At 71.8% G+C, this 111,134-nt stretch carries 122 protein-coding genes and 1 riboswitch (1 of these 123 running past the window's edge); of the genes, 98 read left to right on the top strand and 24 right to left on the bottom strand.

Features of this window, described 5'->3' with window-relative positions:
- The 3 genes from hisS to ABTY62_RS11070 form a co-directional block, all read left to right on the top strand.
- Positions 1 to 241 carry the 3' end of a histidine--tRNA ligase gene (gene hisS / locus ABTY62_RS11080; protein ID WP_352129145.1) on the top strand. The gene continues 1,022 nt to the left of window position 1, outside the view, so only the last 241 of its 1,263 coding nucleotides appear in the window; its start codon lies beyond the left edge, outside the window; its stop codon occupies positions 239 to 241.
- 301 nt (positions 242 to 542) lie between these two features.
- On the top strand, positions 543 to 1,205 hold the full coding sequence (locus ABTY62_RS11075; protein WP_352129144.1) for a vitamin K epoxide reductase family protein: 663 nt from the start codon (positions 543 to 545) through the stop codon (positions 1,203 to 1,205).
- Between the two features lie 49 nt (positions 1,206 to 1,254).
- A complete protein-coding gene (locus tag ABTY62_RS11070; RefSeq protein WP_352129143.1) occupies positions 1,255 to 2,700 on the top strand; it encodes a replication-associated recombination protein A in 1,446 nt (481 codons plus the stop codon).
- 16 nt (positions 2,701 to 2,716) lie between these two features.
- On the opposite strand, the gene ABTY62_RS11065 is transcribed toward ABTY62_RS11070, so the two are convergent.
- Entirely contained in the window at positions 2,717 to 3,616 is a 900-nt protein-coding gene (locus tag ABTY62_RS11065) for a DUF2470 domain-containing protein (RefSeq protein ID WP_502997440.1), read from the bottom strand.
- Between the two features lie 56 nt (positions 3,617 to 3,672).
- Between ABTY62_RS11065 and rpsD the strand changes: the two genes are divergently transcribed.
- From rpsD to nusB, 15 genes are all read left to right on the top strand, one after another.
- The gene (rpsD, locus tag ABTY62_RS11060) at positions 3,673 to 4,287 is read left to right on the top strand and encodes a 30S ribosomal protein S4 (RefSeq protein ID WP_311725807.1); all 615 of its coding nucleotides are present in this window, start codon (positions 3,673 to 3,675) and stop codon (positions 4,285 to 4,287) included.
- 241 nt (positions 4,288 to 4,528) lie between these two features.
- Positions 4,529 to 4,960, top strand: coding sequence for a DUF948 domain-containing protein (locus ABTY62_RS11055; protein ID WP_311725909.1), 432 nt, complete (start codon positions 4,529 to 4,531; stop codon positions 4,958 to 4,960).
- Between the two features lie 9 nt (positions 4,961 to 4,969).
- Positions 4,970 to 5,299 (top strand): DUF6167 family protein, encoded by a 330-nt coding sequence (locus tag ABTY62_RS11050; RefSeq protein WP_352129141.1) that lies wholly within the window; start codon positions 4,970 to 4,972, stop codon positions 5,297 to 5,299.
- Positions 5,299 to 7,968 carry an alanine--tRNA ligase gene (alaS, locus tag ABTY62_RS11045; protein ID WP_352129140.1) on the top strand — a complete coding sequence of 890 codons (2,670 nt, stop codon included), beginning with the start codon at positions 5,299 to 5,301 and terminating at the stop codon, positions 7,966 to 7,968. The genes ABTY62_RS11050 and alaS overlap by 1 nt, the downstream gene beginning before the upstream one ends.
- A 5-nt stretch (positions 7,969 to 7,973) precedes the next feature.
- The gene (gene ruvX, locus ABTY62_RS11040) at positions 7,974 to 8,438 is read left to right on the top strand and encodes a Holliday junction resolvase RuvX (RefSeq protein WP_352129139.1); all 465 of its coding nucleotides are present in this window, start codon (positions 7,974 to 7,976) and stop codon (positions 8,436 to 8,438) included.
- Positions 8,439 to 8,534: 96 nt separating this feature from the next.
- Positions 8,535 to 10,415: an endolytic transglycosylase MltG gene (gene mltG, locus ABTY62_RS11035; protein WP_352129138.1), complete on the top strand. Its 1,881-nt coding sequence runs from the start codon at positions 8,535 to 8,537 to the stop codon at positions 10,413 to 10,415.
- Positions 10,416 to 10,421: 6 nt separating this feature from the next.
- Positions 10,422 to 11,285 (top strand): shikimate dehydrogenase, encoded by an 864-nt coding sequence (locus ABTY62_RS11030; protein ID WP_352129137.1) that lies wholly within the window; start codon positions 10,422 to 10,424, stop codon positions 11,283 to 11,285.
- A gap of 259 nt (positions 11,286 to 11,544) precedes the next feature.
- Positions 11,545 to 12,729, top strand: a complete 1,185-nt coding sequence (gene aroC / locus ABTY62_RS11025) for a chorismate synthase (protein ID WP_352129136.1) — start codon at positions 11,545 to 11,547, stop codon at positions 12,727 to 12,729.
- 44 nt (positions 12,730 to 12,773) lie between these two features.
- A complete protein-coding gene (locus ABTY62_RS11020) occupies positions 12,774 to 13,256 on the top strand; it encodes a shikimate kinase (protein ID WP_352129135.1) in 483 nt (160 codons plus the stop codon).
- Positions 13,253 to 14,347 (top strand): 3-dehydroquinate synthase, encoded by a 1,095-nt coding sequence (gene aroB, locus ABTY62_RS11015; RefSeq protein ID WP_352129134.1) that lies wholly within the window; start codon positions 13,253 to 13,255, stop codon positions 14,345 to 14,347. The genes ABTY62_RS11020 and aroB overlap by 4 nt, the downstream gene beginning before the upstream one ends.
- Entirely contained in the window at positions 14,344 to 14,784 is a 441-nt protein-coding gene (aroQ, locus tag ABTY62_RS11010; RefSeq protein WP_311725815.1) for a type II 3-dehydroquinate dehydratase, read from the top strand. Before aroB ends, aroQ begins: the two co-directional genes overlap by 4 nt.
- A gap of 150 nt (positions 14,785 to 14,934) precedes the next feature.
- Positions 14,935 to 15,828 (top strand): Pro-rich N-terminal domain-containing protein, encoded by an 894-nt coding sequence (locus tag ABTY62_RS11005; protein ID WP_352129133.1) that lies wholly within the window; start codon positions 14,935 to 14,937, stop codon positions 15,826 to 15,828.
- A 92-nt stretch (positions 15,829 to 15,920) separates the two neighbouring features.
- On the top strand, positions 15,921 to 17,036 hold the full coding sequence (locus ABTY62_RS11000; protein WP_352129132.1) for an aminopeptidase P family protein: 1,116 nt from the start codon (positions 15,921 to 15,923) through the stop codon (positions 17,034 to 17,036).
- A gap of 59 nt (positions 17,037 to 17,095) precedes the next feature.
- Positions 17,096 to 17,662, top strand: a complete 567-nt coding sequence (gene efp, locus ABTY62_RS10995; protein WP_352129131.1) for an elongation factor P — start codon at positions 17,096 to 17,098, stop codon at positions 17,660 to 17,662.
- A 2-nt stretch (positions 17,663 to 17,664) separates the two neighbouring features.
- On the top strand, positions 17,665 to 18,117 hold the full coding sequence (gene nusB / locus ABTY62_RS10990; protein ID WP_311725819.1) for a transcription antitermination factor NusB: 453 nt from the start codon (positions 17,665 to 17,667) through the stop codon (positions 18,115 to 18,117).
- Positions 18,118 to 18,255: 138 nt separating this feature from the next.
- On the opposite strand, the gene bldD is transcribed toward nusB, so the two are convergent.
- A complete protein-coding gene (bldD, locus tag ABTY62_RS10985) occupies positions 18,256 to 18,756 on the bottom strand; it encodes a transcriptional regulator BldD (protein WP_014056259.1) in 501 nt (166 codons plus the stop codon).
- Between the two features lie 196 nt (positions 18,757 to 18,952).
- On the opposite strand from bldD, the gene pyrR reads away from it, so the two are divergent.
- The 14 genes from pyrR to ABTY62_RS10915 all read left to right on the top strand — a co-directional run bounded on the left by pyrR (position 18,953) and on the right by ABTY62_RS10915 (position 35,907).
- Positions 18,953 to 19,546, top strand: a complete 594-nt coding sequence (gene pyrR, locus ABTY62_RS10980) for a bifunctional pyr operon transcriptional regulator/uracil phosphoribosyltransferase PyrR (RefSeq protein WP_352129130.1) — start codon at positions 18,953 to 18,955, stop codon at positions 19,544 to 19,546.
- 167 nt (positions 19,547 to 19,713) lie between these two features.
- Entirely contained in the window at positions 19,714 to 20,691 is a 978-nt protein-coding gene (locus ABTY62_RS10975; protein WP_311725822.1) for an aspartate carbamoyltransferase catalytic subunit, read from the top strand.
- A 2-nt stretch (positions 20,692 to 20,693) separates the two neighbouring features.
- A complete protein-coding gene (locus ABTY62_RS10970; RefSeq protein WP_352129129.1) occupies positions 20,694 to 21,989 on the top strand; it encodes a dihydroorotase in 1,296 nt (431 codons plus the stop codon).
- A 5-nt stretch (positions 21,990 to 21,994) separates the two neighbouring features.
- Positions 21,995 to 22,615, top strand: coding sequence for a PH-like domain-containing protein (locus ABTY62_RS10965; protein ID WP_352129352.1), 621 nt, complete (start codon positions 21,995 to 21,997; stop codon positions 22,613 to 22,615).
- Positions 22,612 to 23,760: a glutamine-hydrolyzing carbamoyl-phosphate synthase small subunit gene (carA, locus tag ABTY62_RS10960; protein WP_352129128.1), complete on the top strand. Its 1,149-nt coding sequence runs from the start codon at positions 22,612 to 22,614 to the stop codon at positions 23,758 to 23,760. Before ABTY62_RS10965 ends, carA begins: the two co-directional genes overlap by 4 nt.
- Positions 23,753 to 27,064, top strand: a complete 3,312-nt coding sequence (gene carB, locus ABTY62_RS10955; RefSeq protein ID WP_352129127.1) for a carbamoyl-phosphate synthase large subunit — start codon at positions 23,753 to 23,755, stop codon at positions 27,062 to 27,064. The genes carA and carB overlap by 8 nt, the downstream gene beginning before the upstream one ends.
- Positions 27,065 to 27,147: 83 nt before the next feature.
- On the top strand, positions 27,148 to 28,266 hold the full coding sequence (locus ABTY62_RS10950) for a quinone-dependent dihydroorotate dehydrogenase (RefSeq protein ID WP_352129126.1): 1,119 nt from the start codon (positions 27,148 to 27,150) through the stop codon (positions 28,264 to 28,266).
- A gap of 206 nt (positions 28,267 to 28,472) precedes the next feature.
- Positions 28,473 to 29,333, top strand: coding sequence for an orotidine-5'-phosphate decarboxylase (gene pyrF / locus ABTY62_RS10945; RefSeq protein ID WP_352129125.1), 861 nt, complete (start codon positions 28,473 to 28,475; stop codon positions 29,331 to 29,333).
- A gap of 205 nt (positions 29,334 to 29,538) precedes the next feature.
- Positions 29,539 to 29,862, top strand: coding sequence for an integration host factor (locus tag ABTY62_RS10940; RefSeq protein ID WP_055492888.1), 324 nt, complete (start codon positions 29,539 to 29,541; stop codon positions 29,860 to 29,862).
- Positions 29,863 to 29,900: 38 nt separating this feature from the next.
- Positions 29,901 to 30,494, top strand: coding sequence for a guanylate kinase (gene gmk, locus ABTY62_RS10935; RefSeq protein ID WP_352129124.1), 594 nt, complete (start codon positions 29,901 to 29,903; stop codon positions 30,492 to 30,494).
- An 87-nt stretch (positions 30,495 to 30,581) separates the two neighbouring features.
- Positions 30,582 to 30,854, top strand: a complete 273-nt coding sequence (gene rpoZ, locus ABTY62_RS10930) for a DNA-directed RNA polymerase subunit omega (RefSeq protein ID WP_005319902.1) — start codon at positions 30,582 to 30,584, stop codon at positions 30,852 to 30,854.
- A 113-nt stretch (positions 30,855 to 30,967) separates the two neighbouring features.
- Positions 30,968 to 32,176 (top strand): bifunctional phosphopantothenoylcysteine decarboxylase/phosphopantothenate--cysteine ligase CoaBC, encoded by a 1,209-nt coding sequence (gene coaBC, locus ABTY62_RS10925; protein ID WP_352129123.1) that lies wholly within the window; start codon positions 30,968 to 30,970, stop codon positions 32,174 to 32,176.
- Positions 32,177 to 32,427: 251 nt separating this feature from the next.
- The gene (metK, locus tag ABTY62_RS10920) at positions 32,428 to 33,636 is read left to right on the top strand and encodes a methionine adenosyltransferase (protein WP_352129122.1); all 1,209 of its coding nucleotides are present in this window, start codon (positions 32,428 to 32,430) and stop codon (positions 33,634 to 33,636) included.
- An 87-nt stretch (positions 33,637 to 33,723) separates the two neighbouring features.
- The gene (locus tag ABTY62_RS10915; RefSeq protein WP_352129121.1) at positions 33,724 to 35,907 is read left to right on the top strand and encodes a primosomal protein N'; all 2,184 of its coding nucleotides are present in this window, start codon (positions 33,724 to 33,726) and stop codon (positions 35,905 to 35,907) included.
- A gap of 18 nt (positions 35,908 to 35,925) precedes the next feature.
- Here ABTY62_RS10915 and ABTY62_RS10910 read toward each other — a convergent pair whose 3' ends face one another.
- On the bottom strand, positions 35,926 to 36,459 hold the full coding sequence (locus ABTY62_RS10910; RefSeq protein ID WP_352129120.1) for a hypothetical protein: 534 nt from the start codon (positions 36,457 to 36,459) through the stop codon (positions 35,926 to 35,928).
- 240 nt (positions 36,460 to 36,699) lie between these two features.
- Here ABTY62_RS10910 and fmt point away from each other — a divergent pair, with 240 nt between their 5' ends.
- From fmt to ABTY62_RS10895, 3 genes are all read left to right on the top strand, one after another.
- Positions 36,700 to 37,632, top strand: a complete 933-nt coding sequence (gene fmt, locus ABTY62_RS10905) for a methionyl-tRNA formyltransferase (RefSeq protein ID WP_352129119.1) — start codon at positions 36,700 to 36,702, stop codon at positions 37,630 to 37,632.
- Positions 37,633 to 37,869: 237 nt separating this feature from the next.
- Positions 37,870 to 39,813 (top strand): ABC transporter ATP-binding protein, encoded by a 1,944-nt coding sequence (locus tag ABTY62_RS10900; protein ID WP_352129118.1) that lies wholly within the window; start codon positions 37,870 to 37,872, stop codon positions 39,811 to 39,813.
- 68 nt (positions 39,814 to 39,881) lie between these two features.
- A complete protein-coding gene (locus ABTY62_RS10895; protein WP_352129117.1) occupies positions 39,882 to 41,339 on the top strand; it encodes an RsmB/NOP family class I SAM-dependent RNA methyltransferase in 1,458 nt (485 codons plus the stop codon).
- 17 nt (positions 41,340 to 41,356) lie between these two features.
- Here ABTY62_RS10895 and ABTY62_RS10890 read toward each other — a convergent pair whose 3' ends face one another.
- Positions 41,357 to 42,247 (bottom strand): serine hydrolase, encoded by an 891-nt coding sequence (locus ABTY62_RS10890; RefSeq protein WP_352129116.1) that lies wholly within the window; start codon positions 42,245 to 42,247, stop codon positions 41,357 to 41,359.
- Between the two features lie 124 nt (positions 42,248 to 42,371).
- On the opposite strand from ABTY62_RS10890, the gene rpe reads away from it, so the two are divergent.
- From rpe to ABTY62_RS10875, 3 genes are all read left to right on the top strand, one after another.
- A complete protein-coding gene (gene rpe, locus ABTY62_RS10885; RefSeq protein WP_352129115.1) occupies positions 42,372 to 43,073 on the top strand; it encodes a ribulose-phosphate 3-epimerase in 702 nt (233 codons plus the stop codon).
- Between the two features lie 114 nt (positions 43,074 to 43,187).
- On the top strand, positions 43,188 to 44,177 hold the full coding sequence (locus ABTY62_RS10880) for a sugar-binding transcriptional regulator (protein ID WP_311725840.1): 990 nt from the start codon (positions 43,188 to 43,190) through the stop codon (positions 44,175 to 44,177).
- 180 nt (positions 44,178 to 44,357) lie between these two features.
- A complete protein-coding gene (locus tag ABTY62_RS10875) occupies positions 44,358 to 45,797 on the top strand; it encodes a GuaB1 family IMP dehydrogenase-related protein (RefSeq protein WP_352129114.1) in 1,440 nt (479 codons plus the stop codon).
- A gap of 79 nt (positions 45,798 to 45,876) precedes the next feature.
- Here the strand turns inward: ABTY62_RS10875 and ABTY62_RS10870 are convergent, their stop codons facing one another.
- Complete coding sequence (locus ABTY62_RS10870; protein WP_352129113.1) at positions 45,877 to 46,686, bottom strand: DUF2637 domain-containing protein; 810 nt, start codon at positions 46,684 to 46,686, stop codon at positions 45,877 to 45,879.
- Complete coding sequence (locus ABTY62_RS10865; RefSeq protein ID WP_352129112.1) at positions 46,683 to 46,889, bottom strand: hypothetical protein; 207 nt, start codon at positions 46,887 to 46,889, stop codon at positions 46,683 to 46,685. Before ABTY62_RS10865 ends, ABTY62_RS10870 begins: the two co-directional genes overlap by 4 nt.
- 262 nt (positions 46,890 to 47,151) lie before the next feature.
- On the opposite strand from ABTY62_RS10865, the gene ABTY62_RS10860 reads away from it, so the two are divergent.
- Both ABTY62_RS10860 and ABTY62_RS10855 read left to right on the top strand, forming a co-directional pair.
- Complete coding sequence (locus tag ABTY62_RS10860; protein WP_352129111.1) at positions 47,152 to 48,639, top strand: amino acid permease; 1,488 nt, start codon at positions 47,152 to 47,154, stop codon at positions 48,637 to 48,639.
- Between the two features lie 10 nt (positions 48,640 to 48,649).
- Positions 48,650 to 49,105: an Lrp/AsnC family transcriptional regulator gene (locus ABTY62_RS10855; protein ID WP_352129110.1), complete on the top strand. Its 456-nt coding sequence runs from the start codon at positions 48,650 to 48,652 to the stop codon at positions 49,103 to 49,105.
- A 59-nt stretch (positions 49,106 to 49,164) separates the two neighbouring features.
- Here the strand turns inward: ABTY62_RS10855 and ABTY62_RS10850 are convergent, their stop codons facing one another.
- Positions 49,165 to 49,932, bottom strand: a complete 768-nt coding sequence (locus ABTY62_RS10850; RefSeq protein ID WP_352129109.1) for a transposase — start codon at positions 49,930 to 49,932, stop codon at positions 49,165 to 49,167.
- 175 nt (positions 49,933 to 50,107) lie between these two features.
- Here ABTY62_RS10850 and ABTY62_RS10845 point away from each other — a divergent pair, with 175 nt between their 5' ends.
- Positions 50,108 to 52,132, top strand: a complete 2,025-nt coding sequence (locus ABTY62_RS10845) for a transposase (protein WP_352129108.1) — start codon at positions 50,108 to 50,110, stop codon at positions 52,130 to 52,132.
- Here ABTY62_RS10845 and ABTY62_RS10840 read toward each other — a convergent pair.
- Entirely contained in the window at positions 52,129 to 52,638 is a 510-nt protein-coding gene (locus ABTY62_RS10840) for a hypothetical protein (RefSeq protein ID WP_352129107.1), read from the bottom strand. The genes ABTY62_RS10845 and ABTY62_RS10840 overlap by 4 nt on opposite strands.
- 252 nt (positions 52,639 to 52,890) lie before the next feature.
- On the opposite strand from ABTY62_RS10840, the gene ABTY62_RS10835 reads away from it, so the two are divergent.
- Both ABTY62_RS10835 and ABTY62_RS10830 read left to right on the top strand, forming a co-directional pair.
- On the top strand, positions 52,891 to 53,700 hold the full coding sequence (locus ABTY62_RS10835) for a carbon-nitrogen hydrolase family protein (protein WP_352129106.1): 810 nt from the start codon (positions 52,891 to 52,893) through the stop codon (positions 53,698 to 53,700).
- A 113-nt stretch (positions 53,701 to 53,813) separates the two neighbouring features.
- The gene (locus ABTY62_RS10830; RefSeq protein ID WP_352129105.1) at positions 53,814 to 55,517 is read left to right on the top strand and encodes a flavin monoamine oxidase family protein; all 1,704 of its coding nucleotides are present in this window, start codon (positions 53,814 to 53,816) and stop codon (positions 55,515 to 55,517) included.
- Positions 55,518 to 55,594: 77 nt separating this feature from the next.
- Here the strand turns inward: ABTY62_RS10830 and ABTY62_RS10825 are convergent, their stop codons facing one another.
- On the bottom strand, positions 55,595 to 56,290 hold the full coding sequence (locus tag ABTY62_RS10825) for a DUF5995 family protein (protein WP_352129104.1): 696 nt from the start codon (positions 56,288 to 56,290) through the stop codon (positions 55,595 to 55,597).
- A gap of 81 nt (positions 56,291 to 56,371) precedes the next feature.
- Complete coding sequence (locus tag ABTY62_RS10820) at positions 56,372 to 57,235, bottom strand: NAD-dependent epimerase/dehydratase family protein (protein WP_352129103.1); 864 nt, start codon at positions 57,233 to 57,235, stop codon at positions 56,372 to 56,374.
- Positions 57,236 to 57,365: 130 nt separating this feature from the next.
- Here ABTY62_RS10820 and ABTY62_RS10815 point away from each other — a divergent pair, with 130 nt between their 5' ends.
- A complete protein-coding gene (locus tag ABTY62_RS10815; RefSeq protein WP_352129102.1) occupies positions 57,366 to 58,211 on the top strand; it encodes a helix-turn-helix transcriptional regulator in 846 nt (281 codons plus the stop codon).
- A 1-nt stretch (position 58,212) separates the two neighbouring features.
- Here ABTY62_RS10815 and ABTY62_RS10810 read toward each other — a convergent pair whose 3' ends face one another.
- The 7 genes from ABTY62_RS10810 to ABTY62_RS10780 form a co-directional block, all read right to left on the bottom strand.
- Entirely contained in the window at positions 58,213 to 59,616 is a 1,404-nt protein-coding gene (locus ABTY62_RS10810; protein ID WP_352129101.1) for a uracil-xanthine permease family protein, read from the bottom strand.
- A gap of 227 nt (positions 59,617 to 59,843) precedes the next feature.
- Positions 59,844 to 60,548 carry an ArsR/SmtB family transcription factor gene (locus ABTY62_RS10805; RefSeq protein WP_352129100.1) on the bottom strand — a complete coding sequence of 235 codons (705 nt, stop codon included), beginning with the start codon at positions 60,546 to 60,548 and terminating at the stop codon, positions 59,844 to 59,846.
- A 56-nt stretch (positions 60,549 to 60,604) separates the two neighbouring features.
- Positions 60,605 to 62,257, bottom strand: a complete 1,653-nt coding sequence (locus tag ABTY62_RS10800) for an N-acyl-D-amino-acid deacylase family protein (RefSeq protein WP_352129099.1) — start codon at positions 62,255 to 62,257, stop codon at positions 60,605 to 60,607.
- Entirely contained in the window at positions 62,254 to 64,152 is a 1,899-nt protein-coding gene (locus ABTY62_RS10795) for an ABC transporter permease subunit (RefSeq protein WP_352129098.1), read from the bottom strand. The genes ABTY62_RS10800 and ABTY62_RS10795 overlap by 4 nt, the downstream gene beginning before the upstream one ends.
- Positions 64,149 to 65,288 (bottom strand): ABC transporter substrate-binding protein, encoded by a 1,140-nt coding sequence (locus ABTY62_RS10790; protein ID WP_352129097.1) that lies wholly within the window; start codon positions 65,286 to 65,288, stop codon positions 64,149 to 64,151. The genes ABTY62_RS10795 and ABTY62_RS10790 overlap by 4 nt, the downstream gene beginning before the upstream one ends.
- 79 nt (positions 65,289 to 65,367) lie before the next feature.
- Entirely contained in the window at positions 65,368 to 66,420 is a 1,053-nt protein-coding gene (locus ABTY62_RS10785; RefSeq protein ID WP_352129096.1) for an ABC transporter ATP-binding protein, read from the bottom strand.
- A 31-nt stretch (positions 66,421 to 66,451) separates the two neighbouring features.
- Positions 66,452 to 67,756 (bottom strand): M20 family metallopeptidase, encoded by a 1,305-nt coding sequence (locus ABTY62_RS10780; RefSeq protein ID WP_352129095.1) that lies wholly within the window; start codon positions 67,754 to 67,756, stop codon positions 66,452 to 66,454.
- A gap of 140 nt (positions 67,757 to 67,896) precedes the next feature.
- Here ABTY62_RS10780 and ABTY62_RS10775 point away from each other — a divergent pair, with 140 nt between their 5' ends.
- Positions 67,897 to 68,613 carry a GntR family transcriptional regulator gene (locus ABTY62_RS10775; protein WP_352129094.1) on the top strand — a complete coding sequence of 239 codons (717 nt, stop codon included), beginning with the start codon at positions 67,897 to 67,899 and terminating at the stop codon, positions 68,611 to 68,613.
- Positions 68,614 to 68,688: 75 nt separating this feature from the next.
- On the opposite strand, the gene ABTY62_RS10770 is transcribed toward ABTY62_RS10775, so the two are convergent.
- On the bottom strand, positions 68,689 to 69,918 hold the full coding sequence (locus tag ABTY62_RS10770) for an MFS transporter (RefSeq protein WP_352129093.1): 1,230 nt from the start codon (positions 69,916 to 69,918) through the stop codon (positions 68,689 to 68,691).
- Between the two features lie 115 nt (positions 69,919 to 70,033).
- On the opposite strand from ABTY62_RS10770, the gene ABTY62_RS10765 reads away from it, so the two are divergent.
- The 11 genes from ABTY62_RS10765 (at position 70,034) to ABTY62_RS10715 (ending at position 81,416) form a co-directional block, all read left to right on the top strand.
- Positions 70,034 to 71,239: an ROK family transcriptional regulator gene (locus ABTY62_RS10765; RefSeq protein ID WP_352129092.1), complete on the top strand. Its 1,206-nt coding sequence runs from the start codon at positions 70,034 to 70,036 to the stop codon at positions 71,237 to 71,239.
- Between the two features lie 164 nt (positions 71,240 to 71,403).
- Positions 71,404 to 72,723 (top strand): alginate lyase family protein, encoded by a 1,320-nt coding sequence (locus ABTY62_RS10760; RefSeq protein ID WP_352129091.1) that lies wholly within the window; start codon positions 71,404 to 71,406, stop codon positions 72,721 to 72,723.
- A gap of 81 nt (positions 72,724 to 72,804) precedes the next feature.
- Positions 72,805 to 72,935, top strand: a riboswitch (FMN riboswitch).
- Between the two features lie 146 nt (positions 72,936 to 73,081).
- Complete coding sequence (gene ribD / locus ABTY62_RS10755; RefSeq protein ID WP_352129090.1) at positions 73,082 to 74,191, top strand: bifunctional diaminohydroxyphosphoribosylaminopyrimidine deaminase/5-amino-6-(5-phosphoribosylamino)uracil reductase RibD; 1,110 nt, start codon at positions 73,082 to 73,084, stop codon at positions 74,189 to 74,191.
- Positions 74,192 to 74,821: a riboflavin synthase gene (locus tag ABTY62_RS10750; protein WP_352129089.1), complete on the top strand. Its 630-nt coding sequence runs from the start codon at positions 74,192 to 74,194 to the stop codon at positions 74,819 to 74,821. It begins immediately after the preceding gene.
- Between the two features lie 62 nt (positions 74,822 to 74,883).
- Positions 74,884 to 76,203, top strand: a complete 1,320-nt coding sequence (locus tag ABTY62_RS10745; protein ID WP_352129351.1) for a bifunctional 3,4-dihydroxy-2-butanone-4-phosphate synthase/GTP cyclohydrolase II — start codon at positions 74,884 to 74,886, stop codon at positions 76,201 to 76,203.
- A 51-nt stretch (positions 76,204 to 76,254) separates the two neighbouring features.
- On the top strand, positions 76,255 to 76,728 hold the full coding sequence (gene ribH / locus ABTY62_RS10740; RefSeq protein ID WP_352129088.1) for a 6,7-dimethyl-8-ribityllumazine synthase: 474 nt from the start codon (positions 76,255 to 76,257) through the stop codon (positions 76,726 to 76,728).
- A 197-nt stretch (positions 76,729 to 76,925) separates the two neighbouring features.
- Positions 76,926 to 77,198 (top strand): phosphoribosyl-ATP diphosphatase, encoded by a 273-nt coding sequence (locus ABTY62_RS10735; protein WP_311725862.1) that lies wholly within the window; start codon positions 76,926 to 76,928, stop codon positions 77,196 to 77,198.
- A gap of 59 nt (positions 77,199 to 77,257) precedes the next feature.
- Positions 77,258 to 78,106 carry an ATP phosphoribosyltransferase gene (gene hisG, locus ABTY62_RS10730; RefSeq protein ID WP_311725863.1) on the top strand — a complete coding sequence of 283 codons (849 nt, stop codon included), beginning with the start codon at positions 77,258 to 77,260 and terminating at the stop codon, positions 78,104 to 78,106.
- A 74-nt stretch (positions 78,107 to 78,180) separates the two neighbouring features.
- Positions 78,181 to 78,681 (top strand): PH domain-containing protein, encoded by a 501-nt coding sequence (locus tag ABTY62_RS10725; protein ID WP_352129087.1) that lies wholly within the window; start codon positions 78,181 to 78,183, stop codon positions 78,679 to 78,681.
- 228 nt (positions 78,682 to 78,909) lie between these two features.
- Positions 78,910 to 80,301, top strand: coding sequence for a hemolysin family protein (locus ABTY62_RS10720; RefSeq protein ID WP_352129350.1), 1,392 nt, complete (start codon positions 78,910 to 78,912; stop codon positions 80,299 to 80,301).
- Positions 80,298 to 81,416, top strand: coding sequence for a hemolysin family protein (locus ABTY62_RS10715; RefSeq protein WP_352129086.1), 1,119 nt, complete (start codon positions 80,298 to 80,300; stop codon positions 81,414 to 81,416). The genes ABTY62_RS10720 and ABTY62_RS10715 overlap by 4 nt, the downstream gene beginning before the upstream one ends.
- A gap of 203 nt (positions 81,417 to 81,619) precedes the next feature.
- Here the strand turns inward: ABTY62_RS10715 and ABTY62_RS10710 are convergent, their stop codons facing one another.
- Positions 81,620 to 83,518, bottom strand: a complete 1,899-nt coding sequence (locus ABTY62_RS10710; protein WP_352129085.1) for an AAA family ATPase — start codon at positions 83,516 to 83,518, stop codon at positions 81,620 to 81,622.
- Positions 83,519 to 83,968: 450 nt separating this feature from the next.
- Positions 83,969 to 84,619 carry a uridine kinase family protein gene (locus ABTY62_RS10705; RefSeq protein ID WP_352129084.1) on the bottom strand — a complete coding sequence of 217 codons (651 nt, stop codon included), beginning with the start codon at positions 84,617 to 84,619 and terminating at the stop codon, positions 83,969 to 83,971.
- A gap of 240 nt (positions 84,620 to 84,859) precedes the next feature.
- Between ABTY62_RS10705 and ABTY62_RS10700 the strand changes: the two genes are divergently transcribed.
- A complete protein-coding gene (locus ABTY62_RS10700; protein WP_352129083.1) occupies positions 84,860 to 86,248 on the top strand; it encodes a C39 family peptidase in 1,389 nt (462 codons plus the stop codon).
- Between the two features lie 86 nt (positions 86,249 to 86,334).
- On the opposite strand, the gene ABTY62_RS10695 is transcribed toward ABTY62_RS10700, so the two are convergent.
- Both ABTY62_RS10695 and ABTY62_RS10690 read right to left on the bottom strand, forming a co-directional pair.
- Positions 86,335 to 87,606, bottom strand: a complete 1,272-nt coding sequence (locus ABTY62_RS10695; RefSeq protein WP_352129082.1) for a tyrosine-type recombinase/integrase — start codon at positions 87,604 to 87,606, stop codon at positions 86,335 to 86,337.
- A 390-nt stretch (positions 87,607 to 87,996) separates the two neighbouring features.
- Positions 87,997 to 88,473, bottom strand: a complete 477-nt coding sequence (locus tag ABTY62_RS10690; protein ID WP_352129081.1) for a hypothetical protein — start codon at positions 88,471 to 88,473, stop codon at positions 87,997 to 87,999.
- Between the two features lie 510 nt (positions 88,474 to 88,983).
- Here ABTY62_RS10690 and ABTY62_RS10685 point away from each other — a divergent pair.
- From ABTY62_RS10685 to ABTY62_RS10575, 23 genes are all read left to right on the top strand, one after another.
- Positions 88,984 to 89,253 carry a helix-turn-helix transcriptional regulator gene (locus tag ABTY62_RS10685; RefSeq protein WP_352129080.1) on the top strand — a complete coding sequence of 90 codons (270 nt, stop codon included), beginning with the start codon at positions 88,984 to 88,986 and terminating at the stop codon, positions 89,251 to 89,253.
- Between the two features lie 88 nt (positions 89,254 to 89,341).
- The gene (locus ABTY62_RS10680) at positions 89,342 to 89,770 is read left to right on the top strand and encodes a hypothetical protein (protein ID WP_352129079.1); all 429 of its coding nucleotides are present in this window, start codon (positions 89,342 to 89,344) and stop codon (positions 89,768 to 89,770) included.
- Positions 89,767 to 90,510, top strand: coding sequence for a hypothetical protein (locus ABTY62_RS10675; protein WP_352129078.1), 744 nt, complete (start codon positions 89,767 to 89,769; stop codon positions 90,508 to 90,510). Before ABTY62_RS10680 ends, ABTY62_RS10675 begins: the two co-directional genes overlap by 4 nt.
- A complete protein-coding gene (locus tag ABTY62_RS10670; RefSeq protein ID WP_352129077.1) occupies positions 90,510 to 90,719 on the top strand; it encodes a hypothetical protein in 210 nt (69 codons plus the stop codon). Before ABTY62_RS10675 ends, ABTY62_RS10670 begins: the two co-directional genes overlap by 1 nt.
- The gene (locus tag ABTY62_RS10665) at positions 90,716 to 91,330 is read left to right on the top strand and encodes a hypothetical protein (protein ID WP_352129076.1); all 615 of its coding nucleotides are present in this window, start codon (positions 90,716 to 90,718) and stop codon (positions 91,328 to 91,330) included. The genes ABTY62_RS10670 and ABTY62_RS10665 overlap by 4 nt, the downstream gene beginning before the upstream one ends.
- On the top strand, positions 91,327 to 91,704 hold the full coding sequence (locus tag ABTY62_RS10660) for a DUF6197 family protein (protein WP_352129075.1): 378 nt from the start codon (positions 91,327 to 91,329) through the stop codon (positions 91,702 to 91,704). Before ABTY62_RS10665 ends, ABTY62_RS10660 begins: the two co-directional genes overlap by 4 nt.
- Positions 91,701 to 92,021, top strand: a complete 321-nt coding sequence (locus tag ABTY62_RS10655; protein WP_352129074.1) for a hypothetical protein — start codon at positions 91,701 to 91,703, stop codon at positions 92,019 to 92,021. Before ABTY62_RS10660 ends, ABTY62_RS10655 begins: the two co-directional genes overlap by 4 nt.
- On the top strand, positions 92,018 to 92,287 hold the full coding sequence (locus ABTY62_RS10650) for a hypothetical protein (protein ID WP_352129073.1): 270 nt from the start codon (positions 92,018 to 92,020) through the stop codon (positions 92,285 to 92,287). Before ABTY62_RS10655 ends, ABTY62_RS10650 begins: the two co-directional genes overlap by 4 nt.
- Positions 92,284 to 92,451: a hypothetical protein gene (locus tag ABTY62_RS10645; protein WP_352129072.1), complete on the top strand. Its 168-nt coding sequence runs from the start codon at positions 92,284 to 92,286 to the stop codon at positions 92,449 to 92,451. Before ABTY62_RS10650 ends, ABTY62_RS10645 begins: the two co-directional genes overlap by 4 nt.
- A complete protein-coding gene (locus tag ABTY62_RS10640) occupies positions 92,448 to 92,636 on the top strand; it encodes a hypothetical protein (RefSeq protein WP_352129071.1) in 189 nt (62 codons plus the stop codon). The genes ABTY62_RS10645 and ABTY62_RS10640 overlap by 4 nt, the downstream gene beginning before the upstream one ends.
- Positions 92,633 to 92,833: a hypothetical protein gene (locus tag ABTY62_RS10635; protein ID WP_352129070.1), complete on the top strand. Its 201-nt coding sequence runs from the start codon at positions 92,633 to 92,635 to the stop codon at positions 92,831 to 92,833. The genes ABTY62_RS10640 and ABTY62_RS10635 overlap by 4 nt, the downstream gene beginning before the upstream one ends.
- Complete coding sequence (locus ABTY62_RS10630) at positions 92,830 to 93,303, top strand: hypothetical protein (RefSeq protein ID WP_352129069.1); 474 nt, start codon at positions 92,830 to 92,832, stop codon at positions 93,301 to 93,303. The genes ABTY62_RS10635 and ABTY62_RS10630 overlap by 4 nt, the downstream gene beginning before the upstream one ends.
- Positions 93,303 to 93,941, top strand: coding sequence for a hypothetical protein (locus tag ABTY62_RS10625; protein ID WP_352129068.1), 639 nt, complete (start codon positions 93,303 to 93,305; stop codon positions 93,939 to 93,941). Before ABTY62_RS10630 ends, ABTY62_RS10625 begins: the two co-directional genes overlap by 1 nt.
- Positions 93,935 to 94,261 (top strand): hypothetical protein, encoded by a 327-nt coding sequence (locus tag ABTY62_RS10620; RefSeq protein ID WP_352129067.1) that lies wholly within the window; start codon positions 93,935 to 93,937, stop codon positions 94,259 to 94,261. The genes ABTY62_RS10625 and ABTY62_RS10620 overlap by 7 nt, the downstream gene beginning before the upstream one ends.
- 107 nt (positions 94,262 to 94,368) lie before the next feature.
- Positions 94,369 to 94,905, top strand: a complete 537-nt coding sequence (locus ABTY62_RS10615) for an HNH endonuclease signature motif containing protein (protein ID WP_352129066.1) — start codon at positions 94,369 to 94,371, stop codon at positions 94,903 to 94,905.
- Between the two features lie 50 nt (positions 94,906 to 94,955).
- Positions 94,956 to 95,201, top strand: a complete 246-nt coding sequence (locus tag ABTY62_RS10610) for a hypothetical protein (protein ID WP_352129065.1) — start codon at positions 94,956 to 94,958, stop codon at positions 95,199 to 95,201.
- A 106-nt stretch (positions 95,202 to 95,307) separates the two neighbouring features.
- Complete coding sequence (locus tag ABTY62_RS10605) at positions 95,308 to 96,144, top strand: PD-(D/E)XK nuclease-like domain-containing protein (protein ID WP_352129064.1); 837 nt, start codon at positions 95,308 to 95,310, stop codon at positions 96,142 to 96,144.
- Positions 96,145 to 96,154: 10 nt separating this feature from the next.
- Entirely contained in the window at positions 96,155 to 97,129 is a 975-nt protein-coding gene (locus ABTY62_RS10600) for an ATP-binding protein (protein ID WP_352129063.1), read from the top strand.
- A gap of 75 nt (positions 97,130 to 97,204) precedes the next feature.
- Entirely contained in the window at positions 97,205 to 97,543 is a 339-nt protein-coding gene (locus ABTY62_RS10595; protein WP_352129062.1) for a hypothetical protein, read from the top strand.
- On the top strand, positions 97,540 to 97,884 hold the full coding sequence (locus tag ABTY62_RS10590; RefSeq protein ID WP_352129061.1) for a hypothetical protein: 345 nt from the start codon (positions 97,540 to 97,542) through the stop codon (positions 97,882 to 97,884). The genes ABTY62_RS10595 and ABTY62_RS10590 overlap by 4 nt, the downstream gene beginning before the upstream one ends.
- Positions 97,881 to 98,228, top strand: a complete 348-nt coding sequence (locus tag ABTY62_RS10585; RefSeq protein WP_352129060.1) for a hypothetical protein — start codon at positions 97,881 to 97,883, stop codon at positions 98,226 to 98,228. The genes ABTY62_RS10590 and ABTY62_RS10585 overlap by 4 nt, the downstream gene beginning before the upstream one ends.
- Complete coding sequence (locus ABTY62_RS10580) at positions 98,225 to 98,467, top strand: hypothetical protein (protein WP_352129059.1); 243 nt, start codon at positions 98,225 to 98,227, stop codon at positions 98,465 to 98,467. Before ABTY62_RS10585 ends, ABTY62_RS10580 begins: the two co-directional genes overlap by 4 nt.
- Positions 98,464 to 99,237 (top strand): helix-turn-helix domain-containing protein, encoded by a 774-nt coding sequence (locus ABTY62_RS10575; RefSeq protein WP_352129058.1) that lies wholly within the window; start codon positions 98,464 to 98,466, stop codon positions 99,235 to 99,237. The genes ABTY62_RS10580 and ABTY62_RS10575 overlap by 4 nt, the downstream gene beginning before the upstream one ends.
- 79 nt (positions 99,238 to 99,316) lie before the next feature.
- On the opposite strand, the gene ABTY62_RS10570 is transcribed toward ABTY62_RS10575, so the two are convergent.
- Positions 99,317 to 99,508: a hypothetical protein gene (locus ABTY62_RS10570; protein WP_352129057.1), complete on the bottom strand. Its 192-nt coding sequence runs from the start codon at positions 99,506 to 99,508 to the stop codon at positions 99,317 to 99,319.
- A gap of 168 nt (positions 99,509 to 99,676) precedes the next feature.
- Between ABTY62_RS10570 and ABTY62_RS10565 the strand changes: the two genes are divergently transcribed.
- The 14 genes from ABTY62_RS10565 (at position 99,677) to ABTY62_RS10505 (ending at position 108,868) form a co-directional block, all read left to right on the top strand.
- Positions 99,677 to 100,975 (top strand): HNH endonuclease, encoded by a 1,299-nt coding sequence (locus tag ABTY62_RS10565; protein ID WP_352129056.1) that lies wholly within the window; start codon positions 99,677 to 99,679, stop codon positions 100,973 to 100,975.
- Positions 100,975 to 102,078 (top strand): hypothetical protein, encoded by a 1,104-nt coding sequence (locus ABTY62_RS10560; RefSeq protein ID WP_352129055.1) that lies wholly within the window; start codon positions 100,975 to 100,977, stop codon positions 102,076 to 102,078. The genes ABTY62_RS10565 and ABTY62_RS10560 overlap by 1 nt, the downstream gene beginning before the upstream one ends.
- Positions 102,075 to 102,773, top strand: a complete 699-nt coding sequence (locus ABTY62_RS10555; RefSeq protein ID WP_352129054.1) for a zinc finger domain-containing protein — start codon at positions 102,075 to 102,077, stop codon at positions 102,771 to 102,773. Before ABTY62_RS10560 ends, ABTY62_RS10555 begins: the two co-directional genes overlap by 4 nt.
- Before the next feature lie 283 nt (positions 102,774 to 103,056).
- Entirely contained in the window at positions 103,057 to 103,413 is a 357-nt protein-coding gene (locus tag ABTY62_RS47495; protein ID WP_502997439.1) for a zinc finger domain-containing protein, read from the top strand.
- Positions 103,410 to 103,637 (top strand): hypothetical protein, encoded by a 228-nt coding sequence (locus ABTY62_RS10550; protein WP_352129053.1) that lies wholly within the window; start codon positions 103,410 to 103,412, stop codon positions 103,635 to 103,637. The genes ABTY62_RS47495 and ABTY62_RS10550 overlap by 4 nt, the downstream gene beginning before the upstream one ends.
- A 76-nt stretch (positions 103,638 to 103,713) precedes the next feature.
- Positions 103,714 to 105,444: a DNA cytosine methyltransferase gene (locus tag ABTY62_RS10545; RefSeq protein WP_352129052.1), complete on the top strand. Its 1,731-nt coding sequence runs from the start codon at positions 103,714 to 103,716 to the stop codon at positions 105,442 to 105,444.
- Positions 105,441 to 105,626 carry a hypothetical protein gene (locus ABTY62_RS10540; RefSeq protein WP_352129051.1) on the top strand — a complete coding sequence of 62 codons (186 nt, stop codon included), beginning with the start codon at positions 105,441 to 105,443 and terminating at the stop codon, positions 105,624 to 105,626. Before ABTY62_RS10545 ends, ABTY62_RS10540 begins: the two co-directional genes overlap by 4 nt.
- A 70-nt stretch (positions 105,627 to 105,696) precedes the next feature.
- Positions 105,697 to 106,080 carry a hypothetical protein gene (locus ABTY62_RS10535; protein ID WP_352129050.1) on the top strand — a complete coding sequence of 128 codons (384 nt, stop codon included), beginning with the start codon at positions 105,697 to 105,699 and terminating at the stop codon, positions 106,078 to 106,080.
- A 95-nt stretch (positions 106,081 to 106,175) separates the two neighbouring features.
- Positions 106,176 to 106,556 carry a response regulator transcription factor gene (locus tag ABTY62_RS10530; RefSeq protein ID WP_352129049.1) on the top strand — a complete coding sequence of 127 codons (381 nt, stop codon included), beginning with the start codon at positions 106,176 to 106,178 and terminating at the stop codon, positions 106,554 to 106,556.
- Complete coding sequence (locus ABTY62_RS10525) at positions 106,556 to 106,924, top strand: hypothetical protein (protein WP_352129048.1); 369 nt, start codon at positions 106,556 to 106,558, stop codon at positions 106,922 to 106,924. The genes ABTY62_RS10530 and ABTY62_RS10525 overlap by 1 nt, the downstream gene beginning before the upstream one ends.
- A 94-nt stretch (positions 106,925 to 107,018) precedes the next feature.
- On the top strand, positions 107,019 to 107,264 hold the full coding sequence (locus tag ABTY62_RS10520; RefSeq protein WP_352129047.1) for a hypothetical protein: 246 nt from the start codon (positions 107,019 to 107,021) through the stop codon (positions 107,262 to 107,264).
- Positions 107,265 to 107,321: 57 nt separating this feature from the next.
- Complete coding sequence (locus ABTY62_RS10515) at positions 107,322 to 107,696, top strand: hypothetical protein (RefSeq protein WP_352129046.1); 375 nt, start codon at positions 107,322 to 107,324, stop codon at positions 107,694 to 107,696.
- Positions 107,697 to 108,191: 495 nt separating this feature from the next.
- Positions 108,192 to 108,434 (top strand): DUF6354 family protein, encoded by a 243-nt coding sequence (locus tag ABTY62_RS10510; protein ID WP_352129045.1) that lies wholly within the window; start codon positions 108,192 to 108,194, stop codon positions 108,432 to 108,434.
- The gene (locus ABTY62_RS10505) at positions 108,431 to 108,868 is read left to right on the top strand and encodes a hypothetical protein (protein WP_352129044.1); all 438 of its coding nucleotides are present in this window, start codon (positions 108,431 to 108,433) and stop codon (positions 108,866 to 108,868) included. The genes ABTY62_RS10510 and ABTY62_RS10505 overlap by 4 nt, the downstream gene beginning before the upstream one ends.
- A 49-nt stretch (positions 108,869 to 108,917) precedes the next feature.
- Here ABTY62_RS10505 and ABTY62_RS10500 read toward each other — a convergent pair whose 3' ends face one another.
- A complete protein-coding gene (locus tag ABTY62_RS10500) occupies positions 108,918 to 109,160 on the bottom strand; it encodes a hypothetical protein (protein ID WP_352129043.1) in 243 nt (80 codons plus the stop codon).
- A 167-nt stretch (positions 109,161 to 109,327) separates the two neighbouring features.
- Here ABTY62_RS10500 and ABTY62_RS10495 point away from each other — a divergent pair, with 167 nt between their 5' ends.
- From ABTY62_RS10495 to ABTY62_RS10480, 4 genes are all read left to right on the top strand, one after another.
- The gene (locus ABTY62_RS10495; RefSeq protein WP_352129042.1) at positions 109,328 to 109,897 is read left to right on the top strand and encodes a hypothetical protein; all 570 of its coding nucleotides are present in this window, start codon (positions 109,328 to 109,330) and stop codon (positions 109,895 to 109,897) included.
- 21 nt (positions 109,898 to 109,918) lie between these two features.
- Positions 109,919 to 110,188, top strand: a complete 270-nt coding sequence (locus ABTY62_RS10490; protein ID WP_352129041.1) for a hypothetical protein — start codon at positions 109,919 to 109,921, stop codon at positions 110,186 to 110,188.
- 290 nt (positions 110,189 to 110,478) lie between these two features.
- Positions 110,479 to 110,697, top strand: coding sequence for a hypothetical protein (locus ABTY62_RS10485; protein ID WP_352129040.1), 219 nt, complete (start codon positions 110,479 to 110,481; stop codon positions 110,695 to 110,697).
- Between the two features lie 116 nt (positions 110,698 to 110,813).
- A complete protein-coding gene (locus ABTY62_RS10480; RefSeq protein ID WP_352129039.1) occupies positions 110,814 to 111,032 on the top strand; it encodes a hypothetical protein in 219 nt (72 codons plus the stop codon).
- Positions 111,033 to 111,134: the final 102 nt, after the last annotated feature.

Raw genomic sequence — 111,134 nt, 5'->3', positions numbered from 1 at the left:
GCTGTTCGGCGCGGTCACCGGGCTGCGCCGGGCGGGGGTCGCCACGGACTTCGCGTACGGCGGCAAGGGCGTGAAGGCCGCCATGAAGGCGGCGAACCGCAGCGGGGCGCGGCTCGCGGTCATCGCGGGGGAGCGGGATCTCGCCGAGGGCGTCGTCCAGCTCAAGGACCTCGGGTCCGGCGAGCAGACGGCGGTTCCGCTGGACGGCCTGGTCGAGGCGGTCCGCGCCCGTCTCGGCTGACCCGACGGCGTCAGCCTGCGAATCCGCGACGAATCCGCGCCCATGCCGCGCCCAATCCGCGCCCGCCGTCAACTCGGCGGGCGCGGATTCACTCTGTCAAGGAGAGGCGACGGTGGCGGTCCGGGAACTCTCCACCCGCACCCTGCTGAGGTGGCTTATGCCCACCGAACGGGGGACGGAGGAGGATGGCCGAGACCGTGCCGCATTTCGGCGAGGGGCGGTCCGGACGTCCCCGATGCGGCAGAATGTCCGTGCTTGACGGGGGCGACACATGGACTCGGTGGGATGGCGGAACGGCGATATGGCGACGACAGCGGTGGATGAGGTGCGCTCCGACGAGGCCCGGCAGGACGGCGACGCACGGGTCGCGGTCGGAGGCGGTCGCGCCTTCGCCCTGCTGCTCGTGATCACCGGCGCGCTCGGGCTGCTCGCGGCGTGGGTCATCACGATCGACAAGAACAAGATCCTCGAGGCCAAGGCCGTGGGCAAGACCTTCACGCCCGGCTGCAGCCTCAACCCGATCGTGTCCTGCGGCAACATCATGGAGAGCGAGCAGGCCCATGCGTTCGGCTTCCCGAACCCGATGCTCGGCCTGGTCGCCTACGGAATCGTGATCTGCGTCGGGATGTCCCTGCTGGCCGGGGCCCGCTTCCCCCGCTGGTACTGGCTGACCTTCAACGCCGGCACCCTGTTCGGCGTCGGATTCTGCACCTGGCTCCAGTACCAGTCGCTGTATGTCATCGGCTCGCTGTGCCTGTGGTGCTGCCTGGCCTGGGTCGCCACCATCGTGATGTTCTGCTACGTCACCGGCAAGAACATCAAGCACGGGTTCCTGCCCGCGCCGGACGGGCTGCGGCGCGGACTGCTGGAGTTCCACTGGGTGGTGCCGGTGATGTGGGTCGGCGTCATCGGCATGCTGATCCTGACGCGGTGGTGGGACTTCTGGACCGGCGCCCAGGGGTGAGGCGCCCTTCCCGCCAGGCGCTGTCAGTGCGGTGACATAGGCTTCCCGCGTGGAGCCAGACCTGTTCACCGCCGCCGCAGAGGAACGCCAGGAGAAGGACCCGGCCAGCAGTCCGCTGGCCGTGCGCATGCGCCCGCGCACGCTCGACGAGGTCGTGGGCCAGCAGCATCTGCTGCGGCCCGGCTCTCCGCTGCGGCGGCTCGTCGGCGAGGGCAGCGGCGGCCCGGCCGGGCCGTCCTCCGTCATCCTGTGGGGCCCGCCCGGCATCGGCAAGACGACCCTCGCGTATGTCGTCAGCCAGGCCACCAAGAAGCGCTTCGTCGAGCTGTCGGCGATCACGGCGGGGGTGAAGGAGGTGCGGGCCGTCATCGACGGCGCGCGCCGCTCCTCCGGGGCGTACGGGCGGGAGACCGTCCTCTTCCTCGACGAGATCCACCGCTTCAGCAAGGCCCAGCAGGACTCGCTGCTGCCCGCCGTCGAGAACCGCTGGGTCACGCTCATCGCGGCCACGACGGAGAACCCGTACTTCTCGATCATCTCCCCCCTGCTGTCCCGCTCGCTGCTGCTCACCCTGGAGTCGCTGACCGACGACGACCTGCGCGGGCTGCTGCGCCGTGCCCTCGCCGACGAGCGCGGCCTCGGCGGCGCGGTCACGCTCCCCGAGGACGCCGAGGGGCATCTGCTGCGCATCGCGGGCGGCGACGCGCGGCGTGCGCTGACCGCGCTGGAGGCGGGCGCGGGCGCCGCGCTGGCCAAGGGCGAGTCCGCGATCACCCTCACGACCCTGGAGGAGGCGGTCGACCGCGCCGCGGTCAAGTACGACCGCGACGGCGACCAGCACTACGACGTCGCCAGCGCGCTCATCAAGTCCATCCGTGGCTCGGACGTCGACGCGGCGCTGCACTACCTGGCCCGGATGATCGAGGCGGGCGAGGACCCCCGGTTCATCGCGCGGCGGCTGATGATCTCCGCGAGCGAGGACATCGGGCTCGCCGATCCGACGGCCCTCCAGACGGCCGTCGCAGCCGCCCAGGCCGTGGCGCTGATCGGCTTCCCCGAGGCGGCGCTGACCCTCGGCCATGCCACGGTGGCGCTGGCGCTGGCCCCGAAGTCCAACGCGGTCACGCGCGCGATCGGCGACGCGCTCGCCGACGTCCGGGCCGGGCTGGCCGGGCCGGTCCCGCCGCATCTGCGCGACGGCCACTACAAGGGCGCCGAGAAGCTCGGCCACGCGCAGGGCTATCTGTACCCGCACGACCTGCCCGGGGGCATCGCGGCGCAGCAGTACGCACCGGACAAGCTCCACGGCAAGCGGTACTACGAGCCGACGCGCTACGGGGCGGAGGCGCGGTACGCGGACGTGGTGGAGCGCGTGCGCGCCCGCCTCCGCGGCGAACCCCCACCCCCACGCCCACCCCAGCCCGCGGCGGGGGAGTCCTCAGCACCGGCCGGTGCGGAGGGCGAGGCCGACTCGGGGGCGTCCGGCGGATCCTGACGCCTGCGGCGGTCCTCTAGTCCGCCTGGTCCGCCTGGTCCGCCTGGTCCGCCGCCGCGTCGAAGAGCGTGTGCATCGCGCGGCGGAGTTCGGAGACGTTGCGCACCGGCTCCGGGAAGTCGAAGCGCGCGTCGAAGGGGCTGCCGGGCGCGTCGGGGAAGCGGACGCGGAGGCCGAAGCGGTCCAGGGCCACCGGGATGGCGCGGCCGCGCGCCCCGCAGGCGCGGTCCGGGTGGTCGTCGAGCAGGGTGCACAGGCGGCGCAGCTGGTCGGCGTGTGCCGCGTGCAGATGCTGGAGGAGCTCGGCCTCGTGCGGGGCGAGCGGGTCGGGGGCCGCCGTCGTGAAGTCCTCCGGCTCGACTGCCTCCGCGCCCCACAGGTCGTCCACGCACGCCTCGCCGACCTCGAGCCGCAGCAGTGCCCACCCGCCGCCGCCCCCGGCCAGCGCCTCGCCGATGCCGAGCAGCTCGCCGACCGGATGCCGACTGGCCAGCAGCGCGGCGCTCGCCGCGCGCTGCCGGTCGCGTACGGGGGTGAGCCACCCCGCGACCCAGGCGCGCCCGCGGATCCGGTGGGGGATCGCCACCGGGGCGACGTCCGTGATCTCCATCACGCAGGTCAGCTCGTCGTCCTGGGCGTACGCCGCGGCGCGGGCGGCGGCAGAGCCGCCGGGCAGCAGCAGGAGCACATCGCCGTCGGGGGTGACGGCGCGCGCGGCCGGGGCGTCGGCGAGGTGCTCGCCGGGGGTGGCGGCGGCCTCGATTCCGGGAATGGAGAGCGACGCCGTAGCCTTGGACTCCACGAGAGTGCGTACTCGCTCCGCCGCCGATGGCCGCGGAGCTTCTTCCTTGGGACGCGGCTGACCCTCCTCGGTGCTCTGAGCAGTGCTGGGCAGGGGGATCCCAGGTCGAAACATGCGTCCTCCTCGGCTAAGGTAAGGCTCACCTAACTTATATCGGAGGTTCGTTCCCCGTGCCCAACCAGTCGCGTCCCAAGGTCAAGAAGTCGCGAGCGCTCGGCATCGCGCTGACCCCGAAGGCCGTCAAGTACTTCGAGACCCGCCCCTACCCGCCGGGCGAGCACGGCCGTGGCCGCAAGCAGAACAGTGACTACAAGGTTCGGCTGCTCGAGAAGCAGCGTCTGCGCGCTCAGTACGACATCAGCGAGCGCCAGATGGCGCGTGCCTACGACCGCGCTCGGAAGGTCGAAGGCAAGACGGGCGAGGCCCTGATCATCGAGCTTGAGCGCCGTCTGGACGCGCTCGTCCTGCGGTCCGGTCTGGCCCGCACCATCTACCAGGCCCGCCAGATGGTGGTCCACGGCCACATCGAGGTCAACGGCCGCAAGGTCGACAAGCCCTCCTTCCGGGTCCGCCCGGACGACGTCGTGATGGTCCGCGAGCGCAGCCGCGACAAGCACCCCTTCCAGGTGGCGCGCGAGGGTGGCTACGCCCTGGACGGCGAGACCCCCCGCTACCTCCAGGTCAACCTCCAGGCGCTCGCCTTCCGCCTGGACCGGGACCCGAACCGCAAGGAGATCCCGGTGATCTGCGACGAGCAGCTCGTCGTCGAGTACTACGCCCGCTGATCCAGCCGGACGGCTCGGACGTACGCAGCGCGCTCCGCGGGCCCCCTTCGACATGGTCGACGGGGGCCCGCGAGGCGTTTCCGGCCGAGGGGAAACCGGTTCGGGCAGGGCTGTCCGGCGCGATAAGGTCGATACCTGCCGCCCGTCCCGGATGACATGGCTCACCCGCCAGTGACGGGCCGATGGACGACCTACCCACGACGAGCAGCAGCAGGGAGCGTGCACCGTGTCCGGTGGAGAGGTGGCCGGGATTCTCGTGGCCGTCTTCTGGGCGATCCTCGTGTCCTTCCTCGCCCTCGCCCTGGTGAGGCTCGCGCAGACGCTCAAGGCGGCGACCAAGCTGGTGGCCGAGGTCACCGAGCAGGCCGTGCCGCTGCTCAGTGAGGCGTCCGCGACCGTGCGCTCCGCCAACACCCAGCTCGCCCGCGTGGACTCGATCGCGGCGGATGTGCAGGAGGTCACCTCCAACGCCTCCGCGCTCTCCTCGACCGTCTCCTCGGCCTTCGGCGGGCCGCTGGTGAAGGTCGCCGCGTTCGGCTACGGCGTGCGCCGCGCGATCGGCCGCAAGGGGCAGCCGCAGCCGGAGGGCGAGACCACGCGCACCGTCGTCGTCGGCAGGACCCTGCCGTCCGCCCGCCGGGGCGGCCGCCGCAACCGTGGATCGAAGGGCTGAGAGACCGGAATGTTCCGCCGCACGTTCTGGTTCACCACCGGGGTCGCAGCCGGTGTGTGGGCCACCACCAAGGTCAACCGCAAGCTGAACCAGCTGACCCCCGAGAGCCTGGCGGCGCAGGCCGCCGACCGGGCGGTGCTGGCGGGGCGGCGGATCAAGGTCTTCGCGCTCGACGTACGCGAGGGCATGGCCGACCGGGAGGCGGCGCTCAAGGACGCCCTCGGCCTGAGCGCGGCGCCCCCGCAGGACCGGAAGCAGCTGCCCGCTCAGCGCGGACGCGCCCAGGTCACGCAGAATTACTTGTACAACCACCCAGAAGCCGGAAATGAGGACCACTGATGGAGTCGGCTGAAATCCGCCGCCGCTGGCTGCGCTTCTTCGAGGAGCGCGGGCACACCGTCGTGCCGTCGGCGTCGCTCATCGCGGACGACCCGACGCTGCTGCTGGTCCCCGCGGGCATGGTCCCCTTCAAGCCGTACTTCCTCGGCGAGGTGAAGCCGCCCTTCGACCGCGCCGTCAGCGTGCAGAAGTGTGTGCGCACGCCGGACATCGAAGAGGTCGGCAAGACCACCCGCCACGGCACGTTCTTCCAGATGTGCGGCAACTTCTCCTTCGGCGACTACTTCAAAGAAGGCGCCATAAAGCTCGCCTGGGAGCTGCTGACCACCTCCGTCGCGGACGGCGGCTACGGCCTGGAGCCCGAGAAGCTCTGGATCACCGTCTACAAGGAGGACGACGAGGCCGAGCGCATCTGGCGCGACGTCATCGGCGTCCCCGCCGAGCGCATCCAGCGCCTGGGCATGGGCCCGAACTTCTGGTCCATGGGCGTCCCCGGCCCCTGCGGCCCCTGCTCGGAGATCAACTACGACCGCGGCCCCGAGTTCGGCGTCGAGGGCGGCCCGGCCGTCAACGACGAGCGGTACGTGGAGATCTGGAACCTGGTCTTCATGCAGTACGAGCGGGGTGCGGGCGAGGGCAAGGAGGACTTCCCGATCCTCGGCGACCTGCCCTCCAAGAACATCGACACCGGTCTCGGCCTGGAACGCCTCGCGATGATCCTCCAGGGCGTCCACAACATGTACGAGACCGACAACCTGCGCGCCGTGATCGACAAGGGCACGGAGCTGACCGGCGTCGCCTACGGCGCGGGCCACGACTCCGATGTCTCGCTGCGCGTGGTCGCCGACCACATGCGCACCTCCGTGATGCTCATCGGCGACGGCGTCACCCCCGGCAACGAGGGCCGCGGCTATGTGCTGCGCCGCATCATGCGCCGCGCCATCCGCAACATGCGCATCCTCGGCGCCACCGAGCCGGTGGTCAACGAGCTCGTCGACGTCGTCCTGAAGTCGATGGGCCAGCAGTACCCGGAGCTGCTGACCGACCGCAAGCGCATCGAGACCGTGGCCCTCGCCGAGGAGGCCGCCTTCCTGAAGACGCTGAAGGCCGGCACCAACATCCTCGACACCGCCGTCACCGACACCAAGGCCGCCGGCGGCACGGTGCTCGCCGGCGACAAGGCGTTCCTGCTCCATGACACCTGGGGCTTCCCGATCGACCTCACCCTCGAGATGGCCGCCGAGCAGGGCCTCTCGGTGGACGAGGACGGCTTCCGCCGCCTGATGAAGGAGCAGCGGGAGCGGGCCAAGGCCGACGCCAGGGCCAAGAAGACCGGCCACGCCGACCTGTCCGCCTACCGCGAGGTCGCCGACACCGCCGGCTCGACCGTCTTCACCGGCTACACCGACACAGAGGCCGAGTCGACCGTCGTCGGCCTGCTGGTCGACGGCCTGCCCTCGCCCGCCGCCACCGAGGGCGACGAGGTGGAGGTCGTGCTCGACCGCACCCCGTTCTACGCCGAGGGCGGCGGCCAGCTCGCCGACTCCGGCCGGATCCGCCTGGACTCCGGCGCCGTCGTCGAGGTGCGGGACGTCCAGCAGCCGGTGCCCGGGGTCAGCGTGCACAAGGGCACCGTCCAGGTGGGCGAGGTGACCCTGGGCGCCGGGGCGTACGCCCAGATCGACGTCAAGCGCCGGCGCGCCATCGCCCGCGCCCACAGCGCCACCCACCTCACCCACCAGGCGCTGCGCGACGCCCTGGGCCCGACCGCCGCCCAGGCGGGTTCGGAGAACTCGCCCGGCCGCTTCCGCTTCGACTTCGGCTCGCCGGCCGCCGTGCCCGGCGCGGTCCTCACCGACGTCGAGCAGAAGATCAACGAGGTGCTCTCCCACGAGCTCGATGTCACCGCCGAGGTGATGAGCATGGAGGAGGCCAAGAAGCAGGGCGCCATCGCCGAGTTCGGCGAGAAGTACGGCGACCGGGTGCGCGTGGTGACCATCGGCGACTTCTCCAAGGAGCTGTGCGGTGGCACGCATGTGCACAACACCGCCCAGCTGGGTCTGGTGAAGCTGCTCGGCGAGTCCTCGATCGGCTCCGGCGTGCGCCGGGTCGAGGCCCTGGTCGGCGTGGACGCGTACAACTTCCTGGCCCGCGAGCACACCGTCGTCTCCCAGCTCACCGACCTGGTCAAGGGCCGGCCGGAGGAGCTGCCGGAGAAGATCTCCGGGATGCTGGCCAAGCTCAAGGAGGCCGAGAAGGAGATCGAGCGGTTCCGCGCCGAGAAGGTCCTCCAGGCCGCCGCCGGGCTGGCCGCGGGCGCCAAGGGCGTCCGGGGCGTGGCCCTGGTCACCGGCCGGGTGCCGGACGGCACGGCCGCCGACGACCTGCGCAAGCTGGTGCTGGACGTGCGCGGGCGCATCCCGGGCGACCGCCCGGCCGTCGTCGCCCTGTTCTCCGTTGCCAACGGCCGCCCGGTGACCGTCATCGCCACCAACGAGGCCGCCCGCGAGCGCGGCATCAAGGCCGGCGACCTGGTCCGCGCCGCCGCCAAGACCCTCGGCGGCGGAGGCGGCGGCAAGCCGGACGTCGCCCAGGGCGGCGGCCAGAACCCCGAGGCCGTCGACGAGGCCGCCGCCGCCGTCGAGCGGCTCGTCGCGGAAGCGGCCTGAGCGCCGTGCGACGCGGCAGGCGCATCGCGATCGACGTCGGGGACGCCCGGGTCGGGGTCGCCTCGTGCGACCCCGACGGGATCCTCGCCACCCCGGTGGAGACCGTGCCGGGGCGGGACATCCCGGCCGCCCACAAGCGGCTGGTGGCCATCGTCGAGGAGTATGAGCCGATCGAGGTGGTGGTCGGCCTTCCCCGCTCGCTCAGCGGGCGGGAGGGGCCGGCCGCGGCCAAGGTGCGCACCTTCGCACGGGAACTGGCGCGCCGCGTCGCGCCGGTCCCGGTGCGGCTGGTCGACGAGCGTATGACGACTGTCACAGCGGCCCAGGGTCTGCGGGCTTCCGGCGTGACCTCGAAGAAGGGCCGCTCGGTCGTTGATCAGGCGGCCGCGGTCGTCATTCTGCAAAGCGCACTGGAGACCGAGCGTGTCTCCGGGCGGGCGCCGGGCGAGGCCGTCGAAGTGGTCATCTGATCGCGATACGGTAACGTTCCGCGCGGCCAAGGCAGCCGTCGCCTGGCGTGAGAACGGGCGATTCCTCGGCTGCCTACGTGCGTCGCTAGGGGTTTGATGACTGACTACCGCCGGGGTAACGGCTCCCAGCCGTGGGATCCTGAGGACCCGTTGTACGGGGACCAGGGATGGGGCGGGCACCAGACGGTGGCCGGTCACGATCAGTACGCCCAGGGGACCTACGCGCAGGAGCCGCACGCCCAGCACGGCTCATACGGCCAGGACGGCTACGGCCAGGACCCTTACGGCCAGGGTGGTCAGCAGCAGGGCGGCCACCAGCAGGGCGGCCAGCAGGGGCAGTACCCGCAGCAGGGGTACGGGCAGGACGGCTACGGACAGCAGGGCTACGCCCAGGACCCGTACGCCGCTCAGGATCCGTACGGCCACGACCCGTACGCGCACCAGCAGTACCCCCAGGGCTACCCGCAGGATCCCCAGCAGCAACAACAACAGCCTCAGCAGCCCCACCAGCCGCACTGGGACGGCCACGACACCGGCAGCTACCCGCAGCAGGCCCAGCAGGCCCAACATCCGCAGCAGCCGTACGGCAACGGCGGCTGGGAGGGCGGGCACGCCGCGCCCGGCGACCCTTACGGCGGCCAGCAGCAGGCCCCCCAGGAGCCCGTCACCGGGCAGGTCCCGCAGGCCAGACAGGCCGAGCACGACCAACCCGACGAGCCCGACGACGACCACCCGTTCTTCCGGGACGACGACGGCGCGGGCGACACCCGCCGCGACGGCCGGCCCGACCGCGGCGGCCGGGCCGGCCGTGACGACCGCGGCGACGACGAGTACGACGACGACTACGACGAGGATGAGGACGAGTCGCGCGGCGGCCGGGAGGGCCGCAACAAGCCCCCCAAGCGGCGCAGCGGTGTGGCCTGCCTGTTCGTGACCGTGGTGCTGGTCGGCGTCGTCGGCGGAGGCGGTTACTTCGCCTACCAGTTCTGGCAGAGCCGCTTCGGCCCGGCGCCGGACTACTCGGGCGACGGCAGCGGTGAGATCACGGTCGAGATCCCCGCGGAGGCGAGCGTGACCGCCATGGGGAACATCCTCAAGGACAAGGGCGTCGTGAAGAGCACCGGCGCGTTCATCGAGGCGGCCGACGCGAACCCGAAGGGCGGCAGCATCCAGCCCGGTTCGTACACGCTGCGCAAGCAGATGTCCGCGGCGGCGGCCGTGAAGCTGATGATCGACCCGGCCAGCAGCAACGGCCTGATCGTCACCGAGGGCATGCGCAACGCGCAGGTCTACGCCGCGATCGACAAGAAGATCGGCCTCAAGGCGGGCACGACCAAGGACGTCGCGGCCAAGGAGGCCAAGAACCTCGGGCTGCCGGACTGGGCCGACGACAACTCCAAGATCAAGGATCCGCTGGAAGGGTTCCTCTACCCGTCCCGCTACAGCGTCGGCAAGGACGCCAAGCCCAAGGACGTCCTGCGGCAGATGGTCGCCCAGGCGAAGAAGAACTACGCCAACTTCGACATCGAGGGCAAGGCCAAGGACCTGGGCCTGAAGTCGCCGCTCGAACTCCTCACCGTCGCCAGCCTGGTCCAGGCGGAGGGCGTCACCCATGACGACTTCCGCCAGATGGCCGAGGTGATCTACAACCGCCTCGAACCCGGCAACACCCAGACCAATGGCAAGCTGGAATTCGACTCGACGTACAACTACATCAAGAACCAGAGCAAGATCGATATCTCGCTGCAAGAGATCAAGAACTACGACAACCCCTACAACACGTACTTCTACCGGGGGCTGACGCCGGGTCCGATCGGGAACCCCGGGGAGGACGCGCTGGTGGCGGCGACCAAGCCCACCAAGAGCGGCTGGTACTACTTCATCTCGCTCGACGGCAAGACGACCAAGTTCACCAAGACGTACGCCGATCACCAGAAGCTCGTCGACGAGTTCAACCGGCAGCGCAAGAACAGCTGAGGAAAGATGTCGGAAAACCGCAGGGCCGCGGTGCTCGGCTCGCCGATCGCCCACTCCCTGTCCCCGGTGCTCCACCGCGCCGCCTACGAGAAGCTGGGGCTGGCCGGTTGGGCCTACGACCGCCACGAGGTGGACGAGGCCGCGCTGCCCGGCTTCTTCGAGCGGCTGGACGCGACGGCCGGAGACCGCCCCTGGGCGGGGCTGTCCCTGACCATGCCGCTCAAGCGCGCGGTCATCCCGCTGCTCGACGGGATCAGCGACACGGCGGCGTCGGTGGAGACGGTCAACACGGTCGTCTTCACCGACGACGGCCGCCGGACCGGCGACAACACCGATATCCCCGGCATGGTGGCGGCGCTGCGCGAGCGCGGCGTGGAGCGGGTGGCGGGCGCCGCGGTGCTGGGCGCCGGGGCCACCGCCTCCTCGGCGCTGGCCGCGCTGTCCCGCGTCTGCGAGGGCGAGGTCACCGCGTATGTCCGCAGCGAGGCGCGGGCCGCGGAGATGCGGCAGTGGGGCGAGCGGCTGGGGGTGGCGGTCCGCACGGCGGACTGGGCCGACGCGGCCCAGGCGTTCCGCGCGCCCCTGGTGATCGCCACCACCCCCGCGGGCACCACGGACGAGCTGGCCGCGGCCGTGCCCGACCGCCCCGGTGCCCTCTTCGACGTGCTGTACGACCCGTGGCCGACGCGGCTCGCCGCCGCCTGGGCGGCGCGCGGCGGCGCGGTGGTCAGCGGTCTGGACCTGCTGGTGCACCAGGCGGTGCTCCAGGTCGAGCTGATGACGGGCCTGGCCCCGGCCCCCCTGTCCGCGATGCGCGAAGCGGGCGAGGCGGCCCTCGCCGAGCGGGCCGGGGGCACCTCCCAGCGGTAGCTGGGGGCGAGCCGAAGGGGCGCGCCGCTGTCGAAAGGGAGAGCGCGCGGAGGCCCTGAGGAACGAAGGGCCGAGCACGGTCGACCGTCGACAGGGGCTGTAGCGCCCCGGAGGAGAACCGAAGGGGGAGAGTCCCGCCTGTTGGACCGGCGCTCGTAGGTGTTCTCGGACGTGGGAGGATCGGAGGTGGCGGGCCCGGGGCCGCGCGCTCCCCGAGGCCATGCCGCCGTACGTCGAGGCGCGAGCATGAGGAGCACCGTTGAGCAGGTTGCGCTGGCTGACCGCGGGGGAGTCGCACGGCCCCGCACTCGTGGCGACGCTGGAGGGGCTGCCCGCCGGTGTGCCGATCACCACCGACATGGTCGCGGACGCCCTCGCCCGCCGGCGGCTCGGCTACGGCCGCGGCGCCCGGATGAAGTTCGAGCGTGACGAGGTCACCTTCCTCGGCGGTGTCCGCCATGGGCTGACCCTCGGCTCCCCCGTGGCGATCATGGTCGGGAACACCGAGTGGCCGAAGTGGGAGCAGGTCATGGCGGCCGACCCGGTGGATCCGGAGGTGCTCGCCGGGCTGGCCCGGAACGCGCCGCTGACCCGGCCCCGCCCCGGCCACGCGGACCTGGCGGGCATGCAGAAGTACGGCTTCGACGAGGCCCGGCCGATCCTGGAGCGGGCCAGCGCCCGCGAGACCGCCGCGCGCGTCGCGCTCGGCACGGTCGCCCGCTCGTACCTGAAGGAGACGACGGGCATCGAGATCGTCTCGCATGTCGTGGAGCTGGCCGCGGCCAAGGCCCCGTACGGCGTGTACCCGACCCCCGCGGACGTGGAGCGGCTGGACGCCGACCCGGTGCGCTGCCTGGACGGGGACACGAGCGACGCGATGGTCGCCGAGATCGACCAGGCCCACAAGGACGGCGACACGCTCGGCGGCGTCGTCGAGGTGCTGGCGTACGGCGTGCCGGTGGGCCTCGGCTCGCATGTCCACTGGGACCGGCGGCTCGACGCCCGCCTGGCCGCCGCGCTGATGGGCATCCAGGCCATCAAGGGCGTGGAGGTCGGCGACGGCTTCGAGCTGGCCCGGGTGCCCGGCTCCAAGGCGCACGACGAGATCGTGCCGGGCGAGGACGGCGTCCGGCGGGCCACCGGCCGCTCCGGTGGCACCGAGGGCGGTCTGACCACGGGCGAGCTGCTGCGGGTGCGCGCCGCGATGAAGCCGATCGCGACCGTGCCGCGGGCCCTGGCCACGATCGACGTCGCGACCGGCGAGCCGACCAAGGCCCACCACCAGCGGTCCGATGTGTGCGCGGTGCCGGCCGCCGGCATCGTCGCGGAGGCGATGGTGGCGCTGGTCCTCGCGGACGCGGTCGCGGAGAAGTTCGGCGGCGACTCGGTCACCGAGACCCGCCGCAATGTGCGGGGCTTCCTCGACAACCTGGCCGTCAAGTGACCGGCCGGGGGGCGAACGGTCCGGCGATCGTGCTGGTCGGGCCCATGGGTGTGGGGAAGACCACGGTCGGGCGGGTGCTCGCCGAGCGGCTGGGCACCGGCTTCCGGGACACCGACACCGACATCGTCGAGTCGGCGGGCAAGCCGATCTCCGAGATCTTCATCGACGAGGGCGAGCCGCACTTCCGTGAGCTGGAGCGGCAGGCGGTGCGCGCCGCGGTCGCCGAGCACCACGGCGTACTGGCCCTCGGCGGCGGCGCGATCCTGGACGGCGGAACCCGCGCCCTGCTGGCCGACCTGCCGGTCGCCTTCCTGGAGATGGGCGTCGCCGAGGCGGTCAAGCGCACCGGCCTCGACGCGCCGCGCCCGCTGCTCGCCGTCAATCCGCGGCAGCGCTGGCGGGAGCTGATGGAGGAGCGCCGTCCGCTGTACACCGAGGTGGCCCGCGCGGTCGTGTCGACCGAGGGCCGCACCCCCGAGGACGTCGCCGACGCGGTCCTCGACGCACTGGAGCTGAAGGACGCATGAGCACCGACACCCCCACCCGTATCCAGGTCGGCGGCACCGCGGGCAGCGAGCCGTACGAGGTCCTGGTCGGCCACCGGCTGCTCGGCGAGCTGCCCGGCCTCATCGGCACGGCGGCCAAGCGCGTCGCCGTGCTGCACCCGGAGGCGCTGGCCGAGACCGGCGAGGCCATCCGCCAGGACCTCCTCGGCGAGGGCTATGAGGCCATCGCGATCCAGCTGCCCAACGCGGAGGAGGCCAAGACCGTCGAGGTCGCCGCGTACTGCTGGAAGGCGCTCGGCCAGACCGGGTTCACCCGCAGCGACGTGATCATCGGCGTCGGCGGGGGCGCCTCCACCGACCTCGCGGGCTTCGTCGCCGCGACCTGGCTGCGCGGGGTGCGCTGGATCGCCGTCCCGACGACCGTGCTCGGCATGGTGGACGCGGCGGTCGGCGGCAAGACCGGCATCAACACCGCCGAAGGCAAGAACCTGGTGGGCGCCTTCCACCCGCCGACCGGGGTGCTGTGCGACCTGGCCGCGCTCGACTCGCTGCCGGTCAACGACTACGTCAGCGGCCTCGCCGAGATCATCAAGGCGGGCTTCATCGCCGACCCGGCGATCCTGGAGCTGATCGAGGCGGACCCGGAGGCCGCCCGCACCCCCGCGGGGCCGCACACCTCCGAGCTCATCGAGCGCTCCATCCGGGTCAAGGCCGAGGTCGTCTCCTCCGACCTCAGGGAAGCCGGGCTGCGGGAGATCCTCAACTACGGCCACACCCTCGCCCACGCCATCGAGAAGAACGAGCGCTACAAGTGGCGGCACGGCGCGGCGGTCTCCGTCGGCATGGTCTTCGCCGCCGAACTGGGCCGTCTCGCGGGGCGGCTGGACGATGCCACGGCCGACCGGCACCGCGCGGTCCTGGGCTCCGTCGGCCTGCCGCTGACCTACCGCGGCGACCAGTGGCCCCGGCTGCTGGAGACCATGAAGGTCGACAAGAAGTCCCGCGGCGACCTGCTGCGCTTCATCGTCCTCGACGGTCTGGCCAAGCCCGCGGTGCTGGAGGGCCCGGACCCGGCCGTGCTGCTCGCGGCCTACGGAGAGGTGTCCGCGTGACCCGGAAGGTGCTCGTCCTCAACGGCCCGAACCTGGGGCGGCTCGGCAGCCGTGAGCCGGATGTCTACGGCGCGACCTCCTACGCCGGTCTGGTGGAGGAGTGCGCGAAGCTCGGCGCCGAACTCGGCTTCGACGTGGACGTGCGGGAGACCAACGACGAGGGGGAGCTGATCCGCTGGCTGCACGAGGCGGCCGACGGTTCGATCCCGGTCGTCATCAACCCCGGTGCCTTCACGCACTACTCGTACGGCATGCGGGACGCGGCGGCGCAGCGCACCGCGCCGCTGGTCGAGGTGCACATCTCCAACCCGCACGCGCGGGAGGAGTTCCGTCACAACTCTGTCATCGCGGCCGTCGCGAGCGGCACCGTCGCGGGGTTCGGAATCGGTTCGTATCGCCTTGCTTTGCGTGCATTGGCGGACGAACTGGCCGGTTGACGGCGCTGGGCTGGGCACACACGGTATTCCCCGGCCGTTCACACAGCGGCGGCCGGGGCGGGTACCGTTCGGTTGGACCGGCCTCACCGCCGCGTCACCACGCGACAGTTGCCAGTACCAGACCGCCTGCACGAGACGGAGTGCCACCGGATGCAGCACTCAGTGGGAGCTCCGCTGCCGCCCCCCCATCAGCCCGGGCACGGGCCGGGCGCGGGCGGCGCCGGCTGGCCCCAGGGCACGAGCCCCCACCCGGGCCCCCCGCCGGCCCAGCACCCTGGCCCCCACCCGGCCCAGCACCCCGCCCAGCCCCCTGGCTCCCACCCTGCCCAGCCCGTTCCGCCCATTCCGCCGGCCCCGCTCCACCCGACCCCGGCCCCGCCGCCCATGGACCCGTCCGGGGCCACCGGCCACATCCAGCTCCCGCCCGGCGGCCCGGTGCCGCTGCCGCACCCGCCGACGGGCGGCGCGGCGGTGGCCGACGCCTCGCAGGCGGCGGTGGCGGTGCTGCTGATCGGCCCGGCCGGGGCGGGCAAGACGACCGTCGCCCGCCACTGGGCCGACCGCCGGCGGGTGCCGACCGCGCACATCAGCCTGGACGACGTCCGCGAGTGGGTCAGGTCCGGATTCGCCAACCCGCAGTCGGGGTGGAACGAGAACTCCGAGGCGCAGTATCGTCTCGCCCGCCGCACCTGCGGCTTCGCCGCCCGTAACTTTTTGGCCAACGGCATCTCCTGCATCCTGGACGACGCCGTCTTCCCGGACCGCCCGGTCGTGGGCCTCGGCGGCTGGAAGCGCCATGTCGGCCCCGGCCTGCTGCCCGTCGTGGTGCTGCCGGGCCTTGAGGTCGTCCTGGAGCGGAACGCGGCGCGCAGCGGCAACCGCCGGCTGAGCGACGAGGAAGTGGCCAGGATCCATGGCCGGATGGCCGGCTGGTACGGCTCGGGCCTGCCGATCATCGACAACTCCACCTACGACGTGGAGACCACGGCCCGGATGCTCGACGAGGTCGTCGCCCGCAGCATCGCCTCCCCGCCCAGCTGGTAGGCGCGCCCGGCCGACAGGGCCGGGAAGGGGCCGCTCACCCGCGGGGACCCGTCCGAACGGCCGCCCGGGGCGGCACCGCCTACGCTCGGAGCATGTCCCAGGCGTACGCGGCCCGACGTGCCCGACTGCGCGATCAGTGCGCGGTGGCGGGCAGTGAGGCCGCGCTGGTCTCCCGGCCCGCCAATGTGCGCTATCTGTGCGGCGCCGCCGTGCCGCCCGGCGCCGTGCTGCTGCTGGGGCCGGTCCAGGATGTGCTGGTGGCGCCGCTGACGCCGTCCTGGGAGCCGCTCCCCGGCGGCTCACCCCACCCCGAGGACCTGCGGATTCTGGTGCTGCCCGGCGAGAGCGGGGACCCGGCCGTGGCCGCCGCCGACCTGGCCGCCGCGGACGGGGCCGAGTCGCTGGCCGTCGAGGAGCACCATCTGACCGTGGCCCGCCACCGGGCGCTCGCCGCGGCCGTCCCGCCACTGCGCCTGGCGGATCTGAGCCGGGCCGTGGAGCAGCTGAGGCTGGTCAAGGACGAGGAGGAGATCTCCTGTCTGCGGATCGCCGCCGAGCTCGCCGACCAGGCGCTGGGCGAGCTGCTTGAGTCGATCCTGGTCGGCCGGACCGAGCGGCATCTGGCGCTGGAGCTGGAGCGCAGGCTGGTGGACCACGGCGCGGACGGCCCTGCCTTCCCCACGGTCGTGGCCACCGGTCCGAACTCGGGCCGGGCCGGGCACACGCCCACCGACCGGCGGGTCGAGGAGGGCGACTTTCTCACCATCGGCCTGGGCGCCGACTACCGCGGCTACCGCTGTGAGGTGGGGCGCACCTTTGTGATCGGCCCGTCGCCCGCCACCTGGCAGGTGGAGCTGTACGACGCGGTGTTCGCGGCGCAGCGGGCCGGACGGGAGGCGCTGGTGCCGGGCGCGGCCTGCCGGGATGTGGACCGGGCGACCCGGCAGGTGCTGGAGTTCGCGGGGTTCGGCGAGGGGCTGGCACGGCGGATGGGACACGGCGTGGGCCTGGAAATCGACGAGGACCCTCGGCTGGCACCCGCGGCCATGGGTAAACTGGACGCTTGTGTGCCGGTCACTGTCGAACCGGGGGTCCACCTCCCGGGCCGGGGCGGTGTCCGGATCGATGACACGCTCGTCGTCCGCTCCGAGGCGGACGGCGGACCCGAGCTACTCACCATCACGACCAAGGAGCTGCTCGCGCTCTGACTGTGGAGCGTCGCATCTTTCTGGTTTCCACCAGCTGTAGTCCAGGAGATCCCGCAACCGTGGCATCCACGAACGACCTCAAGAATGGCCTGGTGCTCAAGCTCGACGGGGGCCAGCTCTGGTCCGTCGTCGAGTTCCAGCACGTCAAGCCCGGCAAGGGCCCTGCTTTCGTCCGCACCAAGCTCAAGAACGTGCTCTCCGGCAAGGTGGTCGACAAGACCTTCAACGCCGGCGTGAAGGTCGAGACGGCAGTTGTCGACAAGCGCGGCATGCAGTTCTCGTACAAGGACGGCGAGAGCTTCGTGTTCATGGACATGGACACCTTCGACCAGATCTACATCACCCCCGAGGTGGTCGGCGACAACGCCCGCTATCTGCTCGAGGGCTTCGAGGCCGTCGTGGCGATGTACGAGGGCAACCCGCTGTACGTCGAGCTGCCGGCCGCGGTCGAGCTGGTGATCGAGTACACCGAGCCGGGCGTCCAGGGCGACCGCTCCACCGGCGGCACCAAGCCCGCCAAGCTGGAGACCGGCTATGAGATCGGTGTCCCGCTGTTCATCACCACCGGTGAGAAGATCAAGGTCGACACCCGTTCCGGTGAGTACCTCGGTCGGGTGAACAACTAACCGTGGCCGCCCGCAACAAGGCCCGCAAGCGTGCCTTCCAGATCCTTTTCGAGGCCGATCAGCGTGGCACCTCCGTGCAGACGGTCCTCGCGGACTGGATCCGGCACGCCCGGACCGACGACCGGCAGCCGCCGGTCAGCGAATACACGATGCAGCTCGTCGAGGGGTACGCCCAGTACACGGCCCGGATCGACGAGCTGATCTCCACCTACGCGGTGGGCTGGACGCTGGACCGGATGCCGGTCGTCGACCGGAACATCCTGCGGCTCGGCGCCTACGAACTGGTGTGGGAGGACGAGACCCCGGACGCGGTGGTGATCGACGAGGCGGTGCAGCTCGCCAAGGAGTTCTCCACCGATGACTCGCCGGCCTTCGTCAACGGGCTCCTGGGCCGCTTCAAGGAGCTGAAGCCGAGCTTGCGCAGGGGCGAGCAGGAGTCCTCCTCGGAGGCCTGAGCGCACACGCACAGAGCGCACCAAGCCGCCGGGGGCGGTGGAACCGGATGGTCCCACCGCCCCCGGCGGCACGTTTCTGCTGGTCGTTGACGTTATCTGATGGCTCTGCCGACAACTCCCAAGAGGCCGCGCGCGGCGTCAGACGTCCTCGTGCTGGACGGCCCGGCGCGCATCCGCGCCCAGCACACCCCAGCTGATCAGCTGCTCGGTGAGCACCGAAGGCGACTGGTCGTAGATCACGGCGAGGGTGCGCAGGTCGTCCTGGCGGATCGACAGCACCTTGCCGTTGTAATCACCGCGCTGGCTCTGGATCGTGGCGGCATATCGCTGGAGCGGGCCCGCCTTCTCGACCGGCACATGGGCCAGCCGCTCGAGGTCCAGCACCAGCTTGGGCGGCGGCTCTGCGGCCCCCGCCGGGCTGGTGCCCGGGAGAAGCTCCTGGACCGGGACGCCGTAGAAGTCGGCCAACTCGGCGAGGCGCTGCACGGTCACGGCACGGTCCCCGCGCTCGTACGAGCCGACCACGACGGCCTTCCAGCGGCCCTGGGACTTCTCCTCGACACCGTGAAGGGAGAGGCCCTGCTGGGTGCGGATGGCACGGAGCTTGGCTCCGAGCTGTTTGGCGTATTCGCTGGACATAAAGCTCCCCGGACGAAGACTGGTAACTCACTGTGAGGTTACGCAGCGTAATCTCCATTCGTCAAGCCGAACGGTGCGCAGGGGCCACCGCCAGGGGTGATGCCGGGCCGCCGGCCCACCCCTGCTAATGTGAATGGCGCAAATCCGACGTCCTTTAAGGTCCGTCCCGTGAGGCGGAGAAGGAGGTCCGTTTCGTATGGACGCACGTACCACCAACGCGGCCGACGCGGCGCGCTCCGTGCTCGAGGCACCGGACATCGCCCGCGTTCTGACCCGCATCGCCCACGAGATCGTCGAGCGCGCCAAGGGCGCCGACGACGTGGTGCTGCTCGGCATCCCGACCCGGGGTGTGCACCTCGCCCGGCGGCTGGCCACCCGGCTCGAGGAGATCACCGGCAGGGCCCCCGGCCAGGTTCCGGTCGGCTCGCTCGACATCACCATGTACCGCGACGACCTGAGGCTGCGCCCGGCCCGCGCGCTCGCCCGCACCGACATTCCCGGTGACGGCATCGACGGCCGCCTGGTGGTCCTGGTCGACGATGTGCTCTTCTCGGGCCGCACCATCCGCGCCGCGCTCGACGCCCTGGGCGACATCGGCCGGCCCCGCGCCGTCCAGCTCGCGGTCCTGGTCGACCGCGGCCACCGCGAGCTGCCGATCCGCGCCGACTACGTCGGCAAGAACCTCCCCACGTCGCTGCGGGAGACGGTCAAGGTCCAGCTCACCGAGGAGGACGGCCGCGACAGCGTGCTCCTCGGCGTGCGCGGGACCGCCCCCGCGGACGGGCAGTAGCCCCGCCCGGAGCCGCCGCGGCACGGAGTCGGCCCCTCGGCCGCCGATGGACCCGCCGGACCCACCGGAGCCCCGGTGGACCGCCCGGGGCCCGGTACGCCAGCCACGACGCCGTCCCGCGCGCCCGCCGCACGCCTGAACATCTCCCTCACCCACGGAGCAACCGGATGAAGCGCCACCTCATCTCGGCCGCCGATCTCACGCGCGACGACGCCGTCCTGATCCTCGACACCGCCGAGGAGCTGGCCCGTATCGCCGACCGGCCGATCAAGAAACTGCCGACCCTGCGCGGCCGTACCGTCGTCAACCTCTTCTTCGAGGACTCCACCCGCACCCGCATCTCGTTCGAGGCGGCCGCCAAGCGGCTGTCCGCCGACGTCATCAACTTCTCCGCCAAGGGCTCCTCGGTCTCCAAGGGCGAGTCCCTGAAGGACACCGCGCTCACCCTGGAGGCCATGGGCGCCGACGCCGTGGTCATCCGCCACCACGACTCCGGCGCCCCGCACCGGCTGGCCACCTCCGGCTGGATCGGCGGCTCGGTCGTCAACGCCGGGGACGGCACCCATGAGCACCCCACCCAGGCGCTGCTCGACGCCTTCACCATGCGCCGCCATCTGACCTCGGGCAGCGGCCAGGACCTGGCGGGCCGCCGGATCACCATCGTCGGCGACATCCTGCACAGCCGGGTCGCCCGCTCCAACGTCCATCTGCTGTCCACCCTGGGCGCCGAGGTGACCCTGGTCGCCCCGCCGACCCTGGTGCCCTTCGCCGTCGAGAGCTGGCCGTGCGAGGTCTCGTACGACCTCGACGCGGTGGTCGGCAAGTCCGACGCCGTGATGATGCTGCGCGTCCAGCGCGAGCGCATGAACGACGCCTTCTTCCCCACCGAGCGCGAGTACGCGCGCCGGTACGGCCTTGACGGCGACCGGATGGCCCGCATGCCCGAGCACGCCATCGTCATGCACCCCGGCCCCATGAACCGCGGCATGGAGATCACCGCCGAGGTCGCGGACTCCGACCGCTGCACCGCCGTCGAGCAGGTCGCCAACGGCGTCTCGATCCGCATGGCCGTCCTGTATCTGCTGCTCGGCGGGAACGAGCCCGCCGTCGCCACGTCCCGCACCGCCACCGAGGAGAGCAAGTAACCATGAGCGACACCGACAAGACCCTCCTCCGCGGCGCGAAGGTCCTCGGCGGCGAGGCGCGTGACGTGCTCATCGAGGGCGAGCGGATCGCGGCCGTCGGCACCGGCATCGACGCGGGCGACGCCACCGTGATCGACGCCGCCGGGCAGATCCTGCTGCCCGGCCTGGTCGACCTTCACACCCATCTGCGCGAGCCCGGCCGCGAGGACTCCGAGACCGTCCTCACCGGCACCCGCGCGGCCGCCTCGGGCGGCTTCACCGCCGTCCACGCCATGGCCAACACCTTCCCGGTCGCCGACACCGCGGGCGTCGTGGAGCAGGTGTGGCGGCTCGGCAAGGAGTCCGGCTACTGCGACGTACAACCCGTCGGCGCCGTCACCGTCGGCCTGGAGGGCAAGAAACTCGCCGAGCTGGGCGCCATGCACGACTCCGCCGCGGGCGTGCGGGTCTTCTCCGACGACGGCAAGTGCGTGGACGACGCCGTGATCATGCGCCGCGCCCTGGAGTATGTGAAGGCCTTCGACGGGGTCATCGCCCAGCACGCGCAGGAGCCGCGGCTGACCGAGGGCGCCCAGATGAACGAGGGCGTGGTCTCCGCCGAGCTCGGCCTCGGCGGCTGGCCGGCCGTCGCCGAGGAGTCGATCATCGCCCGCGATGTGCTGCTCGCCGCCCACGTCGGCTCCCGGGTGCACATCTGCCATCTGTCCACCGCGGGCTCGGTCGAGATCGTCCGCTGGGCCAAGTCCAAGGGCTGGAACGTCACCGCCGAGGTCACCCCGCACCACCTGCTGCTCACCGACGAGCTCGTACGCTCCTACAACCCCGTCTACAAGGTGAACCCGCCGCTGCGCACCGAGACCGACGTCATGGCGCTGCGCGAGGCGCTCGCCGACGGCACCATCGACTGCGTCGCCACCGACCACGCCCCGCACCCGCACGAGGACAAGGACTGCGAGTGGGGCGCGGCGGCCATGGGCATGGTCGGCCTGGAGACCGCGCTCTCCGTCGTCCAGCACACCATGGTCGACACCGGCCTGCTGGACTGGGCGGGCGTGGCCGACCGGATGTCGCACCGCCCCTCGGCCATCGGCCGGCTTGCGGGCCACGGGCGCCCCATCGCGCCCGGGGAGCCCGCCAACCTCACGCTGCTCGACTCCGCATACCGTGGTGTGGTGAACCCCGCGGGCTTCGCCTCGCGCAGCCGCAACACTCCCTACGAGGGCCGTGAACTGCCGGGCCGTGTGACGTACACCTTCCTGCGGGGCCGGGCGACGGTCGTGGACGGGAAACTGGCGTGAAACCTCTGATCAATGCGGTCGATCCGGCGGCGGGCCACCTGGTGCGCCTGGCGGCCGAGCAGAAGTCGCAGGACGTGACGGACTGGGCCGCGCGCATCGGCTGGGTCGTGGGTCTGCTGCTCTTCATCGCGCTCGTCTACTGGCTGATGCGCGAGGGGTGGAAGTGGCGGGGCACGCTCCAGGGCGATCTGCCCGAGCTGCCGCAGCCCCCGGCCCCCGACGAGCTCGGGCCCGCCCGGCTGTCCCTGGCCGGCCGCTACCACGGCTCGACCACCGCCGGGCAGTGGCTCGACCGGATCGTCGCCCAGGGCCTGGGCACCCGCAGCCGCGTCGAGCTCACCCTGACCGTGGAGGGCCTGGCGGTCGTACGCCCCGGGGCGCGCGACTTCTTCATCCCGGCCGGCAGCCTCCGCGGCGCCCGGCTCGACAAGGGCATCGCCGGCAAGGTCCTCGCCGAGGGCGGCCTGCTGGTGATCACCTGGCAGCTGGGCGACCGCCTGATCGACTCCGGCTTCCGCTCCGACCGCGCGGCCGAGCACACCGCGTGGGTGGATGCCCTCACCGAACTTTCCGGCGGCCCCAGCGACGCGGCCGCCACCTCGCACGACATGGAAGGCGCACGATGACCACCTCCACCAGGGGTGCCAGAACCCCAGCAGTCCTCGTCCTGGAGGACGGCCGCACCTTCCGCGGCCGCGCCTACGGGGCCGTGGGGGAGACCTTCGGCGAGGCGGTGTTCTCCACCGGCATGACCGGCTACCAGGAGACCCTGACCGACCCCTCGTACCACCGGCAGGTCGTGGTCATGACCGCCCCGCACGTCGGCAACACCGGCGTCAACGACGAGGACCCGGAGTCCAGGCGGATCTGGGTCTCGGGCTATGTGGTCCGCGACCCCGCCCGGGTGCCCTCCAACTGGCGCTCGCGCCGCTCCCTGGACGAGGAGCTGGCGGCCCAGGGCGTCGTCGGCATCAGCGGCATCGACACCCGCGCGCTCACCCGCCATCTGCGCGAGCGCGGCGCCATGCGGGTCGGCATCTTCTCCGGCGAGGCGGTGGCCGGCGGGGCCGATGAGGCTTCGCTGCTGGCCAAGGTGCGCGCCGTGCCGGAGATGAAGGGCGCGGACCTCAGCGGTGAGGTCGCCACCACGGAGCGTTATGTCGTCCCCGCGATCGGCACCAAGCGCTTCACCGTCGCCGCGGTCGACCTGGGCATCAAGGGCATGACCCCGCACCGGATGGCCGAGCGCGGCATCGAGGTGCACGTGCTGCCCGCGACCGCCACGGTCGAGGACGTCTACGCCGTCAGCCCGGACGGGGTGTTCTTCTCCAACGGCCCGGGCGACCCGGCCACCGCCGACCACCCGGTCTCCGTGATGCGGGCGGTCCTGGAGCGCGGCACACCGCTGTTCGGCATCTGCTTCGGCAACCAGATCCTCGGCCGCGCGCTGGGCTTCGGCACCTACAAGCTGAAGTACGGCCACCGCGGCATCAACCAGCCGGTCCAGGACCGCACCACCGGCAAGGTCGAGGTCACCGCGCACAACCACGGCTTCGCCGTGGACGCCCCGCTGGACGGGCCCTCCGACACCCCCTACGGGCGGGTCGAGGTCTCCCACGTGTGCCTCAACGACAACGTGGTCGAGGGCCTCCAACTGCTCGACCGCCCCGCGTTCAGCGTCCAGTACCACCCCGAGGCCGCCGCCGGCCCGCACGACGCGGCCTACCTGTTCGACCGCTTTGTCTCCCTGATGGAGGGCCAGCGTGCCTAAGCGCACCGACATCCAGTCCGTTCTGGTCATCGGCTCCGGCCCGATCGTCATCGGCCAGGCCGCCGAATTCGACTACTCCGGCACCCAGGCCTGCCGCGTCCTCAAGGCGGAGGGGCTGCGGGTCGTCCTGGTCAACTCCAACCCGGCGACGATCATGACCGACCCGGAGATCGCCGACGCCACGTATGTCGAGCCGATCACCCCGGAGTTCGTCGAGAAGATCATCGCCAAGGAGCGCCCCGACGCGCTGCTGCCCACCCTCGGCGGGCAGACGGCCCTCAACACCGCGATCTCCCTGCACGAGGCGGGCACCCTCGAGAAGTACGGCGTCGAACTGATCGGCGCCAACGTCGAGGCCATCCACAAGGGCGAGGACCGCGACCTCTTCAAGGCGGTCGTGGAGGCCGTCCGCACCAAGATCGGCCACGGCGAGTCCGCCCGCTCGGTCATCTGCCACTCCATGGACGACATCCTCGCGGGCGTCGAGACGCTCGGCGGCTACCCCGTCGTCGTACGTCCCTCCTTCACCATGGGCGGCGCCGGCTCCGGCTTCGCCCACGACGAGGAGGAGCTGCGCCGCATCGCCGGCCAGGGCCTGGCGCTCTCGCCCACCACCGAGGTGCTCCTCGAGGAGTCCATCCTCGGCTGGAAGGAGTACGAGCTGGAGCTGATGCGCGACAAGCACGACAACGTCGTGGTCGTCTGCTCCATCGAGAACTTCGACCCCATGGGCGTGCACACCGGCGACTCGATCACCGTCGCGCCCGCGATGACGCTGACCGACCGCGAGTACCAGGTGCTGCGCGACATCGGCATCGCCGTCATCCGCGAGGTCGGCGTCGACACCGGCGGCTGCAACATCCAGTTCGCGGTCAACCCCGACGACGGCCGGGTCATCGTCATCGAGATGAACCCGCGGGTCTCCCGGTCCTCGGCGCTCGCCTCCAAGGCGACCGGCTTCCCCATCGCCAAGATCGCGGCCAAGCTCGCCGTCGGCTACACCCTCGACGAGATCCCCAACGACATCACGCGGGAGACCCCGGCCTCCTTCGAGCCCACGCTCGACTATGTCGTCGTCAAGGTGCCGCGCTTCGCCTTCGAGAAGTTCCCGGCCGCCGACGCCCGCCTCACCACCACCATGAAGTCGGTCGGCGAGGCCATGGCCATCGGCCGCAACTTCACCGAGGCGCTCCAGAAGGCGCTGCGCTCGCTGGAGAAGAAGGGCAGCCAGTTCGACTTCACCGGCGACCCGGGCGACAAGGCGGAGCTGCTGGTCCGGGCCGAGGTCCCCACCGACGGCCGGATCAACACCGTGATGCAGGCCATCCGCGCCGGGGCCACCCCCGAGGAGGTCTTCGAGGCCACGAAGATCGACCCGTGGTTCGTCGACCAGCTCTTCCTGATCAAGGAGATCGCCGACGAGCTGGCGGCCGTCGAGAAGCTGGAGCCGGAGCTCCTCGCCGAGGCCAAGCGGCACGGCTTCTCCGACGCCCAGATCGCGGCCATCCGCTCGCTGCGCGAGGACGTCGTCCGCGAGGTGCGGCACGCACTGGGGGTGCGGCCCGTCTACAAGACCGTCGACACCTGCGCCGCCGAGTTCGCCGCCCGGACCCCGTACTTCTACTCCTCCTACGACGAGGAGTCCGAGGTCGCGCCCCGCGACAAGCCCGCCGTGATCATCCTGGGCTCGGGCCCCAACCGGATCGGCCAGGGCATCGAGTTCGACTACTCGTGTGTGCACGCCTCCTTCGCGCTGCACGACGCGGGCTACGAGACCGTCATGGTCAACTGCAACCCGGAGACCGTCTCCACCGACTACGACACCTCCGACCGGCTCTACTTCGAGCCGCTCACCCTGGAGGACGTCCTGGAGATCGTCCACGCCGAGCAGCAGGCGGGCCCCGTCGCGGGCGTCATCGTCCAGCTCGGCGGCCAGACCCCGCTGGGCCTGGCCCAGGCGCTCAAGGACAACGGCGTGCCGGTCGTCGGCACCTCGCCCGAGGCGATCAACCTCGCCGAGGAGCGCGGCGCCTTCGGCCGGGTGCTGACCGAGGCCGGGCTGCCCGCGCCCAAGTACGGCACCGCCTTCTCCTTCGCGGAGGCCAAGGGCATCGCCGCCGAGATCGGCTACCCGGTGATGGTCCGCCCCTCGTACGTGCTCGGCGGGCGCGGCATGGAGATCGTCTACGACGAGCCCTCCCTGGCCGCCTACCTGGAGCGGCACGCCGGGCTGATCTCCGAGCACCCGGTCCTCATCGACCGCTTCCTCGACGACGCCATCGAGATCGACGTGGACGCGCTCTACGACGGCCACGAGCTCTACCTCGGCGGCGTCATGGAGCACATCGAGGAGGCCGGTATCCACTCCGGCGACTCGGCCTGCGCGCTGCCCCCGATCACCCTCGGCGGCTTCGACATCAAGCGGCTGCGGGCCTCCACCGAGGCCATCGCGCGCGGCGTCGGGGTGCGCGGGCTGATCAACATCCAGTTCGCGATGGCCGGGGACATCCTGTACGTCCTGGAGGCGAACCCGCGCGCCTCCCGTACGGTCCCCTTCACCTCCAAGGCCACCGCCGTGCCGCTCGCCAAGGCCGCCGCCCGCATCTCGCTGGGCGCGACCATCGCCGAGCTGCGCGCCGAGGGCCTGCTGCCGAGCAGCGGCGACGGCGGCACGCTCCCGCTGGACGCGCCGATCTCCGTCAAGGAGGCCGTGATGCCGTGGAGCCGGTTCCGCGACGCGTCCGGGCGCGGCGTGGACACCGTCCTCGGCCCGGAGATGCGCTCCACCGGCGAGGTCATGGGCATCGACTCGGTCTTCGGCGCGGCGTACGCCAAGTCGCAGGCCGGGGCGTACGGGGCGCTGCCCAACAAGGGCCGCGCGTTCGTGTCCGTCGCCAACCGCGACAAGCGCTCGATGATCTTCCCGGCGCGCGAGCTGGTCGCCCTCGGCTTCGAGCTGCTGGCCACCTCCGGCACCGCCGAGGTGCTCAAGCGCAACGGCATCAACGCGACCGTGGTGCGCAAGCAGAGCGAGGGCGAGGGGCCGAACGGCGAGAAGACCATCGTCCAGCTCATCCACGACGGCGAGGTCGACCTGATCGTCAACACCCCCTACGGCACCGGCGGCCGGCTGGACGGCTACGACATCCGCACGGCGGCCGTCGCCCGCGCCATCCCCTGCCTGACCACGGTCCAGGCCCTCGCGGCCGCCGTCCAGGGCATCGAGGCGCTCGGCCGGGGCACGGTCGGCGTCCGGTCCCTTCAGGAGCACGCGGAGCATCTGACCGCGGCCCGCGCGCGGTAGCGGCGCAGGGCGCCGGGGCACCCGCCCCGGCGCCCGCTCGCCCCGTATCCGCCCCTGGCCCTCACCGTCGCAGAAAGCCCGCCATGTACCAGCTCTTCTTCCGTCTCGTCTTCCGCCATATGGACCCGGAGCGGGCGCACCACCTGGCCTTCGGCTGGATCCGGCTCGCCGCCCGCGTCCCGGTCCTGCGGACCTTCGTCGCGGCCCTCCTCGCACCGCGCCACCGGGCGCTGCGCACCGAGGCGCTCGGCCTCCGCATGCACGGGCCGTTCGGGCTCGCGGCCGGCTTCGACAAGAACGCCGTCGGCATCGACGGCATGGCCATGCTCGGCTTCGACCATGTCGAGATCGGCACCGTCACCGCCCAGCCGCAGCCCGGCAACCCCAAGAAGCGGCTGTTCCGCCTGGTCGCGGACCGTGCGCTGATCAACCGCATGGGCTTCAACAACGAGGGCTCGGCGGCCGTGGCCGCCCGGCTCGCGGCCCGCCGGGCCGGCCGCCCCGCCTTCCGGACCACGGTCGGCGTCAACATCGGCAAGACCAAGGTCGTCCCGGAGGCGGAGGCCGTCGCCGACTATGTGACCTCCACCGAGCGGCTCGCCACCCACGCCGACTACCTCGTCGTCAACGTGTCGTCGCCCAACACCCCCGGGCTGCGCGACCTCCAGGCCGTCGACCATCTGCGGCCCCTGCTGAGCGCCGTACGCGAGGCCGCGGACCGCATGGTCGACGGCCGCCGGGTGCCGCTCCTCGTCAAGATCGCCCCCGACCTCGCCGACGAGGACGTGGACGCGGTCGCCGACCTCGCGGTCGAGCTGGGCCTGGACGGCATCATCGCCACCAACACCACCATCGCCCGCGACGGCCTCGGCCTCGCCTCCGGCCCGGCGCTCACCGCCGAGACCGGCGGCCTGTCGGGCGCGCCCCTGAGGGCCCGCTCCCTGGAGGTGCTGCGCCGCCTGTACGCCCGCGTCGGCGACCGGATCACGCTGGTGGGGGTGGGCGGCATCGAGACCGCCGACGACGCCTGGGAGCGGATCCTGGCCGGGGCCACGCTGATCCAGGGCTACAGCGCCTTCATCTACGAGGGCCCGTTCTGGAGCCGCCGCATCCACCGCGGCCTCGCCGCCCGCCTCGCGGCCAGCCCGTACGCCACCCTCGCCGACGCGGTCGGCGCGACCGCCCCGAGCCCGACGCAGTAGCGGCTCCCTTCCCCGCACCCCACCCCTCCCCCACCCCGGGGCTGCACCCCGAACCCCGCCGGGGCTCGGCTGAGCCTGGGGGCTTGCCCAGGATCCGGTGGCGCCCGGGGGGCTGGAGGCGTGCCCCCAGGATCGGGGAGGGGCGGGAAGGGGACAGAAACTCACCCAGCACGCAGCCGCATCCCGCCACCCCAAGGAGAACCCCCGTGACCGACACCCCCGAACCCTTCGGTGCGCGCCTGCGCCACGCCATGGACGCGCGCGGCCCGCTGTGCGTCGGCATCGACCCGCACGCCTCGCTGCTCGCCGACTGGGGGCTCGGGGACGACGTCGCGGGCCTGGAGCGGTTCACCCGCACGGTCGTGGACGCCCTCGCCGAGCGGGTCGCGGTCCTCAAGCCGCAGTCCGCGTTCTTCGAGCGCTTCGGCTCGCGCGGCATCGCGGTGCTGGAGCGGGCCGTCGCGGACGCCCGGGCCGCCGGGGCGCTGGTGCTGATGGACGCCAAGCGCGGCGACATCGGCTCCACGATGGCCGCGTACGCCGAGGCGTACCTGGACCCGGGCAGCCCGCTGTTCTCGGACGCGGTCACCGTCAGCCCGTATCTGGGGTTCGGCTCGCTGCGCCCCGCGCTGGACGCGGCGCGGGCGAGCGGGGCCGGGGTGTTCGTGCTGGCGCTGACCTCCAACCCGGAGGGCGCCGAGGTGCAGCACGCGGTGCGGCCCGGCGGGGCGACGGTCGCCGCCACGGTGCTGGATCATCTTAGGGCGGAGAACGCCGAGGAGGCGCGCGCGGGCGGCCTCGGCTCGTACGGCGCGGTCGTCGGCGCGACGCTCAAGGACACCGCGGCGAAGGCGGGCGCGGATCTGGCGATCGGCGGGCCGCTGCTCGCTCCGGGCATCGGGGCCCAGGGCGCGACCCCCGAGGACCTCCCGGGGGTCTTCGGCGCGGCGGTGCGGAATGTGGTCCCCAGCGTCAGCCGAGGGGTGCTCCGGCACGGTCCGGACCCCGCTTCGCTCGCGTCGGCCGCGCTCCGAATGGCTGATCAAGTGCGTGCTGTGGCCGAATAAGCGGGTTATTTTGCCCCTAAATGTCCAAGTCGAGCGAGTCTGACCAGGACTTTTCGTCTGTTCTCGCTGACTGGAGCGGGATCGGCCGCTAGTCTCCGACCCAGAGCCAGCGCGCAGCTGCGTTGCGCGTTGCTCCCCAGGTGAGGGGCGACTAGGTTCCTCACCGGTCCGTATCCGACAGTTCGACATCCGAGGTGACGTAGGCGTGGCTCTTCCGCCCCTTACCCCTGAACAGCGCGCAGCCGCGCTCGAAAAGGCCGCCGCGGCTCGCCGGGAGCGCGCCGAGGTCAAGAATCGACTCAAGCACTCCGGCGCATCCCTGCACGAGGTCATCAAGCAGGGCCAGGAGAACGATGTCATCGGCAAGATGAAGGTGTCCGCTCTCCTGGAGTCCCTGCCTGGCGTCGGCAAGGTCCGCGCCAAGCAGATCATGGAGCGGCTCGGCATTTCCGAGAGCCGTCGTGTCCGCGGTCTGGGCTCCAACCAGATCGCATCGCTTGAGCGTGAGTTCGGCGGCGCCGCCAGCTGACGTTTCCAGGCACTCCCGGGAACCTGGATAATCGCTGCATGGCAGCACACTCCAGGGGGGCGACCCCCGTACCCCCGGACGCACGTCCGCGGCTGACCGTGCTCTCCGGCCCTTCCGGGGTCGGTAAGAGCACGGTCGTCGCTCATATGCGCAAAGCACACCCCGAGGTGTGGCTCTCGGTCTCGGCCACCACACGCAAGCCGCGCCCCGGCGAGCGCCACGGCGTCCAGTACTTCTTCGTGGACGACGGGGAGTTCGACAAGCTCATCGCCAACGGCGAGTTGCTGGAGTGGGCCGAGTTCGCGGGCAACCGCTACGGCACTCCGCGCGAGGCGGTCCAGGACCGCCTCGCCGCGGGTGAGCCGGTGCTGCTGGAGATCGACCTACAGGGTGCCCGTCAGGTCCGCGAGTCCATGCGGGACGCGCAGCTGGTCTTTCTGGCCCCGCCGAGCTGGGAGGAGCTGGTGCGCCGGCTCACCGGCCGGGGGACCGAGCCGCCCGAGGTGATCGAACAACGGCTCGAGGTCGCGAAGACCGAGCTGGCCGCCGAGCCCGAGTTCGATGTGACCTTGGTCAATACCTCCGTCGAGGACGTGGCGCAAGAGCTGCTAACCTTGATGCGAGTCGTTTGATCTTTCCTGGTCAGGGTGGCAAGCACAGAGCACCGACCGCCACGATCGAATTTCTCATTTCTTCACCACCCACTCGGAAGGCAGAGAGTGTCCTCTTCCATCACCGCGCCCGAGGGCATCATCAACCCGCCGATTGATGAGCTGCTCGAGGCCACCGACTCCAAGTACAGCCTGGTGATCTACGCGGCCAAGCGTGCCCGCCAGATCAACGCGTACTACTCGCAGCTCGGCGAGGGCCTGCTCGAGTACGTCGGCCCGCTGGTGGACACCCACGTCCACGAGAAGCCGCTGTCGATCGCGCTCCGCGAGATCAACGCCGGTCTGCTGACCTCCGAGGCCATCGAGGGCCCGGCCCAGTAGTCGGAACTCCCACCACGGGCCCGGCGGCATCCCCGCCGGGCCCGTGGTGTGTCATGGGTACGTACGCGACGGGGCAGCGCGCGACGGAGACGGAGCGCACGGAGAGGCGAGCGATGGACAAGCCCAAGGTCGTCCTGGGGGTCAGCGGCGGGATCGCCGCCTACAAGGCGTGCGAGCTGCTGCGCCGCCTCACCGAGTCGGGGCATGAGGTGCGGGTCGTGCCGACCGACTCGGCCCTGCACTTCGTCGGGGCCGCGACCTGGTCCGCCCTGTCCGGCAACCACGTGGCCACCGAGGTCTGGGACTCCGTCCACGAGGTCCCGCATGTGCGCATCGGCCAGTCCGCGGACCTGGTCGTGGTCGCCCCCGCCACCGCCGACCTGCTCGCCAAGGCCGCCCACGGCCTGGCCGACGACCTGCTCACCAACACCCTGCTCACCGCCCGATGTCCGGTGGTCTTCGCGCCCGCCATGCACACCGAGATGTGGGAGCACCCGGCCACCCAGGAGAACGTGGCCACGCTGCGCCGCCGCGGGGCCGTCGTCATCGAGCCCGCCGTCGGGCGGCTGACCGGCGTGGACACCGGCAAGGGCCGGCTGCCCGAGCCCGGCGAGATCTTCGAGGTCTGCCGCCGGGTGCTCGCCCGCGGCGCCGAGGAGAGGCGCCAGGACCTGGCCGGCCGCCATGTCGTGGTGAGCGCCGGGGGCACCCGCGAGCCCCTGGACCCGGTGCGCTTCCTGGGCAACCGCTCCTCCGGCAAGCAGGGCTACGCCCTGGCCAGGGCCGCCGTCGCCCGCGGCGCCCGGGTGACTTTGGTCTCGGCCAACAGCGAGCTGCCCGACCCGGCCGGGGCCGATGTGGTGCGGGTGGGCACCGCGGTGCAGCTGCGCGAGGCGGTGGTCAAGGCCGCCGCGGACGCCGACGCCGTGGTGATGGCCGCGGCCGTCGCCGACTTCCGGCCCGCGAAGTACGCCGAAGGCAAGATCAAGAAGCGGGACGGGCAGGAGCCGGAGCCGATCGTCCTGGTCCGCAACCCGGACGTGCTCGCGGAGATCTCCGCCGACCGCGCCCGGCCCGGACAGATCATCGTGGGCTTCGCCGCCGAGACCGACGACGTGCTCGCCAACGGGCGCGCCAAGCTCGCCCGCAAGGGGTGCGACCTGCTGGTCGTCAACGAGGTGGGGGAGCACAAGACCTTCGGCTCGGAGGCGAACGAGGCCGTGGTCCTGGCGGCCGACGGCACCGAGACCCCGGTGCCGTACGGGCCCAAGGAGATCCTCGCCGACACCGTCTGGGACCTGGTGGCCGGGCGTCTCGGCTGAGTGATCCGGTTCGGGTCGTCTTCGGTCATTTTCGGGCCATCAGTGGGAATGACACTTTCCTGCCTCACCGGCAAGGCTGATTTTCCGGTCGGGGAGAGGTATGTTCCAGGTCACGGCCTGCCCGTCCTGTGGACGGGGATGCTCGACCGGCCAGGGCGCCGGATAAACTGGCCGAGGAACCGCATCGGGCGCAGCTCCCGGGCGGTCCCAACCATGATCAGCCAGCAGCCGCTGCAACCCCAGGGAGCGATGTGTCCCGCCGCCTGTTCACCTCGGAATCAGTGACCGAGGGTCACCCCGACAAGATCGCTGACCAGATCAGCGACACCATTCTCGACGCGCTCCTGAAGGAGGACCCGACCTCCCGGGTCGCCGTCGAGACACTGATCACCACCGGCCTGGTGCATGTGGCCGGCGAGGTGACGACCAAGGCGTACGCACCGATCGCCACGCTCGTGCGCAACAAGATCCTCGAGATCGGCTACGACTCGTCGAAGAAGGGTTTCGACGGAGCCTCGTGCGGCGTCTCGGTGTCGATCGGCTCCCAGTCCCCGGACATCGCGCAGGGTGTGGACTCGGCCTATGAGGCCCGGGTGGAGGGTGACGAGGACGAGCTGGACAAGCAGGGCGCGGGCGACCAGGGCCTGATGTTCGGCTATGCCTGCGACGAGACGCCCGAGCTGATGCCGCTCCCGATCTCCCTGGCCCACCGGCTCTCGCGTCGCCTGTCCGATGTCCGCAAGAACGGGACCATCCCCTACCTGCGCCCGGACGGCAAGACGCAGGTCACCATCGAGTACGACGGCAACAAGGCGGTCCGCCTGGACACCGTGGTCGTCTCCTCGCAGCACGCCTCCGACATCGACCTGGACTCGCTGCTGGCACCGGACATCCGGGAGTTCGTGGTCGAGCACGTCCTCAACGAGCTCGTCGAGGACGGCATCAAGCTGGACACCGAGGGCTACCGCCTGCTGGTGAACCCGACCGGGCGGTTCGAGATCGGCGGTCCGATGGGTGACGCCGGCCTGACCGGCCGCAAGATCATCATCGACACCTACGGCGGCATGGCCCGCCACGGCGGCGGCGCCTTCTCCGGCAAGGACCCGTCCAAGGTCGACCGCTCGGCGGCGTACGCGATGCGCTGGGTCGCGAAGAACGTCGTGGCGGCCGGCCTGGCCTCGCGCTGCGAGGTGCAGGTGGCCTACGCGATCGGCAAGGCCGAGCCGGTCGGCCTGTTCGTCGAGACCTTCGGCACGGCCACGGTCGACGCCGAGAAGATCGAGCAGGCCATCTCCGAGGTCTTCGACCTCCGCCCGGCCGCGATCATCCGCGACCTGGACCTGCTGCGCCCGATCTACGCCCAGACGGCGGCGTACGGCCACTTCGGCCGCGAGCTGGAGGACTTCACCTGGGAGCGCACCGACCGCGTGGACGCGCTGCGCGCGGCCACGGGTCTGTAAGCACCCGCGCATCGAATTCGGACACCGGCCCTGGCGCCCTGCGGGACGCCAGGGCCGGTGTCCGTGCTGTCTGCTAAGACTGAAGCTGTGAGCAGCGACAACGGGCGGCCGGAGCGGGATCCGGCGGGGCGGGATCCGGCGGGGCGGGCCCCCGGGGCGGACCCGCAGGGCGGCGAGCAGCTCGCGCTCATTCGCGAGACCGTGCGCAAGGCCAAGGTGCCGAAGGCCAAGCCGCGGACATGGCGGGGGGCGGCGCTGGCGCAGGAGCTGCCGGTCGCCAAAGTGCTGGTGGACAAGGGACCGGTCCACCTCGACCAGCTGTGGGACTACGCGGTGCCCGCCGAGATGGACGCCGAGGCGCGGCCCGGGGTGCGGGTCCGGGTGCGGTTCGGCGCCGGTACGGGGAAGGTGCGCGAGGGGCGCCGGGAGGGCGGGGGGCTGCTCGACGGGTACGTCATCGAGCGGGTCGCCGAGTCCGACTACCGGGGGCCGCTGGCGGCCATCGCCCAGGTGGTGTCGCCGGAGCCGGTGCTGGGGCCCGGGCTGCTCGCGCTGTGCCGGGCCGTCGCCGACCGGTACGCGGGATCGCTCGCCGACATACTGCAACTGGCCGTGCCCAAGCGGAACGTACGGGCCGAGGGCGAGCCGTCCCCGCCGCCGCTGCCGCCGCCCGCCCCGCCCGCGGCGGGGAGCTGGGAGCGCTATCCGGCCGGGCCCGGGTTTCTGGAGGCGCTCGCGGGCGGCGGGGCGCCGCGGGCGGTGTGGACCGCGCTGCCGGGGCCGCACTGGCCGCGCGAGTGGGCCGTCGCGGTGGCCGCCACCCTCGCCTCGGGGCGCGGCGCGCTGGTCGTCGTCCCCGACGGGCGGACGGCCGCGCGGGTCGACGAGGCGCTCACCGAGGTGCTCGGCGGGCCGGGGCGGCATGTGCTGCTGACCGCGGATCTCGGGCCCGAGGAGCGCTACCGGCGCTGGCTGGCCGTCAGCCGGGGCTCGGTGCGGGCCGTGGTGGGCACCCGGGCTGCCATGTTCGCGCCCGTCAGGGACCTCGGGCTGGTGGGGATCTGGGACGACGGCGACCACAGCCACAGCGATGACCACACACCGCAGCCGCACGCCCGCGACGTACTGCTGCTGCGCGCCGTCCAGGAGCGGACGGGCTTTCTGCTGGGCGACCTCGGCCGCACCGTGGAGGCCGCCCAGCTGGTGGAGAACGGCTGGGCGCGCCCCCTGGAGGCCGACCGCGATCAGGTCCGGGCCGCGGCCCCGCTGATCCGTACGGTCGACGAGGGCGAGACAGCGCGGGACGCGCAGGCGCGCGCCGCCCGGCTGCCGACCCTCGCCTGGCGGACCGTGCGGGAGGGGCTGACCCGGGGCCCGGTGCTGGTGCAGGTGCCGCGCCGGGGGTACGTACCCCGGCTGGCCTGCGAGCGCTGCCGGGAGCCCGCGCGCTGCGCGCACTGCTCGGGCCCGCTGGAGGCCCGGGACGCGGACACGCTCAACTGCGCGTGGTGCGGGCGGCCCGAGGGCGGGTGGCGCTGCCCCGAATGCGGGGGCGTGCGGCTGCGGGCCAGCATCGTCGGGGCCCGGCGCACGGCCGAGGAGCTGGGCCGAGCCTTTCCGGAGGTCGCGGTGCGCACCTCGGGCCGGGATCATGTCCTCGACGCGGTCCCGGGCCGCCCGGCGCTCGTGGTCGCGACACCCGGCGCCGAGCCGGTCGCCGAGGGGGGTTACGCCGCGGCCCTGCTGCTCGACGGCTGGGCCCTGCTCGGCCGCCCCGACCTGCGGGCCGGGGAGGAGGCGCTGCGCCGCTGGCTGGACGCGGCGGCCCTGGTGCGCGGCCATGAGGACGGCGGGCTGGTCGTGGTGATCGCCGAGCCCACGCAGCGGCCCGTCCAGGCGCTGGTGCGCTGGGACCCGGCCGGTTATGCGGCGCGGGAGCTGGCCGAACGGGCCCAGCTGGGCTTTCCGCCGGTGTCCCGGATGGCCTCGGTCGCCGGCCCCGCCGAGGCGGTGGACGAGCTGATCGCCGCGGCCCGGCTGCCGGAAGGCACCGAGACCCTCGGCCCTGTAGCGCTGCCCCCGACGGAGCCCGGCCGCCCGCGCCGGCCCGGTCAGCCGCCGCCGGGGGAGGAGTGGCAGCGGGCGCTGCTGCGCGTGCGCCCCGGTCAGGGCAGTGACCTCGCGGCGGCGGTCAAGGCGGCGAAGGCGCAGCGGCTGGCCCGGGGCGAGAAGCACCCGGTGGTACGGATCGACCCGCTCGACATCGGCTGACGGGCGGAGGCAGACGCCTCAGCCGTTGCGCGGGTTGGGCAGGGCGCCCGGGCGGGGCTCCTCGCGCAGCGCCGGGGCGGGCTGCGGGGGCATCGAGCGCGCGGCGGGCACCGACGGCACCGACGGGACCGCTGACACGGCGCCCGGCTCCGCGGTGCGCAGCGACGCCTCGGCGCCCTCGACTGCGGCGCTCTGCGCGGCGGCGGCCCGGCGCGCGCCGTAACGGCGGTGCACCGCCTGCTTGGTGACGCCGAGCGCCGAGCCCACCGCGTCCCACGAGAAGCCGAGCGAACGGTCGAAGTCCACGGCGGCCGTGACCAGGGTCTCGACGCTGTCCCGCAGCTCCTGGGCCAGGCGCACGGTGGGCGCCGGGGCGCGTCCGTAGACGACGAAGCCCGCGGACGGGCCGGTGCGCCGCGGACGGTAGACGTTGCCGAGCTGGGCGGTGAGGGTCCGCAGCGCGTCCACCTGTCGGCGGACCCGCTCGATGTCCCGGACCAGGAGGTGCAGGCTGGCCCGTGCCTGGGCGTCGTGGGTTGCGTGGTCGGCCATGAACAAGCCTCTCGAATCCGGCGTAGATACTCGAAGACAGCAGACGGGAAGGGGGAAGCGCGCCGGGCCGCCGCAGCGGCCCGACGCGGTCAATCTGTCTTGACTGCCTTGACCAACGCGATACCCGCCCGTCGGTCACGGTCCGGGGGCGTGCGCCCTCGCTCACGTACGCCCCCTGTCGGCGGGTCGCCCTAGACTGGTGCGCTGTTCCCGCTGCGCGTGAGAGGTAGTTCGCCACCCATGAGGCTCGTCTTCGCCGGTACTCCCGAGGTCGCCCTTCCCGCCCTGGACGCGCTGATCGCGTCCGACCGGCACGAGGTGGTGGCCGTCGTCACCCGGCCGGACGCGCCCGCCGGACGCGGCCGCCGGCTGGTGGCGAGCCCGGTCGCCGAGCGGGCGGCGGAGGCGGGGATCGAGGTGCTCAAGCCGGCCAAGCCGCGCGACCCGGAGTTCCTGGACCGGCTCCGCGAGATCGCGCCGGACTGCTGCCCGGTGGTCGCCTACGGCGCGCTGCTGCCCAAGGCGGCGCTGGAGATCCCCGCGCACGGCTGGGTCAATCTGCACTTCTCCCTGCTGCCCGCCTGGCGCGGCGCGGCGCCCGTGCAGCACGCGGTGCTGGCGGGCGACGAGGTGACCGGCGCGTCGACCTTCCTGATCGAGGAGGGCCTGGACTCCGGCCCGGTCTACGGGCTGGTGACCGAGGACGTACGGCCCACGGACACCAGCGGCGACCTGCTGACCAGGCTCTCGCTGGCCGGGGCCGGGCTGCTGGCCGCCACCATGGACGGCATCGAGGACGGCACCCTGCGCGCCGAGCCGCAGCCCGCGGAGGGGGTCTCGCTCGCCCCGAAGATCAACGTCGAGGACGCGGAGATCGACTGGACCGCGCCCGCGCTGCGCGTCGACCGGCTGGCGCGGGCCTGCGCCCCGGCGCCGGGGGCGTGGACCACCTTCCGCGGGGAGCGGCTGAAGGTGAACGCGGTGGCGCTGGTGACGGACCGTACGGACCTGGCGCCCGGCGAGCTCGAGGTGACCAAGAAGGCCGTGTACGCCGGCACGGGCAGCCACGCGGTGGAGCTGTCCTGGGTGCGCCCGCAGGGCAAGCGGCCGATGCCCGGGGCGGACTGGGCCCGTGGCGTACGCATCGCCGAGGGCGAGCGGCTCGGCGCGTAGCGCGCGTCCGAGGGCCACGCGGCGGAGCCGCACATCGGTGCTGTTCCCCACCCCGCCGCAGGCGTCGAGATCCGCCGGACACGGCCCAGCGCGCGTCACCGCGTCCCGGGCCGCCGCGCGCGGGGTGGGGGGCGAGTTGACCTCAACAATGGTTGAGGTTCTACGGTCCTGGGTGTGCCGCCGGCCCGGAACAGCCGCGATCCCGCGACGGCACCCCGAGACCCACGGAGGTGCGCGATGGACATGGAAGCCACCGCCATGCACTCCCTCTACCGGACCGCGAGCGCCAACGACGACCGGCGCCCCTTCTCCCGCGACACCCTGCGGCGCATCGCCGGCTTCGCCGGCCCCCACCGCCGCCGGATCGTCTTTTTCCTGGTGAGCAGCGTCGTCACGGCGGTGCTCGCGGTCGCCACCCCGCTGCTCGCCGGCCGGGTGGTCGACGCGATCGTGCACCGCTCCGGCCAGGGCCTCGTCCTCGGACTCGCCGGCCTCATCGCCGTCATCGCCGTGGCGGAGGCCGGGCTCGGGCTGGTCACCCGCTGGCTGTCCGCGAACATCGGCGAGGGGCTCATCCTCGACCTGCGCACCGCCGTGTACGACCACGTCCAGCGGCTGCCCGTCGCCTTCTTCACCCGCACCCGCACCGGCGCCCTGGTCAGCCGGCTGAACAACGACGTCATCGGCGCCCAGCGGGCGTTCAGCGACACCCTCTCCGGGGTCGTCGGCAATCTCGTCACCCTGCTGCTCACGCTCGCCGTGATGCTCGGCATCTCCTGGCAGATCACCCTGCTGGCCCTGCTGCTCCTGCCGATGTTCCTGCTGCCCGCCCGGCGCGTCGGCGGCAAGCTGGCGCGGCTGCGGCGCGAGGCGGCGGACCACAACGCCACCATGGGCACCCAGATGACCGAGCGGTTCTCCGCGCCCGGCGCCACGCTCGTGAAGCTCTTCGGCCGGCCCGACGAGGAGTCCGCCGAGTTCGCGGCGCGCGCCCGGCGGGTGCGCGACATCGGGGTGCGCACCGCGATGGTGCAGACCTCCTTCGTCACCGCCCTCACCCTCGTCTCCGCCCTGGCCCTGGCCCTCGTCTACGGCCTCGGCGGCTACTACGCGCTGCGCCGCGAGCTCGACCCCGGCGCGGTCGTCGCCCTCGCCCTGCTGCTCACCCGCCTGTACGCGCCGCTGACCGCGCTGGCCGGCGCCCGGGTGGAGGTGATGAGCGCCCTGGTCAGCTTCGAGCGGGTCTTCGAGGTGCTGGACCTCGAGCCGCTGATCGCCGAGAAGCCGGACGCCCGGCCGGTGCCCGAGGGGCCGGTGTCGGTCGAGTTCGACGGCGTCAACTTCGGCTACCCCTCGGCGGACAAGGTCTCCCTCGCCTCCCTGGAAGAGGTCGCGACCCTGGACACCCGCGGCGGCGAACAGGTGCTGCACGAGGTGTCCTTCCGCGCCGAACCCGGGCAGATGGTCGCGCTGGTGGGCTCCTCGGGCGCCGGCAAGTCGACCATCGCGCAGCTGCTGCCCCGGCTCTACGACGCCGACGGCGGCGCCGTGCGGCTGTCCGGCGTGGACGTCCGCGACCTGACGGCCGAGTCGGTCCGCAGGACGCTCGGCATGGTCACCCAGGACGGGCACCTCTTCCACGACTCGATCCGCGCCAACCTGCTGCTGGCCCGGCCCGAGGCCACGGAGGAGGAGCTGTGGGAGGTGCTGCGCCGGGCCCGCCTCGACGGGCTGATCGCGGCCCTGCCCGACGGCCTGGACACCGTGGTCGGCGAGCGCGGCTACCGGCTCTCCGGCGGTGAGCGCCAGCGGCTGACCATCGCCCGGCTGCTGCTGGCCCGCCCCCGCGTGGTGATCCTCGACGAGGCCACCGCCCACCTGGACTCCACCTCCGAGGCGGCCGTCCAGGAGGCGCTCGCCGAGGCGCTGGACGGGCGGACCGCGGTGGTCATCGCCCACCGGCTGTCCACCGTCCGGGCCGCGGACCTCATCCTGGTCGTCGAGAACGGGCGGATCGTGGAGCGCGGCACGCACACCGCGCTGCTCGCGGCAGGCGGGCGCTACGAGGAGCTGTACCGCACCCAGTTCGAGCAGCCGTCACCCCTGAGCGAGGCGGACCTGGGCGAGGCGGACCTGGCCCAGGCGGACCTGGCCCAGGCGGCCGACGGGGCACTGAACTGAGCATGGCCCCGCGCGCCCCGTAGGCTGGGACTCCGCAGAGCCCCATCCTTCCCCGGAGCACATTTCCCGTGAGTCCCCAGCCCGGCCGTTCCCACCGCAGCAACTCCGGCAAGCCCTACCGGCGCCCGAAGAAGGACCCCGTGCGGGTCCTCGCCTTCGAGGCGCTGCGGGCCGTCGACGAGCGCGACGCGTACGCGAATCTCGTCCTGCCGCCCCTGCTGCGCAAGGCCCGTCAGGAGAGCACGGAGGCCAAGCCCTTCGACGCGCGGGACGCCGCGCTGGCGACCGAGCTGGTCTACGGCACGCTGCGCCGCCAGGGCACCTACGACGCGATCATCGCGGAGTGCGTGGACCGGCCGCTGCGCGAGGTGGACCCGCCCGTGCTGGACGTGCTCAGCCTCGGCGCGCACCAGCTGCTGGGCACCCGCATCCCCACCCACGCGGCGGTCTCGGCGACCGTCGAGCTGGCGCGGGTGGTGCTCGGCGACGGGCGGGCGAAGTTCGTCAACGCCGTACTGCGCAAGATCGCGGCCGATGACCTCGACGGCTGGCTGGAGAAGGTCGCCCCGCCGTACGACGAGGACCCCGAGGAGCATCTCGCGGTCGTCCACTCGCATCCGCGGTGGATCGTCTCCGCCCTGTGGGACGCGCTGGGCGGCGGCAGCGCCGGGGTCGAGGACCTGCTGGAGGCCGACAACGAACGGCCCGAGGTCACCCTCGTCGCCCGGCCGGGCCGCAGTACGGCGGGGGAGCTGATGGCGGCCGTCGGGGAGGGCTCCGCGCTGCCGGGCCGCTGGTCCCCGTACGCCGTGCGGCTCACCGAGGGCGGCGAGCCGGGGGCGCTGGACGCGGTCCGCGAGGGGCGCGCCGGGGTGCAGGACGAGGGCAGCCAGCTGGTGGCCCTCGCGCTGGCGGGCGCGCCGCTGGAGGGGCCGGACGAGCGGTGGCTGGACGGCTGCGCGGGCCCCGGCGGCAAGGCGGCGCTGCTCGGCGCGCTGGCCGCGGAGCGGGGCGCGGCGCTGCTCGCCTCGGAGAAGCAGCCGCACCGGGCGGGCCTGGTGGAGCGGGCGCTGGCGGGCAACCCCGGCCCGTACCAGGTGATCGCGGCGGACGGCACCAGGCCGCCGTGGCGTCCCGGCACCTTCGACCGGGCCCTGGTCGACGTGCCCTGCACCGGGCTCGGCGCCCTGCGCCGCCGCCCGGAGGCGCGCTGGCGCCGCAGCCCCGAGGACCTGGCGGGCTTCGCGCCGCTCCAGCGGGAGCTGCTGCGCCAGGCGCTGGCCGCGGTGCGCGTGGGCGGTGTGGTCGGCTACGCCACCTGCTCCCCGCATCTCGCCGAGACGCGGGCCGTGGTGGACGACGTCCTCAAGGGCCGCGGCGGCCCCGCGCCCGCCGCCGAGTGGATCGACGCCCGGCCGCTGATGCCGGGGGTGCCCGAGCTCGGCGACGGCCCGGACGTCCAGCTGTGGCCGCACCGCCACGGCACGGACGCGATGTATCTGGCCCTGCTGCGGCGCACCGCCTGACGAGGCCTCGGAGACCTTCAGCCCGCCGGGGCGAGGTCCCGGTGCACCGCGCGGGAGACGGCCTCGATGGTGGCGACTCCGGCGCTCATGGTGCGGTTGTCCTGGGTCAGCACCGTGATGGTGTAGGCGTGGCCGTCGCGGGTGAAGGCGCCGAGGCTGTGCACCCGCCAGCCGTGGGTGGCGCGGGACAGCCAGCCGTTCTTCACATGCACCCGTACGGTGTCCGGGGCGCCGGCCGGGGTGCCCCAGCGCTGGGACGGGACGACCTCGCCCATCAGCTCCAGGATGTAGGCGCGGGCGTGATCGCTCAGCACCGCGTTGGGCGTGGTCACCAGGTCCAGGAGCCGCATCTCGTCGCGCGCGGTGATCTGGGTCAGGCCCCAGTGGTTCTCGGCGCCGGGGACGGTCCGGGTCATCCCCGCCGCCCCAAGAAACGCGCCGATCCGGTCGGTGCCCAGCTGCCGCCACAGTGTGCTGGTGGCGGCGTTGTCCGACTTGGTGATCATGGCGGTGGCCAGGTCGGTCTCGCATCGGGTGAGCTGGCGGCCGTGTTTCTCCGCGTCCCACAGCAGGGCGGCCAGGACGGTGACCTTGACCGCGCTCGCGGAGTCGAAGGCCTGGTCCGCGCGCAGGGTGCAGACGGTGTCCGTGGCGGGGTCGCGCAGGGCGATCGCGACCGTGCCGGGTCTGCCGCGCAGGGCCGTGGCGATGTCCGTGGAGAGCTTGGTGGCGAGCCCCGCCCGGGCGGAGGCGCAGACCGGCGGCGGTGGCGCGGCCGTGGCCGCCCCCGCCCCGATGGCCGGGGCCACCAGCAGCCCCGTGGCCAGGGCCACGGACAGCGCGCCCCGGAGGGGCCACGGCCGGCCCGATGTCGCGGATACGTGGTGTCGCTTCAGGTGTCGGGTCATGCGTGTCTTCTCAATCCGCTGCCGATCGCTCGGCTGCCGGACCGGGGCGACCGGAGGGCTCTCGGTGCGGCTTCGTGATCAACCCGGTTCCATGGACCGGTGGCGGCCGTGGCAGGCTGGTGCCATGGCCCTCCAGATCAGCCCCAGCATCCTGTCCGCCGACTTCGCCCGCCTGGCGGAGGAGGCGAAGGCCGTCGAGGGAGCCGACTGGCTCCACGTCGATGTGATGGACAACCACTTCGTCCCCAACCTGACTCTCGGCGTGCCGGTGGTCGAGGCGCTCGGCAAGGCGACGGACACGCCGCTGGACTGCCATCTGATGATCGAGGACCCCGACCGCTGGGCCCCGCAGTACATCGAGGCCGGCGCGGGCTCGGTGACCTTCCACGCCGAGGCGGCCGCCGCCCCCGTACGGCTGGCCCGGGAGATCCGGGCCCAGGGCGCCCGGGCGTCGATGGCGCTCAAGCCCGCCACCCCCATCGACCCCTTCGAGGACCTGCTGCCCGAGCTGGACATGGTCCTGGTGATGACGGTTGAGCCGGGCTTCGGCGGGCAGGCGTTCCTGGACATCATGTTGCCGAAGATCCGCCGCACCCGCGAGCTGATCTCCAAGCACGGCCTGGAGATGTGGCTTCAGGTGGACGGCGGGGTGTCCGCCTCGACGATCGAGCGGTGTGCCGAGGCAGGCGCCGATGTGTTCGTGGCCGGATCCGCGGTCTACGGGGCCGACGACCCCGCCAAGGCGGTGCGTGAGCTGCGGGATCTGGCCCAGGAGGCCACCTCGGTGGTGCGGCCCGCGGAAGACGGGCCCACGACCGCCCGATGAACTCATGGGTAAAGGGCAGATCAAGTCCGCCGTTTCTGACAGGATGAACGGTGAGTCCAGAACATAGGAAGCAGTGAGGAGACCGCGGTGTCGACGGGCCGTTCAGGCACGCGGATGGGACCCGCCGAACTGGTGCAGGCGGCCGCCATGGCGCGCCGCTTCTACCTCGAGGGCAAGTCCAAGATCCAGATTGCCGAGGAGTTCGGCGTCAGCCGCTTCAAGGTGGCTCGGGTGCTGGAGACCGCGCTCGAGCGCGATCTGGTGCGCATCGAGATCCGGGTGCCCGCAGAGCTGGACGCGGAGCGCTCCGACGCGCTGCGCGCCCGGTACGGGCTGCGCCACGCGGTCGTCGTCGAGTCCCCGGCCGACGCCGAGGCCGACACCCCGGACCCGGAGAACCTCGGCGAGGTCGCCGCTGACCTGCTCGGCGAGCTGGTGACCGAGGGCGATGTGCTGGGCCTGGCCTGGGGCCGCTCCACGATCCACATGGCCGCGGCGCTGCACCGGCTGCCCCCGTGCACCGTCGTCCAGCTCACCGGCGTCTATGACGCGGGCACCGCCGAGCGCGGCTCGGTCGAGGCGGTCCGGCGCGCCGCCGCCGTCTCCGGCGGCGAGGCGCACCCGATCTACGCGCCCATGCTGCTGCCCGACACCGCCACCGCCGACGCGCTGCGCGGCCAGCCCGGCATCGCCCGCGCCTTCGAGTACTTCGACAAGGTCACCGTCGCTGCCGTGTCCATCGGCTCCTGGGAGGCCGGGATCTCGACGGTGTACGACATGCTGACCGAGCAGGAGCGGGCCCACTACGCGGGCCTCGGCGCCGCCGCCGAGATGTCGGCGCACCTCTTCGACGCCGAGGGCCGGCGCATCGGCCGCGACCTGGGCGAGCGGTGCATCACGGTGGAGGCCGACCGGCTGCGGCGGATCCCGGAGGTCGTGGCCATCGCGGGCGGCCGCCGCAAGGCCCCGGCGATCGGCGCGGTGCTCCGCTCCGGCCTGGTCACCAGCCTGGTCACGGACACCGCCGCCGCCGACCACCTGCTGCTGGAGACCGGCCCCGGCCCGCGCCCCGCGCTGGACCGGGCGGACCCGGACGGGCCGTAGCGCGGGCCGTAGTACGCGCGCGGCGTGGGCGGCGTTGGACGATCGGACCAGCGGCTTCCCGGCCGTTCTGGATGATCGTCCCGCCCCCGTACCGGGACCGGCATGGGACAATGAGGTACGTGCGTTTTCCTCGGCTTCCTTCGTCGAGGGCCAATTCCGAATGACTGGGAAGTTCCGAGCGTGCGTTTCCTCAATGACCAGCAGCCGCCCTACGACCTGACGTACGACGACGTCTTCATGGTGCCCAGCCGCTCCGCGGTCGGCTCGCGCCAGGACGTGGACCTGTCCACGCCCGACGGCAGCGGCACCACCATCCCGATCGTGGTGGCCAACATGACCGCGATCGCCGGGCGCCGGATGGCCGAGACCATCGCCCGCCGCGGCGGCATGGTCGTCATCCCGCAGGACATCCCGCTGGACGTGGTCGCCGATGTCGTCGGCTGGGTCAAGCGGCGCCACCTCGTCCTGGACACCCCGATCGTGCTCAGCCCGGCGGGGACGGTCGCCGACGCGCTGTCGCTGCTGCCCAAGCGGGCCCACGGCGCCGGTGTGGTCGTGGAGAACGGCCGCCCGGTGGGCGTGGTCACCGAGACCGATCTGGCCGGCGTGGACCGCTTCACCCAGCTGAGCGAGGTGATGTCCCGCGAGCTGCTGGTGCTCGACGCGGACATCGACCCGCGCGAGGCCTTCAACCGCCTCGACGGCGCACACCGCAAGCTCGCCCCCGCGGTGGACGCGGACGGGCAGCTGGTCGGCATCATGACCCGCAAGGGCGCGCTGCGAGCCACGCTCTACCGGCCCGCGGTGGACGCGGACGGCAGGCTGCGGATCGCCGCCGCCGTCGGGGTCAACGGCGATGTGCAGGGGCGCGCCAAGGCGCTGCTCGCGGCGGGTGTGGACACGCTGGTGGTGGACACTGCCCATGGCCACCAGGAGTCGATGATCAGCGCGCTGAAGGCGGTCCGGGCGCTGGACCCGGGTGTGCCGGTGGTCGCGGGTAACGTGGTCGCGGCCGAGGGCGTGCGTGACCTGATCGAGGCGGGTGCCGACATCGTGAAGGTGGGCGTCGGCCCGGGCGCGATGTGCACCACCCGCATGATGACGGGCGTGGGGCGGCCGCAGTTCTCCGCGGTGCTCGAATGCGCCGCGGAGGCGCGGAAGTTCGGCAAGCACGTGTGGGCGGACGGCGGGGTCCGGCACCCGCGGGATGTCGCGATGGCGCTGGCCGCCGGCGCGTCCAATGTGATGATCGGCTCGTGGTTCGCCGGGACGTACGAGTCGCCGGGCGACCTTCAGCAGACCGCCGACGGCCGCCCGTACAAGGAGAGCTTCGGCATGGCCTCCGCCCGCGCCGTGCGCAACCGCACCAGCGAGGAGTCGGCGTACGACCGGGCCCGCAAGGGCCTGTTCGAGGAGGGCATCTCCACCTCCCGGATGTTCCTGGACCCGGCCCGGCCCGGCGTCGAGGACCTGATCGACTCGATCGTCGCGGGCGTGCGCAGCTCCTTCACCTACGCGGGCGCGGGCGCGGTGGAGGAGTTCCACGAGCGGGCCGTGATCGGCGTGCAGAGCGCCGCCGGCTACGCGGAGGGCAAGCCGCTCCACGCCAGCTGGGACTGACGGGTCCGGTGATGTCGCGTGGCCCTCGCTCGGCCGAGCGAGGGCCACGGCCATGCGCGGCCACGGCGTGTGGCCGCGGTCATACGCGGGGCTTGTCGCGCTGATCGGCGCCCCGGGTGCGGGGCAGGGCGTGGCGCGGCGGGCTGGTCAGGGTGATCTGCCGCACCAGCTGGTGGAAGGAGACCAGCGCGGCCACGGGCGGCAGCCCGGCGACGGCCATGCTGGGCGGGTCCTTGGGCGCGTGCGCGACGCAGAGGAAGACCGCGATGGTGGAGAAGAGCACCACCACCGCCCAGGAGTGCGCCGCGCCCCGGCGGTGCAGCGCGGCGCGCAGCACCGACAGCGAGGCGACCAGCCAGGGCCCGTAGACCAGCAGCGGCCACCAGGCCGCCATGGACTCCGAGGTGCTGGGGGCGGCCAGATAGCGCAGCGGGCCGTAGGAGATCATCCCGCCCAGCACGCTGAGCATGGCCACGATCACCGTGGTGAGCGCCGCGAAGATCAGGCTGATCAGCTGGAGCCAGGGCATGGTCGGCAGCCGGAAGCGGACCCGGCGCCGCCGCCCGCGGCCGCGGACGTGCGCGGGGGAGCGGGCGGCGGGGAAGCTGCCGGTGGTCCTCTCGGGCGGCTCGTCGAGACCGGAGCCGAGACCGGAGCCGAGAGAGGAGTCGAAGGGCGAGTCGAGCGGGGAGGAGGCGGGGGCCGAGGTCTGGAGCAGCCGGGCCAGGTCTCCCTCCAGGTCCCAGCGGCTCTCGATCGTCTCCGGGTCGGGCAGCGGGAAGGTCAGCGGGTCGTCGGGGGCCATGTCGAACCGCTCGCCGGGAGCGGGCCGGTGGCCGGCGTGGGGAGGGGGGCCGTAGCCGCCCGGCCTCGGCTCGGTGTACGTCATGCCTGTACGCCCGGGTCCGTGGTGCCGCAGCGGTGGACGAAGTCGGTCTCGATGCGGTTCAGCGTCCGCAGGAAGTCCTCCCACACCCGGGCGCAGTACTCGAGCGGAGGCCGCTCGTCCGCGTCCCCGTGGCCTCCCGGACGGCACCCGCCGTCCGGGTCGTGGGGGTCATGATCGGCGCTCTGAAGGCTGTCTGGGGTCACGTTCCCACCAACGAGGGCCAAATTGGTGCCGTATCGTGGCATTCGGGTGAAACGCGCGTCAGTGCGGCCCGGCCTCCCGCAACGATTCGCCGCACAGCCACCCCGAGTGCAACGTTCGTACGTGTATGCGCAAGAATGGTGCATTACGACCGGGTCTGTGTACTCATGGGCCCTGCGTGACACACCCGTGTGTGCGCCGTGTGTGCGCCGCCGGTCACCGCCATCCGACCGACCCGACCGGCAGCGACAAGGAGCCCCTCAAGTGCTGGACCACGGCGCAGCCCCGCCCACCGCCGAGCGATCCGGGCCGGGGCTCCGTGCCCCGGGGCGGGGTTCCGGAGGGCTCGGTTCCGCGCTGATGCGGCGCAAGCCCGTCGAGCTGCTGGTCGCCGAGGGGGGCCAGGGCGAGGGCGGGAAGCTGCGGCGCTCGCTCGGCATGTGGCAGCTGACCATGATCAGCATCGGTGCGACGCTGGGCACCGGCATCTTCGTGGTGCTCGGCGAGGCCGTGCCGGACGCCGGGCCCGCCGTGGTGGTCTCCTTCGCGATCGCGGGGCTGACCGCGCTGTTCTCCGCCCTGTCGTACGCCGAGCTGGCGGGCACGATCCCGGTCTCCGGGTCCTCGTACTCGTACGCCTACGCCACCCTCGGTGAGCTGGTCGCCTGGGTCTGCGGCTGGTGTCTGATCCTGGAGTACGGGGTCTCGGTGGCCGCCGTCGCGGTCGGCTGGGGCCAGTATCTGAACGAGCTCCTCGACGGCACCCTCGGCGTCACCATCCCCGACGCGCTGGCCGCCCCGCCCGGCGACGGCGGCCTCTTCAACCTGCCCGCGCTACTGGTCGTCCTGCTGGCCATGGCGTTTCTGCTGGGCGGGGCCAAGGAGAGCGCCCGGGCCAACGCGATCATGGTCACGGTGAAGATCGCCGCCCTGGTGCTGTTCTGCGCCGTCGCCTTCACCGGCGTCCGGGCCGGGAACTACACGCCGTTCATGCCGCTGGGCATGGCGGGCGTCAGTGCGGCCGGGGCCACCCTCTTCTTCTCGTACATCGGCTTCGACGCCGCCTCCACGGCCGGCGAGGAGGCCAGGAACCCGCAGCGCGACCTGCCGCGCGCGATCATGCTCTCGCTCGTCATCGTCACTGCCCTGTACTGCCTGGTCGCGGCGGTGGCGGTGGGCGCGCTGCCCTGGAAGCGGTTCGCGGGCTCGGAGGCCGCGCTCGCCGGGATCATGAGGGATGTGACCGGGCAGAGCTTCTGGGCCGTGCTGCTGGCGGCGGGCGCGGTCGTGGCCATCGCCTCCGTGGTGCTGACGGTGCTCTACGGCCAAACCCGCATCCTCTTCGCGATGTCCCGGGACGGGCTGGTGCCGAAGGTGTTCTCCCGGATCCACCCGGCCAGCGGGGTGCCGCGCGCCAACACCGTGATCGTCTCCCTCTTCTGCGGGGTGCTGGCCGCCGCGATCCCGCTCGGCCAGCTCGCCGACGCCACCAGCATCGGCACCCTCTTCGCGTTCGCCCTGGTCAACGTGGCCGTGATCGTGCTGCGCCGGACCCGGCCCGCGATGCCGCGCACCTTCCGGGTGCCGCTGTCGCCGCTGTTCCCGCTGATCGGCTTCGGGCTGTGCCTGTGGATGATGGGCAGCCTGGACCGGGTGACCTGGATGGTCTTCGGCGTCTGGATGGCCGTCGGCCTTGTGCTGTACTTCGCATACGGCATGCGCCGCTCCCGACTGGCCACGGCAGAAAAGTGACATCCCCGCAGTGCGACTGAACGATCTGGACGAACGTATCGTCCACGCCCTCGCCGAGGACGCCCGCCGCAGCTACGCCGACATCGGGGAGGAGGTCGGCCTCTCCGCCCCCGCCGTCAAGCGGCGGGTGGACCGGCTGCGGGCCGAGGGGGCCATCACCGGCTTCACCGTACGGGTCGACCCGGCCGCCCTCGGCTGGGAGACCGAGGGCTTCATCGAGCTCTACTGCCGCCGCAACACCTCGCCCGAGGACATCCACCGCGGCCTGAACCGCTACCCCGAGGTGGTCGCCGCGTCGACCGTCACCGGCGACGCGGATGCCATCGTCCAGGTCTTCGCCTCCGACATGCGCCACTTCGAACGCGTCCTGGAGCGGATCGCGGGCGAGCCCTTCGTGGAGCGCACCAAGTCCGTCCTGGTCCTCTCGCCCCTCCTCCGCCGCTTCGGCTCGGGAGCTCCGACCTGAGACATATCCCGTAATACCGGGTCAGACATGTTTTCCTGTGAGCGGTCGCGGGTCTGGGGTCAGCCGTTGATCTCCAGTTTCAGGTTGTGCTGGGCGGCGATGCCGGCGACGGCCTGGTTGATCCCTTCTCCCTTGCGGCGGCACTGGCGGAGGACTTGGTGGTCCTTGAGGCGCGCGATGGTGTGTTCGGCGACGGCGCGGCGCTTGCGGAACAGCCGGTAGGCCCGGTCCTTGATGATCTTCCGGTCAGGCCCGCGCCGGGGCGAGCGGATCCGCTCGTTCTCTTGATAACCACTATCGCCGGACAGGCGGGGATGATCGGGCAGGGTCTCGTCGAGGGTCTCCCGGAAGACCACCACGTCGTTGCGGTTGCCCGGCCAGGCGTCGCCGACCGCGACGATGCGGCGGTCAGGGGCCCGGCGCACGGTCTGCACATTCACACTGCGCCGGTAGTTCTTCCTCTTCTTCGTCTTCTGCTGGTTGTGCACCGGAATGAGGGTGCCGTCCACCAGCCACAACTCCCGCCGGTCGGCGGGTGGCGGGCCGAGCAGGGCGGCGAGGTGCGGCGCGAGGTCGGTTGTGACCCGGTGCACGGTGGAGTCCGGGGTGGCGAACAGCCCGGCCAGCTGCTCCATGGTGAGGTTCGTGCGGTAGCCCAGGACGACCAGCAGCACCCGGTCGCCGAAGGCAAGTGACCAGGGCCGGCCGCACCCGCTGTCCGGGCGGCGCCGCCACAAACGGGTGATCAGGGCATACAGCTGCGGCCCGGACAGCCCCGTCCACGCCTTCAACTGAGCAGAGCGGCAGGTGGCGAGACGGAGTCCCATACAACTGACCGTAACCCGAACAGACTTCATGACGTTATGCCTGACGTTATGCCTGACGCTGACGGTCCGGGAGAGGGGGAAGCTGGTGAGCCGGTCATCGGCTGCGCCTGGGTCGGGGCGGCGGTTTCGGGGGCCGAACCGGGGTGAGGTGTGGCGGCGGGCGAAGGATGCGCCGGTGTCGGTGATCCGGCTGCCGCTGGTGGTCGCCGATGCGGATGTCCGCCGCCGGGTCGAGCAGTTGTTCTCGGCGATGTGGCAGGTCAAACGCGCCCTGCAGCGTGACGCGCGGGATGTGGTCGGCACCTACTGGGCCGGTGAGGTGCGGCGCGAGAGGGACGTGAAGGCCTGGCGGGCGGAGCTGGGCCTGTCCCGCACCGGGCTGGAGCGGCGCGCGTATCGGCATCTGGAGCGCTCACGCTGGCTGAGCGATCATGTGTCGAAGGCGTTGGTGATGCATCAGGCCGACGAGGTGTGGGCCGGGGTGGCCCGGCATCTGCACCCGGACGCGTCCGGGCGGCGGGCCGGGCGCCCCAAGGCCGGGACCTGGTGGGAGTACACCCGTATCCCGGGCCGGGCCCGCTCGCACACCACCGAGCGCAAGTGGGAGACCTTCCGCCTGCACGGCACCCTCGCCGGGCACCTGGAGGCGTTCAGGCACCCCGCGCTGCCGCCCTCGGTCACCACCGCCGCCCAGGCCGCGGAGCTTTTGCCGGGTGTGCGGGTGCTGGGCCAGCCGCGCCGCATGCCCGCCCCCGCCCGGCCCACGGGAGGCATCCCCACTAAGACCACCGGCGCCCATCAGCGCCCGCGCAGCAGGGCGGCGTCCTGGTTCGACCACACCGGGCCGCTGGCCGTCGTCTTCGGCGGTGGGCCCACCGGGCGCGGGGACATCGTCCTGCCGGTGCGGCTTGCGCAGGGCGCGGGGCGCTGGCCCTATCTGCTGCACTACCTGGACGACCCGAGCCGGTGGCACAAGATCGACCTGGTGCGGCGGCGGGATCCGGCCGCCCCGGGCGGCTGGGCTTATGAGGCCCATCTGATGGTCCTCGCCCCCGGCCACGCCTCCCCCGCCACCCGTATCCGGCGCGGGCAGGCCGCCGCCCTCCAGCGCGTCGGCGGGGTGGACGGCAACGTCTCCAACCTCGCCGTCGTCTCCATCCCCGCGGCGCTCGACCCCGATGACGGCGGCGTGTACTCCGACCGGATCACCCTGACCCAGCAGGAGCAACACGCCCTGGCCGCAGCGCGCAAGAAGGCGCGGGGACGCCAGCGCGCCCTGGACCGTTCCCGGCGCGCCACCAACCCCCGGCAGTACCGCCGCTCCCGCCGCCAACAGACCCGCGACGAACGCCGACAGGCGGCAGGCCTGCCCGCCAAGGCCGTGACCGTCCCGGCCGGACCCCGGCGCACCACCACGACCGGGAGACCCCGGCAGGCCTACCGCCGCGACACGGTGAGTACCGGCTACCGGAATCTGCGGGCCCGCCACAGTGCCGCGGCCGCGAGCGCGGCCGAGGCCTCCCATCACCGTGCGAAGAAGATCGCCGCTGCTGTGGTTGCCGTCCACGGCCCGCACTTGACTGTCGAGGACTGCGGCATCCGTACCTGGTTCCGTCTGTGGGGCCGTGCCTGCTCGGCCACCGCCCCTGGACGGCTGATCGCCGCACTGGCCGCCGAGTGCATAGCCACCGGCGGACGCCTCCTGCGCGCCTCGACCTTCACCACCGCCCTGTCCCAGCACTGCCTGTGCGGCCGACGCGTACCCAAGTCCCTGCACCAGCGCACCCATCACTGCGACCCGGCCGACGGCGGCTGCGGGCTGAAGGGCGACCGCGACTTGGTCTCCGCTGCTCTGGCCGCCTTCACCACCCTCACCGACCCCGACGACCCCACCACCGCCCGCCTCGACCACCATCGGGCCCGGGCCGCCCAGATCCTCTTCGCCCAAGGGCTGCAAGAAGCCCTGTCCGAGTCAACCGCACCGAAGTCCGCGCCCTCGGGCCGGACCCACGCGGCAGCCGAACCCCGCCGGAACACCCTTCCCCGGCAACAGACGGCCTCTGCTCGGCGAAACGCCGGACCCTGCACCGTGGCAACCCCGGATGAGACCCGACCCGCACCCCAGCGGCCCAAGGCCCACGCCGGAACGACACGACCGCACACCGGCCGCCCCCGTACACACATACGGGATAAGTCTTAGCTGTTGTCGTCGTTGAGAAGGGGGGTGTGGCGTTCGGTGAGTGGGCCGAAGCCGAGATCTTCACGCATGAGCTTGCGCATCTTGGCGGCTGCTTTGCCGCGCGCCTCCCAGCGGGCGCGATCCTCCGGACTGCTGACGGCACTGCCGTCGACGTAGCCGTCGCAGATGCGTCGCAGGCAGTGGAACACGCTGTTGGACGCCTTGACGACGGGTTGGGGCGCGATGAGCCACATCTGTTCGGACGCGATGGCTATGTCTGAATCCCGAAAGGCCTGGCGCAGCGCAAGCGCCCGCTCGCCGTCGGAAGGGTGCTCTCGCTCGGCCAGGGCCCGCAGGGTCTCACCGAGGACCTTCACGGTGTTGGTGTACTGCGTGTAGACGTCGAGCCGCAGCCGACGAGCTTCTTTGACATCCTCGTGCTTCCACCGATTCCGATCGGCGATGAGAGTGGCGACGATGCCGATCGCGGCCCCGGCCAGGGTGGAGAGCAGTGGCAACCAATCCATGCGGGCCAGCTTGGGCCATCCCGTGACGGCGGCACCAGGTGGGCTTCGAGGACGAACCTGCCCGACCCGCCGCGGCGCAACGAATCGCCGCGGCGGGGCCGGAAGACGTAACGAATCGACGCTGGATGCGCAACGGTCGTGCCTTGTCCGCCGATCTCGGGCCGACGTACCGTCTTTGTGCCGATACGTCGCTCCTTCCCTTCCGGCTTCTCCCGGCCGCGTCTCTCCCTCCCTCCCACCCGAGGTTTGCCCATGCCCCCGCTGCGCACCGCCCTGCTCCAGAGCTCCGGCCACCCCGGCGAGACCGCCCATAACCTCAAGGTCCTCGACGCGGCGGCCGGGCGCGCCGCGGCGGCGGGAGCCGGGCTGCTGATCGCCCCGGAGCTGTTCCTCACCGGATACGCCATCGGCGACGGCGTGCGGCGGCTGGCCGAGCCGGCCGACGGGCCCGGCGGCCGGGCGGTGGCCCGCATCGCCGCCACCCACGGCCTGGCCGTCCTCTACGGCTACCCGGAGCGCGCGGGGGAGGCGGCTGATGGGGGCGACGCGGTCTTCAACTCCGCGCGGCTGGTCGGCCCCGACGGCGCGCAGCTCGCCAACTACCGCAAGACCCACCTCTTCGGCGACTTCGAGCGCGCCTGGTTCACCCCCGGCGACACCCCCGTCGTCCAGGCCGAACTCGGCGGCGTCCGCCTGGGGATCATGATCTGCTACGACGTGGAGTTCCCCGAGAACGTCCGGGCCCATGCCCTGGCCGGGACCGATCTGCTGCTGGTGCCCACCGCGCAGATGCACCCGTTCCAGTTCGTGGCCGAATCCCTGGTCCCGGTGCGGGCCTTCGAGAGCCAGCTCTACATCGCGTACGTCAACCGCACCGGGCCCGAGGGCGACTTCGACTTCATCGGGCTGAGCTGTCTGGCCGGGCCCGACGGCACGGTCAAGGCCCGCGCCGGGCACGGCGAGGAGCTGGCCTTCGGCGAGGTGGACCCGGAGCTGCTCGCCGCCTCGCGCACCGCGAACCCGTATCTGGGCGACCGCAGGCCCGAGCTGTACACCCCCTGACCTGACCTGACCTGACCTGACCTGACCTGACCTGACCTGACCTGACCCGACGCCCGCCCGCTTTCGCATCGCGCGCCCCCTCGCCCGCCCGCCCCGCAAGGAGTCCGTACCCGATGACGTCCATGGTGCCCACCGCCGTCCACGTCCAGCAGGACGAGCGGCAGCCCGACCCGCCGCTGACCATGTTCGGCCCGGACTTCCCCTACGCCTACGACGACTACCTCGCCCACCCCGCGGGCCTCGGCCAGATCCCCGCGACCGAGCACGGCGCCGAGGTCGCGGTTGTCGGCGGCGGGCTGTCCGGCATCGTCGCCGCGTACGAGCTGATGAAGATGGGCCTCAAGCCGGTCGTCTACGAGGCCGACCGGATCGGCGGGCGGCTGCGCACCGTCGGCTTCGAGGGCTGCGACCCGGCGCTGACCGCCGAGATGGGCGCGATGCGCTTCCCGCCCAGCTCGACCGCCCTCCAGCACTACATCGACCTGGCGGGCCTCACCACCCGGCCCTTCCCCAACCCCCTCGCGCCCGACACCCCCTCGACCGTCGTCGACCTGAAGGGGGAGTCCCACTACGCCCGCACCCTGGACGACCTGCCCGAGGTCTACCACCAGGTGATGGACGCCTGGAACGCCTGCCTGGAGGAGGGCGCCGACTTCTCCGCCATGCAGCGCGCCCTGCGCGAGCGCGACGTCCCGCGGATCCGGGAGATCTGGTCCCGCCTCGTCGCGGCGCTCGACAACCAGACCTTCTACGGCTTCCTCTGCGACTCCCCGGCCTTCGCCTCCTTCCGGCAGCGCGAGATCTTCGGCCAGGTCGGCTTCGGCACCGGCGGCTGGGACACCGACTTCCCCAACTCCATCCTGGAGATCCTGCGCGTCGTCTACACCGGCGCGGACGATGACCACCGCGGCATCGTCGGCGGCAGCCAGCAACTCCCGCTGCGGCTGTGGGAGCGCGAGCCGCGCAAGCTCGTGCACTGGACGCCGGGCACCTCGCTGGCCTCCCTGCACGGCGGCCGGCCGCGCCCGGCCGTCACCCGGCTGCACCGCGCGGCGGGCGACCGTATCGTCGTCACCGACGCGGCCGGCGACATCCGCTCGTACCGGGCGGTGATCTTCACCGCGCAGTCCTGGATGCTGCTCTCCAAGATCGAGTGCGATGACTCGCTCTTCCCCATCGACCACTGGACGGCGATGGAGCGCACCCACTACATGGAGTCCAGCAAGCTGTTCGTGCCGGTGGACCGCCCCTTCTGGCTGGACAAGGACGAGGTCACCGGCCGGGACGTGATGAGCATGACGCTCACCGACCGGATGACCCGCGGCACCTATCTGCTGGACGACGGCCCGGACCGGCCCGCCGTCATCTGCCTCTCGTACACCTGGTGCGACGACAGCCTCAAGTGGCTGCCGCTGTCCGCCAACGAGCGCATGGAGGTCATGCTCAAGTCGCTGTCGGAGATCTATCCGAAGGTCGACATCCGCAAGCACATCATCGGCAGCCCGGTCACCGTCTCCTGGGAGAACGAGCCCTACTTCATGGGCGCGTTCAAGGCCAATCTGCCGGGCCACTACCGCTACCAGCGCCGCCTGTTCACCCACTTCATGCAGGACCGCCTCCCCGCCGACCGGCGCGGCGTCTTCCTCGCGGGCGACGACATCTCCTGGACCGCGGGGTGGGCCGAGGGCGCCGTGCAGACCGCGCTCAACGCGGTGTGGGGCGTGATGACCCACTTCGGCGGGCGTACGGACCCCAAGAACCCGGGCCCGGGCGATGTCTACGACGAGATCGAACCCGTCGAACTCCCCGAGGACTGAGCCGCAGCGTTTGCGGTGAGTATGGGACAGCGACACGCCATGACGTCGGCGTGTCGCTGTCCCATACTCACCACAACTCAGTCGCCGGGCAGCGGGGTGAGCAGAAACCGCCCCACCAGCCCGACGCTCTCGTCGACGCGCTCGACGAACTCCTCGGTCAGCTCCGGCAGTGCGCGCAGCCCCCACAGGGCGCGGTACGCTGCCCACGCGGCGCCCCGCGCCTTGTCCAGGCTCCACGACCCCACCAGATGGGTCAGCGGATCGGCCACGTCCAGCAGATCGGGGCCGGGCATCAGATCCTCGCGGATCCGCTCCTCGAGCCCGGTGAGCAGGGTGCCGACCCGGTCGAAGTCGCCCTCCAGGTCCTCCGGTTCCACCCCTCGGGCCCGGCAGGTGTCCACCAGTGCCAGGGCCAGGTCATGGCCGATGTGGGCGTTCATCCCGGCCAGCGCGAACTGGAGGGGGCGGATCCCCGGATGGCGCCGCAGCTGGAACAGCGGCCGCCAGCAGGCGGGCTGCCGCCGCCCCGCCGCCACCGCGTCGACCGCCGCCAGATAGCGGGCGGCGAAGCGCACATCCAGGTCCTCGGTGGCGGCCGGGTCCTGGAAGTACCCGTCCGCGAGCCGGCGGCCGACCTCCTCGGTGACCGCCAGATACACCCGGTTGAAGACCGCCACCCCGTCCCGGGGCGGCAGCGTGGCGCCGAGCGCGCGCATCCGCGCCACGACACCCTCCACGGTCCGCGGCGCGCGCCGCTCGGCCGACGTCGTCATGGGCGCAAGCGTCGCAGCCGAGCCGCGGCCCGACCGGCCGTACGCCGTTCGCTTCCCCGGAACGGACTAACGGGTCCGGAGTCAGAGCGCCCCCGCGTCGACGGCCGTCCACAGCGTCGGGTACAGGGGACGCCAGCCCAGCTCGGCGCGGAGCCGGGCGTTGGAGCACACCCCGAACCAGGGGTCGGGGTCGGTGCGGTCCGCCATGCCCTCCGGCAGCGGCACGCCGTTGACGTGGTGCAGATCCACCGCCGTGACGGGCGCGTCGTCGACGATGTTGTACTTCCGCCCGGCCACCCCCGGCGCGGTCAGCAGCCGCAGCAGCCCCCGCGCCACATCCGCGTGATGCGCCAACTGAAGCCGCTGATGGCCCGCCCACTGCCCCGCCCACCGCAGCGACTCGGCCAGATGCGGATCGCCCTCGCCGTAGACGAAGGGCAGGCTGCCGATCCGGACGTCGAGCCCGCGCTCGCGGTGCAGCTCCAGCAGACCCTGCTCGGCCTCGGCCTTGGACGCGGGGTACGCGCCCCACAGCTCCCCGCCCGGCAGCGACTCGTCGTCCTCCACCAGCGGCCGGCCGCGCCCGAGGCCGTAGACCAGATTGGTGCTGACCTGGACGAAGCGTGAGGCACCGGCTTCCAGGGCGGCGCGGGCGAGGCCGAGGGCCGCGTCGCGGTTGACCGCCCGCGCCTCGTCGTCCGTCGCTCCGCGGAAGGCCGCCGCCACGTTGACCACCGCGTCCACCCCGGCCAGGGCCTTGCGCACGTCCTGCTCCTCGCGCACATCGCCGACCGCCACCTGCGCGCCCAGCGCGGCGAAGGGCGCGCCCTTCGCCGCGTCGCGCACCAGCACCCGCACCTCGTCCCCGGGCGCGCCCCACCGCAGCAGCCGCGGCACGAACCGCTGTCCCACCCGGCCGGTCGCTCCGGTCACCAACGTCAGCATGTCCTGACTCCTCTCATCGGTGTTCGTCGGCTACGACCCTGAGGGAGTCCGGAGCGGGCCGGGAGAGCACCGCCGATCCAGGGATCGGCAGACCCTGGATGAGGAGCCCGGGACCGGCGACCCTGGAGAGGTGGACCGCACCCAGCTCGCCGACTTCCTCCGCCGCTGCCGCACCCGGCTCGCACCCACCGACGTCGGGCTCGGGCCCGGGGCGCGCCGCCGTACCCCCGGGCTGCGCCGGGAGGAGGTGGCCCAGCTCACCGGGATGTCCACCGACTACTACACCCGCCTGGAGCAGGCCCGCGGCCCGCGCCCGTCCCGGCAGATGCTGACCGCGCTGGCCCGCGCGCTGCGGCTCACCGACGACGAGCGCGACCATCTCTTCCACCTGGTGGGGGAGGAGCCGCCGCGCGACCGGTCCGCCTCCGGGCATGTGCGGCCCGGTCTGCTGCGGATCCTGGACCGGCTGTACGACACCCCGGCGCTGGTGATCAACGACTGGGGCGAGGTGCTGGCGCAGAACGCGATGGCCGCCGCCCTGTCCGGCGACATCAGCGCCCGGCCGCCGGGGCAGCGCAATATGATCCGCCGGTACTTCACCGACCCGGACGCGCGCCGGCTCTGCCCGCCCGAGGACCAGGCGGAGCACGCGCGGAACCATGTCGCGAATCTGCGGGCCGTGCTGGCCGCCCGACCCGACGATCCCGCACCGGCGGCGCTCGTCGCCGAGCTGCGGGCGGCCAGCACGGAATTCGCCGCGCTGTGGGAGGCGCACGAGGTCGCGGTGCGGCGCTCGGCGGTCAAGCGTTTTCTGCACCCGGTGGTGGGGCTGCTGGAGCTGGAGTGCGAGGTGCTGCTGAGCTCCGAGCACGCCCAGCGGCTCATCGTCCACTCGGCCCGCCCGGGCACCGAGTCGTACGAGCGTCTTGAGCTGCTGCGGGTGGTGGGGCTCCAGGACCTGGCGCCGCCCGGGTAGCTCAGGGCTTCGCGGGCTTCCCGGCCTCCGTGGCGTCGTCGTCGTACGCGCTGGTGCCCGCGTCCAGCAGCGGTTCCTCCTGCTTCATATGGGCCGGGGCCAGCGCGCGCAGCAGGTGGTAGCCGCTGAGCACGACCACCGTGCCCAGCGCGATCCCGCTGAGCTCGAAGTTGTTGCTGATCTTGAGGCCGACCCCGCCGACGCCGATGACCACACCGGCCGCGACCGGCACCAGGTTGAGCGGATTGCGCAGGTCCACCTTGTTGTGCACCCAGATCTGGGCGCCGAGCAGCCCGATCATGCCGTACAGGATGACCGTGATCCCGCCCAGCACACCGCCGGGGATCGCCGCGACGATCGCCCCGAACTTGGGGCACAGCCCGAAGAGCAGCGCGAAGCCGGCCGCGGCCCAGTAGGCGGCGGTGGAGTAGACGCGGGAGGCCGCCATGACGCCGATGTTCTCGGAGTACGTGGTGTTGGCCGGGCCGCCGACCGCGGTGGAGAGCATGGTGGCCGCGCCGTCCGCGGCGATGGCGGTGCCAAGGGTGTCGTCGAGCGGGTCACCGGTCATCTCGCCGACGGCCTTCACATGTCCGGCGTTCTCGGCGATCAGCGCGATGACGACCGGCAGGGCGACCAGCACGGCCGACCAGTGGAAGCTGGGCGCGTGTACGGAGGGCAGGCCGATCCAGTCCGCCTTGCCCACCGTGGACAGGTCGAGCCGCCAGTGGTCGGTGATGCGCCCGCTGCCGTCCAGGGAGTGGATCCTGCCGAAGACGCGGTCGAACAGCCAGGAGATCACATACCCGAAGACCAGGCCCAGGAAGATCGCGACACGCGACCAGAAGCCGCGCAGACAGACCACGGCGAGGCCGGTGAAGAGCATGGTCAGCAGCGCCACCCACTGATCGGCCGGCCAGTACGTCTTCGCGGTCACCGGCGCCAGGTTGAAGCCGATCAGCATGACCACCGCGCCCGTGACCACCGGCGGCATCGCCGCGTGGATGATGCGCGCGCCGAACTTCCGCACCGCCAGGCCGCTCAGGAACAGCACCCCGCCGACCACCAGGATCGCGCCGGTGATCGCGGCGCTGCCGCCGCCCTGCGCCCTGATCACGGCGGCCACCCCGACGAAGGAGAGGCTGCACCCCAGATAGCTGGGTACCCGGCCGCGGGTCGCCAGCAGGAACAGGATGGTCGCGACCCCGGACATCATGATCGCGAGATTGGGGTCGAGGCCCATGAGCACCGGAGCCACGAAGCTCGCGCCGAACATCGCCACGACATGCTGGGCGCCCAGCCCGACCGTCCTGGGCCAGGACAGCCGCTCATCCGGCTTGACGACGGCTCCGGGGGCGGGGGTGCGCCCGTCGCCGTGCAGGGTCCAGCGCACGCCGAGGCCCATGGTTGCTCCAGTTCATCGCTCAGGGGGGATCGCAGCAATGTTAGTGGGTCGAAAGTATGTTTCATCCCACTATGGGCTGCTGGGGGTGGCCTGCCCCGGACGGCCCGGGCTCGGCCGGGAAATGGTAGATCAGGCCCCGGACCAGCGTGTCCTCGCCCCCAGGCGATCCACCCGGCCCGCGAGGCGCGCGCTCCGTCCGGTCAGGCCGGTCAGGCCGGTCGGGCCGGTCATTCGGGGAGTCGCACGCCCAGCAGGTCGTGCAGCGCCCGCCGCCCCTCCTCGCTCACCCGCAGCGCCCGCTGGCTGCCGATCCGCGCACACCACCCCGCGTCCAGCGCATGCCGGCACAGCGCGGCGCCCGCCACGCCCGCCAGATGCGGTCTGCGCTCGGTCCAGTCCAGACAGCTGCGCGCCATCGGCCGGCGCCCGCGCGGGGCCGCCGACAGGTCCACGCCGAGCCGCCGGAACCAGGCCAGGCCGACGTCGGTCAGCGCGAACCCCGCCGCCCTCCGCAGCAGCCCGTGCTCCACCATCGCGTCGGTGATCGCCGTGCCCAGCCGCCCGGCGAGATGGTCGTAGCAGGTGCGGGCCCGCGCCATGGCCTCACCGGCGCTGGCCGCGCGCAGCGTACGGGGCGCGGGCGGCGGGGCGGCATGGCCGGACAGGTCCTCGATCAGCTGGGCGACCTGCGGCCCCGCCAGCCGTACGTAGCGATGCCTGCCCTGCCGCTCCTCCGCCAGCAGGCCGCCCTCGACGAGCCAGCTCAGATGCTCGCTCGCGGTCGACGCGGCCACCCCGGCGAGCCGCGCCAGCTCCCCGGCGGTCCAGGCGCGCCCGTCGAGCAGCGCCAGACAGAACGACGCGCGGGTCTCGTCGGCGAGCAGCGAGGCGAGGCGGGCGAGCTGGGGTCCGCGGGGGTGGGGCTGCGACATAAGCCCATCATCCGTCCCCGACACTTCGGCCCCGCCCGAACGATCGCGCGCCGGCCTCACCCGGGGGTGAGGCGGGCCCCCGTGCGGCGGCCGGTCCAGCGGCCGCCGTCGACGACGACCTGGCCGCCCACCAGCACCTTGCCGATGCCCTCCGGCGGACGGAGCGGGCTGTCGTACGTGGCGCGGTCCTGTACCTCCTGCGGATCGAAGATGACCAGGTCGGCGACTGCGCCCACCCGGACCCGCCCCCTGTCGGCCAGGCCGAAGGTGTCGGCGGGCAGCGAGGTCATCCGGGCGACGGCGGCGGGCAGGGAGAGCACGCGCAGGTCGCGGACGAAGCGGCGCAGCAGGCGCGGGAAGGTGCCGCTGACGCGTGGGTGCGGGGAGGTGCCCCAGCCGGGGGGTGCGCCGTCGGTGCCCAGCATGGTGTGTTCATCGCGCAGCAGGGCGGCGATGTCGTCGTCGGAGACCGTGTCGACGATCATGTTGGCCCGGTTCTCCTCGTGCCGGACGATATGCACCAGGGTGTCGAAGGGGGCCATGCCCAGCGCCGCGGCGAGATCCGTCAGCGCCTGTCCGTCGTAGGTGCCGGTGGCCGTGGAGGCGACCCGGATGGACCGGTAGCCGGCGGAGGCCACGTGGTTGTCCCAGTCCCCGCCCTCGGCGCCGCCCCCGCCGTCCGTGTGTTCCTCGACCTCGGCGCGCATCCGCTCCACCAGGCGCGGGTCCGCCAGCCGGGTGAGCAGCGCCGCGCCACCGCCGTCGTGGGCCCACCGGGGCAGACACGCGGAGAGCATCAGGGACGCCGCGGTGTACGGGTAGATGTCCTGGGCCACGGCAAGCCCCTCCCGGCGGGCCCGGCGCAGCAGGCCGAGGACCTGCTCGGCCCGGTCGGGGCTGCCGCGTCCGGGGACCTTGAGGTGGGAGATCTGCACCCGACGGCCCGTCTCATGGCCGATCCGCACCGCCTCGCGCAGGCTGTCCAGCAGCCCCGGGCCCTCGCTGCGGATATGGCTGGCGTAGATCCCGTGCCGCGGCATATGGCGGACCAGGGAGGTGAGTTCGGCGGTGTCGGCGAACGAGCCGGGGGAGTAGGCCAGGCCCGAGGACAGCCCGAAGCATCCGGCGTCGCAGGCCTCCGCCACCGCCCGGCCCATCTCCCGCAGCTCCTCCGCCCGCGCCGGGCGGGCGGTGCCGCCGCACACCATGCTGCGCACCGTGCCATGGCCGACCAGCGGTACGTAGTTGGTGATGTACCCGGCGGCGTCGGTGGCCTTGAACAGGTCGGCGAACCCCCGCCAGGTGAAGGGCAGTTCGGGCGGGAAGGTGACCGCGGCGTAGTCCCGTACCTGCCGGGTGTCGGTGAACGGGGCCAGTGAGAAGCCGCAGTTGCCGACGACCTCCGTCGTCACCCCCTGGAGGAGCTTGGGCAGATCCCCGGGCCCGTACAGGGGCGCGTTGTCGCTGTGGGAGTGGACATCGACGAAGCCGGGCGCCAGCACCTGCCCGGTGGCGTCCACGACGCGCCGCCCCTGGTCGGGGATCCGCCCCGGCGGCTCGACCGCGGCGACGCGGTCCCCGGTGACCAGGACGTCGCGGTGGTCCGGCTCGGCGCCGGTGCCGTCGGCGAGGAGGGCACCGCGGATGAGGAGGCCCTGGTCGGCGACGCGCACTCGGGGGGCCGCGGCTGTCGGGTCGGGAGCGTTCACGGGGTCTCTCCGGAGGGTGCGGTCTCCGGCACCAGATGGCCACCGGCGAAGGTGCCGCGTCCGCGGCGTGACAGCAGGAAGGTGAAGCCCGCGAGCAGCAGCACTCCGGTGGTCAACAGGACACCGACGGCCGCGACCTTGGGGCTGATCTCGAAGAGGATGTTCTGGTACATCCGCACCTGGAGCGTCACCGTGTGCGGGCCGCCCAGGAAGACGCCCATCAACAGGTCGTCGAAGGCCAGGATGAACGCGAACAGCAGGGCCGCGAGAATGCCGGGCGCGGCCAGCGGCGCGATGACGGTGCGGCCGACGCGCAGCGGCGACGCCCCGAGGCTGGCGGCGGCCTTCTCGTGCAGCGGGTCAAGACCCCGGAGCACGGCGGTGGTCACCACCACCACGTAGGGCAGGGCGAGCACCGTGTCGGCCAGCAGGATCGCGGTCGGCGTACCCAGCACTCCGAGCGGGACCAGGAAGAAGAACAGCGCCACGGCGTAGATGATCTGCGGCATGACCATGGGGCTCACGGTCAGCAGATAGGTCAGGGCGGGCAGCCGCCGGCCTCGGGCGCGCACGATGCCGTACGCGGCGAGCGTCCCGACCACCGTGGCGACGAGCGCGGCCGCGAGCGACACCCACAGGCTCAGCACCGTCGACTGGGTCCAGTCGGCGTCCTGGAAGTAGTCGCTGAACCAGCGGGTGGAGTAGCCGGGCGGGGGGAAGGTCAGGAAGTCGGCTTTGCTGAACGCCAGCATGCAGATGACGACCAGCGGCCCGACCAGGCCCGCCACGGCGACCGCGGTGACCGCGCCGAGGATGACGTAGCGCAGTGTCGAGCAGATGTCGCCGACCCGGCGGGCGGCGTGCCCCACCGCGCCGCCCGCGAACTCGCGCACCGCGTAGTCGGCGGCGCCCGACAGCCCGTCGGCGGCGCGCCGCCACGCCCGCCGCGGTCCCGCGAACCACCCGCGGCCCGCGCCGCGGTCCTGCGTACGGTCCAGGGACAGGCCCAGCGGGCGGCGCAGGAGGGCCATCAGGACCAGGACCAGGACGAGCAGCACCGCGGCCTCGGCGGCCGTGGGCCCGTACTGCTGCTGGGTGTTGATCTGGGCGTCGATGCGCTGGGCGATCATCGGGGTGGAGGCGCCGCCCAGCAGCGCGGGGGTGGTGTAGTAACCGAGCGAGGTGATGAACACCAGGCTGGCCCCGGCCGCGAGCCCGCGCACCGACAGCGGCAGGAACACGGTGCGCCAGGCGGTGAAGGGGGAGGCGCCCATGGAGCGGGCGGCGCGCACCGCCGAGCGGTCGATGCCGCGCATCGCCGCGTACAGGGGCATCACCATCATCGGCAGCAGCACCTGGGTCATCCCGATGATGACACCGGTGTCGTTGAAGACCAGTTGATGGGGCGAGTCGAACAGACCGGCCGCCAGCATGGCCTTGTTGATCAGTCCGTTGTCGCTGAGCAGCACCCGCCAGGCGTAGCTGCGGATCAGCGTGGAACTGAAGAAGGGCAGCGTGACGCAGGCCAGCAGTACGGCGGCGGGCAGCGTCGGCAGCCGGACGGCGGCATACGCGAACGGGTAGCCGATGACGGCGGCCACGACGGTGACGCTCAGCGCGATCTCCACCGTGCGCCAGAGCACCGGCAGAAAGATCCCGTCGTGCAGCAGCGCGGTGTACCGGTCAAGGCTCAGACCGGAGTCGGTCTGGAGGCTGTCGGTGATCAGCCTGGTCAGCGGGAAAAGGAAGAGCACCCCGAGCACGGCGACCGCCGGAAGCACCAGCCCGCCCGGCCCGAGCCACCGGATACGGCGGCGCGGGCGGGAGGCCGGTGCGGCGGGTGGGGGCGGCGTTCCCGGCGGGGCGGTGCGGGCCGCCGATGTGGACATGGTCATGCCTTGGTCAGCCACTTCTGCCAGCGGTCGATGGCCATCTCCTCCTGGGTCTTGCCCCGGCCCGCCGAGGAGCCCCAGAAGTCGTTGTCCTGCGCGATGGTCTTGTCCAGGTTGTGCTGGGAGGTGGCCAGCAGCTTCTGCCGCTCGTCGGAGATGTGCCGGTACGCCTCCTGGGTGGTGGGGGCGTATGTGATCAGCTTCGCGAACTCCGCCTGCCGGTCGGGCCGGGAGCAGAACTCGATGAACCGCAGCGCGCCCTCGACGTTCCTCGACCCCTTGGGGATGGCCCAGTAGTCGACCTGGAGGATGGCCTGGTTGAAGGTCGACTGGACATCGGCGCCCTTGCCGACGGCGTCCTGGATACGGCCGTTCCACGCGGCGAGCGCCGAGATCTCACCGTCCGTGAGCAGCTGCACCGACTCCGCGCCGCTCTCCCAGAACTTCAGTACCCGTGACCGCAGTTTGCCTATCTTGGCCAGCGCACGGTCGACATCGAGCGGATACAGGTCCTCCGGCTTCACCCCGTCGGCCAGCAACGCGATCTCCAGGGTGCAGCCGCCGGGGCCGTTGCCCGGAAACAGGGACCGCTTGCCCGGGAGGGACGCGTCCCACAGATCGGCCCACCGTGTCATGTCCTTGCCGCCCAGGGCCTTCTTGGAGTAGGCCAGCTGTACGGCGAAGATCAGCGAGGGGACGGCGTACTCCAGCGCCGGGTAGGGGTGGAACTTGGCCTTGAGGGAGGTGTCGTCCCACTGGCCGTAGTCGATCTTCTGGATGAGGCCGGTCCTGGCCCAGGTGGCGACGCGCGACCCGTTGAGGTCGATGACGTCCATGCCCGGCTTGCCCGCCTCGATGGCCGCCTTGAGCTGCGCCGAGGGCGGGGCGATCGACGTGGTCAGCTTGATCCCGGTTTCCTTCTGGAACGGCTCGAAGTACGCCTTGCGCTGGGCCGCTCCCCAGGCGCCGCCGCCGTCGTAGACCACCAGGCCGTCCGACGAGCCGGAGCCCCCGGCGGAGCTGGACTTGCCGACCTTGTCCGGGTTGGCGCAGGCGCCGAGGCCGAGCGCGGCGATGCCGGCGCCCGCTCCGAAGAGCAGGTTTCTCCGGCTCAGGGCGGAGGGTGTCAGATGGTTCATGGAACTGTCCCTATCTCGCACAGGGGATGGTCCGGCGGTGTGCCGGAGGGGATCGATGCCGGGCGGGTGGCCGGTGGGGTCAGGGGCGCCGGGGGAAGAGCCGGGCGGCGTCGGCGCCCCAGCTCAGATGGACGGTGTCGCCGGCCTGGAGCCGGCCGGTGCGTCCGTCCGACAGCAGCTCGACCGCGAGCTGGGCGCCGACGGTCTCGCACACCACCGAGGTGGTCGCGCCGCTGAAGATCACCTCGCTGACGGTGGCGGGCAGCGAGGTGTCCGACGGCTTGTCGGCCAGCGCGATCCGCTCCGGCCGTACCGCCAGGCTCACCTCGACACCCGGTGCCGGGGGTTCGGCGTCCGCCGGGACCAGGGCGGGCAGCTCGCGGTCGGCGACCGCGACCGTCGCCCGGCCGGGCCCGCCGCTGACGACCCTGGCGGCGATGACGTTGGTACGACCCAGGAAACCGGCCACGAACTCGCTGGCGGGCGCCTCGTACATGCCGGTCGGGGTGTCGTACTGCTCGATCCGGCCGTCCTTGAGCACCGCGATCCGGTCCGCCATGACCAGCGCCTCGTCCTGGTCATGGGTCACATAGAGCACGGTGGTGCCCAGTTCGCGGTGGAGCCTGCGGATCTCCAGCTGCACCTGCTCGCGCAGCTTGCGGTCCAAGGCGCCCAGCGGCTCGTCCATCAGCAGCACCGGGGGCCGGAAGACCAGGGCGCGGGCGAGCGCCACACGCTGTTGCTGGCCGCCGGAGAGCTGGTGCGGGCGGCGCTCGGCGAAGGGGCCGAGGTCGACCAGGTCGAGCGCCTCGCGCACGGCGCGCCGCCGCTCGGCACGCGGCAGGCCGCGCATGCGCAGCGGGTACTCCACATTGCGTGCCACGCTCAGGTGGGGGAAGAGGGCGTAGCGCTGGAAGACGATGCCGAAGCCACGCCGGTGCGGCGGGAGCCGGGTGACGTCGTCGCCGTCGACCAGGATCCGGCCGCCCGAGGGCGTCTCGAATCCGGCGACGGACATCAGCAGGGTCGTCTTGCCCGAGCCGCTGGGGCCGAGGAGGGCTACGAACTCGCCGGCCCCGACCTCCAGGTGCACGTCGTCGATCGCGGTGATCCCCCCGTAGCCGGTGGTCACATGATCGATCGTGACCGGGGCCCCGTGGAAGTCAGTCGAGGTGAGCTGCTGTGGTGCCACAGATCGTCCCTATGGTGAGCATGTGCATTTTGATCATGTCGAGGTAGTCGGGCAGGTCCACGCGCTCGTCGGGCATGGTGTTGTACCGGCCGCCGGGCCCGCAGACGACCCCGTCCATGCCGGCCTGCCGCGCCAGATGGGCCGCGTCGCTGCCGAAGAAGCAGCAGGGCCGCAGGGCCCCGGTGGGCTGCGGCTCGCCGCGCACCTGCCGGTAGGCGTCGTTGACCGCGCGTACCACCGGTGAGTCCGGGGAGGCCTCGAAGGCGGGGAACTCCGGTCGTCCGGTCTCCTCGCTGAGGCGCTTGACCGTGGCCCGCAGCCCGGGGAACTCCTGCTCCACGCCGCGCAGCACCCCGGTGATGTCCGCCAGCACGCCGTCGGGCGTCTGACTGGGGGCGTAGCGCGCGGTGCCGCTCATCCGGACGAAGTCGGCCACCTGGGGCGGGCGCCACTCGTGGAAGTCGCGGGACAGCGCGCCGCGCACCACCCCGACGTTGGCGCGGTTGACCGACAGATGGTCCGGACTCGCCGCGCCGCTGAAGGTCATCGCGTTGAGCCGGGGAACGAGCCGGCAGGCCGCCTCGATGGCGTCCACCGCCTCCTCGCGCTTGGACAGATGGCGGGTGACTCCGGTGAGTTCGACGGCGAAGTCGACGGCGCCCGCGTGGAGGGTGAGCGCCCCCAGGTCGGTGGGCTCACAGTTGACGAAGTAGTCGGCGCGCACCCCGCTGTCCAACATCGCCACGGTGCCGACGCCGCCTTGCAGTTCACCGACCACGAACGTGAGGACCACATCGCCCTTGGGCCTGACGCCCTGGCTGATCAGGGCCTCCACCGCCGCCAGGTACGAGGCGCAGCCGGCCTTCATGTTGGACACGCCCAGGCCGTAGACGAAGTGTTCGTCGACCAGGCCGCCCCAGGGGTCGACCGTCCAGCCCTCGGTGACCGGGTTGGTGTCCAGATGCCCGTTGAACATCAGGCTGGGGCCCTCCCCGGTGCCCCGCCAGACGCCGATCGCGTTGAACCTCCCCGGCGACACCTCCTGGCGCCGGGCATCCAGGCCGAGGGCGCGCATCCGCTCCACCAGCATGCCCGCCAACTCGCTCTCGCCGGGGGTTTCGGTACGGCTGTCCAACCGCACCATCCGGGTGAGCAGATCGATGGCCGCCGCGGTGTCCAGGCGGTTGGTGTCCATGACGGGGCCGCTGCCGCCGCCTGGTTCGTGCTCGCGGGCGCCGGGGGCCTCGGCCTCCGCCCGGGGTGCGATGCTGCTCACGCTTCTCCTTGTCCGCGGGTACGCTCGGGGTCCATACGGTAGAGAATTGTTGAACAACTCCACAAGGGAACAATGTGTTAAACGATGAGCCGGATATGTCAACGGCATGTTTCAAGCATTCGAGCGAAGGACGGGGTGCGGTGGGGGCACTGAACGACGACGGGATACTGCGCCGACTGGAGGACGACCGTGGGCTGCTGGCGCGCGTGAACGCCGCCGAGCAGGTCGCGGACGTGCTGCGGACGCGCATCCTCGAGGGGCTGCTGTCGCCGGGCACCCGGCTGTCGGAGCACTCCATCAGCACCGCGCTCGGCATCTCCCGCAACACCCTCCGCGAGGCGTTCCGGCTGCTCAGCCATGAGCGGCTGCTGGTCCATCAGGCCCATCGGGGCGTCTTCGTCCGGGATGTGACGGCCGAGGACGCGCGCCGGCTCTACCAGGTGCGCCGGGTGATCGAGGGGGCCGCGATCCGCGAGGTCGCCACCGCTCCCGACGCCGCGCTGGCCGCCATCGACGCGGTCGAACGGGAATGCGCCGAAGCGGCGGCCGAGGGGCTCTGGCGTGAGACCGGCTCGGCGAACATGCGCTTCCACCTGGCGGTCACGGACCTGGCCGGCAACCCCCGGATGACCGAGATCATGCGCGGCGTCCTGGCCGAAGTGCGGCTCATGTACCACATCTTCGACGACCGCGAACGGTTCCAGAAGCCGTATGTGCCGCTGAACCGCCAGGTGTGCGACCTGTTGTTGGCCCGGCGCGGGGAGGAGGCGGAGCGGGCGATGCTCGACTATCTGCGGCGGGCGGAGGCGCAGATCGTGGAGGAGTACGCCCGTCTCGGCGCCGGCCCGGAGGGCTGACCGGCCCGGCGCCGGCCCGGCCCGCTTCCGGATGGTGAGAGGCGGGCCGGGTTGAGAGACGGGCCGGGTGACGTGTCAGCGCTGCGTCGCGCTGGACGCCGCCGCGTCCGCATGGCCGCCCGCCGCCGCCCCCTCGCGCGCCGGCCCGCGCAGCACCCCCGCCCCCACCACCAGCCCCAGCGCCAGCACCGTCACCACACCGAACGACGCCGTCAGCGAGGTCGCGTCCGCGATCGACCCCATCGCGGCCGGAGCGATCAGCCCCGATGTGTACGTGATCGTCGCGACGCCCGCGATCGCCTGGCTGGGAGCCGGCCCGCTGCGCCCCGCCGCCGCGAAGGCGAGCGGGACGACCACCGCGACGCCCAGGCCGAGCAGGCCGAATCCGGTGATGGCCAGGGCGGGCCCGGTGGCCGTCACCACCAGCACGCCGCCGGCCGTGGACAGGACACCGCCCGCGCGTACGGTCCGCACCGCGCCGAAGCGGCCCACCACCGCGTCGCCGACGAGCCGGGCCGCGGCCATCGTGCAGGAGAAGGCCGTGGTACAGACGGCGGCGAGGCCGGGGGAGGAGTCCAGGACGTCCCGCAGATAGACCGCCGACCAGTCCAGGCTCGCGCCCTCCGCGAACACCGCGCAGAAGCCGACCGCGCCGATGATCAGCGCGGAGCGGGGCGGCAGGGCGAAGCGGGGCGGCGGGTGCTCCTCGGGGGCGCTGCGCAGGTCGAGCACCCAGCGGCAGACGACCGCGCCGATCACGGTGAGCACGGCGGCGGCGAGGCCGAGGTGCAGCCGGGCGTCCGTGCCGGCGTGGGCGGCGAGCGTGCCGGCCGCCGAGCCGAGGAGCGCTCCGACGCTCCACATGCCGTGCAGCCCGGACATGATGGAGCGGCCGAGGCGGTTCTCGACCTCCACGCCGAGGGCGTTCATGGCGACGTCGGCCATCCCGGCGGTGGCGCCGTAGACGAACAGCGCGCCGCACAGCCAGACCAGGCCGGGCGCCATCGGCGGCAGCGCGAGCGACAGGCACCACAGCGCGATCAGTGCGCGCAGCGCGGCGCGGGCGCCGAAGCGGTGGCTGATCCGCCCGGCCAGGGGCATCGCGAAGGAGGCCCCGAGCGCGGGGAAGACCAGCGCGAGGCCGAGCAGGCCCGCGCCGAGGTCCAGGTGCTCCTGGATCCAGGGCACGCGGGTGGCGAAGTTGCCGGTGACCGCGCCGTGGACGGCGAACACGGCCGCCACGGCCACCCGCGCCCGCCGGACCTCGCGCTGTTGCGGAGCTTGCGCCTCCGTACCGTCGCCCATGACCCCGCTGCCCACCCTCCTGGAGACGCGTCTCGTCCACCGCCCACGGAAACTATCAGGAAGGGTCCCTGATAGATAGGGTCCATATGAGCGGTGCCTCTGAAAGGATCCCGCCATGACGTCGACGCGCGTGTCCCTGGCGGGCCGTACCGCCTCCCCGAGTACGGCGCGGGCCATCAACGACCGCCTCGCCCTGCATCTCCTCAAGGATGAGGGGCCGCTGACCGCCGGTCAGCTCAAGTCCATGACCGGGCTGTCCCGGCCCACCATCGCGGACCTGGTCGAGCGGTTGCGGGGCGCCGGGCTGATCGCGGTGGTGGGGGAGGCGGGCGCCGAGCGGCGGGGGCCCAACGCCCGGGTGTACGGCATCGTCGCGGACAGCGCGCATGTGGCGGGCGTGGACGTCCGTGCGCGGAGCGTCGCGGTGTGCGTGGCCGATCTGCTGGGCCATACCGTCTCCGAGGCCACACTGCCGGTCGCCGCCGACGTGGAGCCCGCGCGGGCCGCCGAGGCCACGGTGGATCTGGTGCGGCGCACGGCCCGGGAGGCGGGGGCCGAGCGGCTGCACCACATCGGCATCGGCGCCCCGGGGCTCGTCGACCCGGCGACCGGCGAGCTGGCCGTCACCGACTCCCTGCCCGGCTGGCACCGTGAGCTGAGCGCGGCCCTGCACGGCGGCCTCGGGGCGCCGGTGCTGCTGGAGAACGAGGTCAACCTGGCCGCGGTCGCCGAGCAGCGGCTCGGTGTGGTCCGCGACCGGGACACCTTTGTGCTGCTGTGGCTCGGCCATGGCGTCGGCGCGGCCGTCGTGCTCGACCGGGTGCTGCGGCGCGGGGCCTCGGGCGGCACGGGGGAGATCGGCTTCATGCCGGTGCCGGGGACGTCGGGGCTGCCCTCGGCGACCGCCTGCGACGGCGGCTTCCACTCGCTCGCGAGCAGCCCGGCGGTCTGTGAACTCGCCCGTGAGCTGGGCCTGTCGGCCGACGCGGCGGACGACGCGCCGGCGGCGGAGGCGGCCGTACGGGCCGCGGTGGACGCGGGGGAGCGGGGCGAGCCGTTCCTGGAAGCGCTCGCGGGCCGGATCGCGGTCGGGGCGGCCGCGGTGTGCGCGGTGCTCGACCCGGGCTGTGTGGTGCTCGGCGGAGAGGTGGGCCGGGCCGGGGGCCCTGCCCTGGCGCGGCGTGTGGAGGACCGGCTCCGGCGGATGTCGCCGCTGCGCACCCAGGTGCGGGCCGGGGTGGTGGGCGGTGGCGGGGTGCTGCGGGGTGCGGTCCTGACCGCCATGGACGCCACCCAGAACCAGCTGTTCGGCGCCCCGTAGCCGTACCGGGAGCCGGCTGTTCGGCGCCCGTGGCCGTACCCGGAACGGACGGTTCTCCGCCGGGCGGAGTTGTGCGCGGTCTCTTGTCGTGAGCATGGCCCCGACATAGCCTGACTCACGATCGCGATCCTGAATCCTGTTCAGATAGCTGATTGGGGTCCTCGATGGGAGCAACTCCTCCAGGGCGTGGGCCGATCGCCCGCGCCGCTGTCGCCCTCTCCGTCGCCCTTGCCGCGGTACTCGCGGTGCTGGCCATCCCCGCCGCCCCCTCCGCCCAGGGCGCCGAGCCCGCCCGCCACCCGGCCCCGGTGCCCGAAACCGTGGTGCTCGACGGCCCGCGCCTGGCCCTGACCAAGGCGAAGCTCCAGGCCGGGGACGCCCGGCTGAAGCGGACCGTACGCGATCTGACCGCCCAGGCCGACCAGTGGATGACCCAGGGCCCCTGGACGGTCACCGACAAGGACCAGGTGCCGCCCAGCGGCGACAAGCACGACTACTTCAGCCAGGCCCCGTACTGGTGGCCCACCCAGCCGAAGACCGAGGACAATCCGTACGGCTGCCCCTACGTTCAGAAGGATGGCCAGCGGAACCCCGATGTGGACAAGATGACGGACCGCCCCGAGGTGGGCAAGGTCTTCGAGTCCGCCTACGAGCTCTCCCTGGCCTGGTACTACACCGGCAAGCGCGACTACGCCGAGCACGCCGCCGAGATCCTGCGCACCTGGTTCGTCACCCCGGCGACCCGGATGAACCCCAGCCTGAACCACGCCCAGTTCATCCCCTGCAAGTACGACGGCCGCGCCATCGGCATCATCGACTTCTCCCAGGGCTTCACCAGCCTCCTGGACGCCGCCGCCATCCTCGACACCGGCGCCCCCGGCTGGTCCCGCCAGGACCACACCGGCTTCCGCACCTGGAACAAGCAGTTCCTGGACTGGCTGGTGAACAGCGACTTCGGCAAGGAGGAGGGCGCCGCCGAGAACAACCACGGCACCTTCTTCGACATGCAGGTCGCCGCCATCGCCGCGGCGGTCGGCGACCGCGACCTCGCCCGCCAGGTCGTCCGCGAGGCCCGGACCAAGCGCGTGGACGCCCAGATCGCGGCGGACGGCACCCAGCCCGGCGAGCTGTCCCGCACCCGCAGCTTCCACTACTCCACCTTCAACCTCGTCGCCTTCACCCGGCTCGCGGCCGTCGGCAAGCACGTCGGCGTGGACCTGTGGCACTACACGGGACCGGGCGGGGCGAATCTCTTCAAGGCCGTGGACGTGCTGGTCCCGGCGGCCACCGGGGCGCGCCCCTGGCCGTACCCGGAGCTGGACTTCCGCGCGTACGCGGCCAGCGACATCGTGCACGCGGCGGCCGACGCGGGCGACCGCAGGGCCAAGGCGGCGCTCCCCGCGCTCCAGGCGCCGCCCGGCGGCGACCTGTGGTCGCTGCGGCCCGCCGTCGAGCAGCTCGACAGCATCGCCACCACCGGCTGACCGGCGGGTGAGGCAAGCCACACTCCTACGGCTCCAGCTGTGCCGACGTCCCGTGGCACACTGGGGCCGTACCAGTGACGTCAGCGCACTCCGGGGTCGGTGAAAATCCGAGCCGGCGGTTACAGTCCGCGACCCGTCCGCCTCCAGCGGCCGGTTGACCAGGTGAAATTCCTGGACCGACGGTGAAAGTCCGGATGGGAGGCAGTGCGCGGCGGGAGCAGAGCACCGGTGCGCCGCTGTCGGCGGCCCGCCCCTTGTGGCGGACCGTTTCCCGGCCCAGGCGTTCCCCGGTGCCGTCTTTCCGCTTCTGTCATCTCGACAGCCCCGGAGTCCGTGCCCGAAGAGGCAGGAGGACCCGGTGGCCACCGCAGCCGAAGCCGAAGCGATGCGCCGTGCCGTGGCGCTCGCCGCCCGGGGCCTCGGCCACACCAGCCCCAACCCCGTCGTCGGCTGCGTGATCCTCGACGCCGACGGCCGTACCGCCGGCGAGGGCTGGCACCAGGGGGCCGGCGGGCCGCACGCGGAGATCCACGCCCTGCGCGCCGCCGGTGAGCGGGCCCGCGGCGGCACCGCCGTCGTCACCCTCGAACCCTGCAACCACACCGGTCGCACCGGCCCCTGCGCCCAGGCGCTGCTGGCCGCCGGAATCGCCCGCGTCGTGTACGCGGTCGCCGACCCCAACGACCAGGCCGCCGGCGGGGCCGCCACCCTCGCCGCCGCCGGGGCCGACGTGGAGAGCGGCCTGCTCGCCGACCAGGCCGCCGCGGGCAACGAGGCCTGGCTGGCCTCGACACGCCTCGGCCGCCCCTTCGTGCTGTGGAAGTACGCCGCGACCCTGGACGGGCGCAGCGCCGCCGCCGACGGCACCAGCCGCTGGATCACCTCGGCCGAGTCCCGCGCCGATGTGCACCGGCTGCGCGCCGAGGCCGACGCGGTGGTGGTCGGCTCCGGCACCCTTCGCGCCGACGACCCGCACCTCGCGGTGCGCGGCCGGGACGGCGCCCGGCAGCCGCTGCGCGTCGTCCTCGACAGCAAGGGCACCATCGCCCCGGGCGCCCGGGTCCTCGACGGCACCGCGCCCACCCTGGTCGCCGTCGCCGAGGACGCCCCCGCCGTGCCGCCGGGCGCCGAGACCGTCCGGCTGCCGCGCGCCGCGGCCGGGCCGGGCCTGGACATCCCCGCGCTGCTCGAGGAGTTGTACACGCGCGGCGTCCGCTCGGTCCTGCTGGAGGGCGGCCCCACGCTCGCCGGGGCGTTCCTCGCCGCCCGCGCCGTCGACAAGGTCGTCGGCTATCTCGCCCCCGTACTGCTCGGCGCGGGCACCCACGCCCTCGCCGACGCGGGAATTACCACCATCACCCGCGCGCTTCGCCTGGAGCTGACCGACGTCACCAGGCTCGGCCCCGACCTGCGCGTCACCGCCGTGCCCACCTTCCCCACCGTTCCCGTCGCCCCCGAGGAGAGCTGAGTGTTCACCGGAATCGTCGAAGAACTGGGCGAGATCGTCGCCGTCGAGAACCTCGGCGACGCGTCCCGCTTCCTGGTCAGCGGCCCCGTCGTCACCGAAGGCGCCAAGCACGGCGACTCCATCGCCGTCAACGGCGTCTGCCTCACCGTCGTCGAGACGGAGGACGGCCGGTTCTCCGCCGACGTCATGGCCGAGACCCTGAACCGCTCCAGCCTCGGCGCCCTCGCCGTCGGCTCCCGCGTCAACCTGGAGCGCCCCATGGCGCTCGGCGGGCGCCTGGGCGGCCATCTGGTGCAGGGCCACGTCGACGGCACCGGCACCATCGTCGAGCGCAAGCCCTCCGAGCACTGGGAGATCGTCAAGGTCTCGCTCCCCGCCGAGCTGAGCCGCTATGTGGTCGAGAAGGGCTCCATCACGGTCGACGGCATCAGCCTGACCGTCGTCGACGCGGGCCCCGACTACTTCACCGTCAGCCTCATCCCGACGACCCTCGACCTCACCACCCTGGGCGTCAAGCAGGCCGGCGACCCGGTCAACCTCGAGGTGGACGTGCTCGCCAAGTACGTCGAGCGGCTGCTGGGCAAGGACGCCCGCCCGCTGGACGCCACGGACGAGGAGACCCTCGCATGACCGCCCCCGCCGTCGGCGACGCACAGGAGCCCACGGACAGCAGGAACACCAGGAAGCGACACATGACCCCCGTACAGACCCTGCCGAGCGTGCGCACCGAGCCCAACGCCGCCGAGTGGCCCGACGAGGTCTCGCTCGACTCCGTCGAGCGGGCGATCGCCGAGATCGCCGCCGGACGCCCCGTCGTGGTCGTGGACGACGAGGACCGGGAGAACGAGGGCGACCTCATCGTCGCCGCGGAGAAGGCCACCCCCGAGATCGTCGCCTTCATGATGCGCGAGTGCCGCGGGCTGATCTGCGCCACCCTCGAGGGCACCGACCTCGACCGGCTCGAGCTGCCGCAGATGGTGGAGCAGAACTCCGAGTCCATGCGCACCGCCTTCACCGTCTCGGTCGACGCCACCGCCGAACACGGCGTCGGCACCGGCATCTCCGCCGCCGACCGGTCCACCACCCTGCGCCTGCTGGCCGACCCGCACAGCGCCCCCGGCGACTTCGCCCGCCCCGGGCACATCTTCCCGCTGCGCGCCCGCACCGGAGGCGTGCTGACCCGCGACGGCCACACCGAGGCCGGTGTCGACCTCGCCCGGCTGGCGGGGCTCCGCCCGGCCGCCGCGATCTGCGAGATCGCGGGCGCGGACGGCACCATGCTGCGCCTGCCCGAACTGGTCTCCTTCGCCCGCGAACACGGGCTGGCGATCATCTCCATCGAAGAGCTGATCGCCTACCGCCGGGCCACCGAGTCCACCGTGCGGCGCGAGGCCGAGACCCGGCTGCCCACCGCCTTCGGCGACTTCCAGGCGTACGGCTACCGCTCGACCGTCGACGGCGTCGAGCACATCGCCCTCGTCCAGGGCGACATCGGCGACGGCGAGGACGTCCTGGTCCGCGTCCACTCCGAGTGCCTGACCGGCGATGTCTTCGGATCGCAGCGCTGCGACTGCGGCCCCCAGCTGCACGCCTCCCTCCAGCGGGTCACCGCCGAGGGCCGCGGCGTGGTGGTCTATCTGCGCGGCCACGAGGGCCGCGGCATCGGACTGCTGTCCAAGCTGCGCGCGTACGAGCTCCAGGAGCTGGGCCGCGACACCCTCGACGCCAACCTCGAACTCGGCCTGCCCGCCGACGCCCGCGACTACGCCGCCGGCGCCCGCATCCTCACCGACCTCGGCGTCCGCTCCCTGCGTCTGATGACCAACAACCCGGAGAAGACCGCGGCGCTGGTCCAGCACGGGCTGCGGGTCACCGGCCGCGAGCCCATGCCCATCCAGGCGGGCGAGCACAACCTGCGCTATCTGCGCACCAAGCGCGACCGGATGGGCCACGACCTGCCGTGGCTGGAGAACGGCCACCCCCAGCCGATGTCCGCCTGCGGCAACCAGTAGCCGTCCCCTCAGATCAGAAAAGCAACACCAGCACCAAGGAGAGATGAAGACGTGAGCGGTAAGGGAGCCCCCGAGCTGTCCGTGGAGAACAGCGGAGACCTGCGCGTGGCCGTGGTGGCCGCCCAGTGGCACGCCCAGGTGATGGACGGGCTGGTCGACGGGGCGCTGCGCGCCCTGCGCGAGCTGGGCATCGCCGAGCCGGCCCTGCTGCGCGTGCCGGGCAGCTGGGAGCTGCCGGTGGCCGCCAAGGTGCTCGCCGACCGCGGCTACGACGCGGTCGTGGCCCTCGGCGTCGTGATCCGCGGCGGCACCCCCCACTTCGACTATGTGTGCCAGGGCGTCACCCAGGGCCTCACCCAGGTCAGCGTGGACACCGGGGTGCCCATCGGCTTCGGCGTGCTCACCTGCGACACCGAGGAGCAGGCGCTCGACCGGGCCGGGCTCCCGGGGTCGAACGAGGACAAGGGCCACGAGGCGGTCACCGCGGCCGTCGCCACCGCCGTGACCCTGCGGTCGGTTGCCTAGGGCTGTCGTCAAAGGAGGCGCCCTGCTCCCGACGCCGCAGTGACATCGGCCGCTGCCGCGGCGGGCGGCTCCCCCAGCTACCGCTGGGCGGTGCCCCCTGCGCCAGACGCCGCTCGCGGCCGGACGCCCCCTTCGACGACAGACCCTGGCCCTGGCGCAGAGCCGCGCCCGGCGCCCCCAGTAGGATGACGGGCATCATGCCCAAGAAGACGTTCGAGGAGCTCTTCGCCGAGCTTCAGCAGAAGGCCCTCACGGCCGATCCCGCCACCTCCCGCACCGCCGAGCTGCTTCAGTCGGGCGTACACGCCATCGGCAAGAAGGTCGTGGAGGAGGCCGCCGAGGTGTGGATGGCCGCCGAGTACGAGAGCGACGCGGCGGCCGCCGAGGAGATCTCACAGCTCCTCTACCACCTCCAGGTGATGATGATCGCCCGGGGCCTGACCCTCGACGACGTCTACGCCCACCTCTGAGCCGGCCCGCCCCGTCCCGCCCCTCGCCCACGCCTCGCCCACGTAAGGAAGAAGTTCTCATGCTGCGCATCGCCGTCCCCAACAAGGGTTCACTGTCCGAGCCTGCGTCGGCGATGCTCCATGAGGCCGGCTACCGGCAGCGCAAGGACCGCAGGGAGCTGGTGCTCGTCGACTCCGAGAACGAGGTCGAGTTCTTCTTCCTGCGCCCCCGCGACATCGCCGTGTACGTCGGCTCGGGCCGCCTCGACATCGGCATCACCGGCCGTGACCTGCTGCTCGACTCCGGCTCCCAGGCCGAGGAGATCATGCAGCTCGGCTTCGCCGGGTCCACCTTCCGCTACGCCACCCGGCCCGGCACGGCGAAGGACGTCAGCGAGTTCGGCGGGATGACCGTCGCCACCTCCTTCTCGGGCCTGGTCACCAAGCACCTCGCGGACAACGGCGTCGACGCCGCCGTCGTGCACCTCGACGGCGCCGTCGAGACCGCCATCCAGCTCGGCGTGGCCGAGGTCATCGCGGATGTCGTGGAGACCGGCACCACCCTGCGCAACGCCGGTCTGGAGATCATCGGGGAGCCGATCCTGAAGTCCGAGGCGATCGTCATCCGCCGCACCGGCGCGCCCGTCGACGACCCCAAGGTCCAGCAGTTCCTCCGCCGGATGCAGGGCGTGCTGGTGGCCCGGCGCTACGTGATGATGGACTACGACATCCGGGTCGAGCAGGTGGAGCGGGCGGTGGCGCTCACCCCCGGCCTCGAGTCGCCCACCGTCTCCCCGCTGCACCACGAGGGCTGGGTCGCGGTCCGCTCGATGGTCCCGACCAAGGACGCCCAGCGGATCATGGACGAGCTGTACGACCTGGGGGCGCGGGCCATCCTGACCACCGGCATCCACGCCTGCCGCCTCTGACGTCCGGCGCGCCCTTCAACGGCCCGCCCTCCCACCAGACCCACCGTTCCTCTCACGGAGAGACCCCACACCACGTGTCCGCCTCCGAGCCGGCGCCCGCGCAGCCCCCTGCCGGGCTCCCCGCCCTCCCCGTCACCTTCCGGCCGACCCGCACCCGGGCCGTCCTGCTGACCACCGGGACCGTCCTGGTCGTCCTCCTCACGGCGATCGCACTGGTCCTGGAGGGGCTGAACCCGGGGGAGAGGCTCAGCTTCATCTTCACCGGCCTGCTGTTCTTCGGTGTGCTGGCGCTGCTCAGCCGGCCCAAGGTGGTCGCCGACTCCGGCGGGGTGACCGTCGTCAATCTCACCACCAAGCGCCGGCTGGCCTGGGCGGAGGTCCTGCGGGTCAATCTGCGGCCCGGTGACCCGTGGGTCTTCCTGGACCTCTCCGACGGCACCAGCCTGCCCGTGATGGGCATCCAGCCCGGTATCGCCAAGGCCCGCGCCATCGGCGACGCGCGCGTTCTGCGCGCGCTCGCCGAGGAGCACGGCACCGGCCGGTCGGGCGGGAACCGGGACCCCGAAGACGGCTGAAGGCCGCCCGATCGGCCCTCTCCGGCCGCCGGGGCCTGCCCGGAACGCGGGATCCTTGATTACTCTGTTGCGGGGGCGCCGATGGTGCCCCGGCCCGTACCACCTGTCCGTGCACCGTTGTGCCCATCCCGGCAGGCCCCTGCGACCCGAGGAGTGACTCCCTCCAGAGATGGACGGATCGTCCTGTAGTACCTGCGCCGCCCCTCACCCGTGGGCGGCGGCATGAGTATCACCCTGTCCCTCCTGCTGCTCGCGGCAGCACTCGTTCTGATCCTCGCCAACGGCTTCTTCGTGGCGGCCGAATTCGGCCTGGTCACCGTCGAGCGGCCGGACGCCGAGCGTGCCGCCGCCGAGGGCGACCGCCGGGCCCGTACCGTCGTCGAGGCCCTGCGCGAGCTGTCCTTCCAGCTCTCCGGCACCCAGCTGGGCATCACCATCACCTCCCTGGTGGTCGGCATGCTTGCCGAGCCCGCGCTCGGCGCGCTGCTGACCCCTCCCCTGAGCGCCACCGGGCTGCCGCACGGCGCGGTCTCCGGCATCGCCGTGGTGGTGGGCATGCTGATCGCCTCGGCCGTCCAGATGATCATCGGCGAGCTGGTCCCCAAGAACTGGGCGGTCTCCCGGCCGCTCCAGGTCGCGCGGTTCGTCGCCGGGCCGCAGCACGCCTTCGCCCGGTTCTTCCGCCCGCTCATCGCCATGCTCAACACGGTCGCCAACCGGCTGGTGCGGGCGCTGGGAGTGGAGCCCACCGAGGAGCTGGCCTCCGCCCGCACCCCCGGCGAGCTGGTCTCCCTCGCCCGCCACTCCGCGCAGGCGGGCGCCATCGAACAGGACACCGCGGACCTGTTCGTGCGCACCCTCTCCCTCGGCGACCTGACCGCGCAGCACGTGATGACGCCCCGCGTGCGGGTCAGCGCCCTCCAGTCCTCCGCGACCGCGGAGGACGTGCTCAACCTCACCCGCGCCACCGGGCTGTCCCGCTTTCCCGTCTACCGCGAGCGCCTCGATGAGGTGGTCGGCATGGTGCACCTCAAGGACGCCCTCGCGGTGCCCTCGCAGGAGCGGTTGCGCACCCCCGTGGCGCGGATCGCCCAGTCCCCGGTGCTGGTCCCCGAGACCCTGCCCGTGCAGCCCCTCCTGGAGCGGCTGCGCAGCGAACAGCCGATAGCCGTCGTCGTCGACGAGTACGGCGGCACGGCCGGCGTGGTCACCCTGGAGGACATCGTCGAGGAGCTGGTCGGAGAGGTGCGCGACGAGCACGACGACGAGGCCGCGGACACCCCGGACCTGGTGCCGCTCGCCGCCGAGGACGGCCGCCCCACCTGGGAGGCCGACGGCGGCTGCCGCGTCGACACCCTGCGCCGGATCGGCCTGGAGGCGCCGGACGGGCCGTACGAGACGGTGGCCGGCCTGGTCGCCGACCTCCTCGCACGGATCCCGGCCGTCGGCGACACCGCCGAGCTGCCCGGCTGGAAACTGTCGGTCCGGCAGGTCGGACACCACCGGGCCGAGCGGGTGCGGATCATACGCACCGAGGCTCCGGCGGCCGTCGGCGCCGGCACTGGCACAGTCAACGGAAGCGGTGCCGTCGGCGGCGCCGCGCGGGGGGCGGAACGATGAGCCTGGTCCAACTTCTCTTCGCCGCTCTCCTGGTCCTCGCCAACGGCTTCTTTGTCGGCGCCGAGTTCGCTCTCGTCTCCGTCCGCCGCAGCCAGATCGAGCCCCGCGCGGCCGAGGGCTCGGCCCGCGCCCGTACGGTGCTCACGGGCCTGGAGAACCTGCCGCAGATGATGGCGGCCGCGCAGTTCGGCATCACCATCTGCTCGCTGACGCTCGGCGCGGTCGCCGAACCCACCGTCGCGCACCTGCTGGAGCCGGTCTTCCACGCCGTCCACCTGCCCGAGCAGCTGGTCCACCCGCTCGGCTACGCCATCGCCCTCGCGGTGGTGGTCTGTCTGCACCTGGTCATCGGTGAGATGGTGCCGAAGAACCTGGCCATGGCGGCCCCCGAGAAGACCGCCCTCTGGCTCGCCCCCGGCCTGGTCACCTTCGCCCGCCTCTGCCGGCCGGTCACCGCCCTGCTCGGCGCCTGCGCCCGGCAGGTGCTGCGGCTGTTCCGCGTGGAGCCCAAGGACGAGATCGAGGCGGTCTTCACCAGCGAGCAGCTCACCCACCTCGTCGAGGACTCCCGGCAGGCCGGGCTGCTCGACCCCGGCGAGCACGAGCGGCTCGCCGACGCCCTGGAGCTCGGCAGCCGCCCCGTCACGGACGTCCTGCTCGACCCGGCGGGCCTGGTCACCGTCGACCCCTCGGTCACGCCCCGGCAGATCGAGGAGCTCACCGTACGGACCGGCTACTCCCGGTTCCCGGTGCGCGAGGCGGGCGGCGCGTTCATGGGCTATCTCCATGTGAAGGACGTCCTGGACCTGGAGGCCCCGGACCGGGCCGTACCCCAGCATGTGTGGCGCCCCATCGGCACGCTGCGGGCCGAGCTGCCGCTGGACGACGCGCTGACCCAGATGCGGCGGTCGGCCTCCCATCTGGCGGCTGTCGCCGACGCGTCCGGGAAGGTGCTGGGGCTCGTGGCCCTGGAGGACGTGCTGGAGATGCTGGTGGGCGAGGTGCGGGACCCCTCTCACCGGGGTGGGGCACGGGATCGGGTGGCCGAGCCGCGGGGCGAGGTGGCGCCTTCGGCGCCGTCGGCTTCGGAGGAGGAGCGCGCGATGGTCGGCTGACCGTTGCGTTCGCGCCTGCGGCGGGCTTTGTCCCCTCCCCGCCCCTTCCCGCAGCATCGATATGCGGCTCCGCCGCGTGGGGGGCTCCACCCCGGACCCCGCTCCTCAAGCGCCGGAGGGGCTAGTTCTAGCCCCTCCGGCGCTTGAGGAGTTTCGGGAAGGGGCGGGTCGGGGACAAAGGCCCGCCGCAGGCGCAGCGTGCGCTACTCCAGGGGTGGGTCCTCGGGGTCGCGGTACATGGGGCCGCGGCCGGAGAGGACCTCGCCGTACGCCTGCATCAGATCCGGCAGCCGCAGCGTCGCGAGATCCTCGCGCGTAGGCGTCCCCGTCCACCCGGACAACCGCAGATCCCGGTACGCGCAACTCTTCTCGTACAGCGTTCGCAGAAACCGCCCGTTGCCCAGCTCGTCGATCCAGCCCTGCTCCACCACGTGTCCGCTGATGGACCGCAGCTCCTCCACGGCCTCCTCGTCCCACTTGTCGCCGTTCTCCGCGGCCAGGACCTCGCCGATGCGGGTGAGCTCGAGCGGGCGGTAGCTGGGGAAGTCGACGCGGGTGGTGAAGCGCGAGCCGAGGCCAGGGTTCGCGGCCAGCAGCCGGTCCATGCCCTCGGGGTAGCCGGCGAGGATCACCACGAGGCGGTCGCGGTTGTCCTCGGCGCGCTTGAGCAGTACCTGGAGCGCCTCGTCGCCGTACGCGTCGCCCTTGCTGTAGCCGGAGTTGGAGAGGGAGTACGCCTCGTCCACGAACAGCACCCCGCCGAGCGCGGAGTCGATCAGCTCGTTGGCCTTCACGGCCGTCTGGCCGAGGTACTCGCCGACCAGGTCGGCGCGCCCGGCCTCGACCAGGTGGTCGCCGCCCAGCAGTCCGAGCGCGTAGAACACGCGGCCGAGGATGCGGGCGACGGTGGTCTTGCCGGTGCCGGAGGGGCCGGAGAAGACGAAGTGGCGCTTGGGCGGCTGGACCGGGAGGCCCTGTCCGGCGCGCAGCCGGGCCATGTGGAGCTGGGCGGACAGCGCCCGCACCTGCCGCTTGACGGGTTCCAGGCCCACCATGCGCTCCAGCTCCTGAAGCGCGTTCTCCAGCAGGACGGGGTCGGAGGGGCCGGGCTGCGGGGTCGCGCCGGCTCGCTCGCGCGGGCCGTCGGCGGCGACCACGGGGGCGCCGACCAGCGGGGGGCCTTCCGGGTCCGGGCCGGTGGCGCGCAGCTCGCGGCCGTCCGGCGGGTCGGCCGTGACCAGGGGGTCGGGGTCGGTGGCGGCGTCGCGGCCCTCGGCGGCGTCCTGGCTGCCGAGCCCGGCCAGCGAGACGGCGGCGAGGTCGGCGGTCTCGTCGAGGCCGTCGCCCTCCGCTATGGCCGCGAGGCGGGCCGAGGTGTCCATGAAGGTCGGGTCGATGCGGTGCACCGCGCGGTAGAGGGGGAGCGCCGCGGCGCTGCGGCCGGTGCCCTCATGGGCGCGGGCCAGCCAGTAGCGCAGCTCCTTGCGCTGCGGCTGTTCGCTGCGGCAGCGCATCAGGGCGGCGGCGAGCAGCGGTTCCGCCTGGCCGTACATCTCGAGGCGCACCCGGGCCATGCCGCCGAACAGCCCCGCCTCGATGCCCAGTAACGGATCGTCCAGCAGCGGCTCGGTGTGCCGCACCAGCTGCTCCCAGTCCTTGACCAGATAGGCCCGGCAGGCGTGCAGAAAGCGCGCCTGCGGATCCGCCTCCACGGGCGGGCAGCCGGCCAGGGCCCGGTCCAGCTCGGGGACGTGGCGGCCGTCGAGCCAGTGGGAGGCGTGTGCGAGCAGCAGGTCACGGCTGGTCTCCAGGACGGGCTGGACCCACCAGCCCAGCCAGTACCAGGAGTTCAGGGTGCGGCGGTGGCGGGCGCGCTGTTCGCCGAAGCGGTCGCGGTGCCGGTACATCCGCAGCAGCGCGGTGGTGGTGTCGGCCCGCAGCGCGTGCAGACCGAGCCAGGCGTCGGCCATTCCGGGATCCTGCCGCACCGCGGCCCGGAACTCGTCCTCCGCCTGCGCGTACGCGCCCATGGTGTAGGCGTCGACGGCACGCAGCCAGGCGAGATCGGCCGGGGCGTGCGAACCCTGCGTGCCGAAATCCATCACGTCCCCCACAAACCCTGCCCCCGTGGTTGCCGCAGGGGCGGCTGCCCCGCTTCGCATCGTACCTGCGCAGGCCGCACGGGCCGAGGGTGCCGCACGGCTGTTCGTGTCCAACTTGCCTGGCCGGGCGGCGTGCGCGGGGGCGCGGACGGGGCGCGAAAGGCCGGAAGACGCTGGTCACCCAGGGTGAGGGGGCTCGAGAACAAAAGTGGTGGAAAGGGGCTCCGGAAGGATCTCCGTGAGCCCTCCCGGACAGGACGAAGCCCCCGATCACGGGGGAACAACCGGGGGCTTCGCGTTATGGGGCGACTCGCGCGAGTCGCATATTGAGAACGTAAGACCTGTATGGGCCCTAGGTCAAGCCGAGTTGGGGTGCGCGTCGTGCGCCGGGAGCGCCGCGCGGGCGCGGCCGGCCGCGCATCGTCACACAGAGTGAGGGCCGGGGGTGGTTCAGGGCGCCTCGGCGGGCCCCGTGAGCAACTCGTACCCCTCGTTTCGCTGCACCACCAGGATTTCGGCATGGGGACGCGAGGGGTCGGCGGCGAAATGCGCGCGCTCGGCGAGAAGCCAGCCGTCCCAGAATGTGGACATCTCCGGTCCGTCCCGCAGCTGTCCCCGCCGCCAGGACTCCGCCTCGGGCAGTTCCATCCACAGCAGGCGCGCGAGGTGCGGGCGCAGGGCGCGGCACCCGCTGCCCACGCCCTCGACGAGCACCACGGGAGCCGGGTCGAGCCGCCGTGAGGCGGCCGTGAAGCGGCGCTCCACCCAGTCGTACGGCGCGTAGCGGGCGGCGGCGCCGCGGGCGAGGGGGTCGAGGATCTGTGCGCGCAGCCGCCCGGTCCAGGCGAACAGCTCGTCGTGGGTGGCGAGGTCGTCGGTGTGCAGTACGGGGGCGCCGCCGAGCGCCGCCGCCAGCCGCCCGGTGAACGTGGTCTTGCCGGACCCGGCGTGCCCGTCCACCGCGACCAGCCGTACGGGCCCGCACGAGGGCGGCAGCGCGCGCAGCCGCGCGGCCAGCGCGACGAGCTGATCGGGCGGCTCCGGGGCGGCGGCCGGGGGGCCCGGCGGGGCGGGCGGTGCGGCGGGGCGGTACAGATCCATCGCCGACCACCTTACGGCCGCGGCCCCGGGACTGCCGCGCCGCCGTTCCCGCCGCGTTCGCGCCCCGTTCCCGCGCTGCCCTCACCTCGCGATTCGCCCCGCCCTCACTCCAATGGTCCACACCAATATTGATGAGGCGCCCAGCCGGGAATCACTGGCCTGACACCACTCGCAGCGGCCATAGTTGTGCGACTGTCGCGCACCCACGGCCCACCCGGACGACGACTGGGGGAACCCCGTATGACCAGATCCGGAGACGGATTCACACCTCGCCGCACCGTGCTCGCCGCCGCCTTCGCCGTCACCGGCGCGGCCGCCCTGTCCACCGGGACCGCGGCCGCGGAGCCGGTGCGCCCGGCGGCCCGGCCGGCCCGGAAGGCCGCCGCCCCGGCCGTCGGCTACCAAGGCTGGAGCAGCCTCGCCGACTGGCGGGCGGGAGCGGGTGACGGCACCCGCGTCGAGGCCGGAGCCCGCCCCGGCGTGGTCATCTCCCGCCCCGCGGGCACCGCCGACTACACCGATCCGCACACCGGCACCACGGCGTCCTGGGAGTACGCGACCTGGACCTCCCCGGTGCACACCCTGGCCGCTCCGGCCACCGAGGCGATCGTGTCCTGGAACGCCCGCACCCCGGCCGGCACCTGGATCCAGGCCGAGCTGAAGGGCACGTACACCGACGGCACCGACACCCCCTGGTATGTGATGGGCCGCTGGGCGTCAGGGGACGGCGCCGAGTCCATTCGCCGGACCTCGGTCGACGACCAGAGCGACGGCAAGAGCTCGGTGTGGACCGACACCTTCTCCGTCGACGACGCGGCGAGCGGGCTGCGGCTCGTCTCGTACCGGGTGCGGCTCACCCTCTACCGCAAGCCCGGCAGCAAACTGACGCCCACGGTGTGGCGCGTCGGCGCGATGGGCTCGGACGTCCCCGACCGCTTCGAGGTGCCCGCCTCCACCCCGGGCCTGGCCGGCGGCCGCGAGCTGACCGTGCCGCGCTACTCGCAGGAGATCCACAAGGGCCAGTACCCGGAGTACGACAACGGCGGCGAGGCGTGGTGCAGCCCCACCTCGTCCCAGATGATCATCGAGTACTGGGGCCGCAAGCCCACCGCCGGGGACCTGGCCTGGGTCAACCCCGACTACGCCGACCCGCAGGTCTGCCACGCCGCCCGGCACACCTTCGACTACCAGTACCAGGGCTGCGGCAACTGGCCGTTCAACGCCGCCTACGCCGCCACCTACCGCGATCTCCAGGGCGTGGTCACCCGGCTCGGCTCGCTGAACGACGCCGAGAAGCTGATCGCCGCCGGCATTCCGCTGATCACCTCCCAGTCGTTCCTCAAGGAGGAGCTGACCGGGGCCGGATACGGCACCGCGGGCCACCTGATGACCGTGATCGGCTTCACCGCCGAAGGCGACGTCATCGCCAACGACCCGGCCTCGGCCGACAACGCGGCGGTCCGCCACGTCTACAAGCGGCGCGAGTTCGAGAACATCTGGCTGCGCACCAAGCGCTACAACGCCCAGGGCAAGGTGGCCTCCGGCACCGGCGGCGTGTGCTACCTGTACTTCCCGGCACACATCACCCCAGCTCAGAAGCGTGTGTTGGCAAGTTTCGGGATCCGCTAAAGATGACTGAGGGGCCCCGCCGCGCTCGGCCAGGGCCCCTCAGTTCGTCGTGATCCACTCCTCTGGGGAGTGCCTGGGGAGATCTTTTAAGTTTCCCTCTTGAGCCACGCGTTCATGGCGTCCCTGCCGCGGCCATCCGCCTCCGGCATCATGTGCGCGTAGATCTTCAACGTGATCGACGCATCGCCATGCCCGAGCCAGTTCGACACTGACACGATCGACTCCCGCGCGTCCAGCCAGACCGAGGCCGCAGTGTGCCGCAGCGCGTGGAAGCCCTCTTCCCGAGCCTCCGCGTACTTCCAGACAGCACGCTGACTCTTGCCTTGCCGAACCTGCACCGGGGGCGCGATGACCCCTGCAGTGGCCAGCGCTGGCTTCCACTCACGGTCATTGAAGGAGTCGCGGCGCACGGCTCCGCCCCGCGTGCCCGTCACAATCAGCTCGAACGTCTGCGGAGCCCGCTCCTTCGCCTCTCGGTCCGTCGCCGGAGGCCGCGGATCCTTCCACGGCAGAGTGACCTTCTTCGCAGGGAAGGCTTCCAGGTGCGCCCGCAGCCGCTCCAGCAACTCAGGCGGCGCGGGCGCCGTGCGGGTCTTGCCGCCCTTGGGCAGAGCGAAGACGAGCTTTGCCCCGACCTTCTTCACCTGCCGCCGCACGTGGATCACCTGCTTGGCCTCGTCGATGTCCTCGACCGCCAGGCCGAACACCTCGGACTGTCGCAGGCCGGCGCTGACCCCGAGGTCGACCAGGATCCGGAGACGGGGTTTCAAGCCCGCCTGCACCGCGGCGACCCGCTCACGGCTCCACGCTCGCGGCTTCCGTTCGGGGCGCCTCGGCAGCTTGATGCTCTTGGACGTCTTGCAGTAGTTCTTGGTGATCCGCTCGTCGTCGACAGCGGCCTGCAGGATCGACGAGAGGTAGCCCCACGCCTCGTGAATGGTCCCCGGTGCGATCGTGTCTTCGAGGTGCTTGAGCAGGGCGCGCAGCTGCGGTGTCTTGATGCTGTTGAGTGGGAGCGATCCCAGGCGAGGCAGCAGGTGCGTCCAGACCCGGCCCCTGATGGTATTCAGCGTTGCCACGTCGCCGCCCTTGCTCGGCCACCACTCCTCTTCGACGTAGGTCCGGAAGAGGATCTGGCCCCGGCGCGCGTCGACGAACTCGCCCAGCTTCGACTCGTGTTCAGCCTTGGCCTTCCAGGCGTTCGCGTCAGCGAGCTTCTCGAACGATCTGTCACGCACTCCCGGGATACCGGCGACCCGGTACCGCTTGCCCTTGCCGTACCGGGCTGTCTGCCGTCGTTTACCAGTTTCGGGGTCGGGGCGTTTGGTCAGCCAGCGGTCCTCGATGTAGCCCGGCATGGAACTCCCTCAGCTCCGGCGAGGCCATGCTCACGACCTCACCCTTCCACAACTGGAACCACTGTCCCCCAGCAAGGAGCTGCCGGACGGCGGAGTTGAGGCCAGCGACCCCTTCAGGGAGGAACAAGCCGCGACAAAGCTTGAACTTGATACTGCCGCGGCGTTCCTCGACCTCGACGGGGTCTTCGAACGTGAGTTCGTCATCGTATGTGTAGTGAGCCTTGAGCATCCCGCACCCCCTGGTGACGCGGGGGTGTGGGGAAGCCCCCGAGGCGGATGTGATTGGAGACGGCAACTTACCCTCGAGGCAGGGGCATTACAACACTCTGTAGACGATTCGGATCGGAAACGGGACGAAGAGCATGTCGGTTGCTCCGGTGGGAAAGCCGACTACTCGTCCTCAATCTGCTCGGACGCCTCGATCATCGCGCGCCATCGCCGCTTCTCCCGGGGGTTCATCCCTGCGAGGTGCGCCACGATCACTCGGACGTCGTCGTCATAGCCTGCGAGCTCGGTGGCTTGGTACTCGAGGAACTGAATGGCGGCAGCTCGCTGGACGACTCGAACCGGCTTGCGCAGGGCTGTGGCGAGCGCGTGCAGGCGCCCAGGTGTAGGGGCTGTCGAAACTCCGTTGGTGGCGAGTTTCTGTACGTAAGCCTTGGACAGGGGCTGGCCTGTCGTGGGGTCGATGGCTCGGTCGGCGAGTTGCTGGTAGGAGACGCCGGAGTCGTTGGCCTCGCGGATGAGGCGGCTTAGTTCGTCACGGTCCATGTCGTGAGCCGCCTCGGGGAGAGGGGCGCGGTTGGTCTCGCCGCGTCCGAGGTCGGGGGCCGGAGCCTCCATGGGGGTCCCTTCCATCTCTTCCAAGTGGGTTGTCTCTCGTTCCGTGCGGCCTGTCTATGAAAAGTCGCAGGCCAGGCCGTACAACCATTCCCCGTCGTGGACGAATCGTCTACGGATCAGGCTACTGAAGCAAGGACCTCGGGGAAACTTCACATCAAGCCGTCCTGATCCATGGACGATTCGTCTCTGGGATGGTTCACTGTTCTCAAGCGAAGACAGAACGTCCCAATGGAGATCCGTTGAGCGTGCGATATGCAGTCCGTGACCCCGAGATCCTGAGATGGGTAATGGATCATCCTGGGCGCGGCATTCCGTACACCGTCCGCTCCCTGGCGGCCGCCATAGGCCTAAGCCGCTCGCTGGTGGGTCACCTGCTCAGTGGTGAGCGCAAGGACTGCGACAGCGAGGCCGCCCACGCCATCGCGGGGGCCCTTGGCGTCGCTGTGCTGGTCCTTTTCATGCCTCCAGCGTCTCCAGATCCGAACGATTCGTCTACAGATCTGCAATCCCCCGCCTAGAAGAGGAAGGGTTCCTGTGTCCAGCAAGCCGAAGAAGGCTCCGCCCGGATGCCTCTTGATGGCCGACGCCGCCGACTACCTCGGGTACGAGATCAGCACCCTGCGCAAGTGGCGGAACGTGAGGAAGACCGGACCGGCAAGTTTCAAGGCCGGCGGGAAGGTCGTCTACCGCATTGCTGTCCTCGACGCCTGGCTCGCTGCCGAAGAAGCCGCCGACCCTCACAGCAACCCGGCGCTGAACCCGGCGAACGCCCCGATCGAGCCGCGTCTCGCCACCGCCGCCTAGAGCGGCATGTGGCCCTACCCCGGGCTTCCACACACCGGAGCAGGGCCTCGGATCCACCCCCATCATCCCTGGAAGGAAGGGCATCACCGTGCCTGACATCATCCCATCCGCATCAGGGGGCGAACAGCGCCCCACCCCCGACACGTTCGATCAGCTGACCGTTGACCTGCCGCGCGTCGCGCCGTTCCGGGCGATGTTCCTGGAGGCGCTGGAGACGCTGCTGCGGGACCGCCCGCGCGGTTTCTCTGCGGCGGACATCGGCTGGCTGGCGTGGCAGTCGCTGCCGGAGTCGCTGCACGACGAGGCGATGGAGCGGTTCTTCTACCGCGAGTGGCTGGAGCTGGAGAACAAGGACAAGGCCATGGCCCGCTTCGAGCGGGAGCAGTCGACCCGCACCAAGCTGTCGGCGGTCCTGGACGACTACGAGACCTGCCTGGTGCTGGACACCGAGGTGACCCCGGACCTGGTGGCCGCGATGGCTACCCTGGCCCGCACCCTGCTCGGGGGCGCGCGATGACGAACTCCGAGCGCCTGACCCCGGCCGAGATGCTGCAGTTCCTCGGCGCCCACGCCAACAACCCGCCGTACATCCCCGAGCGCGACGACGAGCCCGAGGTGCCCGCCCCGCTGTCGCCGGAGCGCGAGGTGCCGATCTGCACCCAAGAAGCCGCTCGTGCTGCCGGACTGGACATCGCCCCGAGCCCGGCCGAGCTCGCTGCGTGCGCGGAGACGATCGTCCGCACCTGGGGCCACCGGCCAGCGGAGCCCGACGACGAGGTCGCGAGCACGGCGGACGCTGGAGCGCAACTGGCCCGCGCGGTACTGCTGCTGCTGGCCGAGCTGGACCGGGTCCGGGCCAAGCGCGACCGCGCGACCCGCGCCTTCGACGCGCTGTTGGGGCGGCACGGCAAAGTCAAATCCGAGCGCGACGAGCTGAACCGTGCGCTGGCCGAGACCACCGACGATCGGGACCGCGCGCAGGAAGCGGCCGACAAGCTCGCCTACGCCATCGCCCCCATCGAGGTCATCGGCGAGCACTCGGGCGGGAACTGCCCGTGGACGAACGCCCTCGACGTCGCCGCCCAAGGGGCCACCGAGTACGGCATCCGTGCCTCCGATGGCGAGGTGATGCTGTCGGGCAACGCGAGGGATCGGGCCGAGCAGGAGGCCCGCCTGTCCCGCTACCGCGACTGCTGGCCTGACGCGGTGCTGGTGCAGCGCACCGTCCGCCACGGCGAGTGGACGGAGGTGCGGTGATGGCCACGACGACTCCCCCCTCGATTGCCGCCCTCGATGTGCCTGCCGATGCGCTGAGCACCGCGCTGCTTCTCGACTCGCTGCAGCAGGACCAGCCCGTCACTGACGGCCGGTTCGCCGAGCAGCGCCACTTCCTCGACGCCGACCCCGACACGTGCGTGCCGCTGCCCGGCATCCCCCACCCCAAGACTCCTGGGAGGACCGCATGACCGAGTATCCCGAGATCGCCGAGCGGTTCGCCCGCGACATCGCAGGCCACCAGATGACCGTCCTCCACGACGAAGGGCTCTACCGGCACCTGCGGTTCATGGCGCCGCGCTCGTCCGAGTTCTGGTTTGAGCTGGTCACCTGGCCCGGCAGCCTCACCATCCGCGGCGACTACGGCGGCCCCCACACCTTCAGCCGCCTGGATGACATGTTCCAGTTCTTCCGCGCGGACCGCCGCTGGGGCATCAACCCGCACTACTGGGCGGAGAAGCTGGGCCGGGACGGCGGTCGACGCTCGGTCAAGGAGTACTCGGAGAGCCTGCTCCGCCAGCGAGTCGTGGAGCAGTTCGTCGAAGACGCCCGTTGGAACGGTGGTGTCCCGGCGGGCTCCGGCAAGGCGCTCCGCACCTGGGTCCTCGACGAGGACCTGAGCGACGAGCACCGCGCCCGCAACGTCCTGGAGGACTTCGCCCACCAGGGCTACGAGTTCGAGGACGTGTGGGAGTGGGACTTCCACGACTACCGGCCCGACTTCCTGTGGGCCTGCCACGCGATCGTGTGGGGCATCGCCCAGTACGACGCCGCCCGCAAGCCCGAGGCGGTGGCGTCGTGAACGCCAATCCTGCCGCCGTGTACCTGAAGGCCGCCGACATCGTCCGCAGCAACGGCCACAACAAGGGCGCTTACTTCACCCGGCCCGAGACCGGTGTCGGCATCGACCTGGCTCCGAGTGAGTGCCCCGTGTGCATCGCAGGCGCCGTGTCGCTGGCCATGTTCGGTTGGCCCGTCCCGAGTGGCGAGGAGGGGCGCCGGGAGGAGTTCGACGCGACCACACGAAGGCTGGTCGAACTCATGGACGTCGAGGGCGATCCGCTGCTGGAGCCCGTCGGTCGCCTCGCTGCCTGGAACGACATGCCAGAGCGCACGGTCGAAGACGTGATCGCCGCACTGGAGCAGGCCGCACGCGAGGCGGTGAGGGCAGCGTGAACCCCACAGGCCGTATCCGCCGCTCCTCGGCCGGGTCTCGCCGCCACCACGTGGCCTACCTGCCATTCAAGATCCGCACACTGGTGCCGGACGCCGCGAGCATCCTCATCACCCCGCTGCCGGACGCCGACACCATCCGCGACGTCACCATCTACGACCGCGCCGGCCGACCACTCACCCCTCAGCCCGAGGTCTTGGCGCATCTGCTGGGCCTGCTGCAGGCCGCCCACCCCGAAGCCGACTGGACACGGTCACTTCGGTGGCAGGCCGACGGCAACGTCTTCAGGCCTGTCGAGCTGACGGTAGGTGCGGCGTGAGCGCCCGGGATGAGCGGCGTCGTCGGCTCGCCGGGATCGCGGACTGCGAGCACAAGGCATGGATGCCGTCGTCGCCCGAGAACCTGAAGGACAAGAGGACTCTCGGTGAGCGCATCGTCGATGCCCTGCTCGCCGAAGGCGTGGCCTGCCGCGCCGAGGTGCTGCGCGAGGCCGCCGAACTCGGCCGTGAGTTGAGCCGCCAGGGTTACAGCGCCCAGGAGATCGCCAAGAAGCTCGACCGCATGGCCGACGGCGGTGCCGCGTGAACGCCCCGCTGATGGTCGACCCGGTGCTGTTCATCCTCCTGGTCCTGGTCATCGCCGACCTCACCGACGCCCTGGATTCGTGCAGGACGAACGTCGAGGCCGAGCAGGCGTCGCACGCCGCCTACCGGCTCACCAACCCGCCCCGGAAGGGGGTGGCGGCGTGAGCGGCCTCATCATCCCGATCCTCACCTGCGACGGAACCCACAACGGCGAGGTGTGCGACGCGGAGTACGGCGGCGACCCGGACGTCCCGTCGCTCGCCAAGCTCCGGGAAACCGCAAGCGCCGAAGGCTGGATGACAGGCGACGACAGGGACTACTGCCCCGGGTGCAAGCGGAGGCTCCGGTGACCTTCGACGTTGTCGCCGCCCTCCGCAACCCCGACATCAGCATCGCCGACCTGGAGGACATGCGGGACCGGGCCCTCGGCCGCCCCTACGTGAGCGAGGTCGGCAGGGCCATCGCCGAGGCGGCACAAGCCGAGATCGACCGCCGGGCCGCCCAGCGAGCCAGCCACCGAATCCAACACCCCAAGGGGGACCAATGACTCTTCCGCACGACCCGTACATCACGGCCGTCTTCGACGCTCTCACCCTCGCCGGCTTCAACCCCGCCGACGCCTTCACCGACGACTCCGACACCAGCGGCAGCCACTGCTTCCTGCGCGCCGTCATCACCCTCGAGCCCGACGCCTCCGGCATCGAACCCCGGCGATGGCCGCATGGCCTGATCCTCATCTGGGAGTGGCACACCGGCATCGAGGCCGCCGACGGCGAACCCGAGCGCGGCCCGTCCTGGGAGTGGGCCCGTCTGGTCGACTCCCACGGCCAGTGCGGTGAGCGCGAGGCCCTCACGGCGGTCGGCTATGCCTCGCCGGCCTACGTGGTGGAGAGCCTCCGCGCACTCATCGAGCGCCGCAACCAGTCGACACCTGCCGAACTGTGGGAGCGCGCCACGGAGCTGGACGCGGCGGGCGAGGGGTGGGCCGCCGCTGAGGCCCGGAAGGCGGGCGAGTGATGAGCGACCCCGTCGGCTACTACTGCGACCACTCCGACGAACCCATGGACGAGCGCACCCACCACGAATGGGACCTCGTGGACTACGAAGGATGGGTCTTCCAGCACAAGCCCGAGACGATCAGCGCCCACATCGGAACGCAGGACTACCTGACCCCCGAGCAGCAGAAGCAGCGCTGCCCCCGCGCCGTGGCCGTCTACACCGCCGGCGTCGTGGAGCAGGCCCGCACCTGGGCCGTCGAGCTGGAAAACCAGGTCGCACGGCTGACGGACGAACTGGCCAAGTACGACGGCAAGGAACCCACCGTCGCCGAAGAGATGCGGTACCTCAACGACTGCCTCAACGCCGTACACCACCTGTGCGACGAAGCCAAGAAGCGGGGCATCACCTCCGGCGGCACCTTCACCGTCGAAGCCGTCGAGAAGGCTGCCGACGGCCAGCGCCCCGACAACCCCGACGACAACCGCCGCCGCATCTACCTCGACGGTAAAGGCCACGCCTGGATCAGCGTCGCCACGGACACTGATGGCGCCGAGTACATCGCCCCCATCGACAGCGCCTGGGTCGACGAGGGCAAGCCGACCGGCGCGGTCCGCGCCGAGACCGGCAGCCTGCGCGAGATCGGCAGGACATGGTGACCCTCCACCCCTCCGGCCTGCGCGACACCGGCACTCACCGCCGCCTCAGCCCCGCCGAACAGCGCGACCTCCAGGCCCGACTCGCCACCCGCGAGCAGCAGCTCGACGACATCGCCTTCGACTACTGCGACCTCAAACAGCGCTACGAGGCCGCGGTCGCCGAGATCCGCCGGCTCCAGCAACAGCACATCGACGACACGGTCCGCGCGGACCGCCTCCACCGGGACCTCCAGAACGTCCGGCCCCGCATCACCGCCACCCCCGCCGAGGCGCCGCGGCCCACCGCGCCCGACAGCGTGCCCCTGCCGCACGCCGCCTGACCGCCCGCGCCCCGCCGCATGACACCGGGCGGCGGGGCGCGGGATCCAAGTCCAGGGCGCCCGCCCGTCCACAGCAGGCGGGCCGCCAACTAGCCAGGAAGCATGACATGGAATCTACGAAGCGAACATGTGAGCTCCCGGATACGGCCCTCGCCGAACGTCTGGCTCGCAGCACCAACAAGACCGACACCTGCTGGACCTGGACCGGCGAAATCACGCCCAAGGGCTACGGAGTACTACAGGTCAACGGAAGGCGGGTGCTCGCGCACCGGGCTTCCTACGAAGCGCACGTTGGCCCCGTTCCCGAAGGCCTCGTGATCGACCACGTCTGCCATGACAAGAGCTGCATCGCCGGGGACGCCTGCCCGCATCGCCGCTGCATCAACCCGGCGCATCTCCAACCGGTGACCAACGCGGTCAACATCCTCCGCGGCGTCGGAGTCGGCGCGGTGAATGCCCAGAAGACCCACTGCATCCGCGGCCACGAGTTCACCCCAGAGAACATCCTGCGCCAACCCCCCAACTGGCCAGGCGGCCCCGACCGCCGTTCTTGCCGCACGTGTCGACGCGAGCAGAACCGCGAAGCCATGAGGGCTCGCCGCGCCAGGACCAGGGCGCAACCTGAGCCGCTCGCGGACGCCTGACCTCACCACCAGCCCGCACGGCCACCCACCCACCACGAACGGAGCACACCATGCAGACCGCACCCACCATCCCTGCCGAAACCGCCAACCACGTCCTCTGGCACTACGGCCACGGCGGCTACCAGGCAGGCACCTTCACCCAACACCTCATCAGCGCACTCGCCACCGCCGACATGGACAACAAAGCCAAGCTCGCCACCGCCTACCCCGACTACGCCGCCGCCGTCATCGCCATCGAATACGACCGGGACGGCGTCACCAACCTCCAGCGCATCGCCCGCGGGGAAGCAGCATGAGCCCCATCACCTGCCCCTGTGGCGACACCGCCGGCCCGTTCGTCCGCGTCGAAGGCCGCCTCATCTGCGAAGACTGCGCCGACGAGCAGCCGAAGGGCGGGCAGCGGTGAGCACCACGACCGAGGCGCCGGCCGAGGTGATGCCCGGCGTCTACGAAATAACCGCCGAGCTGTACCACAGCGACCCGGTCCCCGGCGGCAGTCTCTCCTCCACCGGCGCCCGCACCCTCGCCAGCAAGTGCCCGGCCGCGTTCAAGTACCGGCTCGACAACCCCGAGCCGTACAAGCAGGTCTTCGAGCTCGGCACCGCCGCCCACAAGCTCGTCCTCGACGACGGCCCCGAACTCGTCCTCGTTGACGCCGAACGCTGGGACACCAAAGCCGTCAAAGCGGAAGTCGCGGCCATACGCGCCGAAGGCAAGATCCCGCTCAAGCGGGCCGCCCTCGAGCAGGTCCACGCCATGGCCGCCGCCATACGCAACCACGCCGAAGCAGCAGAACTCCTCGAACCCGGAAGCGGCCTCGCCGAACAGTCCCTTTTCTGGCAAGAGGACGGCATATGGCGCCGTGCCCGCCTCGACTTCCTCCGCCACAACGGCCAGATCGTCGACTACAAGACCACCAAGTCCGCCAATCCCATCGACCTGCCCAAGACCGTTCACGACTGCGGCTACCACCAACAGCAGGAGTGGTACCTCGACGGCGGCATCTCCCTCGACGTCATAGACCTCGGGCAGCCCTTCCAGTTCGTGTTCCAGGAGAAAGAGCCGCCCTACCTGGTCACGGTCACCACCTGCGACCCGACCGCCCGCGGCATCGGCCGCCACCTCAACGACCGGGCCCTCTACACCTACGCCCGCTGCATCGAAACCGGCGAATGGCCCGGCTACCTCGAAGCACCTCTCACGCCGCTCCCCGCCTGGGTCGAGCGCCAGTACGCCTAGGAGCAGCCACATGAACCAGCAGCTTGGCCAGCCCGTCCGCGCAGGCCGTCAGCAGCAGCCGGCCAACGAGTACGACGAGGGCGGCTTCGTCTTCCGGCCCGCCACCAAGGACAAGGCCAAGGCCCGCATCGCCATCCAGGGCGTGTCCGGCTCCGGCAAGACCTGGACGTCGCTGTCTACGGCGCACGGCCTCGCCGAAGGACAGCGGTTCGCCGTCATCGACACCGAACGCGGAGCCGCATCCCTGTACGTCGGCATCAACGGCATCCAGTTCGACGTCCTCCAGATGCACCGCTACGACCCGCGCGACCTCGTCAAGGCGCTGGCCGCCGCCGCACAGGCCGGATACGGCGTCGTCCTCGTCGACTCCCTGTCGCACTTCTGGAAGGGCACCGACGGAACCCTCGAGCAGGTCGAGAAGGCCAAGTCGAAGTACGGAGGCAACAGCTTCGCGGGCTGGAAGGACGGCACCCCCATGCAGAACGACATGATCGACGCCCTCCTGTCCTATCCCGGTCACGTCGTCGTCACGATGCGCTCCCACACCGAGTGGGTCCTGCAGAAAAACGAGCGCGGCTACACCGAGCCCACCGCCATGGGAATGCGCGCTGAACAGCGCAAGGGCGTCGAGTACGAGTTCGGCCTCGTCGCCTCTATGGACATCAACAACACGCTCACCGTGCTGAAGTCTCGCTGCCCCGCCCTCCACAAGAAGGTCATCCAGGAGCCGACCGGCGCGATCGACATCGCCAAGCCCCTCCTCGACTGGCTCAACGACGGAGCCGAAACCGTCGATACCTCGGCCTGGATCGACGCAGCCACGGCCGACGACGCGACCCCCGAGAGCCTCCTCGCCACATATCGCGAGGTCGAGTCTCACGGCGCCCTGGCCACCCCGTTCCTGCACCCGCAGACGGGCCAGCCGACGAGCCTCGGCGCCTACATCAAGGAGCGCGGCACCGCCCTCAAGAACGCCGCCGCCTAACCGGCATTGGGGCCGCCCCGCCGGAATCGGGGCGGCCCACCCCTCCACGGAACCACACCCGGAAGGACACCCGCCATGACTGTTTCGCTCTGCAAGCACGGCTTCCCCTGCCAGCCGCCGCACGGCTCGATCTTCCGGCCCGGCAACTGCACCGGATGCGGCATCACCTACAACCAGCACCAGGCCGAACTGCTTCGCCAGGAAGAGGCACTGATCATCGGCAGCTCCTACGACGGCCAGTGCCGCGACTGCAACCGGCAGAAGCGGCTGTTCCGCTGGCAGCCGCCCGCCCAGCCCTGGGACGAGCCCGGTGTCGAGAAGCCCGTCACGTTCCTCTGCATGCACTGCTACAACGCCGCCGTCGACGCCAACAACGCGCTGGTCGACAGCCTCTTCGAGGAGGCTGCCCGGTGACCGCGCTCCCGAAGGTCGGCCGCTGCCAGCACTGCCAGCAGATCCGGCCTGTCTTCCGCTACGACGCCAAGTTCGACAACGACGAACCCATCTGGGACACGCCCTGCCCGGAGTTCTGGATCGCCCAGGGCACGTGGCTGTGCGCCCGCGACTACAGCGCCGCCGAGACCGCCCGCGTCAACGGGCTCACCTTCCACGTCGAGCACGACCTCGAGGTGTGGCCGTGGAAGGCCGCCAAGCCCCGCCTGTTCACGCCGGACGGCGAGGTGCTGACCCAGGCCGACGAGGACCTGAAGACCTGCGAGGCCATCCTCGCCCTCACCGAGGAGGCCGCGTCATGACCGAAACGGTGCAGCCCGCCTTCGACGGCATGCCCGAACCCGAGACCCCCGCCGCCCGGCCCCGGTCCGAGGACTACGAGACCTGGATCGCCGCCGTCCGCCCCGCCTTCGAAGCCGCAGCCGCCACCGGTCGCACCTTCACCACGTTCGAGATAGCCGACGCCAACCGGCTCCCGGACCCGCCCCGCCCTCAGGCTCATTGGGGGCGGCTCATGACCCTCCTCAAGGACGAGGGCTGGATCCGCACCGTGAGCTGGGCCTGCTCCGACCGGCCCACCGCCCACCACAGCGGAGTGAGGACCTGGCGCGGCACCCGAGCCGCCCAGCAAGGCAGGGCCGCATGAGCCCCGCCCTCGCCTTCGCGCTCATCGTCGCCGCAGGGGCCCTCGCAGGCTGGGCCGCCACCCGGGCCATCCGTGCATACCACCGCCGCCAGGCCGCCGACCGCATCATCCGCGCACGCGACCGCGCCCGACTCCCCGACGAAATGCACCCCCTCGGCCGCGATCCCCGCTGGGCACGCCAAACCCTCAACGACATCCACCAACTACCCACCACCACCCGCGAACGGGGGAACCAGTGACCACCACAACCCGCACCCGCCACTCCCGGGGATGCCCCTGCGACCTGTGCGCCCGCCAGCGTCGGCGCAACAAGAAGCAACGCGAACTCAACCGCCACCTCGGCGTCGCCAACAGGCTCGACCCCACCCTCGCCCGCCAGCACCTCGCCAAGCTGCGCCAGACCATGAGCTGGGTCCACATCGCCGAGATCAGCGGATGCAGCGCCGCCCACCTCCGCAATATCGCCGTCGGCCGCATGCCGCAAATCAACCGCCAGACCCACGAAAAGATCATGGCAGTGCAGCCTGCGGAGCGGCGAGACAGCGGCTTCTACATCGACGCCACCGGATCCATCCGCCGCGTCCGAGCCCTCATGGCCATCGGCCACAGCCAACACGCCATCGCCGACGCAGCCGAAACAGCCACCTGCCGCATCTGGCTCCTCGCACAAGGCCAGCCGACCATGCGCCAGAAACTCGCCGACAAGATCGAGCAGGCATACAAACAGCTCGCCCACACCCCAGGCACATCCACCCGCGCACGATCAATGGCCGCGGCCGGCGACTGGCGTGACCCCCTCTGGTGGGAGGACATGGGCGGCATCGACGACCCCCAGGCGCCCGAACACGACATCCCCACACCGCGCTTCATCGAGATCGGCGAGAACGCCCTCGAGCTCGAAGCCCAGGGCTACAGCCGCCAGCACGCGGCCCAGAGGCTCGGCGTCACCGTCAGCACCCTCGAGACCAACATCCGCCGCTACCGCCAGTCACTCGAACAAGCCGCCTAGCCCGGCCGGCCCGCACGCCAGCCGCACACGACAAAGCCCCGCCACACGGCGGGGCAAGGAGGGGAGAGGACCGATGAGGTCAGGACTCGGGGGCCAGCTCGGCCGCCGGCCGCTTCGGGAGTGTCGCCTTCGGGCGACGCAGGTACCAGGCGATGAACTCGCGGATGAGGCGCGACCGCTCCCGCTCCCCGACGAGCGCGCCGAACTCGTCCCAGTCCTCCTTGGGGATCCGGACGGGGCGCGCGGTGGTGTGGGTCTCCTTCGCGGTCATGCCAGGAGCCTAGCGCGTGTATGCACACGCGCGCCAGGCAAGACGTTGCCGTGTACGTACACGAGGGGTAGGGTCGTGTACGTACACGAGAGCGCCAAGCCGCCGCTCCTGTGCAGTCTTTCGCGCCCACAGATTGCCCCCTTCAGAACGATCAAAGGACATCCCCGAATGGCCGTCTCGAAGCGCCTTCGCTACGAAATCCTGCGCAGGGACAACCACACCTGCAGGTACTGCGGCGCGACCGCCCCCGACGTCCCCCTGCGCGTCGACCACGTCACCCCCGTCGCGCTCGGCGGAAGCGACGAGCCGTCGAATCTCGTCACCGCATGCCAGGACTGCAACAGTGGGAAGACCTCGAGCACTGTCGACTCGGCCACCGTCGCCGATGTCGCCGACGATGCCCTCCGCTGGGCCGCCGCCATGAAACAGGCCGCCGAAAAGCTGCGAGAGCAGGAGACCCCCAAGCTCGAGTACCGCGACGCCTTCCTTGCCGAGTGGAACCGCTGGCACGTCGGCAAAGACGAGACGAAGAAGGTGCCGCTCCCCAACGACTGGAAGCAGGCCATGGACCGCTTCCGCGTCGCTGGCATCCCCACCTGGATGTGGGCCGACATCGTCGACATCAGCATGGCCAACGAGAAGGTCAAACCCGAGAACACCTTCCGCTACTGCTGCGGCATCGCCTGGAACAAGGTCACCGAGCTCCAAGCCGAAGCGCGACGAATCGTCGGCGCTCAACCGACTACCGAGCCAGTGGCGCCCCCCTCCTCCGCGCTAGTTGCTGCGGTGGTCGAAGCCTGGCGTGAAGAGGCTGGCGAGGACATCGCGGCCGAGCAGGAGACGCAGATGGCCTCCAGTGTGATCGACGCAATGACCGACGAACTGGAACCGGAGGAAATCCTCAAGGCCGCCAGGTATGCAGCGTGGTTCGGTTCCTCTGCGATCAACGACGGTTTGAGCCATGTCGAAGCCGACAAGCGTGCCGTAGAGGCCATGCGCTGGGAGCACGCTTGGCACTCCTCGTGCGGTACCTACCCGTCCGAGGAGGAAACGGCGGCCTTCGAGCAGTTCCGCGATGCTCTGCTGAACGCCGGGGTGAGCGAGCAACTGCGGGCCACAGCCGCAGCTGTGGCTGGCTACTCCCTCTCCTGTGTTCCCCACTTCGGTATTCGCTCGGAGGCATTGAAGGCCGCAGGCATCAACGGCAAGAGGCAGACCGCAGAGGACTACTGGGCTCGAGCATTCGCCGGAACAGCGGCCCGATGGCCCACAACCGAAGAGCGACGGAAGTTCAATGCGCAACTCGACCGTCTCACCGACGACGGTGGCTACCTCATCTTTGACGCCAACGCCGCTGCCGTAGCAGCAGGCGCCGCTCAAGAAGCGGATCTCTACTGGAACATCCCTCGACAACTGTCTGCCCTCTTCGCGGCCAGCAAGCCCGTGCTGCCGGGCGGTGAAAACTGATGGCCCGCATCCGCTCGATCAAGCCCGAGCTCCGCACCTCCATCACGGTGTCCATGTGGCCGCGTGAGGTCCGCTACTTCTTCGTCCTCATCTGGGGCTACCTCGACGACTACGGCCGCGGTGTCGACGACGAGATGCTCATCGCCTCCGACTGCTTCCCGAGGGACCGCGACATCACCCCGGAGCGAGTCGACGACTGGCTCGAGCTGATCGCCGATTCAGGCCCGCTGTGCCGCTACGAGGTCGACGGTCGCAACTACCTGCACGCACCGAACTGGCGTGAGCACCAGAAGCCGTCACACCCAACGCGGTCGAAGGTCCCGCCATGTCCCGAGGACGAGCCGGACGACTTCAAGAAGTGGCGGGAGATCAATCCCCAGCGCCTCCCGAAACGCTCGCGAAAGTCTCGTGAGGGATTCCAGAAGATCCCCGAGGCTCCCGCAGGACCCTCCGGGAGCCTCTCCGGAGGCCCTTCCGGAGCCACATTCAGTGACTCGGTACATGACAAGGAACGCGCAGCGGACGGAGGCACGGTCAGTCCGGCCGCCCGCGAAGAAACCACAGGTCAGGGCAGCTTTTGTGACGCTCCCGAATCCCTCCCGAATCCCTCCGGAGACGTTCCGGAGCATTTCGTCCCTGAGCTAGGGAGCAAGGGAGCTAGGGAGCAAGGGAGCAAGGGAGAGGGGGGTGTGGGGGGAAACGGCCCTCGAGCCATCGAGCGGTCGTCAACTCCGCCGGCCTCCCGGCCTGACGGCCGACCCCCTCTCACCGGACTGCCCGACGACTTCGCTCTCACCGACACCATGCGCAGCTGGGCCCGCAACACCTATCCGCGCGTCGACGTCGACCACGAGACCCGGAAGTTCATCTCGCACCACCGCGGCGAAGAGACCCGCAAGCGCAACTGGTACGAGGCATGGAAGCGGTGGATCGCCGACGGCAACGCGTACCTGATCAAGCACGGCCAGCCCACCGCCCTCCCCGTTGCTGCTGGCGCGGAGAACGTCGTGGACTTCGCCGCCCGCCGCCCCTCGACCGCCGACCAGCGGGCCACCGCCGCCCTCGCCGTGGCCGCCGAACTTGCCGCAGAGGAGAACCAGTGAACCCGTCCGAAGCTGCCCAACTCCTGGCGCACTGCGCCGCATTCGACAACCGAACCGTTGGCAAGGCCGACTCTCGGGCTTGGGCCGCGGCACTGCACGACGTGCCGCTCGACGCTGACGCCCTGGCCGCTGTCGCTCGCTTCTACGGCACGCCGTCCGAGAAGCCGGGCGAGCGCCTGTGGATCCAGCCGCACAACGTCAAGGCTCACCGGCTGGCACTGCGTCGAGAGCGTCTCGGGGCGACGCTGCCTGCTTACGAACCGCCGCCGGGGCTTGAGACGGGATCCGACTTCATCTCCCGCCGCCGAGCCCAGCTTGAGGCGGTCGCCACGGGCCGAATGTCTGGCGCGCCGGTCGGCGAGCTGGAGGGCGGCCCGCATCCGTCGGTGGCCAAGCGCCTGAACGAGATGTTGGGGCGCGTCGGTCGTGAGGTGCCTGGCGAGGATCCGGAGGTGGCGGAGGTTCGCCGGCCTGGCCCGCTGGGCGTGAAGTGCCCGAAGTGTTCGGCGGCGATAGGCCGACCGTGCCGAACGCCGGGCGGCAAGGAGCGGGCGACGCATCCGGCGCGCGGTAAGCCCCCGACCGATGCGGAGGCTGAGGCGCTGGAGGTCGAGCGCCGCCGTGAGGTGTCGCGCCGCCACCTGGCTCGACTGGAGGGCGGAGCGGAGATCGTCGGGCCGGGTGATGCGTCGTGACTGGTGACTGGGAGCCCGGGGTCGACGACATCGCGGCGATGCGGCGGGAGAACGGTGGCCGGGACATGCGGGCGTTTCTGCGGCAGCAGATTGCCGAAGGCCAAGCCCGCCGCGGATCGCCGAAACCGGCTGAACCGTCGCGGCCTCCCGGTCACAGACCCGGCGCATGGCCTGTCGGCACCAGCCCGCCGAGCCCCCGGCCACAGGTTGCGACTGACGCCCAGTGGGCGCAGGCCGTGGACGACTACCGGGCTGGCCGCGGATCCGACAACGACCCGTGCGAATGCGGCACCTGCCCGCCACCCAACAAGACCCGCAAGGAGACCCGATGACCCGTATCCCTGCCGCCCCGATGCCCAACGAGATCCGTCATGGCCTGCGCGCTGTTCAGCATCCGGCCCGAGCCGTGGAGTGTCCGCACTGCGGGGCGCACGAGCACCGGCCGTGCACGACGGTCTCCGGTCGGCGTCGTATGCCGCAGCCGCATCCTGCCCGCGTCTCGGCCTGGGTGCGCACTGTCGCTGTCTGTCCGGAGTGCCAGGTCGAGCCGGGTGTGCCGTGCCACCTCGACGGGCGGGAGCTCCGCGATGGGGCTGTGCACCCGCGGCGTGAGGTTGAGGCGCGGGAGGTGGCCGCGTGAGCCCGCTGGAGCGCCTGCTGGCGGAGGAGTTGCCGACTGGGACGTTCGGCGACGCGCGGCCCGCGAAGACGCAGCCAGTGTCCCGCCAGAAGGCCCCGGCACCGCGCGGCCCGGACCCGCTCGCCGCCCAGCACTGTGCTGAGCTCCTCGCCGCCCTCAGCGGGTCCCGGAAGGTTCGGCGCCACCTCCACGCCGTGCCCGCAGCCGCCGAGGAGGCCGCGTGACCACCACCCGCCACCTCACCGCCTACTCCGACATTCACGCCCGCCGCGCCCAGCGGCACGACAGGAAGGCCGCCTGATGTACCAGCACGACAACGACGCTTTGACCGTCATGGACTGGTTCTGCGGGGCCGGAGGCTCCAGCCAGGGAGCCCACGCAGTTCCGGGCGTGCGGGTCACCCGCGCCGCCAACCACTGGGAGCGCGCGATCGAGTCCCACGCCGCGAACTTCCCCGAGACTGACCACTACCGCGGCGACATCCGCCAGGCCCCCGTGTGGGCGTGGCCCGTCACCGACATCTTCTGGGCCTCCCCGGAGTGCACCAACTGGTCGGTGGCGAAGGGCAAGAAGCGGGACTTCATCAACGCCATGCAGGGCGACCTGCTCGACCTGTACGCGGAGATGGAGCAGCAAAAGTTCGAGGCGGATGACGACGGCGGACCGTCCCTCGAAGAGGAGTCCCGGGCGCTCATGGAGGAGGTGCCGCTGTACCTGCGCGGCGTCATAGAGCGCGGCGGCCTCGTCAAGGCTGGGGTGGTCGAGAACGTGGTCGACGTCCGAGCCTGGGACGAGTGGGACCGGTGGATCGGAGAGATCCACAAGATGGGCTATCGGACCCGGATCATCGCCCTGAACAGCATGCACGCCAACCCGCGCAGCGTGCACAAGGCGCCGCAGTCCCGCGACCGGCTGTACGTCGGCTACTGGCACGAGTCCATCGGCCGCACCCCGGACTGGGACAAGTGGCTGCGGCCCCGCGCCTGGTGCGATCCGTGCGGTGAATGGGTGCAGGCCGTCCAGGCATGGAAGCGCCCCGGTGTCGACATGGGCCGGTATCGCCAGCAGTACGTGTACCGGTGCCCGAGCACCGCGTGCCGCAACAACGTGGTCGAGCCGGAGGCGCTGCCCGCGCTGGCGGCGATCGACTGGTCCATCCCCGGGCAGCGCATCGGTGACCGCGCCAAACCGCTCGCCGCCAAGACTCTGGCCCGGATCCAGGCTGGGCTGGAGCGGTTCGCCCGCCCGGTGCCGATGATGGTCCCGGCCGGCGGCACGTGGCGGAACGACGCAACCAGCGCCCTCGACCCGATGCCGACCCGCACCACCCGTGAGAACGACGCGCTCGCGATCCCGCCGCTGATGATCCCCGTTGAAGGGCGGGACGGGAAAGAGGCGCTGTCGGCGAACCTGCCGCTGCGCACCCAGACCACACGCAACGAGACCGGCCTGGCGTGGCTGCCGTTCATCGCCGAGTTGCGCGGCGGCGGGTCGGTGGCCCGCTCGGTGTCGGAGGCCCTCGCCACGGTCACCGCGTCCGGCAACCACCACGGGCTCGTCACCCCTGACGTCCCCGCGTTCGTCATGCGGAACAACGGGTCCAAGGGCAACGGCGGCGAGCACTGCACCCCTGCCGCCGAGCCATTTCGCACCATGACGACGACCGGGCACCAGTCCCTCATCACCTGGGAGCACCTCCTCGTCCCGTACTACGGCAACGGCACCGCCCGTCCTGTCACGGAGCCGATCGGGGCCCTGACCACCCGGGACCGGTACGCCCTGGTCCACGGCAAGCCCGCCATCGAGGACGTGTGCTTCAGGATGCTCGAGCCGCACGAGATCGGCCGCGCCATGAGCTTCGCCGACGACTACACGGTCCTGGGCAGCAAGCGGGAGCGGGTCCGCCAGTACGGAAACGCGGTCACCCCGAACGCCGCCGAGGTCCTGCTGTGCGCCCTCGTCGAAGCCATCACCGGCGAGGAGATCAGTCGGTACGCCGAGCCATCCCCGGAGTTGGGTGTGGCCGCGTGACCTCCGACGCGTACCTGATCATCCTGTGCGACCACCCGGGCTGCGAGTGCCCCGAAGCGCATTGGCCGGTCCGGTTCGAGCCGCACACCCACCGCGAACTCCGCCGCCTGCTCAAGAAGCACCGCGGCTGGCGGCGGACCCGGGACGGGCGGGACATCTGCCCCGAACACCCCGCCGCCTGACGGACGTGTCGCCCCCGGGGCTAGCGGGGGCGACACGGCCCGATCCCACCACACCTTGGAGGAAACGACCATGAGTGACCACGTTCAGCACACCTGGCTCCTCACCCGCGACGACGGCGACGAGATCAGCATCGACCTGTGGACCGACGGATACAGCGTCCGTGTCGACGGCGGTGACGGCGAAGCATGCGAGGCCGGCCACAAGAGCGTCGAGGAGCTGCTGGAGAAGTACACCGCGGCCGGCTACCGGATCGAGCGGAACTACGCGGTCAACGACCCCGAGCCACGCGACGACGTGCTGGAGGACGACGACCCCGAGCCGCACGGCCGGCCCGAGAAGTGCCCCGAATGCGGCGCCCCCGTCGAGTACGAGCCTCGCTACAGCGACGACTTCCGTGAGGGTGCGGCGTGGCTGTGTACCGGCTGCAAGTGGGGCCAGTGGCTCACCGCATGACCCGCACGACGGCCGCCCGCGGGCAGTGCGGGCGGCCGTCAGCCCCAGATCCCACCACATCCCCTCGCACGCTGAATGACGGACAGGAGAACCCGATGGCCGACCAGTCCCCGGCCGCCCTGCTGCGGGCCGCCGCCGAGAAGCCGGACGCCGAAGTGTCGCTGACCGACAACGAGCTGGCAGTCCTGCGGGGCGCGGCGGATGGCGAGACCTACGCCGAGACAGCCCGCCGGATCTTCCTCACCGAGAAGTCTGTGTCCAACGTGGCGATCCGCGTCATGCGGAAGCTCGACGCCAAGACCATGGCCCAGGCCGTGCATCTCGCCCACCAGGCGGGCCTGCTGCGGAGGGAGCGGCACGGGGATCACGCGGGCTACACGGCGCATCTTCGTCGCGGGGAGCGGCCGTGCGGGCCGTGCCGGCTGGGGGAGCGGGCGTACCGCAACGCCCAGCGGGCCGGGCGGGAGGCGGCGTGATGGATGACCGCCACGTCCGCGCACTGGACCGGGCGCACGCTCTGGCTGAGGAGTGGTCGGGCGACCAGTCGCCGATCACTCGGGCTAAGGCGGCCGAGTTGTTGATGGAGGTGCTGCAACTCGACGGCTGGACGGTGAGCGAGCCGCGGCTGGCGTTGCGGGCCGTACCGGATCCCGAGCCCCTCAGCGCCCGTCTGCGGCCCGTTCCCGCCGTGAAGGCTCCCGAGCCCCGTTGCGGGGCTCCACGGCCCCTCTGGGCGACTCGCGGCACCCGGACGCCGCCCAGGGTCCGCGACACCCTCAACGGCCCGCGGGCGCCCGCACAGCCCCTCCAACTGCCCCCGTGCAGCTCACCCTCGCCGCCGTGACCTTGCCCGTCCCGATCCCATCCCGCCGCCGGCGCGGCCGACGCGTCCACGACCTGCCCGACATCGCCAACTACACGCCGAGGGAGACCCACCGATGAGCCCGATGAAGTCGCCAGTGCCCGAGCCGACACCCGACCAGATTGAGCTGATCATGATGCAGCTCCTCAAGGCCGCCCGAAGCGTCAAGGCCCACACCGACGAGCGGGCCCTCATCCGCATCGGCAAGCGCGCCGGATACCTGTGGGCCCACCGCGGCTGCCCCTGGAAGGGCTCCTTCAACTTTCTCACCAGTCAGAGGTGCATCCACTGCGGCGCACCCCGCCCCACAGTCCAGCCGTAACCACCACGGCCCGGCCGCCGTCCACGTGGCCGGGCCCCAACCACCGGAGACCACCCGATGACTGACACCAGCCCCGCCGACCAGATCCGCGCCGCCGCCGAGAAACTGCGCGCCCTCGCCACCGCCGCAGCCAAGGACAGCGGCAGCCCCGACTGGATCGCCACCCGCCACTTCCCCGACCAGCCCGACGCCACCTTCACCACCCTCTGGACCGACAGCCACACCGTCCTCATGCGCGGAGGCGGCAGGCACCGGGCGCCCTACGTCCATGCCCCGGTCGGCGACTACATCGCCGCCATGGGCCCGACCGCCGGCCTCGCCATCGCCGCCTGGCTCGACAGCGCAGCCGAGGACGCCGAGCAGATCGGCGCCGATCCGCACGCGCTCGCCGTTGCCCGCCAGCTGCTGGGCGAGGAGTCCGGCCGTGCGTGAACTCGCCGCGGCTGCCGTGCTGCTCGCCGCCGGGTACGCCCTCGGCCGCTGGCGCCCCGCCCGCCGCGCCTCCGACTGGGCTAACTGGAAGAAGTACCGCCCTGTCTTGAACGGGGTTCGTTGGCCCCGGGGGAACGGAGCCAGTGGCCCCACCCCCTCGAACGGCCAGACGACCGTTCACCCGCGCCTCGGACGGCCTCTTCTCGCTGGCTGCGCTTGTGCGCGGACCACCGACGGCCCGCCAGTCGAACACCTGGCGGAGCCAAAACAACTCGGCGGGGTGGGGCCTGGTGAACCCGGCGGAGACAACCGCCCATCCGCGCGCCGCCACGGGCCCGTCTGGTGGGCCGTCTGGCTCGTCCTCTCGGCCGAGAACATCGCGTGGCTGATCACTCACCCGATCCAGGGCTCCCGCGCCTGGCGGCACCGTCACGACGCGCTCCCGCCCCGTAGTGCACCCCTCCGCTTCCGTAGCATCACCGACCAGGAGAACCGATGACCGACACCACCCCGGCCCCCGCGGTCGGGCAGATCTGGCAGGACAACGACCCGCGTGGCCACGGCCGTCGCATCCGGATCGTCGAGGTCGGCGACACGCACGCCGTCGTCGTGCTGCACCAGCCCCGCCTGCCCGTGAGCAGCGCCAAGCCCGGCCGCCGGACCCGTATCCGCCTCGACCGGTTCCGGCCCACCAGCACCGGCTACAGGTACGTCGGCCAGGACGGAGGCGACCAGTGACCGGACAGCCCCCGTACCGCGCCTTGCTGGCCCGCCTGGAGGAGGAGCGGGCCAAGAGCCTCCGCAACGCCCCGCTGTGCACCGCGCCCGAGGCGCGGCTCGTCAACGAGGGCATGGCCGCCGCCCACCGCATCGACGCCGTCCACGTGCTCGCCGTGTTCGAGGGGCCGGAGGCGGCGGCAGCGTACATGCGGGGCGAGGCTGTGGAACTGGCCGCAGCCGGTGTTGCAGACGCCGCAACACCGGCCGGCGAGGCCCGCCCTGGCCGTGCGGTTCTGTTCGTCACCGTGGACGCCCCCGACGATGCGCACGCCGTCCGTTGGGCTGGGATCCTCCGCGATCTGGTCCACGCCGAACACGGCGACACCATGCGCCTGCACACCGCCATCGAGCTGGAGACGGAGAACAACCCGCTCGACATCCCACCCGCCTGACCCCGGACGTGCGTGAGCCGCACCTGGTGGGGTGCGGCTCCGGTGGGGGTCAGGCGTCCGGCTGGGTGGGGCGCTCTCGCTCTTCGCGTTCTCGCTGCTCGCGGGCTGCGATGACGATGTCACGGTCCGGGCGGGTGGGCAGTTTGGCGCCGGGCTCGCGGATGTACCAGTCGATCAACTCGCGGATGACCGTGGCGCGCTCCGTTCCCATGGCCTTCGCGGCGGCGTCGAAGTCGTACCAGGTGTCGCCGATGCGGATCTGGCGAGCGGGTGTCTTCGGCGCGTTCGGCATGCGTGAACCGTATCGGGCTGTAGCTACAGGCTTCAAAGTGGGCCCCTCTCTACGTGTAGCTACGGATCCCTGGTGGGTGTAGCTACAAAATCTTGTCTCGGCGACTTGCGGTGTAGCTACACCCACCGTAAGGTGTAGCTACACCCCGAGGCAAGCAGGGAGAGACCGTGAGTGTGATGACCGAGAACAAGACCGAGACGTTCGAGGGCGTCGACTTCAGCAACGTGCACGAGGGCGACCGGCTCCAGTTCATCACCCGAGAGACCGGGTTCAACGGACGCGGCCTGTACTCGCGCACCGGCACGGTCACCAAGGTCACCGCGAAGACGGTCCAGGTCGACTGTGGCCGGGACAGTTGGAAGAGGACCGCCGTCCTGCGCCGAGCCGACTGGCACTCCCGCGACGTCCGCAGGGTCGTCACCGAGCGGCCCGCCCGTCGGCCGTACAACGCCGAGCACGTGCAGATCGTGGACCAGGGCCTCGTCATGACCGCGCTGTACATCCCCGACCCGGAGCAGGCCAAGGACCCGGCGCACGTGTTGGAGAACATCCTGGACTGCCGGTACGAGAACGTTGAGGTGGTCGCCACGGCCACGCGGCACTTCAAGAGCGAGGGTGCGGCCGTATCTGGGTGGGTCATCGCCAGCGGCAACGACTACGGCAGCGAGGGATACCCCAACAAGCGCGACATGCGCAAAGCCCTGGACATCACCATCGCCGACTACTTCACCCGCTGACCCAGGAACGAGGAACCGGCCATGCGCGAATACGGCATCTTCAGCGAAGAGGGCGGCGGCTGCATCTACGCCCCGTGCTACTCCCCCCAGGAGGCGGAGGCCGAGCGGCAGCGCCTGATCACTGTGGACGGCGAGGACGCCGACGACCTGACCGTGCGCGAACTGTGCTTGGACCACGAGGAGCAGCCGAAGGACAGCTGCGAGGAGTGCGCCGACGAGGGCTGTGGAGCGATCGACCCCGAGGACCTGGACGCGTGCGGCGAGTGCTCTGACTGCACCGGACAGAGCTGACCATGAGTGGCCCGCGCGCCTGTGACTCGTGCAGCGGCGACACGGCATTCGAGCGTCGGGTCCGCTGCACGCGCTGCGGCGGACAGGTGCACCGGACGTGCCGAGACGTCGAACGCATCTGCTGGTACTGCCGCTGGATCGAAGCCCGACGCCGAGGGGAGCGGCCGGAAGCGCCGCGCCCGACTCGGCCGAACCCCTTCGAGGGTGACTGACCCCCACCCACCTACCGCGTCCGGCCTTCGGGCCGGGCCTTCACCCACCACCGCCAACCGCAACACAGGGAGACCGACGTGGCCGTGCTCAACCTCGACGAGAGCAAGCAGTATGCGACCGACTACTCCACCGATGGTGGTCGAACTTGGGTCGCTGAAAGCTCCGGTCACTGCTCCGCGATGGTCGTCGCCGAAGTCCTTCACGCCGACGAGCTCGGCCTTCCCGTCGAGGTGAACGGCCCCATCGTCACCATCTGTGACGGGAACGGCGTCACCCGCTGGACCCCCACCTCCTGACCCTGCCCGGCCTTTTGTGCGACACCGAGCGGGGGCAAGCACCAGCCTCCGCCGAGCCAAGCTGAAACTCCTTCACCACCGGCCAACCGCACCGCCAACCCGCATAGGAGATTGCAATGAGCCGAGCCATGGACCGCATCCGCCGCGAGGCGATGGAGGAGTACGGAGACGCCCCCGCAACCGCGATCGAGGCGCTGAACCACGTCCTCGCTGTCTTCGCCGACGCGCCCGACAGCCGCATGGTCCTGGAGGCCACCAATGGCATCTACGGCGACGGTGTCCGTACCGGTCTCACCATGGGTGACCTGCGCGCCCTCCGTGCCCAGCTCGCCTAACCCGGTCTGTTTCTAGCGGGGTGAAGTAGAGCCGGTAGGGCGGTGGTTTTGGAGACCACTGGTTCGGCGGTGGGAATGAGAGCCACCTGGTGTGATGGTGTG

Source organism: Streptomyces sp. NPDC097640 (assembly GCF_040302705.1).
Taxonomy (GTDB): domain Bacteria; phylum Actinomycetota; class Actinomycetes; order Streptomycetales; family Streptomycetaceae; genus Streptomyces.
This window is presented reverse-complemented; position numbering and strand designations above follow the sequence as displayed.

Bases quoted from the DNA above. Each gene is read 5' to 3' on its own strand.
- ABTY62_RS11075 (WP_352129144.1), top strand. From the start codon at position 543: ATGGCGACGACAGCGGTGGATGAGGTGCGCTCCGACGAGGCCCGGCAG.
- ABTY62_RS11065 (WP_502997440.1), bottom strand. From the start codon at position 3,616: ATGTTTCGACCTGGGATCCCCCTGCCCAGCACTGCTCAGAGCACCGAG.
- ABTY62_RS11050 (WP_352129141.1), top strand. From the start codon at position 4,970: ATGTTCCGCCGCACGTTCTGGTTCACCACCGGGGTCGCAGCCGGTGTG.
- alaS (WP_352129140.1), top strand. From the start codon at position 5,299: ATGGAGTCGGCTGAAATCCGCCGCCGCTGGCTGCGCTTCTTCGAGGAG.
- mltG (WP_352129138.1), top strand. From the start codon at position 8,535: ATGACTGACTACCGCCGGGGTAACGGCTCCCAGCCGTGGGATCCTGAG.
- ABTY62_RS11030 (WP_352129137.1), top strand. From the start codon at position 10,422: ATGTCGGAAAACCGCAGGGCCGCGGTGCTCGGCTCGCCGATCGCCCAC.
- ABTY62_RS11020 (WP_352129135.1), top strand. From the start codon at position 12,774: ATGGGTGTGGGGAAGACCACGGTCGGGCGGGTGCTCGCCGAGCGGCTG.
- aroB (WP_352129134.1), top strand. From the start codon at position 13,253: ATGAGCACCGACACCCCCACCCGTATCCAGGTCGGCGGCACCGCGGGC.
- ABTY62_RS11005 (WP_352129133.1), top strand. From the start codon at position 14,935: ATGCAGCACTCAGTGGGAGCTCCGCTGCCGCCCCCCCATCAGCCCGGG.
- ABTY62_RS11000 (WP_352129132.1), top strand. From the start codon at position 15,921: ATGTCCCAGGCGTACGCGGCCCGACGTGCCCGACTGCGCGATCAGTGC.
- bldD (WP_014056259.1), bottom strand. From the start codon at position 18,756: ATGTCCAGCGAATACGCCAAACAGCTCGGAGCCAAGCTCCGTGCCATC.
- pyrR (WP_352129130.1), top strand. From the start codon at position 18,953: ATGGACGCACGTACCACCAACGCGGCCGACGCGGCGCGCTCCGTGCTC.
- ABTY62_RS10975 (WP_311725822.1), top strand. From the start codon at position 19,714: ATGAAGCGCCACCTCATCTCGGCCGCCGATCTCACGCGCGACGACGCC.
- ABTY62_RS10970 (WP_352129129.1), top strand. From the start codon at position 20,694: ATGAGCGACACCGACAAGACCCTCCTCCGCGGCGCGAAGGTCCTCGGC.
- carA (WP_352129128.1), top strand. From the start codon at position 22,612: ATGACCACCTCCACCAGGGGTGCCAGAACCCCAGCAGTCCTCGTCCTG.
- ABTY62_RS10950 (WP_352129126.1), top strand. From the start codon at position 27,148: ATGTACCAGCTCTTCTTCCGTCTCGTCTTCCGCCATATGGACCCGGAG.
- gmk (WP_352129124.1), top strand. From the start codon at position 29,901: ATGGCAGCACACTCCAGGGGGGCGACCCCCGTACCCCCGGACGCACGT.
- coaBC (WP_352129123.1), top strand. From the start codon at position 30,968: ATGGACAAGCCCAAGGTCGTCCTGGGGGTCAGCGGCGGGATCGCCGCC.
- ABTY62_RS10910 (WP_352129120.1), bottom strand. From the start codon at position 36,459: ATGGCCGACCACGCAACCCACGACGCCCAGGCACGGGCCAGCCTGCAC.
- fmt (WP_352129119.1), top strand. From the start codon at position 36,700: ATGAGGCTCGTCTTCGCCGGTACTCCCGAGGTCGCCCTTCCCGCCCTG.
- ABTY62_RS10900 (WP_352129118.1), top strand. From the start codon at position 37,870: ATGGACATGGAAGCCACCGCCATGCACTCCCTCTACCGGACCGCGAGC.
- ABTY62_RS10890 (WP_352129116.1), bottom strand. From the start codon at position 42,247: ATGACCCGACACCTGAAGCGACACCACGTATCCGCGACATCGGGCCGG.
- rpe (WP_352129115.1), top strand. From the start codon at position 42,372: ATGGCCCTCCAGATCAGCCCCAGCATCCTGTCCGCCGACTTCGCCCGC.
- ABTY62_RS10880 (WP_311725840.1), top strand. From the start codon at position 43,188: ATGGGACCCGCCGAACTGGTGCAGGCGGCCGCCATGGCGCGCCGCTTC.
- ABTY62_RS10870 (WP_352129113.1), bottom strand. From the start codon at position 46,686: ATGACGTACACCGAGCCGAGGCCGGGCGGCTACGGCCCCCCTCCCCAC.
- ABTY62_RS10850 (WP_352129109.1), bottom strand. From the start codon at position 49,932: ATGGGACTCCGTCTCGCCACCTGCCGCTCTGCTCAGTTGAAGGCGTGG.
- ABTY62_RS10840 (WP_352129107.1), bottom strand. From the start codon at position 52,638: ATGGATTGGTTGCCACTGCTCTCCACCCTGGCCGGGGCCGCGATCGGC.
- ABTY62_RS10835 (WP_352129106.1), top strand. From the start codon at position 52,891: ATGCCCCCGCTGCGCACCGCCCTGCTCCAGAGCTCCGGCCACCCCGGC.
- ABTY62_RS10830 (WP_352129105.1), top strand. From the start codon at position 53,814: ATGACGTCCATGGTGCCCACCGCCGTCCACGTCCAGCAGGACGAGCGG.
- ABTY62_RS10825 (WP_352129104.1), bottom strand. From the start codon at position 56,290: ATGACGACGTCGGCCGAGCGGCGCGCGCCGCGGACCGTGGAGGGTGTC.
- ABTY62_RS10820 (WP_352129103.1), bottom strand. From the start codon at position 57,235: ATGCTGACGTTGGTGACCGGAGCGACCGGCCGGGTGGGACAGCGGTTC.
- ABTY62_RS10810 (WP_352129101.1), bottom strand. From the start codon at position 59,616: ATGGGCCTCGGCGTGCGCTGGACCCTGCACGGCGACGGGCGCACCCCC.
- ABTY62_RS10805 (WP_352129100.1), bottom strand. From the start codon at position 60,548: ATGTCGCAGCCCCACCCCCGCGGACCCCAGCTCGCCCGCCTCGCCTCG.
- ABTY62_RS10795 (WP_352129098.1), bottom strand. From the start codon at position 64,152: ATGACCATGTCCACATCGGCGGCCCGCACCGCCCCGCCGGGAACGCCG.
- ABTY62_RS10790 (WP_352129097.1), bottom strand. From the start codon at position 65,288: ATGAACCATCTGACACCCTCCGCCCTGAGCCGGAGAAACCTGCTCTTC.
- ABTY62_RS10770 (WP_352129093.1), bottom strand. From the start codon at position 69,918: ATGGGCGACGGTACGGAGGCGCAAGCTCCGCAACAGCGCGAGGTCCGG.
- ABTY62_RS10765 (WP_352129092.1), top strand. From the start codon at position 70,034: ATGACGTCGACGCGCGTGTCCCTGGCGGGCCGTACCGCCTCCCCGAGT.
- ABTY62_RS10760 (WP_352129091.1), top strand. From the start codon at position 71,404: ATGGGAGCAACTCCTCCAGGGCGTGGGCCGATCGCCCGCGCCGCTGTC.
- ABTY62_RS10745 (WP_352129351.1), top strand. From the start codon at position 74,884: ATGACCCCCGTACAGACCCTGCCGAGCGTGCGCACCGAGCCCAACGCC.
- ABTY62_RS10735 (WP_311725862.1), top strand. From the start codon at position 76,926: ATGCCCAAGAAGACGTTCGAGGAGCTCTTCGCCGAGCTTCAGCAGAAG.
- hisG (WP_311725863.1), top strand. From the start codon at position 77,258: ATGCTGCGCATCGCCGTCCCCAACAAGGGTTCACTGTCCGAGCCTGCG.
- ABTY62_RS10715 (WP_352129086.1), top strand. From the start codon at position 80,298: ATGAGCCTGGTCCAACTTCTCTTCGCCGCTCTCCTGGTCCTCGCCAAC.
- ABTY62_RS10710 (WP_352129085.1), bottom strand. From the start codon at position 83,518: ATGGATTTCGGCACGCAGGGTTCGCACGCCCCGGCCGATCTCGCCTGG.
- ABTY62_RS10705 (WP_352129084.1), bottom strand. From the start codon at position 84,619: ATGGATCTGTACCGCCCCGCCGCACCGCCCGCCCCGCCGGGCCCCCCG.
- ABTY62_RS10700 (WP_352129083.1), top strand. From the start codon at position 84,860: ATGACCAGATCCGGAGACGGATTCACACCTCGCCGCACCGTGCTCGCC.
- ABTY62_RS10695 (WP_352129082.1), bottom strand. From the start codon at position 87,606: ATGCCGGGCTACATCGAGGACCGCTGGCTGACCAAACGCCCCGACCCC.
- ABTY62_RS10675 (WP_352129078.1), top strand. From the start codon at position 89,767: ATGACGAACTCCGAGCGCCTGACCCCGGCCGAGATGCTGCAGTTCCTC.
- ABTY62_RS10670 (WP_352129077.1), top strand. From the start codon at position 90,510: ATGGCCACGACGACTCCCCCCTCGATTGCCGCCCTCGATGTGCCTGCC.
- ABTY62_RS10665 (WP_352129076.1), top strand. From the start codon at position 90,716: ATGACCGAGTATCCCGAGATCGCCGAGCGGTTCGCCCGCGACATCGCA.
- ABTY62_RS10630 (WP_352129069.1), top strand. From the start codon at position 92,830: ATGACTCTTCCGCACGACCCGTACATCACGGCCGTCTTCGACGCTCTC.
- ABTY62_RS10625 (WP_352129068.1), top strand. From the start codon at position 93,303: ATGAGCGACCCCGTCGGCTACTACTGCGACCACTCCGACGAACCCATG.
- ABTY62_RS10620 (WP_352129067.1), top strand. From the start codon at position 93,935: ATGGTGACCCTCCACCCCTCCGGCCTGCGCGACACCGGCACTCACCGC.
- ABTY62_RS10615 (WP_352129066.1), top strand. From the start codon at position 94,369: ATGGAATCTACGAAGCGAACATGTGAGCTCCCGGATACGGCCCTCGCC.
- ABTY62_RS10610 (WP_352129065.1), top strand. From the start codon at position 94,956: ATGCAGACCGCACCCACCATCCCTGCCGAAACCGCCAACCACGTCCTC.
- ABTY62_RS10600 (WP_352129063.1), top strand. From the start codon at position 96,155: ATGAACCAGCAGCTTGGCCAGCCCGTCCGCGCAGGCCGTCAGCAGCAG.
- ABTY62_RS10595 (WP_352129062.1), top strand. From the start codon at position 97,205: ATGACTGTTTCGCTCTGCAAGCACGGCTTCCCCTGCCAGCCGCCGCAC.
- ABTY62_RS10585 (WP_352129060.1), top strand. From the start codon at position 97,881: ATGACCGAAACGGTGCAGCCCGCCTTCGACGGCATGCCCGAACCCGAG.
- ABTY62_RS10580 (WP_352129059.1), top strand. From the start codon at position 98,225: ATGAGCCCCGCCCTCGCCTTCGCGCTCATCGTCGCCGCAGGGGCCCTC.
- ABTY62_RS10570 (WP_352129057.1), bottom strand. From the start codon at position 99,508: ATGACCGCGAAGGAGACCCACACCACCGCGCGCCCCGTCCGGATCCCC.
- ABTY62_RS10565 (WP_352129056.1), top strand. From the start codon at position 99,677: ATGGCCGTCTCGAAGCGCCTTCGCTACGAAATCCTGCGCAGGGACAAC.
- ABTY62_RS10560 (WP_352129055.1), top strand. From the start codon at position 100,975: ATGGCCCGCATCCGCTCGATCAAGCCCGAGCTCCGCACCTCCATCACG.
- ABTY62_RS47495 (WP_502997439.1), top strand. From the start codon at position 103,057: ATGCGGCACCTGCCCGCCACCCAACAAGACCCGCAAGGAGACCCGATG.
- ABTY62_RS10545 (WP_352129052.1), top strand. From the start codon at position 103,714: ATGTACCAGCACGACAACGACGCTTTGACCGTCATGGACTGGTTCTGC.
- ABTY62_RS10535 (WP_352129050.1), top strand. From the start codon at position 105,697: ATGAGTGACCACGTTCAGCACACCTGGCTCCTCACCCGCGACGACGGC.
- ABTY62_RS10530 (WP_352129049.1), top strand. From the start codon at position 106,176: ATGGCCGACCAGTCCCCGGCCGCCCTGCTGCGGGCCGCCGCCGAGAAG.
- ABTY62_RS10525 (WP_352129048.1), top strand. From the start codon at position 106,556: ATGGATGACCGCCACGTCCGCGCACTGGACCGGGCGCACGCTCTGGCT.
- ABTY62_RS10520 (WP_352129047.1), top strand. From the start codon at position 107,019: ATGAGCCCGATGAAGTCGCCAGTGCCCGAGCCGACACCCGACCAGATT.
- ABTY62_RS10515 (WP_352129046.1), top strand. From the start codon at position 107,322: ATGACTGACACCAGCCCCGCCGACCAGATCCGCGCCGCCGCCGAGAAA.
- ABTY62_RS10510 (WP_352129045.1), top strand. From the start codon at position 108,192: ATGACCGACACCACCCCGGCCCCCGCGGTCGGGCAGATCTGGCAGGAC.
- ABTY62_RS10500 (WP_352129043.1), bottom strand. From the start codon at position 109,160: ATGCCGAACGCGCCGAAGACACCCGCTCGCCAGATCCGCATCGGCGAC.
- ABTY62_RS10490 (WP_352129041.1), top strand. From the start codon at position 109,919: ATGCGCGAATACGGCATCTTCAGCGAAGAGGGCGGCGGCTGCATCTAC.
- ABTY62_RS10480 (WP_352129039.1), top strand. From the start codon at position 110,814: ATGAGCCGAGCCATGGACCGCATCCGCCGCGAGGCGATGGAGGAGTAC.